Consider the following 115,343-nt stretch of genomic DNA (forward strand, 5'->3'; position numbering starts at 1 on the left):
CCTTGACGCAGGCGAAGGCCAGATTCTATGCATTCTTTTTGGATGCGAACGAGAATTTCTTGGATTGGACCTATGTGGATTATACAGAAGTCACTAGCGGTTACCAGAATGCGCAACTGATTGGTACGACACCGGCCAACACGGCAAAGGTACGTGTGTATGTGGGGCTGCGTGGTGTGAACAATGCATGGACGGGAAACATGCTTGTCGATGATATGCATTTCCAAATAAGAGATACTTCTGTTATATTGCATGCACCTACGAATTTGAGTGTGCAAAGTGTTACAGGTACTGAAGTGAATTTGGTGTGGAGTGCTCCGGCTGATCCTGTGGGAATAAGCGGCTATGATATTTACAGGGATACCGACTTAGTGGGCTCCGTTTCTGGAACTTCAAACACATTTGTCGTAACCGGTCTTAGGGGAGATACAGCTTATTTCTTTACAGTAAAATCCAAGGATGCAAATGGAAATCAATCTGAAGCCAGCAATATTGTAGGTGCGAGGACTGCTCCCAGAATCAACTGGGCGTTAAATAAGCCAACGCAAACAGACGGGAACTATTCATCAAGTATGGCCGGAGATAAGGCGGTCGATGGGAAGTTGACTGATAACAGCAAATGGTACGTGGTAGGAAGCGGGGAGCATTGGCTGATCGTGGATCTGGCAGTAGCTATGAATGTCGGTCAGTTTGTGGTAAAGCATGCGGCGAGTGGTGGGGAAGGGGTATGGGCGAATACGAAGGATTTTACAATCCAACTCAGCAAGGATGGAATCCACTGGACAACGGTTGTGAACGTGACTGGAAACACGCTGAACGAAACGGTACATGATATCGTCAGTACGCAGGCCAGATATGCGAAACTCTCTATTACCACACCGACAAGTACTACGGATGATGCAGTGCGTATTTATGAGTTTGAGGTGTACGGCGAACCAAGTACTGTGCCATCAGATGTTATACCACCAACTGCGCCATCTGATGTAGAAGTATCAAGGAAAACAGATACAAGTGTGAGCCTGACCTGGACGGCTTCAACCGATAATGTTGAAGTCACAGGCTACGAAATTTATAACGGTTCAGCATTAGTCGGGACCAGTGCATCGACTAGCTATACGTTAACAGGTTTAAGTGAAGCGACGAGTTATACGATTTCAATAAAAGCCAGAGATGCGGCAGGCAATCTATCAGCTGAGAGTAACCTCTTGGTAGTTACGACTGAAGATGTTACACCACCTACTGCACCAACTGATTTAACTGTAGCAAGTAAAACGGGAACAAGCGTGAACTTGACATGGTCAGCATCCACCGACAACGTAGGAGTGACGGGTTACGAGGTGTATAACGGAAATGTCTTGTTGGCAGCCGTAAATGGAATGACACATACCGTTAATGATTTGACACCTGGAGTGAAATATATCTTTACAGTAAAAGCGATAGATGCGGTAGGGAATGTATCCCCAGCCAGCAATTCGTTAACGACAATGACATTCCTGCCTACCGACCCGATGATGTCTATGAATGATGACCATACCATAGGGCTCAGATACGACGGTACTGTATGGCAATGGGGACATTTACTGAATAAGGAAAATGGACTTTGGAGAACACAAGGGATTCCTGAGAAAGTTAATTTAATCGATGATGCTGTTATGGTTGCTGCTGGATACCTACATAATCTTGCGCTCAAAAATGATGGAACAGTATGGGTATGGGGCGCTGGCAATGCCAAGCAAGTACCGGGTCTTTCTAATATTAAAGCAATTACAGCGGGGAGCTTTCATAGTGTGGCTCTCAAAGACGACGGTACTGTATGGCAATTCGGAGACGGAACGAACACCACAAATTCTTCCCCTCAACAAATAGTCAATCTATCTGGAATTGTAGATATCTCAGCCAAATGGGACCATACGCTTGCACTCAAAAATGATGGGACAGTATGGGCGTGGGGCAATAACATTTATGGTCAGCTTGGTGATGGTAGCCGAATGAACAGGCTGACACCGCAACAGGTTATTGGGTTAACGAATGTAACCGCAATTTCGGCAGGATTTAGTCATAGCTTGGCCATCACATCGAACGGAGCGCTGTGGGCTTGGGGTGGCAGTTATTACAGTGGAGTACTGGGTAATGGCACCAGTAATTCCTCTAGTACTACCCCTGTCCCTGTTTCTGTGAGCGGGGTCTTTCAGAAAATCGCTGCTGGTGGAGGTTTTAGCCTTGCCCTAAAGGATGATGGAACTATATGGACTTGGGGTTCTAATGCTGAGGGTCAATTAGGGTCTGGAAGTAAGGGGGGATACAGGGATACTCCTTATCAAATACAGAACTTAAGAGGGGTTAGTAGTATATCAGCAGGTGGTAGTCACAGTGGTGCAATAACAAATACAGGCACTTATTTCACATGGGGGTATGCTTTCTTTGGCCAATTGGGAAATAGTGAGTATTATAATATAGCGACTCCAAGTAAAGTTATAGGACCTAATTTAAATATATCTGATGTGGAGCCGCCAACGATACCTGGGAGTTTTTATGCTTCGATAAATTCCAATGAAGTAACCTTAAATTGGACAGCTTCTACCGATGATAGCCTAGTGAAAATTTACAATATCTATAATGGAAATGAATTGATTGGTAGGACTGGAACTCTTAAGTATATTCATACAATGCTTCCTAATGTACCTTATGCTTTCAGTGTAACTGCGGAAGACGCAAGCGGCAATGAATCTCTAAGAACTAACCCTATTCATTTCCAGAATCCTGAAGCCGAGCCTATCAAGGTTCAGATGGCATTAGGCAACATTCATAGCCTTGCCTTATTGAGCAATGGGACTGTGTGGGCGTGGGGGTATGGGGCATTAGGTAATGGAATGGAATATATTCCTGATAGTATTGACATTGCATACCGTTCAGGAAGGCCAGTCCAGACAGGAATAAATGATGTGATAAGGATAGGAGCAGGTAACGAACATAGCATAGCACTTAAAAATGATGGAACGGTATGGACCTGGGGGAACAATAGATATGGGCAGCTGGGAAATGAAACAACAGTAAAGCAAATCCTTCCAGTACAAGTAAGCGGATTATCTAACATTAGAGAAATTGTTGCTGGCCGTTCACATAGCGTTGCTCTGAAGAGTGATGGAACAGTATGGACATGGGGAAGAAATCATAAGGGACAGTTGGGAGACGGCACAATCATTGACCGTATCACTCCAGTTCAAGTAGCCAATTTGTCGGGGGTTAAAGCCATTTCAGCAAACGGTGATTTTACATTAGTGCTCAAAGATGACGGCACTGTGTGGGGGTGGGGCGCGAATAACTATGGTCAATTGGGAGATGCAGCAACCATAGATCGTTTGAGTCCTGTAAAAGCGCTTGTTAATGGAGAGGTACGTGCTATAGCAGCAGGCGGAAGTCACAGTCTGGCTCTGAAAAACGATGGAACCGTTTGGGAATGGGGATGGGGAAGTAGTTATGACTCAGTGACGAACATGAGTTTGAATCCTGTCCAAGTTCTTGGAATTAATAATCCTCAGGGAATAGCCGCTGGAAGTTATCATAGCATGGCTTATATGAATAATGGAGAATTGTGGACCTGGGGTCATAACACTTATGGTCAATTGGGCAATGGAACTTCTATTGGTGGTAGGACTCCAGTTCAAGTTAATGGAATTTCCAATGTTGTCGGAGTAGCGGGTGGAGCTTATCATAGTGCGGCTATAACCTACGATGGGATTTTCCATACATGGGGGAACAACAATTACTCCCAATTAGGAAATGGAACATTTAATCAGACTAATGGGCCTCAAATGGTAATAGGTCCTAATGTTAATCCAGCAGATACGACAGCTCCATCTGCTCCATTGAATTTATCGGCAGAAGGTGGAACGACCAGCGTAATTTTATCATGGGAAGCTTCGATTGATAATGTGGGTGTCAGTGAATATGTTATCTACATGGGAGACACATTCTACAAAAAAATACAAGATGGAGAAACTACACATACCATTAGCAATTTAACCTCTGGGACAACTTATAATCTGAAAGTGACAGCAGGAGATGCAAGCGGCAATGTATCCAGCGCCAGTGTAATCACAGTTACACTAAAAAGTCTTCCACCTTTTAAAAATGATATCGTGGCTGGACCCCATACGAATTATGCTTTAAAAGAGGATGGAACTTTGTGGGCTTGGGGATCTAACCGTTACGGTCAATTGCAGGATGGAACAACAACAGACCGGACAATGCCTGTAAATGTTGGAAGCAAAATTATTGATGTAGCAGCAGAATTAACTTATAGTGTAGCACTGAGGAATGATACGACCGTAATAGAGATAGGTGATGGAGCAACAGGTCAGCCACTCCCTAAACTAATTAATATTAAGCAGGTTGCAGCCGGTAGGTATCATACTTTGGCTCTAAAGGATGATGGTACCGTATGGTCCTGGGGGTCGAACTCCTACGGTCAATTAGGAGATGGGACTAAGTTGTATAAGTTAACGCCTGTTCAAGTTACGAATTTAACGAACGTAAAAGCCATTGTAGCAAATGGTTATTTCACATTAGCACTTAAAAATGATGGTACTGTGTGGGCCTGGGGTTCTAACAGCACAGGTCAGTTGGGAGATGGTACTATAGTGGACAGGCTTGCTCCTGTGCAGGTTATCGGCCTACAGGGAATAATCGAGATACGTGCAGGAAGTGAGCATGGCCTGGCTCTGAAGAATGATGGGACCGTTTGGGTCTGGGGAGCTAACAATTACGGACAATTAGGGAACGGAACCACCTCTAACTCTTTAATTCCTGTTACAGTAACGGGACTTCTTGGTGTTAAAGGAATAGCCGCAGGCTATAATCACAGCATGGCGTACCAAGAAGACGGAACGCTATGGACATGGGGATGGAACGAGTATGGACAATTGGGAATCGGCAATTTAATAAACAGCACAGCTCCTGTGCGAGTACAGGGAATTAAGAACGTTAAGCGAATTGCTGGCGGCTATAAGCACAGTGTTGCCTTGACAAGTACGGGCATCTACTATGCCTGGGGAGACAACTCATTTGCACAGATTGGAAATGGAACGAATTTCAACTCCAAGACACCGCTGGAAGTAATCGGACCAAACGTGAATCCGGCAGACATAGTACCTCCCACGGCTCCATTGAATCTTACGCTCTTGACCACTCCATCTACGAATACTCTGACTTGGACAGCATCGACGGATAATGTGGGAGTTAGTGAATACGTCATATATAATGGCGCAACGGTTGTTGCTACGATTAAGAACGGGGAAACAATGTACTCCCTTAGCTCCCTCCCAGAGGGCACAAGTTATAGTTACCGTGTTGTGGCTAAGGATGCAACAGGTAATGTCTCGCCGTATAGCAATAACGTGACAGGAGTAGTTGATCATCAAGCTCCCACAGTACCAAGACAACTTAAGATCACTGAACGCGTGGGCGATACTCTTACACTTAGTTGGTTAGAATCTACAGATAATGTAGGAGTTGCAGGTTATAGTGTTTACAAAGGAACTGAACTAATCGGAACTACATCTGCTAGTACAACTACTTATACAGTTACAGGGATTCCCAATAAGGCGTTATACATTTTTTCAGTTAAGGCATTTGATGCAGCAGGTAATTTTTCCGCTAAAAGCGAAGTTGGAGGAATCAACAATCCTCATCTGCGATATAACTATGATCAAGCGGGGCGCTTGAAAACCATCACCAATGCATCTACGGGAGAAGTGCTTCAAACATATCACTATGATCTTAGCGGGAACTTAGTTAAAGTCACCATTGGGGCTCAATAATTCGTGACAGAGCAGTTTTAGTGAAAAATAGTAGGTAGGATTCTCTTTTTTATGTGATTAACCCAATCAGTTGCATCATTATGTTGAATCTATTTCTACTAAAACATCAGAACCCCTTATGTCGGCTAATGCCCTCGTAAAAAGAACCGGAGGAACCCATGTTCAAGAAATGGCTTTCAAGTCTACTTATACTTACAATCATGCTCAGCCTGGCTACACCTCTACTCGCGGCACCGAATACCGGACTTGAAGACGACGTAGAAATTGGTTATATCGTGAAATTCAAAGACGGTACCACAGGTAAACAGGAATTGCGAACGATGAACAAAAAGACGGAGAAGGCATTCAGCAATCGTCTGAATGCCCACGCAACGGTGCGTTTAAAGAAAGCTGACCTTGCGAAGCTACAGCAAGATCCCAATGTGGCTTATATCGAACCGGATGGTTACGTCCATAAAACAACGGACCAGATGACACCCAATCTGACACAAATACGCTTGCCGAATGTCACAGATAGTGTATACGGCAGTGTTTATGGTGGTAAAGGTGTGAAAATTGCTGTATTTGATACGGGAGTATCAACAAGTACAGAGGAATTGCGTATTTCAGGAGGGGCTTCTTTTGTTCCCAATGACCCGACGTATAATGATATAAATGGTCATGGTACGCACGCGGCAGGAATCATCGCTGCCTTAAAAAATGACAAAGGAATCGTAGGGATTGCTCCCCAGGCAGACATTTATTCAGTTAAAGTTTTGGATGAAAATGGAGGTGGCAGATATAGCTGGATCATTAGCGCATTAGAATGGGCGATTGACAACCATATGGATGTGGTGTCCATGAGTTTCGCGGGTAGTCAATATTCCAGAGCTCTGGAAGAAGCTTCTCAATTAGCTTATGACAATGGAGTTTTACTCATAGCAGCTACAGGAAACGATGGAGTGAATGTGGTTTCCTATCCAGCAAAGCTTCAACCCGTAATTGCTGTAGGAGCCGTTGACTCTTATAATCAGCTGGCTTCTTTTTCAAACACGGGTAATGAAGTTGAGTTGGTCGCTCCCGGGGTTAATGTACCAAGTTTGGATTTGAGTGGGCGGATTATTTCCATGAGCGGTACTTCGTCTGCGGTACCTCATGTTGTTGGGGTTTCTGCATTGATTAAATCCCAATCATCACAAATCAACAATAAAGAGATCAGGAATGTACTGACCAAAACGGCAGAGCGGCTTGGTGCAAATGAGCAATATGGTTACGGTCTACTTAATGCTAGTGCAGCTCTGGATCTGATCAGTCATTCAACACAGAGTAGTAATCAACAATTAAATAAACAACAATTGAGCGCTATGTACAATACTGCTGAAGATTGGATTCAGCAATGGTTAGATCAGGGCTATACGTTGGAACAAGTTGGACAAGCCTTGCAATTTAAACAAGATTCTGGTAAGTCCATGGAAGAATCGCTGAACCATGTCGCGCCAGGATACGCAAAACCAACGACTCCGGCTAACTCCTCACAGCAGAGTTCAGCTTCGCCAGAGCCCGATGCGATGCAGGACTACTTCGTCCAGGCAACGGCACAACCTGAATCTTTTTATGATCCTGACGCTTTTTCTCAAGTTAAGGTGAATGCGGACCAGGCTCCTTACTCGGTGAAAAACGGGAACGAGAATATTTCTACTTTGAGTGGTTCTCTCTCATTAAGTAACGCTGAATTTCATTTACCAGGAAGAAATGGGTTATCTCTCACCTTGCAACGTATGTATGATAGCTCGTCTTCTCTCTATTTCGAGTTGGAAGCCCCTAAACTATATAAATGTGATTGTCAGGTGAGTTTTAATGGCTATTATTATACAGAAAAAATCAAAAATAATGTTGTCATTTCACAGTCCAATCCGATCCCATACCGATTTAGTTATGAAGATACCTACCGTCTGGATGCAGATCGTCGAATGGATTGGATCAAGAGCCTTGCCGGGCAATTGTTTGATGTTCACACCGATAGTCCGGACCCAAGTGGCACATCAACTAAATATTATAATTACGTAAACACAATGGATCAACTACAACCGGAAGTATACGTTAGATATTTTGGAAACGATCATACTAATTTCGTGCAAAATGATACCTTTAATCTACCGGATGCCGAAAAAATATTTCATCTGGGAAAAGGCTGGAGATGGAACCTCCCTTATCTTTCCATAGATAAGGAAAGAGGGAAGAAGGTTTACCATACAGCAGAGGGCGCATCCTACGAAATCTTGGTTGACACCAATGGAACCGGTAGTCTCCGAGATGCTCAATATACAGATTTGAGATATAACGGAAATATCGTGCATACCTTAACTGGAGTGACTGAAGAATTTGATTATACGACCGGACATATCACAAAAATAAGAGATTTGAATGGCAACACGATTTCATTTACGTATTCTAATGATGCGAAGTATGGAACAGTGCTTTCCAAAATTGAAGATGCAATTGGGAATGCCATTGAAATCACCTACACGAATTCTTCGGTCACCATTAAACAGGGAGACAGTATCGTCACGTATAACAAAACAAAATCGAACACGACGGCGTCTTACCCCTGGCAAAATATTGACCACGAACTGTTAACCGAAGTCGTGGATCCGATTGGAAGAAAAACGCAGTATACGTATATGAAAAAAAACGGGGGATTTAGCCTTACTTATGGCGGAGGCGCAAATGTCGATTCCGCTTTACTAACACAAATTATTCATCCGACAGGCGGAAAAACGAACTATACCTATGCCAGTGATAGGAAATATTTAGGTGGCAACTATGCAGGATTCTCCTATATTGACTCTCATGTGATCACGTCCAGAGAAGATCAAATGCTTACTAACAATGGAAATAGTGAAATTAAAAATCATAGGGAGTTCACTATTCCTGTAGGACCTTCTGATAGAAATGTATACGGCGACTATACTTCTTCCTCATCAGTATGCGATGGACCCAGTTCGAATACATGCGTTAACCGGACTACCTACGTGTATAAAAGGAAATATAAAGCGGAAACGAGTTTAATTAAATCACAAAGTGATTATTACAACATACAAACCAGCCAATTTTTAAATAATACGACAGAGTTACGAACCGATAAAACTTATGATGAAACTAATCGGAACCCTTTACCAGTAACGATCAGTCAGTCAGTCAATGGTAACGATAAAGCGACGACAACAAGAACGTATAATTACCTGGGGCAAGTAACAAGTGAAACGGATGCCCTGGGCCGTACGGCGAAGTATGAATATAACTTTGAAGGTATTCCGACATCTTCGCTTATACCGATCAGTGCAACATTAAATTTATACCAATCCTATGTGTTTGATTACAGACGTCAATTGACAAAATCAGTCGCTCGGGAAAACAATCAGGAGGGTAAGCTGCTTCAACAAATTGACATTCCGGAACGGGATAGTTATGGCAACATACTGAAGACGGTGGTGAAGGATGATACTCGAAACATCGTCACGACCCGTGAATATAGTACGGATTACCAATCCGGTTTTCCTACCAAACAATCCACATACTTTATCAATGCGAATAATGTGGGTTCCTATAAGGTGGTTCAATCCGAATATGAGATGCTAACCGGTCGAATGAAAAATTATAGGGACGGAAACGGATACAAGACCTCCTATTCCTATGACAAGCTGGGTCGAGTGGTATCTGTAACCCATCCAGATGAATCCGTTGTTAAGCTGGAATATAACGATAGCGACAACAAAATTACACAAACGGATGAAACCGGAAAACAAACCATTGTGACATGGAATCCTATTGGCGAAAAGATTCAGGAAGGCATTCTGGATGGAACGTATAAAGCTAAAGTCAAATACGGGTATGATGAATACGGACGTTTGCAATGGATGGAAGATGCAGAGGGGAATCGGACCTCGTATGCCTATGATAATTTGAGCCGACAGCACTATGTAATGTTTCCGGGTGGTGGTCAGTCGGAAATGCGATATGATGATGCAAATCGCATGCAAACGTTGATAGACCCCGAGGGGAATGGCATTCGAACAACGGTTGATAAATTGGGACAAATTATAAAAAGTGAAGAGGTTCGCAATAGTGTAATTACAACACTTGGAAGTACGGAGTATAACTACGCGGGAAAAGTAGTAAAGCAGACGGATGGAAAAGGAAAGTCTACGACTTATGATTACGACACATTTGGGCATTTGCTATCCGTAACGAATCCACTTCTGGAAACAACACGGTATACCTACTCAATGGCAGGGCAATTAACGGAGTTGCAGTATCCAGATGGTAATAAACTTAAGAAACAATATGACGAACTCGGACGGGTAATCCGTACGATTGATCCTATGCAACTGCAGCATGTGTATGAGTATGACGGCAACGGGCAAATGACCCGGCACCAGGATCCAAAGGGACAGGTTTTTAAGCAGACGTATAACAATCGAGGGTTCCTGACGAAAATGGAAGCCCCTGACGAAACTCAGGACTATACGTACGATGCAGCAGGCCGCCGGACCAGCATGAAGGACGCAACCGGCACAACCGGTTACAGCTATAAGGCGAATTCAAAGGAACTGGAAACGGTCACCTACCCGGATGGGAAAACAATTGGCTATGCGTACGACAGCCGCGGCAACCGGAGTTCGACCCGCGATCCGTTCCAAAACACGAACTATTCGTTTTATGATCAACGCAACCGACTGCAGGCCGTATCGACCTCATCGGATCGCAATGTAACCGGAGCGTACGAGGGCAGCTACAGCTATTTCAACAACAATCTATTAAAGACGATTCAACAACCGGGCAGCCTGACATCATACACCTACGAGGGAGTCAAGCTGCAAACGTTGACCCAAAATAGCGGCGGCGGAACTAACCAGTATACGTACGGCTATGATGGGAATCAAAACATGAATAGCATCAATGGAACGCTGGGTGCACGAAATCCATCGGCTCCGTTTCAGGAATCGTTTACGTATGACGATGTGAACCGGATTGCTACTGCCAGCCAAAGCATACAGGGGCAAACACCGAATCCATTGCAAGAGAGCTATACGTATACGAACCGTGGCAATCGGGAGACGATGCAGACCAACCGGGGTGTGAATATTTCGGGGGATCAATATGTGTATGATAGCTTGAACCGATTGAAGCAGGTGATCAAGGACGGAGGCTCAACGATCTCGTACTCGTATAACGGGGACGGGCTGATGGTAGCTCGCACGGAAAATGGGGACACGACGAAGTATTACTACGACGGAAACCAGATCATTGCGGAGGGTTCGGCTAGTGGAGCCTTTAAAGCGCGGACAGTTCGCGGACTGGGACTGCTGGCACGCCAGGATAATGTGGCTAAGGGCTACTATCTGAGCAATGGACATGGAGATGTGACCGAACTCCGCAGTAGTACAGGTTCATTACTGAACGCGTACACGTACGACCTTTGGGGAAATACGCTATCTACTCAGGAAGGCATGTCGAATCCGTTTAGGTATAGTTCCGAATACTGGGATACGAGCAGCCAACTTCAATATTTACGAGCCAGATGGTATGATCCGAGTATGGGGCGGTTTATAAATAAGGATACGTATGAAGGGGATATTAGCAATCCGCTGAGTTTGAATGGGTATACGTATGTGGAGAATAATCCGTTGAGTAATATTGACCCTACAGGACATATGGCTGTATCATCAGCATCAGTTATAGGTTCATTAGTAGAACCAATAGTTGCAACTGGAGGAGCAGCGGTTGACGGAGCTGTTACTGGTGCTAGTAGAGCTGGATTAGCAGGAGCAATCACTGGTTTAGTAGTTGGTGGGTTATTCGGTAATCCGACAACAGTTGGAGGCGATCTAAGTGATCTACCCATCACTCATTCTCGGAAAGACCCAATTGATATTCCAATTCCGATTGCAGCTACATTAACAGAAGAAAACAATAGACAAAGGAAGATTCTATATCATTACACAGATCAATTAGGTTATAAGGGGATTTTAAGTAGCGGGGTTATATTTAACTCTACTAAAGCACTTAGACCAAAAGATGCAAGGTTCGGTGATGGAGTGTACCTTACTGATATTGCACCAGACACAATGAGCAAGGAGGAGTTATCACAAATCCTATATAATAATGCTTTCCAAACAAAAAAGACGGATTGGTATGTAGCAATTGATGTAACAGATTTAAATGTATATTACGGAAGACCAGGAGTTTATGTATATAGAACTGAAGCGCCTTTACCGATAATTAACCGTTTTGTGACATCGGGCTATAATTCTGGCGCTAGTAGTGGACCAAGTGGACCGTAAAATTAATTGATTTGATTGGGGTTGCTACATAATGAAATACCTTAAGGTTTGCAATTCATTAGACACATGGTATTTTGAAATTGATGATGAGGGTACTGCTTACAGACAGGTTTTGAATAAGCTGGGGTTGAATATTAGTTCGAATCGAAAACATAAAGGTTATGATTTCTTTTTATCCGATCAAAAAATCGAATATACAAACCCACCATATTTATTAATTTCAAAAAATGAATTTGATAAGATTTGGAATGAAAGTTTACAGGCTCTCATCATTGAATGGAACCGTATTAAGAGGGAATTACGTATAGGTACTGAAATTGAGGGTTATCTTGAAATTTTTTATCCACAAGGTCTAATTATTAATTTGTTCAAGCATGATGCCATTGGTATTGTAAATTATGGAGTAATTGAGAATATTACTCCCTCTCAATGGCTGTATCCAAAACACTTAATTAAAGGTACTGTTCTTGGATATGATGAAATTAACTATTGGATTGAATTAGGAAATATCGAAGTGTTTGAAAAACAAATAGATTAAAACTAAATAACACATTTAATTTAATACACCACAATGCGACTAACCCTCGTATTGTGGTTTTCTTTTGACCTCTGCTGCGCTAAGGACAACATGAAAATCGTGAATATGTTGACCGCGGCGGCTAAAGTGAGATAGGGAATAGCTTCTTTTATTTAACCATGTCCCAAGCAGGATGATACTAAAATCGGGCGTCATCACTTCTTGAGTCAATGCTTCACATTAAGCTATACCATTCACTCGAAGAGAAGCGATACACAAGCAACGGAACTATAAATTAAACAAGAAAGAAGAGTTCTAGCGGCTAGTGTAGACAAGAAGGATTTGAAATAAGAAAGTACAAAAAAGTAAATACCAATGTGTAAATTGGATCGATATGGAAATAATGATGGACAAATGTATGCTGGTATGATATACTATTCAACAGTTGAATTGGATCGGACATGTATATATAAGAGGGTGGTCATTGACCATCTTCTTTTTGTCATTTCTAGAAGATTGGAGGATGTACAATATGCTTGGTTAGCAACTGGGAAAATAATCGCGGCAGCATGTCACAAAAGAAAATAAGAAGCAATATGGAGTATGTTGATAGTGATTGAGGTTAAAGCAATAATATGAGTCAACTCAAATACATTCTTTGAGGGCAATTGAAGAAGTTTAAGATTCCTTTTGTCATTGAGGCAATATTTGAATATCATTTTTGATTTTCTAGATTCACCATGAAAACGATTGCAGAAAAGACTGGACATACAGAAAAACAGGGTGTATACTGTCCAGACAAGTTGAGTCGGCACTCTAAAAGAGAGTGAATCGGCGCAGCTTTTTCTGCTTTCTTTATCTTAGTCTCATATGGGATTTGGTAGGAAACTCACCATATACCATATTTATTTGTGCTGCACATTTATGAAAACGCTATGAAAATGAGGTGATTGAATTACTTGCATGGGGATCATGCAATGTTTGAAGTACATAGAAATTCAAAATACAAATGGGATTAAGGGGATAATGACAATGGCAACGACAGAACAATTTTTTATGGATATTTTCGGGGAGCAACACATCAGATTTAGATGTATCGGAATGGGTAAGGGCAAACCAATCGATGCACATGGAATATATAATGAGAAAATTACTAGTATTTTACAACAAGCTAACTATACACATGAAGTATACTTTGTGGTCAACAATGGAGGATATAAAAATGAAGATATCATCCAATTTAATTCAGTGTTCATTGATTTGGACTGTGGCAGGGATAAAGAAGGCAACTACCATCCACTTGACTATGTGAAGGGATTCAAAGAAAAGAAACTCCTAGAAATAGAACAATTTTCTCTCGCTCCTTCATATATTGTTGAAACACGTAATGGATACCACGCTTATTGGTTACTACATTCTGGCGCATCTATAGAGCAATTCACTAAGTCCCAGGAACGGCTAATTGCTTATTTTGATGCTGACAAGGTCGTTAAGAAGCCTGCTCAATTAATGCGTGTTCCAGGCTTCTATTGGTTGAAAGACCCTACCAATAAGTTTATGGTATCAATTATCAAACGGAATGAAGTCAGATATTTTGTTCAAGATGTTATTGATAACTTGCCTTGTGTTGAGGGTGAGGTTGAAGGGAAGAATGCAGGGGGTTTTGCGCACAGGAATAAGAAGGAATGTGTAGTTAGTCCATTATTACTGGGCGAAAAACCCTGCCACACCCTTCAACCCACCCAAGATGACAACCCATTCGAAGGACTGAAACCAGTAAACACAAAGCATAGTAACAAGTACTACATCTACAATAGAATGGCAGATGAACTACAAGAAAGATTGAATGCTGGACAAATCACTCTCAATGATCACGATGACGTATACGAATATCTTAAAAAGCAGGATTTGGGCAAGTTTCTTGGCGTGGGAGTTGGCAACGTAAATTGTTTATTCCATCACGATACTACTCCAAGTGCAAGCATATATGTGAACAAAGAAAATGGGCATTACTTGTATAAATGCCATAGCAACAATTGCGGCGTGTTTGGTTCTATCATTCAGATTGTTGGACGTATGACAAATTTTGATCTATATAAGACCATGCGGTTTTTACGCAACGTCTATCGTATTGAATATGCGGAGTCTGATTGGCAAAAAGAACAAAAGGGTATATTAGATGAAAATATGCGTTTCCTGTTAATGCATGGTGACCTAAAAAACTACTATCCTGCGATCTATGAGCGGATAAATCATTACCTGCCACAGTTGTATACGTTTCATGGCTATGCGAAGGATAAAGTGAAAACGGAAAATTTTACTTCCGTTGATGGCGAACCGATTTTTTTTGCAAGCAATAGTCATATAGCTAAGTTGTTTGGAAAAGATGGCAGTACAACCAATGAAAGACTAGCGTTGTTTGCGTATTTAGGACTCATAAAGAAGTGGTCAGAAGCAGATGTGCCAGAGTTTCTGATGAGACAAGCTCGACATGAAGCAGCTACGAAGAAGCGAAAATACACCATTAATTTTTACTCTATTCCAGCCTACGGAGAGCAAATTTTTTCCAATGCAACGTTGAAAGCTAAAGAATTTAAAGAGAAAGGGTTCACAATGAAAGGATTTAGTAGAGAGTTGCTGCTAAGATCGTTAGGTGAGGAAGAAACTAACAGAGTATATCCTCGCTTGGAAGGTCAAGCCTTGTCTCCATTCAGTGAGGAACTTAGTGGTAAGCTAGAAAAACTGGCTAATATTTTGATTGCTGAAAAAGGGTGGACGTATGAAAAAGAAATCCAACATATGTTAGACGATAGTGCTATTAAACAATCTGTTATAGAAACGCAGATTAAAAGGGTCTTGCCAGAAATGTTTGAGAAGTACGATTTGAGAAAAACACGCTTGAATAAACATATAAAAGAGCAATTATCGATTTCTATAGTGGGATATCCCACTATTATTATGCAAAACGAAATGTACGAGAACGTGTTGAAGGAAAAAAGAGAGTAATTTAGAGATTGACGATAAAAAATAGTTAATCTGTAGCCATGATAAACATGAAAATAAAGGTCTAAGATTTTATAACAAAATGGGCTTATTCCTTCCATAGGATAAGTCCTTTTTTTGTGATTTTCACGATCATCCGCTTACAAAAATGTGGATATCATCTAAGCTCAGCACGCCACCAGATGCTCAGATTTCGTGTTCAGAGTTACTTGGATAAGTGGGAGAGGCTATGTAATGTTGAGGGTGAAAGTAGCCTTCTGATTACAATCAAGGCTATGCTATCATGTGTTGTTTATGTTGATGTCCTAATTAAGCTAACGAGTAGACATGGTTTTCTTCCTGTTCTGCAGTTTACGTTCAGGCAGGTTTGAATATAAATCTGAAGAGTTTGAAGAGGTAAATGATAATAAAAACATATATCGAATATGAAGAAGTAGGAGCTACCGATTAAATACTGTAACCAGTTTAAAATACTCATATAAGTCTATAAAAGTGTTCTACGGTGCTACACATGTTAAAGCTTACGATAACTATTAGATAATCTCACTTTTTCTATAAAGAATTTGACTAATTATCTTGTGAAAATTGCTGATGGGTTCTGTGTAAAAAATGTGCTTATTATTAAAAAATTTTCATTATCATCGATACCAGATTGATGAGCAGCTGCATACATAAAATCGGAGTTTTATCTAAGCTCCACACATAACCAGACGCACAGATTTCGTGTTCAGAGCCACTTGGATAAAATGGAAACTTATGCTATGTTGGGATGTGTGAGGGCTTCTGATTAAAGAATAAAGTTAAATAACCGTGCACCGTTCATGTTAATTTTCATTTCAAATTAAAGGACATTAATCTTTAGTTATACATTAAAGATATAGCTGTAATTTCGTATATAATGGGTTATTATATTTACGCTATGGAGGTCTTACTATGTCTTTTCCATTCGATTGTATTAGTGATTTTATGTTTTTCGAAACGGAACTGGGTAAATCAGATGTTATTTTAATACCAGGCGCTAGTCATCCTCAATTAATGGAAGGAGCTGCAATGTTATATCATCAAGGCATTGCTCCACTCTTACTACCTTCTGGTGGTGCGACCCAGCACGTAGAAACAACGGAATGGGAATTTCTAAGGAATGTTGGAGTGTCTTTAGGTGTTCCTCCAGAAGCAATTTTAAAAGAAGATAAAGCGACAAATACGTTTGAAAATGCACGATTATCTCTGGAAGTATTACACCAACAAGAAATTCACCCTAAAAAGGTTGTTTTAGTCTGTAAAAATTATCACGCTCGCAGAGCACTTTTAACTTATCAATTTGTTTTTCCGAGAGAAACTATTTTTTATGTAACCCCAGTGATAGATAAAACAGGAACTTCAAAAGATAACTGGTATAAAGATGAAGAAAAAATAAAGTATGTAATGAATGAGCTGGAAAAAGTAGGGAAATATTTTAGGAAACAAATACCGAATTGGGTTAAATAACTTGTTACGGAGAACTATTAATGATACATGACCATACAGATGGTATGTATTCGAGAGATAGGTAATTACTTGAAAGTAATTATAATCGCAAGGAGAATTATTATGGATGACAATGATATTGACCTCATGATCATACTTTCAATGTTAAAACTTCGTTTTGAGACTAAGCAAGAATTAACGATAGATAATATTCACGCTAAAACCAGTGAGCTATCCAATTCTTCACTGAATGGAAAAGCTATTGCAGATTCTATTAAACGATTGCGGTTTCAAGGACATATCAAAGGAAACCTTGATATTTTGTTCTTAAGGTCTGGTATCGTTTTTTACTATATTGAAATCCTTCAAACTTGTGATGAAATGAATGAAGCCTTGGGTTTGTTAAAGAATTGCCTAAAGAGATTGGAATTACAAAGTAATCCCAAATACGATTTATAGATAAAACATGGATTTCAAAGTTGATGAAACGAGCTATATTTTAAACGTATGAAGATTTATTAATACCATAGAAGGAGCGTTTCTATGCCTCAAATGCTTTGTACTTATGGAAATTTATTAAGATATAGTAATATCCCATGTGAAATCGAGTATAAGTTTATCTCTGATGTTGATTATGAGGGATATGATAAGAAAATTGACAATGAAGAGTTATACATGAGGATGCAAAGTTTCTTTTTATGTCCTGAGTGTGAAAGACTCTGGGTGTTCTGGAAGGGATTCGAAGAGGCTCCAAGTGAATATGTTCCTATAATAGAAAAATGATTCTGAATAAAAGATGATGTTTTCATTAGGTGATGCTTATGATGATGTTGTTTATGGAAATTAATAAAATCATATCGATTTAAGGATGAACTCTAAATGTACATATGTGTTGTCTGCGGCTACGATCAATTGGACTATCCCCAATATGAGGATGGATTCGCTATGCAGACTATTTGTCCTTGTTGTGGATTTCAATCAGGTTTCGATGATGCAAGTCTTGAGCCTTTTACCATAGAAGAATATAGGGTTAAATGGATAAAGTTGGGTTCTCCTTTGTTTTCATCAAGTGTTAGTAAACCAAAGGGGTTAAATTAAGTGAGCTGTTAATGAGAACAATTGTAAAGCTGGAGGAATGAAATATGTCATATTCATTTGAGGAATTAGTGCGTGACTTAGACAATGGTCATGAACTTCACTTTAAATACTTGGGAAAGGAATATTCAATTAGTCATAACAGCAACGGTACGTATTTATCAGAGTTCAATAGTGATTATCAAACTTTCACAGATCACATTGAATTGCTTCAAAAGGGAATGATTGATGGTAAACACTTAAAAGACATCTGGAAAGATGTTGAGGTTACAATAATTTTCTGAATGAACATGTAATGGTAATCTGCAAGATTTATTGCTCCAATCTTTACAAGGTTCCTATGCACAAGTTTTAAGCAATATTCCAATTTCAAATATACCAGAATTGGGGTTCTTAAGTGTGAAACTGACCGCGGATTTAGTCAAAATAGAAGTAAAGAATGTCAGTGCAGTTAGTGATCCTTCTTTAAAAGGGTATGGTGCTATGAGAGATCATTGCCATGACTTCACTGCATCTTTTGTTGGTGGTAAGGTATACGGGCTTATTGGGGAATGTGGATCTGGTGGCTGGACACTCTCATATATTTTGGCTGGACGTAACATGCATGAATATCAAGGAGAAATAAACTTCAATGGAAAGATATTGAGTAAAACTGATTTAGCTGAGTTGGGCTGGTATATAGGTGAAGGAATAAATAAAAAAAGACGGTTTACCTTTGGGAAACCATCAATTATCAAGCAATTAAAGAGTGGGCAGAATGACCAAATTGATCGTTTGATAGAACGATTCCAGCTATCACCTTCAAGATTAGACAGGAATATTGAAATGATAAGTAATGAAAGATGGAATGCTTCTGCAGCCATTGGTCTGGCTCATGGTAAGCTAGTTTTTGGCTATCCTTGGCTCAATCCTGGTTTGATCAATACCTACTTATATGAACGGATTAAGTTGATCAATGAAATACTTAAAGAAGCAGGAGCAATTGTTCTTTTGCCAACGAGCAGACTTGATGTCATACAGGGACTTGTTGATGAAACGATAGAGATCATACATCCAGATGAAAAGATAATTCGTAATGTATAGAGTCTCTTGGAACCACAGGGCGATTAACAATCGTGTTGTGGTTTCGTTACTGATAACATTCACGCATAACTAATATATTTAAATTAATAACTCTTGGTCAACAAGCAATCGAGGACTTACTGCGGAGTTAATGTTGAAATTATATCTGTGTCAGCATAAACCATGGATTTGGTGAAATTATGAGTGAAGGTGATGTATATGTACTTTCAAATCAAATGGCATTTATTTTTGAGAGTGAAAAATGAAATTAAAGCTGATAAGTTGCTCAAGCAATTTGAAAATGCAACTCACCTGCAAATTAAAGAAAAGACCTATGGGAGATTAGAGGATAAATCATTATTTGAAGCGAAATTTGTAACAGAATATATAGATAATATGGAAATAAACCAAGCCGTATTTATAACATTACTACTAGTTAATTCAATTGGGACATGTTGGTCTGTATATAGCCCTAAAGAAGGTAAAGATCCTTGGACAAATGAAATCGTTTGGTCTTTCGAGGGGATAAGTAACAGCCCCAAAATTACAGGTATAACATGGGGGCAATTCGTTCTCCAGACGAATACTAAGTTAGAATATGGATGGAATTATTAATATTGGGTGGGTGCTTATGTTTGAATTGCGCAAGGTTTTGGAAGAAATTCAAGTGTCATTGTCAGATTTCATAGAAAAGTTAAGTTTAAAAGAAGAAGAAGTGTTAATCCTTATGGATTCAAATGATAGTGAAGCGCAAATGGAACTTTACTTTCAATTCATAACAGCAGTAAACGATGATAATCTATTGCCGCGGCTAGTAGAGTTCTTTACTAACTATGTAGAAGAAAAGTCGAAATTAGTAGTATTTATCACTAACATTTTAAAGTTTAGAAGCAACAATAGTCCTCGGAGAATGATTAATAGTGTCGAACGATTAGTATCCCTTGCAGACGATATGGATGTCATACGCAAAGGGAAGCATTCTTTAAAGATATTTTACTTTGTTGTATGTATAGAAACCTTATATTCATTGGCTGACATAGAAATGAATAGCAAATCAATGATAATTATTGACTTTTTCAATACATATATCGAAGAGGCAGATGCCCAGTTTATTATAGATAATTTTAGAAGAAGTCTTGGTGATGACAGGTATAAATTTAACGAAACCTTTGGTGAGTATAAGCAAACTAACAACGATAGATGGAACACGGAAATAGATATGGAAATATTCGCAAGGGTAATAAATGAATTACGAAACATATTTGCACACGAAGGCGATTATTGGGGGTTCCATTTTACAGATAGCGATACCGCCATGTTAAATACAATAACTGTGGCTGAGAACCAAATGGAAGTAAAATTAAAAAGGGATGGGAAATTAAGGCTCAATCTCAAAATCAGTGCTTGATCATACAACTTGAAAGGCGATGACGATTACATTCAACTAAAATCCCCGATTTGTATCGATCGGGGTTACAAATAAAATAATGACGGCGTTGAAAGGCTTTAATACGATTATGACGACCTTCAACGGTAGCATTTGTCCAGCGGCAACGATGGTAATTGATGATTTCCTCTTGCCAATTACGCATCGTTTTTAGCGCGCTTTTGACGGCTTCGTGGTCGATGGTGTCACCCTTTTCACACCAACGGCCGAAGCCCTGTATGGCAACTTCGACATTCGGTGAATGGTCATACCACACGGTAAAAGCTTCTTTCCATTCCCAACTACTCCGCAGAATAGCTGAGTAGCCCAGTAATCCATCAAGTTTCTGCTTACTTTCGGCAGATAGAGTTTCTGCCGGAGGATTGAGTAAGCGGTGATGTGCTTTAAGCAGAGCTCTAGCTCGTGGAGAAAGCGTGTTTTGTACCGATTTACGAACCTCTTGCACGGCCTCTATGACATAACCATGCACATGAAATCGATCTGCGATTCGGATTGCTGTTGGAAAACATTCATGGATCCACGTGTGATAGGCTTGGGCTAAATCCATCACCACCGCCTTGGGAGCAAGCAGCAGGAAGTCAGGATGCTGCTGGGCATAGGCCCGCAAATCTTCCAGTTTTCGTCCAGGAAAAAGATCGAGCATCGTCTCTCCTTTCAGATCATGAATACCTGTATTGTAGGTATGGCCTTTCTTTATGGCGAAGTCATCAACACCCAAAACAAGGCCGCTGTTCGTCTTCGCTTGCGTCCAAGCTTGTTCAGAAAGCCGTTCACTCTCGAACGGAATCGCCTCGTTATGCATCTGCTGAATAGTGCTGACAGGAGCTTGTTGCATCCGGGCACTATGGGCTGCTGTGGAGCCAAATGCTTGCTGGACAGCTCGTTCACGAAAGAGGTGGCTGTACCGTCTTTTAGGACCAACAAATTCATACATCCAAACAAAACCAACCTCGCATCGCGAGCAATGCATCCGGGTACTCGGAACCAGAAGAACCACTTTTTTCTCGAATGCAGGGAGATGCCGGACGGTACGTAGTCCATTGCTTCCTTTAAGCGAGACCGTTTCATCGGATCGACAAATCGGACAACCTTGCTTTGAGGCCACTGGTACTGCTTCTATCTGTATTTCGTCTGCACTTATCGACAGAATCTGGTTAATTCGTAGCTCTGGTATATTGAGCATTTCATTGATATACTGGATTTGCATCTGTCTAATTCCTTTTGTTGTTTGGTAGGACTTACAACATTACAGGTTTAGCAGATGTTTTTCCATTTTCAAAAGTAGTTTATATCGTCAAGCACTGATTTCTGTTTTGAGCCGAAATTAAATGGGTTGAGAAGGGTATACGAAGTAAAAATAACGTATGAACAGTTTAAAGCGATTTGTGTAAGAGGATTCTTGAATTTTATTAATACATATTTTAAATCAATATCTTCTTAACGAATGTTGATCGTGAGCGGTAGGGATAGTGAACGTAAATCGCAAAAGAATAAAGATTATGGAATTAGAGCGATTGAGTTGTTAAAGAGGAACCCAAAATTAGCCGTTGACAAGAATTTGTTGTGGAAGACTGTTATAGATAGGAAAGTTAAAAAGCATAACTCACAGATGGATGTGGTGATTGCACTGTGGGAGAATGGACTGATTAAATGAAAACTAAGTAAGATAAGGAAGTGACTTGTGAATAGCATTGATCAAATATACAATAAGCTAATCGCAAATGAAAAAATGAAAAATGGTAGTAAATATGAAAGGTTGGCTGCTATAGTTTACAAAATTATTGATGAGAGTAATGTAGTTATTCATGATCTAAGACTAAAGGGTATTGGTAAGTCAGCGCAACATCAAATAGATGTAACAATAGAGAAAAATGGAAGGCTTAAGAGAATACTTGTCGAATGTAAGCAATATGACAAGGTTATTGGAATAGGTATCATAAGAGATTTTTTTGGAGTAGTTTCTCAGATAAAACCTGATGAGGCATTTGTTGTTACAACCGTTGGCTATACAAAAGGAGCCATAGATTTTGCTAAAGATGAAAATATAAATTTGTCAATCTTAAGAGAAGCAATCGACTCAGATTGGGATGGAATCATAAGAAGTGTGCAAGTCAATTTAGAATTTATTCTGATGAAAAACGTTGTTATTAATTGGATAGCTATTGATGATGATGAAATTAAAAGAGTTCAAGGTTTACTGATGGATAATTGGGGTGAGCAACGTTCCGTAAGTACCAAACATGAGTTTTTTTATGATCACAATTATATTCAGATTTCTAACATTCAAGATGTAATTAAACCAATAATAAATTTAGCCCCAAGTATACCAAACGAAGTGACAGAGGGGAGACATGAGTTTGAGCAAACAAAATATGTGATAATGCTTGGTCATTTTGTTGCAATTAAAGGTTTTGAATTTAAATTTACTTCATATTCAAGGGAACATCAACTCATCGTAGACGACGGAGGTAAAGTTGCGTTATTACTTTTTAAAAGTATGGAAAAGGATGAGAAGTTTTTCATATTTGAAGATAACATTTCCAAATGGATGTTCGATGACAATGGAGAAGTAATTGAAAAAAACGAATAGTACCATGATAAAAATAAGAATTTATTAATACCCTTTAAATATAATCATGTCAAAAAGTATACTTTATGCCATGCCGATTCCGCTTCCATTTTTTATAGTATTTCACCTTTCAAAATGTGGGGTTTCCATATTTGAAATATTTCAAATAAAACTGGTATGTTTTGAAATAACATGCTAATATACTGGAAACCAATCGAAAGGTGAGAGCCATATGGGAGAAATACGGAGCTTTGGCTATATACGTGTTTCAACGAAAGAGCAAAATGAAGCAAGACAAATTGAAGCATTGAAAGGTTTGGACATTCAAGAACGCGATCTTTACATAGACAAGCAAAGCGGTAAAGATTTTGATCGACCAAAATACCAAGCATTAAAGTTGGTATTGAGAAAAGGCGATATACTTTTTATTAAAGAGCTGGATCGGTTAGGCAGAAACGCAGAAGAGATAAAAAAGGAATGGAAGGAAATCACTCAGGAAATTGGCGCGAATATTGTTATTTTGGATATGCCAATTTTAGATACCAGGCAATACAAGAATGGTTTAGAGAAGGTCATATCCACAATAGTATTAGAATTATTGTCGTATATGGCTGAAAGAGAAAAGGAAAAAATCAATAGTAGGCAAATGGAAGGAATTGCAGCGGCTAAAAATAGCGGTGTTAAGTTTGGTAGACCAAGACGTGAAATTAGCAATGAGTTTATTGTTGTTTATGAGGAATGGAAAACTGGAAGCATTACCGCGGTAGAGGCAATGCGTAGGGTCGATATGAAACCTAATACGTTTTATAGAAGAACAAATGAATATGAACAGGAGCGAGCATCCGTTTAATAATGGATGTTTTTTGCATAGATAAACAATCAGCCATGGTGGATTGCCAAAGATGTATGTGATGTATTGGAGATTAAGAATGTTAGTCAATCATTGGTGAAACTTGATGACGATGAAAAGGGTGTATACGTTAATGATACCCTTGGAGGCAAGCAAGAAATGCTTATAGTAAATGAATATGGTCTTTATTCGCTTGTCCTCAATAGCCGCAAGAAAGAAGCTAAAGAATTTCACTAAGCTCAATTTTGAGCCGAGTGAATATTTCGATATAACAGGTAGAAAACTGCCGATGTACGAAATGACGCGCGATGGATTCATGCAAGGGGTAGTCGCAAGAAAACATTAAGAAATTCACTGAACGCAATTTTGCGTTGAGTGAATTTACCGATACAACAGGCAGAAAACTGCCCATGTATGAAATGACGCGCGATGGGTTTATGATGTTGGCTATGGGATGTACTGGTCAGCCTAAATGAATATGGTCATTATTAATAGTCAATTGAAAACATTGAGAATTTCACTGACCTTAATTTTAAGGTAAGTGAAGGGTAAGTCAGGGACAATATAAAGTCAAGAAGATAGAAGGCATTGAAAACGTTGAGAATTTTAATCGGCTCAATTTTGAGCCGATTGAATATATCGATACAAAAGGTGAGAAAAGACCAATGTATGAAATAACACGCGATGGGTTCATGATGCTGGTGATGGGATTTACTGGTAGAGAGGTTTGTTGTGACATACTGAATTATGCTAATACAAATTAATCAACGGAACCTTCAAATGAGAGAGCATCTAATAATAGTGGATGCTTTTTTTCTTATAGGGGAAGGGGTAAGGGGGGCGTACTTGATACTTTGTGGCAAAAGTGTATATTGTAGCAGGGTATAGGCACTGCAAATCGCCGCGCTGTATTTTGGAGAGAACGATAATTATCAACTACTGCTACACGCCAAATGGTACAATAGGTATAAAAAGGGAATTGATATGGATATATGAACCAGTGATCTCTGGTCCAACATTGGAGCATATTTGGTTTGAGCAAATTATTATACTGGGGGTGTTGATTGCTTGAAATTAATCTTTTTAGATATCGATGGGGTACTAGTAACATCTAGCTCTTTAATACCAAGTGACAAGTATTTTGGACATACGTTTGACCCAAGCTGCGTTCGAAAATTAAGTGAAATCCTTGCAGCGACTGAAGCGAAAATAGTCATTTCTTCATCTTGGAGAGAAGGCAGGAACTTGACTCAATTACAATCCATATTTAAGGCTAATGGTTTAGAGGATTGTGTAATTGGTATGACTCCTTCGTTCAACGATGAAACAATCAGAGGAATTGAAATACAGGCATATTTGGACACTTTTGATGATCTTGAAGGATTCATTATTATTGACGATGAAGAAGAGATGGGTGAATTGGAGCCTTTCCTTGTGGAAACTGATTTTAGAACTGGAATAACGGAAAGTGTAAAAGATGATGTAATAAACAGATTAATGATGAACAAACAATGAACGAAGGAAAAATTGTGTGTAGGAGGTTATGCTATGTCACTAGTACCCTTGAGGATTCCAATGGGTTATGCTGTCTGCTTTAATAAATTTACTGATATTGAGCCAATACCTTGTAAAAGTGACGATGGTTTTCTAGATAACTGGGAGTATTTCACCGAAGATATTTTACAGATAGTTCAGATGAAACTTGAAGATGGAGATTGGATAATACCCAAACAAGGTAAATCGATAATAGACTTGGGATGGTATCCAGATGGTCGAGTAATTGGTCAGTATAAGCTTAAACAAGTCTATGTTAGTGAAGATTGGGAAGTAATCCGAGAAAAATGTACCAGAGACAGGTATGAAATAAGAGATATTATTGAGGAATGGATGAAGAATCCACCATTATCACAAACGAAAGAGTGACGATAAAGTGAGGGGATAATAATGCAGCAATTAATTTTACCAGAGAAATTATCTAAAATTTTAAACGGATATTCATGGAGAAGAATTACTATAGGTCATTCAGAATCTAAAACATACATACTAACAGGCACTTCAACAAATCTATACTTAAAAGTTCAATCCCTTACTTATTGCTGTACCTGCAATTTAGACTAATAATATAAAGGAGAACATATGATTAATATACCAGAATTAACAGAGCTACACGAAGTAGCAGAAAAATACAGTATGACAATCAATGAACTACACGACCCTGCCGAAGAATTTGAATTATATGATTTGGAAAGACAGAGTGCAATAACATGCATTATTACAACGGAGCAAGATCTTTTCAGTATTGATGTTCATAATCCAGACAGACAAGTATTTCTAGCATTAAAAGATGTACTTCAAAGATATAATCTTCCTACTGAAAATTTCATTGAATTAGCAATTACTTGCTTTAATTCAAAAGAATACGATATTAAAGAATATTCGGATTTTTGGGTGGAATTTAGAGCTCATGAAATCGATATTCTGTTAATACGTTATCGTAGAAGAATTGAATAATGGAAGTAACCACAATACGACTAGTCCTTGTATTGTGGTTCTTTTTGCTATGACCGCTGATAGTATACATTTTCCAATCGTATATGATATTGAAAATTTATGAAAACACGAAAGATAGAATTAAATGAGTAGCTGCAAGAAACTTGCTCGTATTCGATGAACTCAACTTGAATGCTTATCAAGAATAAATTTTTGTGAATCCACAAGAATAATCCTCAAATCCATCCTCATCGGTTGACCAAATTTCATTCCATAAATATAGACCATCAATACATTCAATAATTTTATTTTTGGGTACGTATTCTGATATAGATGACCACCACTTTAATTCATTACCTCTAGCCAAGCGATATGTTGGTTGCTTTGAAGCCTCTGCTTCGTCATATGTTATTGTCAATCGTATAGCATCAATCAATTCTCCCTTACGAATAATGTGACTTACATTGCCTGTGTAGTACGCGTATGCTTTTCTTGTGTTATTAATTGGTTTTGAATTTAATACTAATCCGTTTGTAATCATGATCATTCTCCTTAAAATAATGTATTTTGGGCAAAATAGATAAGTTATTGTTATAGTGCGGAAATTACATATTACTTCAAATGATAAATGTAATTATTACGATATATTAATTTCAGTAATAAATTGCAGTGAAGCATTGAGACATAATCTAATTAATAACCGAGAAATTATTTCTTTTTATTCATTGTTCCCTCCCTTGTAGAGTATTTATTTTGTAAATCGGCTTGTTAAATATACCATACAAACAAAAGTGGTGTCAATAAATAAATTAAATATATTTAATATAAAGAAGTTAAATCATATGAAATTGGATGTTTTGGTCTGATAAAGTTAAATATAATATTCATTTGACATTTCGTTGTGTATATTTTATTTTATAACCATAACACTGGACGGAGTGATAGAATGAGTTACATTATTGGAGATAGAGTAAAACTAAAAAGGGAGGAGTTAGGGATTACAGCTAGAAAATTAGCTGAATTAGCTAATTGCACTCCCTCAGCAATTGGTCAATTAGAAAGTGGAAAGTCTGATAATCCAACAATGAAGTTATTGTCGAAGCTAAGTGAGGTCTTTAATGTTTCAATTGATTGGTTAGTCAATGGAGAACAGGAAATTTTAAACAAGCAAGAATATTACAAACTTGACGAATTTGAAAGGAGATTTATCTTAGAATACATCGACTTTTGCTTGAAGCGAAAAAAGGAAGAGATTTAAATATGTACTAATCTTTCATTAAGTGAACGAATCGCGGTTGCATTGGAGATAGAGGACATTTCTATATTAATGCAATTTGAAGAAGATGGGATCGTGGGTTGAACTGACATTGATAAAGGAGGTTTAGGAACCGACTATCATGGATCAAGCACTAACTACAAATAATTTTCTCGGAGTGTTGAAAAATCAACATTATGAGGTAATAGTTTAAGACAAGAAGGAAAGAGTTAGTGAAACAATATGAGTTGTGTAATGGCTGTACAACTTAAACAAATAAATTTGAACGGAAATATTATCAACTACAGCTAAGCCTAATGGTACAATAGGGATAAAAAGGGAATAGTTCTGAGCAAGTAGTGAAGCTGAAAATTTACTTGGGGGTAAACATGGGTAATAAGATACTAAATAGCTATTACTTATACTATACAAGTGTTCTTAAGGACAGAAATTTATCGGAAGATCAGCTCATTTTAGAAATGAAGAAAAGATTTATTGATATTACTATGATAGGAATACGTGATTGGGGCAGAACCACAAGATTCCAGTCTATAAATATAAGAAAAGATGATCGTGTTGAATACATAATTCCGCTTCAATCACCTAAAGAAATGTTAGAGTACCACATGACACTTGGCGAAAGATTTTTGAAACAAAAGTGGGTTTTCCCTCCATTCATTACAATGGGAACTATTTATAGGATTATTAGTGAAAACGAAGTCGAAGATGTAGATATATTATATAAATCAATTTATGAGACAAAATATTTTGCTTCGCAACTAACAAGCACGTATAGGAAAATAAAATTGTTCAGCAACTATCTATATTTAATTGAAGAAGCAATTGATTGCTTTTTGTTAGGAAAAAACGCTGGGGCAATTACATTGTTGCTAACTATCATCGAAGGAATCGCGAGAGATTTTTGTGAGAGCCATTCATTACCATATAACAAACAAGGTTCAACAAGTGCTTTTGAAACCGCTGTTAGGTATCGTAAAGAAAACTGGCGTGATAATTTTTTGTTATTTGAATATCAAAATAACCTTAAACAAATCATCCCAGACGATTATATGGTTGATGAAATATTAGTAAAAGTTGATGAAGCAATGGATATGTTTGTCTCTTTTGAAAAGTATGGTCTTGATTATTTATATAAATCAGGGTCAGATTTTACTTTAAATCGTCATAGCATTCTACATGGTTTTAATAGAGACTACTACATTTCAATTAATTTTTTTAGACTGTTTTCCTGTCTAGAGATGCTCGCTGTAGTTGTATCAAATAATTTTATGGCTAAAGATATTGATGACTACAATGAAACACTACGAATACTCAATAAATTTCAATTATTAGAAGCGATAGCAAGCATAGATTCATAGTCTATACTTGAATTACATGAATGAAAAACGTTAATGCAATGATGGTGTGTTTCATTTTGTCCAACAAACGTTATGTGAATATTATACGCAAAGAAGCCCAGAAACCTATCTCTGGGTTCTTTACGCATCAGTGTATCTTTTAGTTGAGTGGGATATGAGAACTAGATTATTAAATTGCGATATAACAAAATATTACATATTAAGACAAAAGTTATGGTACAATTTTACTAATTATGTTTTGGAGGGATTTACATGGCAAGAAGGAGTAAACAATCAATTTCAACTTTCTTGGTTAGTGCATTAGGGATGTTATGCACGTTAAAAGCATTTGTATGGGTGTTGGAAACAAAGGTACTAAATACATCAATTGAGATACCTTTCCTCAATTATGGAATAATAATCGGTATAGTGTTGCTTATTCTTAGGATTTCATTTGTATTAATAAAGAATAGAGCTAGAAAATCGAACAATGTTCAAGAGGTAGTCAATGACGTTACAGTTTCAAATGACATAAGTACATTTCAATGTGCTAATTGTGGTAAAAAAGTAAGTGAAAAAGTTAGAAGCTATTGCTTGGAAAGACCAAATAAGTTTAATAATCAAGTGTTTTGTTACGATCATCAGTAACATGCAATATGACATTCTGTTGGAGGTATTTTTGTGCTAGGCATTATCATTATTTCAGTAGTATTAATTATTATTGTAATTGGCATTGTTGGTTACAAAATCAACAATAGAGCGAAAGAACAAAATCAACCATTACCTTATGACTATGATCTAAAGAAAATTACCATTACAGATATAGATAGAATGAGTGATGGCTCGGAATTTGAAATTTACTTGTACAGATTACTATTAGAACTTGGCTATTCTGGCGTGTATAAAACAGTGGGAAGTCGAGATTTTGGGGCAGATTTAATCTTTATAGATCGTGAAGGGGTAAGAAATGTAGTTCAGGCAAAGAGATACGGAATTGATTATCCAGTGGGTATTGGCGCAGTTCAAGAGGTTTTTACGTCAATGAGGTACTATAAGGCTAAAAAAGCCATTGTAATAGCTACGACAAAGTACACAGAGCCATGTGAAAAATTGGCAGGAATTAATCATGTTAAACTATTGGATCGTGATGATCTAATAAGAATTATTGATGCTTTTAAGCAGGAGGATAATCTAAAAGCAATGGAGACTATTGAATCTGAACCAAGAGTTATTTTGGAGTCTTGGAATGAAATGAATAACGAGTTACCAGTGATAAAGAAAGATCATAAAGCTGAGAAGTTCGTGAAATCAATACAATCAAAATAACTAAAGGTAGGTTATTGAGTTGGAATCAATGAAAACACAAAAAGATTGGTTAGACTATATCAATAGATTGCAAGATAGGGAAAGGCAAAAAATTACTTCTGGTGGGTTAAGTAATTGGGCGTTGTATTTGGCTTTAGCAGGTCTGGGTTATTGGGTATATCCTGATATTGTGGATATGCAGAAACACTGGTTGACAACACTAGTTGGATACGCTTTTTTTCATAATTTATCAATTTCGTTATTCGACATATTTAATTACCACTATAGACAGGGCAAAATAAAGGCGTATTACAACCCAATTGCAATGGTAGATGTAATGGGAATTATTCCATTGAGATTCTTTCAAAAAATAGTTATTCTGATCGCAGTACTAATAAATGGATATTTAGTATATCATACAATTTTAAAAGAGTTCTATGTATTGGTGCCTTTTTATTGGATTTTCTTTTTTAGGCATTTTTCTGAACTTGCGACACTGCTAGTATCTAAGAAAGTCAAACAATACAAACGTATAGTGGCTGAGTCTTTACTCAGGTTAGCAAAGAAACTTAATCCAGAACATGATAGGGAAATAGTTGAAGTTAATAAAATGAAATTAGAACAAGAGTTTAACTTTACTGCAATTATCAAAATAATAATCCCACTTTATTTCATGATCTATGTTTGCTTGCACTATAACTTTAATGATCTCCTATGGAAGCAAATCTTTGATGGACTTGCTCTTGTAATAATAATTATACTTATTCAATTCTTACTTATGATATTTTTGAAGCGAATGAAGATAGCATGGCTAGAAAAGTTGGAGCGAGAGATTATTCAAAACAATCTTAACCAAAGAACAATCATAGAAAGACTTAATAATAATTACTTTAACCTTAGTAAAATTGATGATTACTTCTAGGTTCAAAGTAGGAATTTAGATAAAACCCTTCTTTCATGCAGGTTGGTGAAAGGGGTCATAGCGTAAAACAGACGCTTCAGGAGTGTGCCTGAGCGTCTTTTTCATGTGTTAAGACTATTGGTTGTTGTATTCAAGTTCTACAAGCCTGACAAGATCAGAGGGATTCATTTTTAATGCTTTTGCAATGTCAAAAAGGCTTGTTAGGGTAGGTTGATATTTACCATTCTCAAGTTCGGAAATATAAGTGCGTCCAAGGGTGCTATCAAGTGCTAGTTGTTCTTGCGTGATATCTTTTTTAATTCTTAGACTTTTTACGACTTTTCCGAAAATTAATTCAAGTGGCAAAGGATAGTCTCCTTTTAGAATTAATTATTACGGAAATTATGTATCTTCATTGTCTTGTTCACACGACTTTTTGGTTTTAATTAACAATTATTTGTGTTAATATTATTGTGGTCTATTCGACATTTGCTTCAAAAGTTGAAATATTATTAATATGAGGGTGTGGTGTCAACATAATGAAAATTAGAAAAAAATTAATAATAACGCTATCCGTATCGGTATCACTTTGTTTTGTTGTCGGGTGTGGAAGCAATGTAAAGCCAAACCAGCCGCTCGCAGCTAGTACGCAAGTCAGTTTGCCAGAAACCAGTACATACAATATTGCATTAAACAAAATCAAAGAAAGCAAGCTTGATGAAGCGGATGCTTTGTTATGGAAAGAGATTGGCAGTGTATACTCAGTAAGGCTAGGTGATTTGCCGCAAGAGAAACAGGACTTAATAAACTTATATTATTATGTGAAGGCTCAAAAGAAGTTACTGGGGAACGATTACATTAATGTAATTAACTATTTGAATCAGCTTAAACCGATTGACGATTTAATTTCAATAAATCAAAGAGATAGTTTGTTGAGTAAATATCAACCGTTGGCAGATCGTCAATGGGAGTTAACAAAGTCTCAAGGAACCCTTGAAAAGGACTCGAAATTACAATCAAAAAATCCAGCGGATTATGATGTAAACGGAAATTATAAGCCAGTTGAATCAATGACCAAAGAAGAAAAGCGTAAAGAGCTGGAGGAAATGATGAAGTCATCATTGAAGAAATAGATTTAATAGTGGTAACAAGGTAATTCTCTGATATAGAGATGAATGCCGTCACTTATGGATAGAGGTTTAATATGTGGTACAAAAGGGAATAGCGATTGGTTGAAGGAGTAGCAAAGTGGCTACTTCTTTTTGAGTTTGTTTAAATATTACTATAGATTCCTAAATTATTGACTGGACAGTCAAAAGTTCTTGTTGAAAAATCGTAATATATAGGAATAGCTAAGGAGAGTCTTCAATACGACTTGGTCTGCTCTCCTTTTCGCCCTCCTTCACACCGTACGTGATTCTTCCGAATCATACGGCATAATCCTCTTTGCTGTTAATCTGTCTGTGGCAATGTTCATGCACCGCGGCTAAATTGTTGACTCGATTGACGGAAGCCTGTAGGTGCCAGAGTGTCTTGATACGATGCGCCAGTTCATATTGTGACATCAAGTCAAGTCAATAAGACTTGACTAACGGAAAATAAAATGATATACTTCATCCATAAGCTTAAATATGGAGGACGATCCGCGATGAAAAATAACATTAAAGCTATTCGTAAAATACGCAATGTAAGTCAGCAGACTATTGCCGATGCTTTAGGTGTGACGATAACAGCAGTGAACAAATGGGAGAACAACGTTAACATCAAAATTCCTGAAAAGCGTGTTAAGGAAATTGCAAATCTGCTCGGTGTGAGTGAGGATGATGTATTAGCGTTGCACTTGAATACCGACAAAATAAAGCTAACGACTGTTCGGCAAGAACTAGCAAGGCTAGAACAAAATGGAAATGTTTTAGTTAGCTTTGAGGATAATGATTCATTAAGCGATCAACAGCTGGATGCCATTAATGATCGTTTCTCATGGAAGCGAAGCATGTACCCTAAAATTGAATCCTTTGTTAATGAAAACTTCTCAAAGGCATTAAGTTACCAAGATCAAGTTGTTCTGGGTAAGAACATGATGCTTTATTTGGAGGAAGATTCCTATAAGTTAGAGTTTCTCCAAAGGGTGATTCAATTTTTAACCGATTCAGATTCTAACCGTAACGAAAGCAATCCGTTCTTTGTTGGTCTTGCTGATCTTTATGAGAAACATAGATAAGAGAATCCGTCAGAATAGATTTATTTACCTGTAATATCCATTATTGACAATTTAAAAACATGCGTGTAATATACCAGCCAGCCTGGTTGACTTACGTCCAATATTGAAAAATGCGATGTGGTGGTAGCTTACAAAGTAACGAAAAAGTAATGAGGGATCATGCCCTTGACCGACTAGAAAAACCCCTAAAACAAACTGACTTTGAATGCTTATACGGAGAAGGATATCACTTAGGTATCTTTGTGGTTCGACCACTTGAAATAAGGATGTGAACCTTCTTCTCAATAAGCATTCAAGGTCAAGGCTAATACATACGAAAAGGAGGTCAGAATAATGGCTGATGTAAATCAAGAAGAACATGAATTAGTACGATTGACGCATATTTTTGTAGGCATTGATCTTCATAAAAGGCAGCATGTTGCGGTATTCCTCAACGGATTTAAGAGGAAACTCGGTGAATTTAAGTTTGATAACAAGCCCAGTGCTTTCCACTTGTTGATGCAGGAAGTAAAAAAATATTTGAAAAAAGGCATGAAGGCAATGTACGGTTTAGAGGACACTGGCGGTCTGGGGAGAGCATTAGCGGTGTACCTCGTCGAGCAGAAACAGATCGTGAAGGAAGTCAATCCTGCACTTGCTAATGGTGTGAGGAAAGCCAGCCCTATTTCAAAGAAGTCGGATGAATGGGATGCGGAATGTGTCGGTAATGTGTTAGTAGATAAGCTCGAAAGCTTGCCGAACGCGAATCCCATTGACCATTATTGGGTGATTGCTCAATTGGTGACTACACGAACAGCCATAGCGAATGAGCATCGTATCCTATTGAATCAACTCCATTCTCAAATAGCGCACCACTATCCAAGTTATAGGAAATTCTTTAGCGAATTGGATGGGAAGACCTCTTTAGCCTTCTTTGACCGTTATCCAGCGCCGCACCATTTGGATGCGGTGACTGTTGAAGGACTAAGGGAGTTCTTACTTGTACCCAGTAATTACGCCTGCTCCTTGAAAAGTGCAGAGAAGATATTGAAACTTGTTCATGAAGATGGTTCGACCAAGCGCAACTATCAAGAACAGAGAGATTTTATTATAAAGAGTCATATTAGACGTATACGTATTTGTAAAGAAGAAATGCAGGCAATTGAGGGACGGCTGTCTCCTCTAGTAGCGGAAACAGGCTATAAACTTGACACGATGTATGGAGTCGATATTGTTACGGCAGCTTCATTTGTAGCTGAGATTGGAAATATTGGACGATTTAGTAATGGAGACAAGCTTGCTAATTTTGCAGGCATTGCTCCTGTTCAGTATGGTTCGGGAGATAGGCACAAGCACTACAAGTGCAAACAAGGAAACAGAGCTTTGCATGAGTTGTTTTACAGGCTTGCCTGTAGGCAAATTGGGACGAAACGTGGAAGTGGTGAGCCCAATAACGCATACTACTATTTGTATTATCAGCAGAAATTAGTGGCAGGGAAAACAAAGACGCAAGCAATTATATGTATCATGCGGAAATTGGTTAATGTGATCTATGCCATGATGAAGAATAAAACGGAATATGTAAAGCGAGCGGTGCAAATAAAGCAAGCAGGATGATACAATTGGTGGTAATTGGAAGTTCTGATTACCGCCTTCTTTATTCCATATGAACGCTTTATTAAAGAGGATACGTATGAAGGGGATATAAGCAATCCGCTGAGTTTGAATCTTTATACGTATGTGCATAATAATCCGTTAACAAATGTTGATCCAACAGGACATGCTACTTGTCCCAATGCAGGAGGTACCTGCATAACAGATGAGGACGGGTATGATAAATTTATTCTCGAGAAAACAACATTAAGTAATAATAGTAATGGGTACATGGACATATATAACGCTTGTAGTAAAGCTAACAACTGTGAAAAATATTCAGACACTCTCAATAGCCTCCATGAAGGCAATATGGAGATTAGAAACAACGCATGTAGTTATGTTGATTGTGGTGATGGGATTGCTTCGTTCACAGGATTTGAAAATGGTGTTCCTATAATAACCCAAGAAGATGGTGGTGAGGGGAAAAGATTTTCTTTAACTCCAATTGGTATCCTTGAATGTAATTGTTTTACAGCTGGTACGCTTGTTAAAACAGAAAAAGGTGAGAAACCAATTGAAGAAATACAAGTTGGAGATTTGGTACTCTCTAAAAATGAGGTAACAGGTGAAGTAGCTTATAAAGAGGTAACGGCGACATTTAACCACGAAACTGATGAAATTTACAAAATCCATGTGGGTGACCAAACCATTGAAGCGACCTTCAATCATCCATTCTGGGTGGATGGGAAAGGATGGACATTCGTCAAAGACCTCAAAGTCGGTGACTTGCTTGTTCAGAGTAACGGAGAAAAATTAATTATTGATAGCATTGAGTTGGAGCGTAGGAAGGTTACAGTTTATAATATGACTGTAGATAAGTTCCACACTTACTTCGTCGGTGACCTTGGGATTTGGGTGCATAATTCAAATTGTAGTGAGTACTTTTCGACTAAAGCGCCATATCAAGTTACTCCAGGAATACGTAATTTAAGTGGGCAATATATTAATGACCAGGGAAGAGTTGAGCCTTGGGAAGCTCATTATGATCAGTATGGAAGATTAACAGGTAGAACTGATTATAATGCTGGAAATAAGGCGCAAGGCAAACCTAATACTCATTTTCATGTGTATAAGTGGGGGCCAGGGATGATCCCGAAAGAAATCGAAAGTCATAAAGAAGGAGTATATAGACCATGACAAAGTCCACTGTTTTAATATCAGATTTTTATCAGAAGCAAATGGAATTCGGATATTTACAATCATTTAATTTATATCGTAATCTTAGTGGAATTGGATCTTCAGAATATACATTAAAGATTACTTCATGTGATTATCCCCTTTATGAAGGAAATCAAAAATTCTTAATAACCTTTTTAGGTGTGAGAAATTTAAAAATTAGGGACTTTGAAGGCCTTTTTAAATTAATTATTACAATTGATGATATTTCAAAAGATCAAATAGAAGGTATTAACTATAAGGTGATTGAAGAAGAATATGAAACGTTTTCGTTTATTTGTGAAAAATTCGAATTTGAAATCATACAAAATATAATCTAATGTGGTAATATTTTCCTCAAGTAGAGCTAATAACTCTCTTGGGGTTTCTTTTTTCGTCGTTGTATCGCTAAGAACACAAATAACCGCTCAGAGAGTATCAGCTCATCTTATATATCCAGAAGAGACTGAGTTTAGTTCCAGATCATTTAAGCATGACAGGCGATAAAATCTATGGCCATCACAATCGAAGCGCCTAAAAGCTGCTCTGGATAGCTCATATTTTTATGTGAGTATAGATCAAGCTTTCCAGCAGATTCTTGTGAATGCCATGCTACAAAGTCTAACCAATATTACCCAAGCACCATGAACTGGCATTCTCATATTCTGAAATTTACAATTCCTGACTACTGGTATCATCAGCATATGCATATTCCAGAAGCGCAAGAATACGGCTCTATTCATCACAAACTGGCCAATCCGCATAAATTTATATCCAAGCACAATAAAGCCAAAGATGACATTCTGGTGATTCCAAAGCAATAAATGAAGTCAGGTAAACCAAACAAGGTGTGGCGAGTGACAACACAGCCACTCCCTCTTAAATTCTGAAATCTTGTTAAAGATGAAGAATTTAAGAGGATTACAAGATAAAGACCTTAAAATATCCTTTTTCCGACATAGGAGGTGAAACACAGTGAGCAGAAAGTTAGCAAGAGATGAAATTAGCTTTCTCGGTTCTAATGATAAGTATCAATTAGATCATACACAAGTAGATAGACATATTTTAAAATCAGGTTCAGTTACAGTTCAACCAGAAATGCTCGATTTTTCTGTGAAAATCATAATGCACGCTTGATCGGATCTCGTCTTTGAAAAGTTGCAGGATTTTAGAAAAATGACAATAGGATGCCCGGGACCCGAATCAGGTCCTTGTATGAAAGTTGGTTACTGGGGTTATTCTAATAAGTTAGCTTGCTTGAGGGACTCGCTTTGGACCGCCTTCGATATACGGTTGTTTGTTCTTAAGTATGTGATAACTGATCACTACTATTTTTCGCGCCATAGCAATGCACGCCTTTTTCTTGCCGCGCCTAGACGCAATCTTCCAGAATTTTGTCGAAAGTTCTGTGTTTCTTGAGCGAGCGATTGCCCATGCTGCTTCGCATAATGCAACTTTTGCGTGAGTATTGCCTTTTACGCTCTTCGCACTTTTTTTTACCAGCACTCTCATGATTACCAGGGGCGACACCAGCCCATGACGATAAATGTACGGCTGTTGGAAACTGATCCATGTTCACACCTATTTCGGCAATGAGTACAGCAGCTGTCGCTACGCTCACACCTGGAATCGTTTGTAGCAACTCATACTCTTCTCGATACGGTTGTAAATGTTCATCGATCTTACCTTCCAGGCTTGCTATCGATTTTTCAAGAAACTCTATATGTTCCCAACAGTCCCGAATGAGCTCCATTTGATGCGGTGTCATTGTGCCAAACAGGGAGTCAGCGACCTGCTCTTTCTTATTTTTAATGGAGCCTTTCAAGCATTCATCCACATCATGAGCATCTACATATCCTTGCCCGACAAGACGTCCGAGTAAGTTGCGTCCAGATGCGCCAAACACATCCGAGATCACCGTGCCGAGCTTTACATTACAAGACTCTAAATATTTTTGAATGCGGTTTTTCTCTGCCGTTAGATTGCCAACACGCTTTTTACGTAATCTGCACAAGTCGCGCATCTCCCGCAAATCTTCAGAGGGGATGAAACTCGCCTCAATAAGACCTACGCGTAAGAGCTTTGCAATCCATTCTGCATCACAGACGTCGGTTTTGCGACCGGGAACATTCTTAATGCGCTGCGCATTGGCTAAAGTTACGTCAACATAACCTTCTAAGATGTTATATACCGGTTTCCAGTAGATGCCTGTGCTTTCCATAGCTACGTGAGTAATTGTCTTGGCTTCTAGCCATTTTAATAGCTCAAACAAATTCTTCGTCAGGGTACCGAATGTTCGCACTTCGCTCTGCACATTGCCATCGGCATCCGTATTCAAAGTGCAAACAACAATCGTTTCATGATGTACATCCATACCTGCACAGTTTTGCAACAATACTTCCATAACATGCAACCTCCAACAAGAATAATAGCATGGTGATGGATGGGCTCGAGCTGTAGCATTTTTCTGTTCGCAGTTCTCTGAAATGGGCATCTCAGAGCTGGCAAAGGTTTGTGCACAGAGCAAATCCATACGGTTTATTTGACGGGGTAGACCACCATAAAAAGAAACGTATTACTTCACCATGTTACTAACAGTATTGGATGATGATAGAAAGGTTAAACTTGCTGAAATTTTCATGCTTGGTTTGCGAGCGAGAGATCATGTATGTTTATTTAATAATTCAATAATTGGTTCAATTGATCATATTTACTAGAAAGGTGGGTATCATACTAGATGATACTAGAGGCTCAAATTCGTTTGTTAACATCTGAAGAAGGCGGTATGAATCGAGACGGACGTTCAGGAATGATGCCATCATTTGATGTTAATGGAGAACTTATAATGTGTGCAGTTAATTTGGTTGATCCAGATGATACAATTAAGAGAGGCATAGTCTATGTAGTAACTATTCAACTACCATATGCTGAGAATTATAAAAATATTATTGTCCCACAATATGAATTTAATTTGAATTATGGTGGGAAAATCATTGGAAAAGGAACAGTTATAAAAATAACATGATACTCTTTTAATTAGACCTTAAGAGAGTCTGTAAAAGAACCATTAGTACCTAACATTTTAACCACTATGCGACTAACTCTCGTATTGTGGTATTCTTTTTGACATGCTATTCTTGCCACTGTATCGCTAACAACGCAAATTAGCGCTAAGACGCTGGCGGCGCATATAATGTTGCATCAAAACAGCTAATAGATTTCAGCTGCTAAGCGATTTACATATAAAAAGGATGGTCATCATTTTTCAAAGCAAGCTATCACGCTCATAGTACGATTCAGGAAAGGAAAATGTTATGTGGTGCATCTATGAAAACGAAAGAGAGCAGTGTAGCTACTCCAAAAATCACTGCTGCTGATGAAGCAGCTTTAATTCATCTTCAATAGCTTGAAGCTGACGTTCAGCATTCGTCATGCTGCCGCCTGTGGACTCCATTTTTTCAATATCCTCTTGAATACGAATGTAATCGTATTTTAATTCGGCAATTCTTGCCTTGATTTGATCCTTTGTCATGCTGTGCGGCTCCTCTATTCTATAAGTTGGTCTTGAATTAGATTACGCAAAATGAAGCGGTTTGTAAAGCATGGCGCAGAGGGTGCTACGCTGTGAAATTTAGCTATTGACATGTTAAGATTTTGTAAATTATACTGGTGCTAATGATAATCATTATCATCAATGCAATCAATACATAATAAGGGGTCTAGCGAACAAGATGAAAACAAGAATTTCCTTTGCTATCGTTCTTACATTTTTATTATCGATTTTATTAAGCGCTTGCGGATCGGACAACACAATGAAGGAAGCAGCCAAACCGGCAGCCAAGCCTGCTGAATCTACGGCTCCTGCAACACCAGCTTCAGCACCTGCAGCCGCACCAGCTGAAAAGAAGAAAACGACAATTACGCATGTCATGGGTCAAACTGAGGTGCCTGAACGTGTTGAACGCGTTGTGGCGTTAACTCCGCATTTTGCCGATCATTTGTTAGCACTTGGAATTACGCCTGTTGGATCTGTCGTGAGAGAGGCGGGCGATTTTGAACCTTACAGCACACCTTTATTGAAGGGAACAGAATCTGTAGGTCAATCATCCGCGCCCAATCTGGAGAAGGTGCTGCAGCTCAAGCCTGATCTGATCTTTGGAGAAGAGAAGAATCATTCCAAGTCGTATCCGGCGTTAGCCAAGATTGCGCCAACGCTCGTTTATGCGACCAAGGATATGGAGGAAGACTGGAATAAAGTCTTTTTGAGCGTAGGAGAGGCTGTCGGCAAGGGAGCACTAGCCAAAACCAAGCTGCAGGAATTTGACAACAAAACAAAAGCTTTAAAAGATAAATTAGTACCGAAATTGGGAAATGAAACGGTTCTGTTCGTTAAGGTTACAGATAAAGATACGCGTGTAATGGGCAGCAAGAGCCCACTGGGCAAAATTGCTTATACACAGCTGGGTCTGAAATATCCTGCCGGGCTGCCTGAAGAAGATGGCGAAATAAAAATAGCTCTTGAAAAGCTGCCGGAAATCAACCCTGACCATATTTTCCTGTTAGATACGAATGTACCGGATTATGTGGCTAAAATGAATGAGGCGATCGCAACCCCGCTGTGGAAGAACCTCAAGGCTGTGCAAAACAAGCATATGTACATGAAGCCAATTCGTGGTACCAAGACAGGCTTCGGATTGATTATGTACAATATATTTGTGGATGAAATTAATAAGGAGCTATTGGGCGGATGAGTCGTGACACTCAAATCAGTGAATCCCATACTTATTCCGATCCATCGGCTTCATTGAATCAAGCTAAGAAAAGAAGGCTAAGTCCTTCTTTTCTTATTTTGCTGTTAAGTGTCGGAATGATCATTGGCGTGCTTCTGTTCATCACGACGGGGGCGGCGAATATACAATTGTCTACCGTATGGGAGGCGATACTGCATTATGACGAAAATCAGGTTCAGCATTATACCGTGCTTTCCGTTCGTCTGCCAAGAGCCGTTACAGCGATTATTGTAGGCGGTTGTTTTGCTATATCCGGAGCGATTATGCAGGGAATGACACGCAACCCACTTGCCGGTCCAAGCTTATTAGGGGTATCGGCCGGGGCACGTTTTGGTTTGGTAATTGGTTTTGCCTTCCTGCCGCATTTGTCGTATCAATTGATGATTGTCATTTCGATGCTCGGAGCCGCTTTTGGAGCTATGACGGTATATGGTGTTGGGATGCTGGCCTCATTTAAGGGCTCGGAGCAAGCCTCGCATGTGAAGCTTGCACTGGCCGGGGCGGCGGTAAGTGCGCTGCTGGCTGCTTTGTCGGAGGGGATCCAGATTTACTTTGGTATCGCGCAAGAGGTCATGTATTGGTACGCCGCTGGTATAGCGGGTGTAAAGTGGCTGCATGTATGGACGATTTTGCCATGGGCTGTTGTTGGTCTCGTCATATCTATCATGATTTCAAGAAATATTACGATGCTGAGTTTAGGTGAAGAAGTGGCAACCGGTCTTGGTCAGAGAGTGAAGTGGGTCAAGTTCCTGGGGGCGCTTACGGTGTTTGCGCTTACAGGTGCAGCGGTGGCTGTAGCGGGACCTATTGGTTTTATCGGATTGATTATTCCGCATGTGACACGTTTCCTCATCGGTGTCGATTATCGTTGGGTGATCCCGTGCTCGGGTATGTTTGGAGGCTGGTTTTTGTTGATGGCGGATACAGTTTCGCGCTGGGTTAATCCTCCTTTGGAGACACCTGTAGGCATCCTGACAGCATTGTTAGGGGTTCCTTTCTTTCTGTATTTGGCAAGAAGGGGAGGCAGAGGCAGCTTATGATGAAACCGATTGTAGGGAATCACATGCGTGCACCCAAGCTGATTGGCAAGTTTCTGTTCTTGTTCCTGCTGCTGTTTGCAGCTTTTCTGATCAGCTTGAATTCCGGATTAATTCGGGTCGCGCCGATGGAAGTTATTCGCACACTAGCAGGGTATGGCACCGGGGAATCCTCTATTGTTATGTTTGATATTCGACTGCCGCGAATTGTGATAGCGATGCTGGTAGGTGCTGGTTTTGCAGTGTCCGGTGCTATCATGCAGGGCATTTCGCAGAACGGCTTGGCGGACCCGGGTATCCTTGGCATTAACGCCGGAGCAGGCTTGGGCGTAGTGCTGTACATCGCGTATTTTTATGGTAAAATCCAACTGGCACCGATCTATATGCTGCCATTGATGGCCTTTATTGGCGCAGCAGTAGCTGCATTATTCGTTTTTACTTTGGCTTATAAGGATGGTAAAATTATTCCGATGCGTCTGCTGCTCGTAGGTATTGCTACGGGGGCCGGAATCAGTGCTGCCATGCTATTCCTGACGTATCGGATGAATGCCTACAATTATGATTTTGTGAAAATATGGTTGTCCGGCAGCATCTGGGGTACAAATTGGAGTTATGTGGTTGCGGTGCTGATCTGGATCGTTGTGCTGATTCCTTATGCAATCTACAAGGCTCACCGGATTAACCTGTTGTATATGGGTGAGGACATAGCGGCTGGAGTGGGGCTGTCTGTTCAAAAGGAGAGAATCGTCCTTATGGCGATCGCAGTAGGCTTGGCGGGTTCTTGTGTAGCTGTTGCCGGTAGTATTGGCTTTGTGGGATTAATCGCCCCCCATTTGGCCAAATTAACGATTGGCAGGAATTACAAGGTTCTGCTGCCCTCAGCGGCAATTATCGGATCTATCCTGGTTCTGATTTCGGATACGATTGGGCGTATTATTGCCCAGCCGGTAGATATTCCTGTTGGTATTGTTACCGCAGCAGTTGGTGCCCCTTATTTCCTGTATTTGTTGACGAAGAAGTGATATGTACTTGATTTAGTAATCTATGGAGAGTGATTCGTGAATGGCCAAGCTGTACCCGTACATTTACTGTGAAAATGCAAGAGAGCAAGCAGCCTTCTATGCCCAAGCATTGGGCGGAAGGATCGTAGGTATTCAGACTTTTGCGGAAATACCTAATGTCAGCGATGAAATGAAAGATAAAGTCATGCATTTGGTGATGCAAACTTCAGACCTTGTCCTATTTATGGCAGATTCGGTTTCTGAACCCGTCCAGCGCGGTGGAGGACTTGATATCGGATTGGAATACAAAACAGAACAGGAAGCGCGTCAAGTGTTTGAAGGCTTGTCACAAGGTGGCAGTGTGATTATGCCATTTCAGAAAATGTTCTGGGGATCGATGTTCGGTCGTCTTCAAGACCCATATGGTGTGTTCTGGCAGATTGTTACAGAGCCATCTTGAGCCTGGTCTGAAATTAGTGATTTGGAATGGAACAACAGCGAGGCGCACATAGAAGTGCGAGCACCTATAAGATGCTGTAAGGAGAAATACAAGTGTTTCGGAGACCCCGCAAGGGGTCTTTTTTTGGAGGTAGAAGGCGTAACTTTGCATCAAAACTTATCTCTTGAATATAATGTTAAATATATTGACATATAAGTAACATTAGTTTACAGTAAGTTCAATTATTTATTTTCGAGAACATGGAGTGATCAACTTGGAAAATGACAAAATTGACGATGCTGTGCTTAAACTGCCCAAGGTTGATCTTCATTTGCATCTGGATGGGTGCGTGAATCCTTCAACTATTCTGGAATTGGCTGAGGAGCAAGAGATTGTTTTACCTGTATCCGACAGACAAGGGCTGCTGCCTTATATGCAGGTCGATGAGAACTGCAGCAGTCTGGCTGAATATTTGAGTAAATTTGATTTTACAACCCGTTTTCTGCAAACAGGAGCGGCATTGGAACGCGTTGCTTATGAAATTGTTGAGCAAGCATCGTTTCATAATTGTGCTTACATCGAGGTGCGATTTGCCCCGCAGCTTCATCGCCATAATGGGCTATCTGTGGAAGCGGCGATTCATTATGTTATTGAAGGACTAAAGCGTGGTGAGCAGCAATTTAAGGTGAAAGCGAGAGTTATTGCGATTTGTATGAGAAATCATTCAAATAAAGATAACCTGGAAGTGATCGAAGCTGCTGCTGCATATATAGGAAAAGGTCTTGGAGCTGTCGATCTGGCCGGAGATGAAGCCTCCTATGGTCCTGAGTTGTTCAGGGAGGTGTTCGCGCTGTCTCACAAGCTTGGGATTCCTGTCACGATTCATGCTGGAGAAGCGGCAGGGGCTGATAATATTAAAGAGGCTGTGACGAATCTTGGAGCTTGCCGTATCGGGCATGGAGTGAGGCTGAGAGAGGATGCCGCGATTCTGGAGATGATCGTTCAACAACAAATACCGTTGGAAATGTGCCCGTTAAGTAATATTCAAACGAAAGCTGTCCCAAGCTGGGAAAAGTACCCGATTCGTGATTATTTTGATCGCGGTATTAAAATAACCGTCAATACGGATAATCCGATCGTATCCGGAACGAATATTACGAAGGAGTACAGGGTCCTGAACGAACGGTTTGGTTTTACACTGCCTGAGCTGTCTGCATTGGTGATGAATGGCGTGGATTCAGCATTTTTGGATGGGCACGAGAAGAGGGCTCTCAAGCTGGATTTGCTTAGTAAATTCAAAGCCATGGGTGTTTAAGTTAAAGTCGTTGAAAAGTACTTCAAGATCCCTTTGAGGTGCTTTTTTTATGAGAATTACAAGAAACACGGGTACTTGTAGTAGCTTCGGCTCCTATCATCACTAAACCTCGAATCCGCTTGCTTGTTGATCATAGCGGTTCGAGGTTTTATGATGATGACACATATTCGATTAAGCATGATGATTCAAGCTGACTCGGCAAGCTTGTTTAAATCGGTAAGAATTAAGTCGAACTGAACGAGTGGGCCGAGCGCGCGCAGGACGACCTTTATAGGGGAGCCTGGGCTGAAGGCTGTGCTTCTCACAACGGCTTGGGGCTCCAAATCAAGCTCGATGCCCCGGTTCGACAAATTCACCAAATAAATGCCGTTATGTAAATTGAGTAATTCTCCGACGGAGGCTTCCATCATTTCTCCGGGCTCTTCAATCGATTCTTGGGCGTAGATAGAAGCCAACTGCAGGAAAGAGGCTTCTGCAGCGCTGATCGCTGTAACTCGGGATAAGGATCGATCGCTGCTGATTAAAGACTGGTAAGCTGTCCATTCATATACTGCCGCTGAATCTGTGGGGATGATCTCAATGCGAATATGGCTATCTATGAAACGAATCATATTTTTGGCAAACAAGCTGATATAATCGGTTAAGGCTTGCTCCAAGATCATATTCTGCTTCAATAAAATGGATTCCACGAGTGCTTCGATGCTGCCGTTTACAATGGATTCGAATTGATCATCGGTCAGACTATAATCCTTTTTATATAAGATCAAAGCTGTGCTAAAGGTTTCATAATTCATCGTTCCTTGGTCAATCAATGCTTGTCCCAGAGTCAGATGTGCGCTTTGCTGTGAGGACAATAATTCGGTAACGACTTCTTCAGTCAAGAGGCCCATATCGACGGCGATTTCGCCGAATCTTTTATCCATTCTGGTTTGGGTCTGGTGTACTTTTTCTGCCTGCTCGGGGGTCATGTAGCCTTTGTTAATGGCAAGTGCGCCCAGCTTGACTCTCGTTTCGGCTTGTGCCGACAAAGCCTGATCCAGCGCGGATGCAGTTACGAGGGAACGGTTTAATAGAAATTGTCCGAAGTATTGTGCGAACATTACTGAACACCCCGATCCTTAACGATTTTTTTTGCAATGTCGACAATGACTTCAACCTGAATGGGTTTTTGTAAAAAGTTGTCGGCTCCCAGCTTGAGCGCTTTAATTAAATTGCTTTGCGTACCTACGGAAGAGGCCATGACAACATGGATTGTGGGGTCGATAATTTTGATTTCCTGCAGCGCTTCAATGCCATCTTTCTTCGGCATTACAATATCCAGAAGGACGAGGTCTGGCTGCTCGGTTCGGCATAGCGTGACAGCTTCTTCACCATCGATGGCTTCAAACAGATTGGTGAACCCGAGCTCGGACAAGGCTCCCTTTAGCTTTTTGCGAATAAGCATTGAATCGTCACATAACAAAATTTTCAAATCATACATGGACTTCCACTCCTCAGCTATTGCTTCTCTAATATAATCTTACGTATATGATACTTTATATGTTAGATAATATTACATTAATCATTATTAGACAAGTGGAAAATTGGATTAGTGGATGGGGATAATGGCGAAATAAGTTCCAATAACGGGGAAGTTGAGGAATAATGAAGCAAAAGAAGAGACTCCTTGTGAGAGCCCCTTCTAATTTGTATCTATTTTATTCAATGATCTGAATCTGTGAGCTTATTGTAAGCCTGCCTCTGTATATACTTTGCGGAAAGCTTCTTGCGAACGTTTAAGCAGCACTGAGCTTGTTTCTGTGGCAGGCTGTGGCGTCAATATTTCTTGTGCCACCAAGCCGGTATATCCGATTTGGTGGAGCCCGCGTAAGAAGCCAGCCAAATCGATAACACCTTCACCTGGATAGACGCGTCCATTATCCAATACTTCGGCCAGAGGAACATCAGGTGCATCATTAATATGTGCCAATACGATCTGACTGGCGTTCAAACGCAGAATATCGTCAACACCTAATCCATTGGTATACCAGTGGTAGCTGTCAAACAACAAGCCTACATTATGTTCATCGATGGCATCGATCCAATCGAGGGTTTCCTGCAAGCCCCAGATAAAAGGATTGGCCCAGCGAGTCCGCAAATGGTGCGGTCCAACAAACTCGAGTCCGAAGCGTATGCCATATGGCGCCAGAATTTGTGCGCATGTGCGCAAACGACGGGTTGCGAGTGCCATAAAATGGGCTGCATTGTGATCCGTGGACGGCAGCACGTAGGTCGTGCAGGTTGTGCAGCCAACGGCCGCTGCCGCTTCCGCATCCTTGGCCAGACGAGCAAGTCCGCTGCGGAACTCCTCTTCGCTGTTGCGCCATTGTACGGACAGCCCGATGCTGCCAATCTGAATGCCCTGCTCACGAAGAAAGCTGTTCACAGACTCAGCGCCATCCTGGGCTAGCCATTCCTCCAGTTCAGTACCTCCGGCTGTGATAGCTTCGAACTCATGCTCTGCAGCGGCGCGTACAAAATCCTGAATGCTGCCAACAGCGCCAATGCCAGCTCGTGTAAGTGCTTTTAACATGGATTCTCCTCCTTCTGCGTTCTATAAGTTCCAATCCAAGATAACTTCGTGACCTGTACGTGAAGACTCATAGATGGCATCGAGAATTAAGTTGTTTGTAAATCCGGTCATAACCGAAGTGTCCGGCTGTTTGCCTTCACGAATACACTCTACAAAATGACGACTTAAGCGAATACGCCCGCCCTCATCCTTCTCAGGAGTAATCAATTCCACTTCTGCAGCCCGTTCAAAGGTTTCAGTGAGCAGCTTGCCCTTATTGCCAACGATAGAAGCGCCACCTTCGGAGCCCATCAGATGAATGAAATGGCTGCTGTCTGTGTCCATATGTACCGCCCAGCTTACTTCCAGTGTCAAGGTGCTGCCATTATCCAATTTAATCATTGCGGTTGCCAAATCCTCAACGTTGTAGCTTCCGCTCCAATCCGGAGTTCCCCAAGTGCCGATTCCGCGTTTTTTTGGACCGAATTCAGCATAGGTTGAACCGAATACGGATACAGGCTTGGCATCCCCAAGGAAGAAGAATGCTAAATCGAGCATATGCACACCGATGTCAATCAAAGGGCCGCCGCCGGATTGTTGGTGATCGGTAAACCAGGTACCCCAGCCCGGAATCCCTTTACGTCGGAACCAGCCCACCTTGGCGTTGTAGATGCTGCCGATCGAGCCGTTATCTATCTGCTGCTTCACCTGAAGCGGCAGCCAGTCCCAGCGCATTTGATGTGGAATCATCAGCACTTTGCCGGTTTCGTGCTGTGCTTTGACGATTTCACGTGCCGCTTGGGCATTGATAGCCATCGGTTTTTCCAATAACACATGCTTACCTGCATGCAGAGCCTGTACGGCCAGAGGTGCATGCCATTGGTTAGGAACACCGATAACAATAGCATCAATATTAGGGTCCTGAATGAGTTCGTCATTAGTTTTATAGACAGTTGGGATGTCGTGCTTGGCAGCGCACTGCTGCGCTAAAGGGTAGTTCAGATCAGTTAAAGCGACGATTTCAACATCATCTTTCAATTGACCGAAAATATTCATGTGGACGTTGCCGATATTGCCTGATCCGATAATACCAAGCCTTATTTTGTTGCTAATGGTCATGGTAACAGCCTCCGCTTAATTATGAAATAGAGTTACACTTGCTTCATTTATCATAAAATGTAAGCGTGTAAAAAACATTTCATTTTTTACGGAGGTTATCCCATTTTTTCAGCAGACTTTATTTTTATGGTTTAAAGTGACCAGTCGAGAATGACCTCATGGCCTGTCTGTGAAGATCTATAGATGGCATCCAGAATCAGATTGTTCGTAAATCCACTCATTGCCGGGGTTGTCGGTTCTTTGCCATCACGGATACATTCGACAAAATGGCGGCTAAGCCGGATTCGTCCGCCTTCATCGTTCGCCGGTGTTACCAGCTCTACTTCGGTGGCTCGCTCGAAGGTTTCGGTGAGCAGCTTGCCTTGAGTGCCGCGAATCGAAGCGCCGCCGTCCGAGCCCATCAAATGGACGAACTGCTTGCTGTCCGTATCCATATGTACAGCCCAGCTGACTTCGATGGTCAAAGTGCTTCCGTTGTCCATCTTGATCATAGCGGTAGCCAGATCCTCAACATTAAAAGATCCGTTCCAGTTGGGGGTTCCCCAGGTACCAATTCCGCGTCTCTTCGGTCCGAACTCGGCATAGGTTGCGCCATAGACGGATACAGGCTTCACATCTCCCATGAAAAAGAAAGCCAAATCGAGCATATGCACACCAATATCAATGAGCGGGCCGCCCCCGGATTCCTCCTGCTTCGTAAACCAGGTTCCCCAGCCGGGAATGCCTTTGCGGCGGAACCAACCTACCTTGGCATTATATATTTGGCCAAGCGCACCTTTGTCAACCTGCTCCTTGACTTGAAGAGGAAGCCATTCCCAACGCATTTGGTGAGGGATCATCAAGACTTTGCCTGTTTCGCGTTGAGCTTTGACGATCTCACGGGCAGAAGGAACATCGATGGCCATCGGTTTCTCCAATAGCACATGCTTGCCGGCTCTTAAGGCTTGTACCGCCAGCGGGGCATGCCATTGATTCGGAACGCAAATCACGACAGCATCAATATCAGGATCCTGAATCAGTTCTTCAGAGGTCATATAGCATTTGGGTATACTGTACTCAGCTGCTCGCAGTTGCGCTAGTGGATTATAAGAATCGGTTATGGCAACAATATCCACTTCGGCAGGCAGCTGCTTGAACATAGTAATATGAACGTTAGCGATATTGCCCGCCCCTATAATGCCGAGACGGATTTTTTCATTTGTAATCATTGTAAGAAACCTCCGATTGAATTAAGTTGTGATACCATTTCATTATATAGTAAGATGTAGACGTATAAAACTAGGATTGTATTTAAGGATGAACATGATAAATGTTCAGCAGGAGTGAACAGCCATATGCCCGTAGTGCCGGTTTATTTAACCCATTATCCAAATATGGATACCGAGCTGCCTTTTCATATCAAGATTAATCATTTGAAACGGGATTTTGGCTCACATCGCCACGATTTTCTGGAGTTCTCTTATGTCATTGAGGGCCGAGGGTTTGAAATTATTAATGGAGTTCAGCATCCGATGGAGCCTGGTACGTTTACACTAGTCATGCCCTATCAATTTCATTCAATACACTCGGAACCTGAGCACCCGCTGCGATTGTATAACTGCAATTTTGGCATACATTTATATAACTCTTCCGAGCAGCTGCCGGGATCTGTTGAAACATTTGGGGAACGTGAACTGCTGCCTTACGTACAGGTGCCTGCCGGGGAGCAGGAGAAGTTCCAGGAGATCCTGAAGGAGCTGTACGAGGAGTATCATGACGAGCAAATATGGAGGCACGCGCTGATTAAGGTCAAGCTGACAGAAATTCTGGTCAGGTTTGACCGTCTGAGAAGAAGTGCGCAGCTTATGGATACGGTGAACGAGGTAATAAAAACAGAGGGAAGAGAACGAGGGAGGTCTAGTGGTGATATTTGGAAGGCGATACAATTCGTTCACGAGCATTACCGCGAGGACCTGACGTTATCGGGACTGGCTCAACGTTTTGGCTTCAGCGTCCCATATTTGAGTGAGCTGTTCAAAAAAACGATTGGGCAAAACTTTGTTTCTTTCGTCCATGAGGTGAGAATTCGTCAGGCCTGCGGGCTGTTGATCGCAACGGAAATGACCGTACTGGATATTGCTTTAGAAACAGGTTATGGCTCCTATAACACGTTTACGCGCATTTTCAAGGAAAGCAAGGGGGTAACCCCGGCCATATTTCGCAAACAAAATAAGCTGCAGCTCACCGATCAACGGTAACCGCAGCCTGGATCCATATTCACGTACAGCATATACAATTGAAGTCATTTACGGATAGGGGATGCTTGTGTCTTCATCCGCTTTATGGCTTTTTTGGTGTTATCGGCAGTGTATAATTCGGAGATTGGACGAGTACATGCTCTTGACTATCGATCACACGAACCTGCAGCTGCAGGGCTCCGAGATTTGCCGCCATCTCCTTGGGTAGGGATGCACTTAAGCTATCCTCTGTTTGCCACACCGTGGGGAGCGGTACTCCGTCCGCGTACAGGACACTGCCTTGTCCGAACCGGCCTCCTTTGACCAAAAGCGTCATGGACTTGATCCAGTCTGCTACGAGGCCTTCACCAACGCTTAGGCTATCGGGTGATACAGACTCAATAACAGGATCACCATAGCCAATTGTATAAGGCTGTGAAGCATCCTCGGTTTCCTCGGTTTTCGCTAGAATAGCTTGCTGGCGCTCCTGATACTCCACCAAATCGTTTTCATCGATCTTCATCGCTTCATAATAGTTTTTAGGCGGTATAACAGGAATTTTTTTAGATAAGTTGTACAAAAAATCAGTATAAGTACTGCCTTGCAGCTTTGCGAGCTTAAGGATATAAGGACTCAGGAAGGAGGGGCTCATTCGTAGCGTTTCCTGACCCTCAGTCAAATAATTGTTCCAGACCAGAAGAGGGACCATGTGCATCTTTTCCAGGAAATTCGGATCATCGGGACCTTGAATGTAGCCGCTTTTCTGATACACATAATAATCCGTTTCCAAATGGGGAAGATGGTCGCCAAAAAAGACGAGAATGGTAGGCTCCTTCAACTGGCCGAAGTAGGTGACGAGCTCCTTTAGCATCGAGTCGGCACCACTGGCTCCCTGTGCATAAGTTTCAAGAATCGATATCGCATCATCTGACATATTGCCTCGAATGTTAATGCTGTTGCGCTTAAATTTATTGGCCCAGTAGTGATAATGATTCTCCATTGTATTTGCAAAAATAAGATCTGGACCGCTGCTGCGTTTGCTCTCTTCGATAATTCGTTTAGCAACGGCGTGGTCACCGATATAGGGACCGACATATTCATCCGGATCAAAAAATTCCAATGGAATAAAATGTGAGAATCCGAAACGCTTGTACACGTTCACGCTGTTCACATACCAATTGTAGAACGGACTAATAACCGTGGATTTATAGCCTTGGCGTCCCAAAATACTGGCAATGGAGTCAACAGGATGATCGATAACCTTTTCATAGGCAATTTCATCAGGGGGCAGAAAGCGCATTGAATTGCCTGATAACACCTCCAGCTCTACATTGGCAGTGCCCCCGCCGTATTGAGGTGAAAGCATCGTGCCGTGCGTAAATTTTTCCTGAAGGGCATGAAAGGTTGGGATCGGGTCCCTGCTGAATTTAAGTCCTGGTATTTGTGTAGGGTCCCAGAATGCTTCACTCAAGACGATGATGATATTAGGGTTTTGCTGTAATTCCTCAGCAGTCCACTCTGTACTTTTATCGACAAGCTGCAGCGGATGTGTGCGTTCCGAGTCCGACGAGGAGGTGCTGAGAACAGCACAAAGAGAGGCAACCAGGACAAAAGCTGCTGTACGCAAAACAATGAATCGCTTTTTCACCATGGTAAACGCTCCTGCTCAACAAATTTAAAGACATTATAGCATGATGCTGCTGGAATGAAGTGGTTTTTTTAAAAAAATTATAAGCGCTTCCATTTTTGTGTTGAAAGCTTGGACATGCGATTAACTTTGGCTGGACACTACATGATGGAATGCGTTTAAACGTTGTGTCATAAAAGAGCGATTAAGACTTATAAAGAATGTACTAATGATATATTTTCGGATTTAATCAAATAAATAACTCGTAAATAATGATTAAAATTATATATTGCGTCATAATATTATATATGGTATATATTATTTGAGGTGTATATTCTGTTTTAGAGTACTTGACAGGCACGTTTGATTGGGTAGGTCACAATGATATAGCGATTATGCGCTATAAATCAATCGAGGAGTGATGGGGATATGGAATCGAGTAACAGCGGTATAGAGCTTGGTACTATCATTTGCAAATATTGCGACAGCATCATTGATACTTTGGATACGGAAAAAGTGACTGTTATTTACGGTGTTTGTGAGAATTCGAGCTGTATCTCCAATCAGAATCAAAAGGAGAAAGTGACCCATGTTGAATGCTAAACGTGTCCTGCATTTTCATGAAGGGAATGCTGGAATGAAAACGCTTTTGGGCGGAAAGGGGGCCAATCTTGCAGAGATGACCAATGCCGGCCTGCCTGTACCTCCGGGCTATACCATTACAACAGAAGCTTGCAGACAGTATTATGCTGAAGGCGGAGTTTTACCGGAAGGATTATGGACAGAAATACGTCAAGGTTTGGAGCAGATTGAGCTGAAAAAAGATCAGTTATTCGGTGGCAGGGACAATCCGCTTCTGGTCTCTGTTCGCTCAGGCTCGGTCAACTCCATGCCTGGCATGATGGATACGATTTTAAATCTGGGACTTAATGATGTAACAGTGGATGCTCTTGCGAGAAATACGGGGAATCCCCGGTTTGCCTATGACTGCTATCGGAGACTGATTCAGATGTTTGGAAATGTTGTTTTGGATATCGATGGTTACCACTTTGAAAAACAGCTGCATCATTTTAAACAATTACATGCCTATAATGAAGACAAGGATATTCCGGCAGAAGCATGGATGGAATTGATTGCGCAGTATAAGGATTTAATTGAACGTAAAGCAAGAACTACGTTCCCTCAGGATGTGTACAAACAGCTGGAGCTGTCCATTGAAGCTGTGTTCCGCTCCTGGAACAATCAGCGGGCTATGGTATACCGCAAAGTGTATGGTATTCCTGATACGTTGGGAACAGCCGTTAATATCCAGTCCATGGTTTTCGGAAATAAGGGGGAGGATTGCGGTACCGGTGTGCTGTTTACTAGAAATCCATCCACAGGCGATAATCTCTTATATGGCGAATACCTCACGAATGCTCAGGGTGAGGATGTGGTGGCGGGTGTGAGAACGCCGCTGCCAATTGCACAGCTGGAGCAGGAAATGCCTGAAGTGTATACGAGGCTGGTAGAAATCGCCAACCGACTTGAAATGCATTACAAGGATTTACAGGATATCGAGTTTACCGTGGAAAAAGGAGAGCTGTTCATTCTGCAGACTCGTACCGGGAAAAGAACGGCACAGGCAGCTGTCAAATTGGCGGTACAATTCGTTAAAGATGGGATTCTTGATCGCAAGCAGGCATTGGAGCGGATTGAAGTGGATCACCTCAATCAACTGCTTCACCGCGCAATCGACGAGAGTGCTAAGCTGGACGTAGTGGCGGTTGGTTTGCCGGCTTCACCAGGAGCGGCAACGGGGCAGGCTGTATTCGACGCCGATACGGCTGAAGAATGGGTCGCAGCCGGCAAGCGTGTGGTATTGGTCAGCTCAGAGACAAGTCCGGAAGATATTCATGGTGTCATCGCAGCCGAAGGTGTGCTTACGAGCCGCGGGGGGATGACGAGCCACGCTGCGGTAGTAGCACGCGGAATGGGCAAGCCTTGTGTATGCGGCTGTGAAGAGGTTCGGATCGATCCGGATACACGTGAATGTATCGCAGGTGATACGATCATCCGTGAAGGGGATTGGATTACGCTGGATGGATCAACAGGGCGTGTCATCTGTGGCGTTGTTACGCTTAAGGAGCCGCAGATGAGTGCTGAGTTGGATGAGCTGCTGAGCTGGGCGGATGAGGTACGGTCCTTAAAGGTGCGTACCAATGCCGATACACCGGAAGATGCAATGAAGGCGCGGCAGTTTGGTGCAGAGGGAATAGGGCTCTGTCGAACAGAGCATATGTTTATGTCAGCCGAGCGACTGCCGGTTGTGCAGGCGATGATTCTTGCCGACAGTCTGGAAGATCGTCGAATTGCGCTTGAGCAGCTGCTTCCTATGCAGCAAAGTGATTTTGAAGGTATATTTAGTGCTATGGACGGGTTCCCTGTCACGATACGTCTTCTGGACCCGCCGCTGCACGAATTTCTTCCGAAGCTGGATGAGCTGCTGATTGAACAGGAACGAAAAAAATGGGCTTTGTCCGAATTGGATCAAGCCGAAGGCAACATTGACCTGCATTCTTTAATTCGTAAGGTGAGGAACTTGCAAGAGATGAATCCGATGCTCGGTCAACGAGGCTGCCGCTTAGGTATTGTGTTTCCGGAAATTTATGAGATGCAGACGATTGCTATTTTTCAAGCCGTACTTGCGTGTAGAGCACAGGGGATCACGGTGCTTCCGGAAATTATGATTCCTCTCGTAGGTCATGCCAATGAACTAAAATCGATGAGAATACTGGTCGAACGGATAGCTGAACAGATACTAGGACCAGAAAAGCTGCAAGTTCCCTATAAGATTGGCACGATGATAGAAGTGCCGAGGGCAGCGCTCACAGCGGGCCAAATTGCTCAATATGCAGATTTCTTTTCATTCGGTACCAACGATTTAACGCAAATGACTTATGGCTACAGCCGCGACGATGCGGAAGGGAAGTTCCTTACCCACTACATCCATCACGATATTTTACCTCACAACCCTTTTCAGGTATTGGATACGGATGGGGTCGGACAGCTTATAGGCTGGGCTGTGGACAAAGGACGGGCGATCAAGCCTGAGTTGAAAACCGGTATTTGTGGTGAGCACGGAGGTGACAAGGAATCGATATTCTTTTGTCATCAAACCGGATTGGATTATGTCAGCTGCTCTCCGTTCAGGGTGCCGTTAGCAAGAATCGCTGCCGCCCAGGCACAGCTGTTGTTTGGTCAGCCAGACTCGGTACATGCCAAGCTTCTATCGGCAGCTGTTCTTTAAGATGCTCCAGCTCAGCTTGCGAGGCTTAAAGCATGAACTTATATAAAGCTGTGTAAGGACAGACGAAGAACGACTTCGATCTGTCTTTTCTTTACTTAAATCTCCGCATCAAAATACTTGTAGCCAAAAAATCCATTGACGTCCCAAGCTGCTTCCTCTAATGTTGTCATCATACTGTTTATTACATTTATATGACAGGAGAGGAAGCTATGAGCCGGAAAATACCGGTAAGTGAATATACAGGGCTGCTGAACAGCTATCTAAGACCACAGCGCAAAAGTATGGTCGTGCTGGGGATTCTGCTCATCGGCGGCATTGTCATGCAGCTGATTAACCCGCAAATCATCCGTTATTTTATTGATACAGCCCAAACCCAGGAAAGCTCCAGTCCACTCATTTACGCGGCTATCTTATTTATTGGTGTTTCTCTGCTTCATCAAGGATTAACTGTAGCTGCGACCTATATTGGCGAGACTGTAGGCTGGATTGCAACCAACAAGCTGCGAGGCGATGTTGCTGCACACTGTATGAAGCTGGATATGTCGTTTCACAAAGCTCATACTTCCGGTGCTATTATTGAACGGGTTGACGGAGATATTAACAATTTGGCTAATTTTTTCTCCAATTTTGTCGTATCATTATTAAGCAATTTGCTGCTGGTAATAGGTATGCTCATCCTGCTGTTTCGCGAGGGCTGGGTGATCGGTTTGAGTATGACGGTATTCGTTATATTTGCGATCTATATCATTCAGTACATACGCAAGTTTGCGGTTCCACACTGGGGTAATATGCGTCAGATGAGCTCTAAGTTTTATGGATTTCTTGGGGAGCATCTGGAGGGCACAGAGGATACCAGAGCCAATGGAGCTTCGAATTATGTGATGCATCGCTTCTATGTCATGCTGAAGGAGTGGCTGCCGCTGCGCGTGAAGGCGTTTCTTGGCTGGGCCTCCATGTGGATCACAACCCTGATTATTTTCACGATTGGTAATGCTGTCGCTTTTGGTTTAAGTGCGGTTCTCTTTAAACAAGGCTCTATAACGATAGGAACTGTGTATATGATCTTCTATTATACAGAGCTCATGGCCAAGCCGATCGAGAAGATTCGAACTCAAATGGAGGATTTGCAAAAAGCCGATGCCAGCATCATTCGGGTTCGGGAGCTGCTGGAAACCGAGTCTGCGATTCAGGATGGAATCGGTCTGCCGCTGCCGCAGGGCGCTTTGTCCGTTACGTTCAATAATGTGGAATTCGGCTACGAGGATGATATCACGACGCTGCATAATCTGAATCTTCATCTGGAGCGCGGTAAGGTGCTCGGGGTACTGGGACGAACAGGAAGCGGTAAAACGACGCTTGCCCGCTTGCTCCTGCGTTTCTATGATCCCCGTTCAGGGAGCATTCGTTTGGAGGGTATCGATCTGCGTGATGCGACACTTCAGGAGCTTCGTGGGAGAGTGGGATTGGTTACGCAAAATATTGAAATCTTTCAAGGCACGGTCCGAGACAACCTGACTTTCTTTGATGAGGAGATACCTGATCAGACGATTATTCATGTTTTGGAGGAGCTTGGCCTGCAGGATTGGTTTCATTCGCTGCCTTCAGGTTTGGACAGCTTGCTGGAGTCGGGCGGGGGCGGCTTGTCCGCAGGTGAAGCGCAGCTGCTTTCATTCGCCCGCGTCTTTTTGTCAGATCCAGGACTCATCATCCTTGATGAAGCTTCTTCAAGATTAGATCCCGCTACAGAGCAGCATATCGAGAAGGCCATCAATCGATTGCTGGAGAATCGTACCTGTGTTGTGATTGCCCATCGACTGGCGACCATCAGCCGCGCGGACTACATTCTTGTACTCGATCAGGGGCGGATTGTTGAATTTGGCGAAAGAAGCGCTTTGGCAGCGGATAGCAGCTCACGCTATAGCCAGATGCTTGTGGTCGGAATGGAGGAGATGCTGGCATGAGTACATTTGCCTTCTTGTTTAAACTAACACGGTACCGAATTTGGCTTTACTTCGTGAATGCAGTTGCATGGACGCTTATATATTTGGCTCCGATTGTTCCGGGGTGGGTGACCAAGCAATTTTTCGATACCTTATCCGGTTCTTCCTTATATGGGTTTAATGTGTGGACCTTGATCGCCCTGCTGATTGCTTCGGCTTTGGGACGTGCCATCATCATTATTTTTGGCTTTATTACTGATGTGCAGTTCCGTTTCCGTATTGGAGCCCTGCTTCGCAGAAATATGCTTACACGTATTTTGAAGGAGCCGGGAGCCAAAGCGATTCCTTGCTCGCCGGGAGAGGCAATCAGTAACTTTCGCGATGATGTGGAGCAGGTAGAGGAAACGGTGAGCTGGTCTGTTGATGCATTTGCAATGACCTGCTTTGCTGCGGTATCCTTTTCCATTTTGTACGGGATTAATGCGACCATGACCATGTGGGTGTTTCTTCCGCTGGTCGTCGTTGTGACCATTGCCCAAGCTGCAACAACGATGCTTCAAAAGTATCGTGCGGCAAGTCGCGAAGCTACGAGTCAGGTGACCGGGGCGATTAGTGAAATGTTCAGCAGCGTGCAGTCGATTCAAGTAGCTGGAGCGGAAGAGCGAGTAATTAACCGGTTCCGTAAGCTGAACGATAACAGGCGCCATGCGATGGTTAAAGATCATTTGCTGACACAGACGCTGGATTCGATTTTTTCCAATACCGTGAATATCGGAACCGGATTTATTTTGCTATTGGCTGCAGGGGCTATGCGAGATGGCAGCTTTACTGTAGGGGATTTTGCCTTATTCGTGTACTATTTGACCTTTGTTACGCAATTTATTCAAAACTTCGGGAAATTCCTGACCTATTTCAAGCAAAGCACCGTCGCCAAGGAGCGATTGGTCAGTTTAATTCAGGGTGCTGATGAGGCCACACTAACCGAGCATCATCCGCTGTACCTGCGTACATCAATCAGTGAGTCTGATCTGAATAATCAGCAGAAGCAGGCTGATTCGCTCGGCGGCAGAAGTCTGGAATTGCTTGAGGTAAAAGGTCTTACCTACCATTATCCGGAGACAGGCCGCGGAATCAGCAATATTCAGCTAAAGCTGCCCAAAGGTTCCTTTACGGTAATTACAGGACGGATTGGCTCGGGCAAAACAACGCTTGTGCGTGCGCTGCTTGGCCTGCTTCCAATGGATGCAGGCGAGATTCGCTGGAATGGAGAAAGAGTGGAGCATCCAGGCGATTTCTTCATTCCGCCTCACAGCGCCTATACGCCTCAGGTACCAAGATTATATAGCGACACCTTGAAAAAAAATATTTTGTTAGGTCAGGAAGAAGAGGCCGTCCTTCTTAAATCGGCTGTGCATGCAGCGGTGTTGGAGCAAGATGTTGAGCATTTACAGCATGGAATGGATACGATTATTGGTCCGCGCGGCGTCAAGCTCTCGGGAGGCCAAGTCCAGCGTACCGCTGCGGCCCGGATGTTCGTTCGCAATGCAGAATTGCTCGTATTTGACGATTTGTCGAGTGCGCTGGATGTTGAGACTGAGCGTAAGCTGTGGGAACGGATTTATGGGCAGCGACAGGCAACATGCCTGGTCATCTCCCATCGCAAAACTGCTCTTACCCATGCCGATCATATTATCGTAATGAAGGATGGACAGATTGAGGCTGAAGGTACGCTTGACGAGCTGCTGCAAACGAGCGACGAGCTGCGGCACTTATGGCAGCTTAACGAGACGGAGCAAGAAGTGGAGCAAGAAAGCTGAAAATGAAGGAGTAATGAAATGGATTTGGCTGCTGTTCACCGACATATAGCTTCCCTTCGTCATATCAAAAAGCTGCAAACGATCAATAAGGGATTTTCCTTTGATGGCAAGTACTTTCTCTATACAGATGGATCGGTACCCGTGTATGTACTGCGGACGGCTTCGATCACACAAAGCGAGAAAAAGCGGCGTGAATTTGAGGTTGTTCGCAGTGTGTTTGATCAAGGGGCTACAACCTCAGAGCCTATACAGTTTGGCATTATTGAAGAGCTTGATCTGTGCTATATGGTGCTTGGATATGTGAATGGAGAGGACGCCGCCGAGCTGCTGCCAGCATTAACGTCAGATGAGCAATATCAGATTGGTGTTGAAGCGGGGCGCCAGCTGCTGCTCATGCACCGATTAAATCCACCAAGCGGTCTGGAAGCGTGGGATAAAAGACGGTCTGCCAAGCATTACAGGCAGCTGGCTGCTTATAGGGAATGCGGAGTCAAGATCGAGCAGGAGGAAAGAGTCATCCAGTTTGTTGAGGCGAATCTCAAGCAGCTGACAGATCGCCCCAGCAAATTTCAGCATGATGATTTTCACCCAAGCAATCTGCTTGTTGATAACAGGGGATTTTCCGGTGTGATCGATTTTAACCGCTATGACTGGGGAGATCCATACCATGATTTTATGAAAATTGCTTATTTCAGTCGTCAGGTGAGCGTGCCTTTCTCCATAGGACAGATCGATGGATACTTTAATGAAGCAGTTCCAGAGCGATTCTGGCAGTTATATGCTTTGTATACGGCTTTGACGCTGTTTCCTAATATTACTTGGACGTTGGAGGTTGTGCCGGACCAGTTGGAATCGATGCAGAATCGCAATCGTATTGTGATGGAGGATCATTCCGGATTCGACAAGGTGATTCCAGCCTGGTATACATCCTGATGTAGGCGGGCTCATATCCCCCCTCCGTAACCGCTATCTCATAATTCATCTTCTCCTTGCCAGGGAGAGGATGAGTAAGAGAACGGTTATTTTTGTATGAATGAAGAAATTGACATCAAACAAACGATATAATAATATATCTATATATTTATAGACATTATGAGAGGTAATCTATATATGAATGAATCTGATCTACTGTGGAGAGTTCCTCAGGAGGAATTGCAGCGTGGGTATACATGGGATGAAAATACAGATACATTCGTTTGTCTGATTTGCGGTGACCAGTTCCATAAAGGAATGATCTATAGAGCTGATGACCTATATTATGAAGCGGAAAAATTCACAACGTTGCACATCGCTAACGAGCATGGCTCAATGTTCCATTATTTGATTGGGTTAAACAAGAAGCTAACCGGGTTAAGCGATTTGCAAAAAAACTTGCTTCAGCTGTTTTACGATGGACATAGCGATAATGAAATCGTCAGCAAGCTTGCTGGAGGCAGTGCCTCAACCATTCGCAATCACCGATTCGCTCTGCGCGAGAAGGAAAAGCAGGCTCGTTTGTTTGTTGCAATTATGGATTTATTGGAGAAAAAGAACGGCTCCGGTTCCAAGAAAAGCGAGCGTGCATTCAGGCAGCATGCTGGTGCCGTTCATCGTACAGTTGCAGTACGCGGCAATAACTTTTCGATAACAGACAAGGAATATCTGGAAACCATTCTTGAGTATTTTATAGAAGGTCCAGATGGGCCTATAATCAGCTTTCCAGGCAAAGAAAAGAAAAAATTCATCTTACTGCAGCATATCGTTTCAAGATTTAAGGTGGGCAGGCATTACACAGAAAAAGAAGTGAATGTACAGCTGGAGCAGGTGTATGCCGATTATGTCACCTTGCGTCGTTATCTGATTGAGTATGAATTGATGGACCGAGAGTCTGATGGAAGTGCTTATTGGATTAAGGAGGAGGCAGTGCCCATGTCTAAGGAAAAACGAAAACAATTATTGCTCGCCTACAAAGAGACGAAACGTCCGATGGGCATTTATCAGATACGCAATACAGTGAATGGTAAAATATATATTGGCAGCAGTCGCAACATCGAGGGTCGATGGAATCGCCATCAGTTTGAATTGAGTATGGGTATGGAACGCAATAAAGTATTCGAGAGTGAATGGAAGGAATTTGGCGACAAACAGTTTGTCTTCGAGATATTGGAGCGGTTGGAGGAACGGGTTGAGGGTTATCAGGATATCGACCAAGAGCTTGAAACGATGCTTGCCAAATGGATCGAGAAGCTGCAGCCTTATGGTGAACACGGGTATAACCTTCTTTAATCGTAATCATCCAGCTATAATGAAAACAACCAACAATGCCCCGGTTCGCTTGCTTCTTCACCAGCAAGCACCGGGGCATTATGTTTTGAACAATATTATGGCTTGCGAACTGCAAAGGTAAGGCTGTTAGCCTTCAACAGAACAGGTTGATCATCGCGATCAATGGCCAATTCCAAAGGCTCGTCGGAGACATGAAGCTCCTCCCAACCCTCGTAATGCTTACGGAGTAGCTTCAACGCTTTTTCCTTTTCGAGATTTACCTCAAATAAAGCTTCCCTCGGCTTACGAGTTTTGGCATCAAACTCTTCGATATTGGTGTTCATGATGATGCAGTTGATTCCCCCGCCTTTAGTGCCTTGAACCATCGATTGGATAACTTTTTTTAACATATGAGCGGATTTGCAATGCTCGAGGCTGGAAGCGGCAACGATGTAATCAAATTTGCCAACGGCTATTTGGTAATCACTGATGTCTGCCTGTTCGGTGTAAATAACATCTCGTACTTGATACTGCTCACTATAATGGACGAGCTTATGAAGTGCTTTTTCCAGCAAATCAACACACACAACCCGGCCGTCACCGGGCTTGACCTTTTGCGCCAACGGTATGCTGTTCCTTCCCACACCACAGCCCAAATCCAATATGCTCATAGGCTGCCCGACATTGACCTGATCGGCTAGATCCAATATGATGTCGACGGGCTCATCGAGCCAGGTTCCTTCCTCATACAGCTTATGATCCTCGAAATACTGTTCATGGTATTCCTTTTCTTCCTTGCGAATTTTTTGCAATTGCGCGGTATCGCTGCTGTTCATTATGAACGCCTCCTTTTTATATGTATTCATGTTACGCATGCAAGTGATACGACCCTTATGATAGCTTTACCCCAAAACGAGCGGCTTCAATAATCATTTTTAAAATCGTTCCAGCAATTGTAAATTTTCTGTAACACATTACCAAGAAAGTTATATTGATAATTATTCTCAATTATGATATTTTCTATTGAGACAAATTATCAACGGAACTAGTTTTTATCATAAATTATAGGGAGTGTCCTTTCTCATGCAGACTCGTAATGTTATTACAGCAGCCGTTCTTTGCTCATCACTATTATTTTCAGGTTGCAGCGCCAATACCACTAGTGTTCAACCTGCCCCCAAAACAGAAACAGGCAAGTCTGGTGAGAGTGTTGAATTGAAAAAAGAAGTGGAGCAATACCGTAAATACGTTATTGAACAATCGGATGCCTTCGTCAAAGCAACTACTGAATTTGTAGCCGCAGTAAAAGCCGGGGATATCAAGAAAAGTCAGGAGCTGTATGCGCCAGCACGTATGTTTTATGAGCGGATTGAGCCTATAGCCGAATCCTTTGGCGATCTGGACCCGAATATTGATGCCCGTGAAGGTGATGTTGATGACAAGGACTGGAAGGGCTATCACCGTATCGAGAAAAGCTTGTGGGTAGACAAGACGACCAAAGGAATAGAATCTGTGGCCGATACTCTCTTAAGCGACAGTAAGCTGCTCCGTGCCAAAGTAGAGACTGTAGAAATTGACCCGAATATTTTATTGACCGGGGCTGTCGAGCTGCTAAATGAGGTATCATCGACAAAAGTAACAGGCGAGGAAGAACGCTACTCCCGCACGGATTTGTATGATTTTGCTGCTAATGTAGAAGGTGCTGCCAAAATATTCGAGCTGTTAAAGCCGGAGCTTACAAAGAAGGATGCCAACCTGGTCAAAACGATCGAGAGCCGTTTTACCGCACTGACCACTGAGCTTGCTGCTTATAAGAAGGGAAATGGATATATGCTGTATGATGAGCTGAAGCCGGAGCAAACGAAAAAACTTAGTCAGGCCGTGGATTCATTAGCTGAACCTTTATCCAATATGGGTAAAAAGCTGGGGGCTTAAAAGGTATGGACGATAGCAATAAAAAGCAAGTGGACTCAGAAGGCAGCGTGGAGCGGGGAAAGAAGGGAACACCGATTACCCGGCGAGATATGCTGAAGATGGCTGGCGTAGGGGGAATGGGCCTCCTGATCGGATCGGTCGGTATCGGTGGTGTATTAGCCGGAACGCAAAAGGGATTCAGTTCACTGGTTGGGACGACTAACGCGGCTAGTGATCGTATCCCTTTTTATGGCATGAATCAAGCGGGTATACTGACCCCATCGCAAAACTTCCTATGTTTTGCTTCATTTGATTTAAGCACTACCCAGTTAGGTGAGGTAGTTGAGCTGTTTAAAGCCTGGACTTCTGCCTCAGCGCTGATGTGTTCGGGAGAGCCGGTCGGAACAGAGAATACCAATCCCAAGCATCCTCCTGCCGATACAGGGGAGGCTGTAGGCTTAAGTGCTTCAAAAACGACGATTACGTTTGGGGTGAGCCCTCCCTTTTTTGATTCAAGATTCGGGTTATCCTCCAAAAAACCAGACGGACTGGCAGATTTGCCGCGGTTTAAAGGGGATAATCTTCGCAAGGAATGGTGTGGAGGAGATATCGGCGTGCAGGTCTGTTCAGACGATCTTCAGGTCGCTTTTCATGCTATCCGCAATCTAACACGCATCGCCAGAGGTAAAGCTGTATTGCGCTGGACGCAAGAGGGATTTCAAAGGACTGGAGCAGCTGGTAACCCGAACGAGACCCCGAGAAATTTGCTTGGCTTCAAAGACGGGACTGGCAATCCGGATGTGAATAATAAACAATTGATGAACGAGCTCATCTGGACGCAGTCCTCTGATGGGCCCAGCTGGATGGCGGGTGGCAGCTATATGGCTGTAAGACGCATCCGTATGCGCATCGAGGTATGGGACCGTTCTACGCTTGGTGATCAGGAGGCGACATTTGGCCGCTACCGGGATTCCGGAGCCCCGCTTGGAGGCAAGCATGAATTTGATCCTCTGCAATTAGATGCCAAGGGAGCCGATGGACAGCCTCAAATTCCGTTGACCTCACATGTCAGGCTGGCGAACTCCGATGGGAAAGAAAAAATTTTGCGCCGCTCTTATTCCTACTCCAGTGGTATTGACCATCAAACAGGTCAGTTGGATGCTGGGCTTTTTTTTATTAGTTACCAGCGCGACCTCTCCAAACAATTTATCCCTATTCAGCAGCGGCTGGCTATGCAGGATAAATTGAACGAATATATCTCACATGTTGGCAGTGCTGTCTTTGCTTGCTTTGCCGGAGTTCAGGAAAACGGGTATTTAGGGCAAGCGCTGTTCGAAGGATAAATTCGTAGAGGGGGCAGTTATGAGTAAGGTTCAAGAGTTTGTATCCCGGAAGGTTGTTTTACTGTTCGTGGCGATTTCGCTCTTATTGTTTCTTTCGGCAGGAGTGCGCAGCTTGGCAGTAGCGGCAGAAGAGTCTGCAATTAAAGATTTACTTCCCTTAACGGGAGGAGCTTTAGTCCACGCCGGTCAAAAGGATTGGAAGCAAGCTGCTGGAGAGCTTGGAGCGTTCGAGACAAAGTGGAAGGCGTTGAATTTGCCTGATTCCGAGCTTGTTCGCAATGTGACTGAGGCCTTGGCAGCTGCCAAGCAGGCAATAGGGGAGGCAGAAGGCAAGCCGGAGCTAGCTTATCAGGCTTTTTCCAAGCTAACTAGAGCTACTGAAGCCTATGTGGCTTCGCAAGAAAATAGTGTCAGTAAGGGGGATGGCAAATCAGCAGCCAAATCATTGCTGCCCATCCTCCAGCAAAGCCTGGATGCACTTCAGCATAATCAACTGCTTAAGGCCCAAAGTGACTATAAGCGATTTAATAGCCAATGGTTAAAGGCAGAGAATCTTATTCGTTCTGATAATGCAGCCGTCTACAGTGATATTGAAACCCAATCGAGTATGACCCGAATATCGCTTCAGGCGGAGCCTCCGCGGTTGGAAGCGGCGGTTGCAGGCATCATTGAATTAGCCAAGACGATAGAAGACTATACGAACGGGAAAGTGACGCCAACTCGTGCTGATACCGGGTCACGATCGGTTGCAGACGCTCAGCAGCTTCTTAATCAAGCCCAGGAGGCGATACATGGAGCGCAATATGCTGCAGCAGGCGAGAAGATGCAGGCGTTCATTCGATTATGGCCTTCTGTGGAAGGAGCAGTGCTGACACGTTCGCCTGAAACGTATACGCGAATCGAAAATCAAATGACCGAGGCTTCGGGCTATTTGTTATCGGTACCGCCCAAAGCCGATCAGGCTGCATCCGTTGTTGCTTCCATGGTGAAAGAGCTGGAGCCTTATCTGGTTGCATCGGCCTATACAGCCTGGGATGCAGCATTGATCTTGTTACGGGAAGGTGTGGAGGCTCTGTTGGTACTGGCTGCCTTGGTTGCCTTCTTGAACCGTTCAGGCAATCCTGACAAAACCAAATGGGTATGGGGAGGCGCTGCAACAGGACTTATTTTGAGCGGGATTGTGGCCGTAGTTCTTACCTATGCTCTGGCTAGTGTATCAGCGGGTACGACTCGTGAAATGATAGAAGGTTACACGGGGTTATTATCCGTTCTCATGATGTTGACCGTTGGAGCCTGGCTTCACGGCAAATCAAAGGTGCAGGCCTGGAATCAATACATACATCAAAGGATGGGTTTGGCGCTTGCCAGTGGCAGCTTATGGTCTCTGTTTCTGGTAGCGGGTCTGGCAATTTTAAGAGAAGGTGCGGAAACGACAATCTTTTATATCGGAATTGCGCCTTCTATTGAACCTTTACAGCTGATCACAGGTATTGGCGGCGCATTAGTTGTGCTGGTCGTACTGGGATTTATTATGATAAAAGGTAGCGTAAAGCTGCCGATTCGTCCTTTCTTCCTGACTGCTACGCTGCTTATTTATTACCTGGTATTTAAATTTCTCGGTCAAAGTATCCATTCGCTTCAGGTAGCAGGGCAGCTGTCGGCACACTCATCACCCGTTCTTCCCACCTGGACCTGGCTGGGGCTGTACCCGACCTGGGAAACCACCTTGACTCAATTGTTCATCTTGTTGGTTGTAGCCCTGCAAATAATTCGCACGGAAATCAAAAAGAAAAGCACGGTCTGAAATTAAACGGCTTGCTGATATAGATTCGGATGTATTAAAGGTTGCTTTGCTGTTACGCAGCAAGCAGCCTTGCTATGCGTATGGGAAGGTTGATGTTTAGCCGGAAATTGGTTACATTAGTTAGAAGTAAGTACATAACAAGGAGTGATGCTGGAATGAGAGATCCACGACTGAAAATATTTGCGAACAATTTAATTCGTTATTCCGTGAGCTTGCAGCCGGGTGAACATATACTGATCGAAATGATCGGAGTGAACGATCAGGAGTTAACCAAATGTCTGATTGAGGAGGTGTACGCGGCGGGCGGGCATCCTTTTATCGAGCTTCGCGACCCTGCTGTGACCCGAAGCTTAATGCTGGGAGGCACGAAGGAGCAGTACCATACACTTCGTGATCTGGAGCTTGCCAGGATGAAACGGATGCAGGCTTATCTCGCGATACGCAGCGGGGACAATATCACAGAAACCTCTGACGTACCCGAGGATAAAATGAAGCTCTACGTTCAAGAATATCAGCGACCGGTCGTTGAGCAGCGTGTTAATCATACCAAATGGTGTGTGATGCGCTACCCTAACGCTTCGATGGCCCAGCTGTCCAATACGAGCACCGAAGCATTCGAGGACTTTTACTTCCAGGTGTGCAATCTCGATTATAGCAAAATGGCACTGGCGATGGAGTCGCTCGTTGCGCTGATGAACCGCACGGATAAGGTCCGTCTGGTTGCACAAGGAACTGATTTGAGCTTTTCCATTAAAGATATCCCGGCAATTCCATGTGCTGGTACACACAACATCCCGGATGGTGAGGTATTCACCGCTCCTGTTAAAAATTCAGTTAATGGTGTTATTACTTATAACACGCCCACGATTTATACAGGTACTTCATTCGAGAATGTGCAGCTGCGTTTTGAAAACGGCAAGATTGTTGAAGCTTCCAGCAACAACACAAAACGGCTTAATGAGATTCTGGATACTGATGAGGGTGCGCGCTATATTGGAGAGTTTGCAATTGGGGTTAATCCGTACATCAAGCAGCCGATGAAGGATATTTTGTTCGATGAGAAGATCGATGGCAGCATCCACTTTACACCAGGCAATGCTTACGAGGATGCAGACAATACGAATCGTTCCTCGGTACATTGGGATATGGTATTGATTCAGCGTCCCGAATTCGGAGGCGGCGAAATTTATTTTGACGATGTGCTGATCCGTAAGGATGGCCGATTTGTGATTCCCGAGCTGGAGCAGCTGAATCCGGAAAATCTGATATAATTCAGCGTCGATACGAAGCTGGATAGACAAAGAAACCTCTCCTTTGTGTAAATTTATTAACGAAGGAGGGGTTTCTTTACTTGTTCATTTCAACTATAAGATTGGATAACCATGCTTTTTCTGATTCAAGTAAAGTGATACGATGTTTGATCGATAAATCGATTCCCGTCCGTTGTCCATGCCGAGGTACAGCAGATAAGCTCGTTATTAATAGCTCAACCTTTTGCAATTTAAGCTCTATCAGCTCAACAGCCTCCTGGGTGCTCAGATGATCAATGAACATAAACCCGATATCACCGGAGGGAGTCACATTGTCCAGGCCGGATAAGGTTGTCCTCAGCAGCAGCTTGAATTGTTCCTCACCGCTTGATGTAATGGTATAAATTTGCCGCGGAGGACGATTGCCCTCTTGCTCTATGGTAACATCGACATATCCCTTCTGATTTAGCCGTTTCAGTATGGAATAGGCTGTTGCTTTTTTCATGTCGGATACGCGTCCCAGATTGTTCTCGATGAATTCATTGATTTTATAACCATGCTGGCTCTGAGTCATTAACAATCCCAGAACAAGCAATTCACGCTCGTCCATTCGCAAGACACCTCTTTGAGTTCATTCATTCAACAATAAAAATAATTAGTTACATGTGACTATATAAGTGTTATTTTACCACAAATCATAAGGAATAAGAAGGCTGATAGGCCGCCTCTGCCTGTATGACCTGTGTAGGTAAGCCCTTATCCATTCCATTTCCGGTACTGAAGCGGTGATAGTCCACACAACGACTTGAATATGCGTCCAAAATGCGTGCTGCTCTCGAAGCCGACCTTTTCAGTAATACCTGTGACCGAATACCGAGTCGTTTTCAGCAGCTTTTGTGCTTCCTGTACCCGCAGCTGATTCACATACTCAATAACAGTGAAACCCGTCACTTCTTTATAAATGCGGCACAGGTAATAAGAGGAAATATGAAAATGCTCGGCAAGTGCCTTCAGACTTAATGGCTCGCGAAAATGCTCATTAATATATTTGACGATATCGGATACTTTACGATGAAGTGTGGTCGGATGCTCGGCCGGTTGGCTGGTACTGCCGGTTTGCTCGGCATGGCGATACAACAGGAGCAGCAGCTCGCTTAGCAGCAGCTTGTTATAACCCGCAGCTCCCGGCTCTGCAAGCTTTTGTTCCCGCATCATTTTTTCAATAATGGACTCCATCATGGCCAGTTCCCTCGAATTCGGATGAATCACAGGCTGCTCATCAAAGATACGGAGCAGATCAGGTACAATTTGCTGGTGAATGCCATGGATAAAGTCCTCACGAAAATTGATCAAAAACCGCTCATGGTTGGGGAATTCAGCCTGCATCGTTTTGTGCAGCACATTGGGCTGGATGAGCACGATATCTCCCTTGCGGACGTGGTAAGAGCGGTCTTTAATAAAATAATACCGTTCTCCTGAGCGCAGATAGTAAATTTCGTAAGAATTATGGGCATGGTTTTGAGCCATGGTGTAGGGGCCGATTCGAATATTATGATCCAGATAAAAAAGGTCCTTTTCCGTATGAATGAAAGGTTTTTGATTGTTAGGAACCGTCATGGTGAAGGCAACCTACTTTCTTAACTAGAATAATAACAATATAAGTGGAAAAAACGAAATGTAAGCAATTTTCGTGCTGTTTTCATGTATTTATTGCGCTATACTCACAATAGCACAGACAAGGGAGGAAATACAGATGTCAGCACGTAAAAGATATGCGCTTGTGGGTACAGGTGGGCGCGCCGCTTTTTTCTACACAGCTATTGTTGAGAATTTTAAAGAAACTTCCGATCTCGTCGCTTTTTGCGATGTGAATCAAACCCGGATGGATTATGCCAATGCCAAAATTGCACCCTTTGGTGTAGGGCCGCTGCCAACGTACAAATCAGAGGATTTTGATCGCATGATTGAAGAGGTAAAACCGGATATCGTTATCGTAACTACGGTTGACCGAACTCACCATACTTATATTATCCGCGCTATGGAGCTTGGCTGTGACGTTATTTCTGAAAAACCGATGACGGTCGACGAAGTGAAATGTCAGGAGATTCTGGACGCAATCAAGAGAACGGGGCAAAACCTTCGTGTCACCTTTAATTATCGGTACTCACCGCATAACACGAAGATCCGTGAGTTGATTATGGATGGAGCTATCGGCGACGTAACGAGTGTGCATTTTGAATGGATGCTCAATACGAAGCATGGCGCGGATTATTTCCGTCGTTGGCATCGTGACAAACGCAATAGCGGTGGATTGCTCGTTCACAAGTCCACGCATCATTTTGATCTCGTTAACTTCTGGCTCGGTACGCAGCCTGCAACGGTATACGCACTGGGTGATCTGATGTTCTATGGTCGCGAAAATGCCGAGAAGCGTGGAGTTACCGAGTTCTACTCCCGTGCACACGGCAGTGCCAATGCCAAGAATGATCCATTTGCGCTTCATTTGGAAGAGAATGAGCAGCTGAAGGCTATGTACCTCGATGCGGAAAAAGAAGATGGATATTTCCGTGACCAGAGCGTATTCGGTGATGGCATCAATATTGAAGACACGATGGGTGTCATGGTGAAATACCGCAGCAATGCGATTCTAACCTATAACCTGTTTGCCTACTCCCCTTGGGAAGGCTTCCGTGTTAACTTTAACGGTACGAAGGGCCGGATCGAAATGGAGGTTGTTGAAGCCTCTTATGTAAATTCAGGCGGCGACCAGGCTCTGGAAGGCGCAGTAAAAGGTAAGAAAATTACCGTTTATCCAATGTTTGATGCTCCTTACGAAGTTCATGTAGCAGAAAGCAAGGGCGGACATGGTGGCGGTGATCCTGTGCTGCTGAACGATCTGTTCGGTAAACCGGATCATGACCGTTTCAACCGTGCAGCTTCGCACGTAGATGGTGCAATGTCCATCCTGACAGGAATCGCGGGTAATCGTTCGATCAAGACGGGATTACCGGTTAAGGTTTCCGAGCTGGTACAGTTTTAAGTTATTCCATCAACAAGCCAAGTGGACAGGCATCTGCCTGAAAGCTTGGCTTTTAGTTTTATACATAGGTACATCTGCATGAGTAATTGAGAAATATTCATAAAATTAAAGTCTAGTCCTCACTCATTTGTTATAATGGAAAGCATGGCTTTAACACGGTAACAGGAAAAGAGGAGTCGCTATGAAACGAATCGCAGAAACCATAATGGTCACCTTTGCAGGCGGCCTGTTGTTTACCTTGTTGCATGTACCGCTCAGCTGGATGCTGGGACCATTGACAGCTGTTCTGCTTTGGACTGCACTCGTGCGCCGCAGTCTGGCTTGGCCTGGAAAACTTCGAAATATGGGTTTGGCTTTACTTGGTTACAGTATGGGACTTTCATTTACGATAGAAAGTGCCCTGCAAATATCGACGCAGCTGCCATCCATGCTGATAGCAACAATTACAACGATTGTATTCAGCCTGATCGTTGCCGCATGGACAGCCCGGCAAACGAGTGTTAGCTTCGAAAGCAGTGCGATTGGCAGCATTCCTGGAGGTCTGTCACAGATGGTCGTATTAAGTGAAGAAATTGAAGGTGCAGATTTAGCCGTTGTGGCCTTTATGCAAACGATTCGGCTGCTGACCGTTATTTTTACCGTTCCCTTTTTGGCAGTGCATGGTTTGGCGAACGAAGCTGTTCAAGGAGGAAATGCTGGACAAGCGAATGGATCTGCAGATACGATGATTAGTTCCATCATGGCAGCCGCACAGGCTATTGCATCAAGACCACTTTTCAGTGTTACTCTATTGCTATGTGTAATGGCTGCCGTCTGGATTGCCGTCAGGTTGAGATTTCCGACGCCTTATTTTCTGGGACCTATCCTTGCTGCCTCATTGTTCACCATTGCCGGGTATGAACCACCGCATTTACCTTCGTTACTTATCATTTTGGCTCAATGGAGTCTTGGCATTTATTTGGGACTGGGGATTAAGCTCAGCAGTCTGGGAAATTGGCGTAAATTGCTTCCTTATTCGATTATGGGGAGTGTGGCAATAGTAGCATTTTCCTTGGGGTTGTCCGTTGTGTTCAGTTCCTTGCTGCCCATTTCCGTCATGACTGCCTTTTTGGGTACGTCCCCAGGCGGAATGACGGAGATGGGGGTTACAGCAACACTTGTAGGTGCTAACGTGTCTTTGGTAGTGGCCTATCAAATGTTTCGCATATTATTTATATTATTCGTTGTGCCTTATTTGTTAAAGTGGGGATTCCGCCGCTTTCGCCGCAATCCGAATCCAGATCCGCGTACAGGAGAAAGTTAATAGCTAAAGTGAACATGCATACAGCTACAGCTTCTCGGCAATACGTTGAGCTAGTCGTTCACCCATGATGATATGACCGTAATCAGAGGGATGGATCAGATCAGCAGCAAGAGCGCTAAAATCATTCAGAACCTCATGGCCTTCAATCAAATGAAGATGAGGCAAAGCGAACTCACGGTGAAGATCGCGTAAAGCCTGGGAAAATTGTTTGTTGGCAATCGTTAAAGGGTTATCCTCACTTACCAGATGATCCGATGAGTTAGGAAATAAGGTGATCAGGAACACCGGTTTTCCGATGTTTTTGGTCACAATTTGATGTATCAGGTACCTCGCACGGGAAGTGAATTCCTCGGTTGTGTAGAGATCTCTCATGTTGACACCAAGCTCCAGTACAGCCACATCCCACGCCGTCAGCTCAGCCAGAAAATCAGCGATCTCTGCTTCGCACAGGCAGGAGCCACCCAAGCCTTTGTTTAATAGATCAAACCCGAGTCGTCGGGCGGTCTGCTGAATGTAAGCATTGTGATGCACGGTTGCACCGGAGCCATGTGTAATGGAAGAGCCATAGGCTAACATGGTTTGACTTGGAAGCTCATGTGCTTGCGGAGGCCGGTAAACGTGCCCGAACGTTTCCAAATGATGAAATGCCACTTGAAATCCAATTCCCGCTTCATAATTGCGGCTGATTCCGATCCTCCATACATCCGAGGAGAAGCGTCCCGTCTCCAATGCCTGCTTGTGAACCTCCCCAAATCGAGCATGCTTTTCGAGCTGCAATGTATGTACGCGTCCCGGCACCAGTCTGTGTACGGAATGGACATAATCCCCGTTATAGATGACGACATCCCCTTCACCAAGCGTTGCGGTTAGTACCACTCTCAGTATACGCGCCTCTGTCACAAATCGTATTTCGCAGGCTGTCGACTGCTCCGCAACATATCGGCCATTGGGGCGGTTTTTCGTTCCAAGTGCGTATCGGACCTTTTGTGGAAAGCGCTGTAAAAGAAGTCCAGATACTCCATGAGCGTGCTCCAGCTCAGCGACATTGTGAAATTCCAAATCGTTAACAATCATATGCTCACCCTAATCTATGAATTTAACAGTTTCAATCACACCCCTAATATTACTATGTTTCACATAAAAATATAAGATATGATAATAATGAAGCAGAATTCGACAAAAAAACTTACCCATTATCGTTCAAAACAGGTATAATTTAGTAAACAAATGGGTAAGGCAACTTATCCAGTAATTTTTGTTGTGCTATACTTGTAAGAAACCAATAACAGAAATGGGGCTGGATTCGATATGCCGCAATCATCTGCTTTAAGCCAAAAGCCGTTGAAGCTGTTGTCTAATCGTGTGTGGCGAACCTATTACGGAGGAAGGCTGATTGAGGCATGGCAGGGTATCGAGTCGGCGCAGGATAACTCTTTTCCTGAGGAGTGGATAGCGTCAGTCGTTCAGGCGCGTAATGCGGGACGAGAAGATAAAGTGGAAGGCTTAAGCTGGGTCGAGGTTGACGGTGAAGCCCCTGTTTCTTTGAAGGAGCTAGTAGAAGCACAGCCTGTATCGTTTTTAGGTGAGCGTCATGCTCAGGTGTACGGCGGTCATTTGGGTGTACTTGTTAAAGTCCTGGATTCATCCGAACGTTTAACCATTCAGGTGCATCCTGATCGCCAAGCAGCGCAGAAGCTCTTTCAATCCGCTTTTGGCAAAACAGAGGCATGGTACATTCTGGGTGGAAGAGTGATCAATGGAGAAGATCCTTATATACTCTATGGCTTTAAGCCAGGAATGACTCGGGAAAAGTGGGAGCAGCTATTTTGGATGCAGGATATTGAAGGCATGCTGCAATCACTGAATAAAATAAAGGTGGAGCCTGGACAGGTATTTATAGTGGAGGGCGGAATGCCTCATGCTATCGGGTCAGGTTGTTTCTTGCTTGAAATTCAGGAACCGACAGACTATACAATTCGTGTAGAACGTACTACGCCAAGCGGCAGAGAAATTGCTGATTTTATGTGTCATCAAGGAATCGGCTTTGACCGGATGTTCGATTGTTTTCATTATGATGTATATACAGAGGAAGAGGTTGCCGCTGCTTTTCGCCTGCAGCCAAAGCTTGTTCATGAATCAAAAGGATTCACAGAGAGCTCGTTGATTAGTTATGAGGATACGCGTTATTTTGCACTGAGCTCTGTGGAAATCGCAACTTCTTGTGTATTGGGGCAGCAGGGCAGCTTCTCCATACTTGTTGTCGCTGCAGGTGCAGGTAATCTGGTTTGGAATGAAGGACGAATACAGGTCAAACAGGGTGATCAAATATTTTTACCCGCTGGACTCGAAGAGCTGCGCTGTGAACGTACAGATGGAGTAAAGCTTCATTTATTAAGTTGCTTTCCACCTCAAGCTCTATTAGTAACCCATACGGAGGATCTTCATACGGATTGAAGGTAACTCTCAGACATATTAATCATGCAAGCATCTGATTGCAAGGAAGGAATCTCAATATTCCGATCTTTCATCTCAGTCATTAGAAGTTCAATAAAATCATTATCCAGATCCAGTTCCAACGAATCCAGATAACACTCAATTAATACGATATCACTTAGCATTCTCATCATTATGACCTCTCTCCTGAACTTCCAATATATGTACTTTCATCATATATCTATCATATAATGAAATCACACTAACATCAGCACATTTGTAGTGCGGTGGAAGGCAGACTTTAGTTGCAACCTGTTGCAGTCTTCGACAAAAAAAGAGAGAATGTATATATCAGAAACGGTAATTTCTGATAAATATACTCTCTCAATTGTTGGTAATATCTTATATTTGTGGAACATTACTCCCAATCTGCTACATCGTCTGTGCTGTCTTTATGTAAAAACGCATTTATCAGAGCTTTTTCTTCTGCTTCAGACAAGCCGAGGGAGTCCAGGTAGCTGCGATCATTAAGACGTTCTTGAAGCGATTCTGAGTCTAATTGCTTAAGACTTTTGGCGGCTGCATACAATGCTGGGGATATAGTTTTATCTTCCATATTATCACCTCACATTCCAAATAAACCTATATATCCTTTATATCATAAATTATTGAAAAAGAAAGAGGTTTTTAGGATGAAAGAACGATTGCTTTTCAAATTTGTTCTAATTTTGATGGTTTCGATCCAGCTGTGGTTCTTATATATTAGTACCCAGTACCCAGTAATAGGGGCAGGCGTGAAATTGAATCAAGCAGGGTCCTGGTACGTAAGTACGATCAATGAGAGGAATTCTGCTATGAAAGCAGGGCTGCAGATCGGAGATGTCATTGTACAGGTTAACGGGCGTGATCCAATTGAATATTCTTCTGTGTTCAAGTGGCATTCGCTTGATCAGGCTGATCATGTTTTAGCTTCACGGAACGGAAGTGAGTTTCAGGTTTCATTCAAAGCAGGGCGTAACTTTTCCGATTATGATGCTCTGGCGGTAACGTTGGCTGGCCTCAGCTTAATCGGCTCGCTGCTGCTGCTGAAAAAAAAGCGAAACTCTCCCTCTGCCTGGTATTTAACTCTGGTATTGCTCGATATGAGCGGGGCATTCATGGCGCTTGGTGCTTCGATCAGGGGGGATGGACTGGGCAAGATCATGATGTTCCTGTTCATTATGCTGGTACCTATCCTGTTTCTTCATTTTTTTGTAGTCTTTTTGAAGGAAAAACAGGATTATCAACTATCGATTAAATTACTGAAAAAAATGTATACAGTCGTTACAGCAGGAATTGCCTTGATTTCACAAATCACTTATTTTTGGCCATCACCTTTAACCTATGACATCTACCGCTTTAACTCCATTTTTTGCATTGTGTACTTTTTGTTTGGTTTTGTATTAGCCCTTTCCATTTTATTCAAACTGTATCTCAAGTATCGTAAAGAGCAAAGCTACATATCAACCATGATCAAAACGGTATGGGCATCGATATTCGTTTCATTCACGCCGATCGTCTGCTTCAACTTTATTCCTAATTTTTTGTATGGCTACGGTTGGATGAACTCACTTTATGCAGGCATTTTCGTTTTCTTTTTCCCGATTACACTAGCTTATTTGGTCGTAACGACCAAGCTGTACGATATCGATGTTGTGCTGCGGCGCGTGCTCCTTACGGCCCTGATTGCGATAGTTCCAAGTGGTATCTTTGTCGTCATGATCAAGGTGCTTTTCCCTGCCGAGGCTGCGATTGCAAGACTGCTGGTGATGTTTGTTCTGTTCGTTGCCATCCTGACTTTTGTATTGTATTCGCTGGAAAATATGTTTGCCAAACTGGAGCCGATTCTATTTCCGCGCAAATACTATTTGCAATCCGCTCTTAAAAAAATTGCCAAAAATCTCGGTTCCATCACAAGCTTTCGGGAATTTAAAGATATTATTCTGGTGGATATCGTCAATACTTTGCAGGTATTTGGGGGAGCAATTGTTTTTCAATATAAGGATTCCTTGGAAATCATTAAAGAAGGAAATATTAATGTTGCAGAAATTGAGAGCTACTTGAATGGAGAGAAGGCGTTGCATCCTTCTTTAACTATTTATAAGATCAACCATCAGGAAGAGTATACAAGCTACTTTGTTCTGACAGGGAAGCGGACAAGCGCGTTTCTCGGCGTAGAGGAAAAGCAATGGCTGCAGTTAATCATCACTTATCTCGCTGTTAGCCTGGAAAATGTGCACCTAATCCGCAAACTTACTCTGAAGCTGGAGGAGCTGGCATCGCAAATTCCTAATGAGCAGGCTGGCAATGACTTTATATGGTTTCGCAAGCTGATGTTCGAGCTGCAGGAAAAGGAACGTGTTCGCATTGCAACCGATCTTCATGATACGACGATGCAGGATTTATTTTTTCTGAAAGAACGGCTGCATCTGCTGCTTGAGAAGTATGCTTTAACGAAGCAGGATAAAACCCAAATGATCAGTATCATCGATTATATTGATGTGATAAACAGCAATCTGCGTCAAAGCTGCTTTGAGCTTCATCCGTATTTGATCAAAGAAATCGGACTTGTGAAGACTATAGAGCAATTGATTGAGATGGAAGCGGCGATCGCTCCTTTTGAGTTAAAGTTTCGTGCAGGTCAAGCAACGGTTATTGAAATGAGAGATTTGGAAACAAAACGTCACATTTTCCGCATGGTGCAGGAGCTGATTAACAATGCCAAGAAGCATTCACAAGCCGACCTGGTTCTTATTGATCTTGTCGAGCATAAGAGCCTGCTTCAGCTGACTTATGTGGATGACGGAGTGGGGTTTGAGTCAAGTCTGGCTTTAGTAAGAGAAATCGGATCTTCCGGTACAGGTATTGAGCAAATCAAAAGTCGGATATTATCTTTAAATGGTCAGTATGAGCTGGAGACGAGTAGAGGAAAGGGTATGCGATTTTTTGTATCAATTCCAATGAAAGAAGGCTTATCGGCATGATGCAGATAAAAAAAACAATTGTCACGGACGATCATCCTTTAATGGCCCAAGCTACGAAAGAATTGCTGGAACAGATTGAAGGTGTATCGGTCGTAGGGATAGCCAGCAATGGACAGTCATGTCTGGAGCTTGTGGAGGAGTATCGGCCTGACTTGGTTTTTCTGGACTATCAGCTTCCCGACCACATGGGTACGGACATTGCAGCACAAATTAAAGCCGGTTACCCAAAGACACATATCGTCTTTTTTACCGGTGTGGATGTGTCGGCTTTGACGGATGTTTTTCTGGAGCTTCAAGTTAGCGGAGTGATTTCCAAAGGCACACGGCATGCAACGATACAGCACATAATTGGATGTATTTTAGATGATTATATTGTGATGCCGCGTTCGGTTTTGCAAACTTTCAAGGGCAGCCCAGCACCGTCCACAGCAGAGCTGACCGAGGAAGAAGTGCTCATCATGATGCTAATTATTAAGGGAACTACACTTGAACAGATTGCAGCGCAAATTCATATCAGCAAACGCTCGGTTGATAATTATCAAAGAAAAATTTACGGGAAATTGGGGGTGAAGACGAGGGTAGAAGCCATTGAAGCGTTCATCCGAAGTAAATACTACAAGGACGGGAGAGATGATTTATGATAGAACCTCGAATTGTTGAAGACATGCAGCGGATTGTGGACAAATATGTAGCGGAACGCGATTTAAATGAGTTATTAAAAGCTTTTATTCAGGATAAAGCGGCTGAAGGCTCTCAGTGGTCTAACATTACACGATATACACATGACATGCTGGGCGGAGATTCACCGCATATTGATCTTGCAGCAGCCATGACGGAAATCGTTCTGCTATCCTTTGATATCATTGATGATTTACAGGATGAGGACAACAAGGGAAAGCCCTGGATGGTAAGCTCTCCGGCCTATACGTTGAACGGAATTTTGGTATTCCTGTTTGCTTTTATGACCGAAATGAGCACCTTGCAAGAGAGCAATAGCCGATCTAATCCGCAATTGATGGCGAAGCTGGGAGTTCTCTTGTTGCAGTCTATCAATGGACAACAAATTGATTTGAATGATAGTATTGTAACCGAACGCGACTACTTAACCATGATTGAGAAAAAATCGGGTTCGCTGCTGCGCTTTGCATGCTCGATGGGCTACTTGCTTATTCCTGATCTGGATCAACGAACGATGGACACGATGGATCAGCTTGCCAATTATATCGGGATGATCTCACAGCTGGACAATGACATTCGGGATGTACTGCGCTTTGATGTGAAAAATGATTTGCTGCAAAAGAAACGTACGCTGCCGATTTTGTTTCTGCTCATGGAAAAGGATGACAATTTCCCATATATACAGCAGTATTACAGCGGCCAGCTTACCTATGATCAATTTGTTACTCGTAAACGTGAATGTATTCGGTACATTGAAGATTCGGGAAGTATCGAATACTGCAGAATTATACAATCTTTACATATAGATCAGGCTAACCAATTATTTGACTCCTTGCCTGGTATTGCACCGTGGAAGGAACAATTCAAAGGGATTACGTTTGGCAGGCAGCAAGCCCAGAAGGTCGGTTGAACAAAAGTCAGTTACATACAATTTGGAGAGTCGGCTGTTTCTTGATATGATAGTAGGGAGAACGCCAGCTTTTTTCCAATCCAGTAAGGAGGTAACGATAATGAGCAACAATATTGAACAAACAGCTAATCAGGAGCTGGCAACATTTGCAGGTGGCTGCTTTTGGTGCATGGTATCGCCCTTCGAGGAGCTTCCGGGAATTATTAAAGTGGTATCCGGTTATACGGGAGGTCACACGGTAAATCCGACTTATGAGCAGGTTTGCTCGGAAACCACCGGACATGCGGAAGCTGTACAAATCACCTATGATCCTGCTGTTTTTCCTTATACAAAGCTGTTGGATACGTTCTGGCAGCAGATTGATCCGACTGATGCGGGCGGGCAATTCCATGATAGAGGCGGTTCATACCGGACGTCCATCTTTTATCATAATGAAGAGCAAAGAGTACAGGCGGAAGCTTCCAAGCAAGCTCTGGAGCAAAGTGGACGATTCGATCGTCCCATCGTAACGCCAATTGTCCCGGCAACTGAGTTCTATGAGGCTGAGGAATATCATCAGGGCTATCATCATAAAAATCCTCTACGCTATAAGAGCTACAGAAAAGGCTCAGGACGTGAAGCATTTATTCAGAATCACTGGAATACTGAAGCAGATAAACAGAAGCTAAAACAAATTCTAACGCCGATGCAATACGAAGTCACTCAAAACAGTGGCACGGAGCCTCCGTTTCAAAATGAATTTTGGGATGACCATCGTGAAGGGATTTATGTGGATATTGTTTCAGGCGAGCCTTTATTCAGCTCTCTGGACAAGTTTGATTCCGGCTGCGGATGGCCGAGCTTTACGAAGCCGCTTGTTCCAGCCAACATAAAGGATAAACCCGATTACAAGCATTTTATGATCCGTACCGAGGTGCGCAGCCGCGAGGCTGATTCTCATTTGGGGCATGTGTTTAACGATGGTCCACAGCCAACAGGCTTGCGCTATTGCATCAATTCTGCGGCATTGCGCTTTATCCCCAAGGAAGAGCTGGAGCAAGCGGGTTACGGAGCATATCTCAGCTTGTTTTAAGCTGGTATGCGATAATACGATAAGGGGAACGACTAAGATGAAATATTATGCTGTTTTTTTACCGGTAATCAGTGCGGAACGAAGCACGCAGTTTCGGCCACTGCATTTGGAATTTTTGGAAAAGGGCAGAAATGAAGGCTGGATCTTTGCAAATGGACGATTTGTTGACGGCTCTGGAGGGCTTGTTATTTATATCGGAGAATCCATTGATGAAGTATTGGCAAGAGTCAAGCAGGACCCATTTGTTATCGAGAACGCGCGCGGCTATGAAATCCATGAGTGGGAATTGGTGACAAATGCCATCATTCCTTAAAATTTACATCATTTAAATAAACGATTGTTCCAGTATCATCTTCTTGTTTGAATAATAGCCTGAACACCAGCAACTTGGCGTTCAGGTTGTTTGCATTCAGCCTTGGTTTGCTTTTTATATTTCCAAAAGAAAGGGGATATGCTATACTAAATTTAGTACCAAGTACTAATACTAAGTATCAAAAAGGAGCTAAATTGATGCAGCTTATAAAGGCGCGTATTACGGCTATTGGCACCTATGTTCCAACGCAGAGATTAACCAATTTTGATTTAGAAAAATTAGTGGATACCAACGACGAATGGATCGTACAGCGCACAGGAATTCGGGAACGTCGAATCAGCAAGCCTGATCAATATACAAGTGATTTATGCGCCGCGGCAGCCAATAATTTAATGGGCAGATATAACAAGTCTTTGGCAGATGTTGATTTGATCATTGTAGCAACAAGTACGCCGGATTTTCCTTTTCCCAGTACGGCTGCGATCCTTCAAGAAAAGCTTGGAATATCCAGAACAACCGGAGCGATTGATTTGAGCGCGGCATGTGCAGGGTTTGCTTATGGACTTCATCTGGCTGAGGGTATGGTTGCCTCAGGCCTGCATCGTAAGATTCTAGTGTTTGGAGCGGATACGCTATCGAAAATTACCGATTACACGGACCGGACGACTTGTGTATTGTTTGGTGATGGTGCGGGTGCGGTGCTGGTAGAAGCAGATACTGAGCATTCCAGCTTCGTAGCGTATCATCAAGCTACCGAGGGGAAAGGGGGCGGCCACGTTTACCAAGTAGGCTTGGCTGATCAAATATTTGGAACCCCGCTGAATGGAAGCGGAAAGCTTGTACAAAATGGCAGAGAGGTGTTCCGCTGGGCGGTCCGAAACGTCACAGAAGGCATATTGGAGCTGCTAAATAAAAGCGGCTATACGGCTGCCGACATCAATTGGTTCGTGCCTCACAGCGCCAATCTGAGAATGATTGAACCGATTAGCGAGCGCATCGGAATATCACTCGATCAGACACTATACAGTCTTGAGTATTATGGCAATACATCAGCCGCGTCGATTCCTCTCGCAATTGACCTCGGTATTCGTGATGGTAAGCTGAATGACGATGACCGCATTCTCATCTATGGATTTGGTGCCGGGCTTGTACAGGCTGGGCTACTGCTGCATTGGAAGCCGGATCCACAAAACGTTTAAACCTATAACGAATAAAGAATGAGATTGAGTTGGGAACCCATAATAAGACTAAAGGAGAATTTGTTATGAAAAAACGTGTAGTAGTTACAGGATTAAGTGTGATTTCGCCACTTGGCTCCCAGGTAGATTCTTTCTGGAAAAGACTTGTGGCCGGAGAATCCGGAATCTCGAGGCTAGAGGGTTATGATCCAGCTATTTTCTCAACTCAAATAGCTGGAGTCGTGTCAGATTTCTTGCCTGAAACTTTTTTTGACAGTAAAGAGCTTCGTCATATGGACCGCTTTGTTCAATTTGCTACAGCGGCAGGCAAGATGGCGTTGGCTGATGCCCAATTTACGATCACCGAGTCCAATGCACATCGTGTTGGTGTCAGTATTGGGACGGGTATCGGAGGCATACAGACCTTGCTTGACAATCACAAGACGATGCTGGAGAGAAGCCCGCGCCGGATCAGTCCTTTTTTGATTCCGATGATGATCGCTAATATGGGCTCTGCCCAGCTATCTATTCAAACCGGTGCGAAAGGTCCTAATACGACACCTGTTAATGCATGTGCATCAGGTAACAATGCTATTGGAGAATCCTTTCATATGATCCAGAACGGCCTGGCTGATATGATGATTGCAGGAGGAGCGGAGTCCCCGCTTAATGAGCTTTCTTTTGGTGGCTTCTGCAATATGAAAGCTATGTCCACATTTAATGAGGAGCCCCACAAAGCAAGCCGTCCGTTTGATGCCAATCGTGATGGATTCGTGATGAGTGAAGGTGCGGGAGTATTAGTGTTGGAGGAGCTGGAGCATGCCATAAATCGAGGAGCGCGGATTTGGGCAGAAATCATCGGTTATGGTCAATCTGCAGATGCATATCATATCACCGCACCGGATCCGAGTGGGCTGGGAGCAGTGCGAGCGATGAAGGAAGCCTTGGCGGATGCGCGGATTGCACCAGAAGAAATTGATTATATTAATGCACATGCGACAGGCACACCATTGGGTGATCGGTCCGAGACGCAGGCGATCAGGCAAGTTTTCGGCGCTCATGCTGACAAGCTTAAGGTAAGTGCAACCAAATCGGCTACGGGACATTTGTTCGGTGCTGCGGGTGGACTGGAAGCTGTGATTGCCGTGAAATCATTAGTTGAAGGTGTGGTACCGCCTACGATTAATTATGATACACCTGATCCTGAATGTGATTTGGATTACGTGCCGAATGCAGCGAGAACAACGGATCTGCATACGGTTCTCTCAAACGGATTCGGATTTGGCGGTCATAATGCAGTCGTTGTGTTCCGAAAGTATTAATGCTTTGACATCTCACCGCTGATATCATTTTGAACATGCCTCATGAATGTTTCCATTGACAAAAAGAGTTTCGCGAGTACAATTCAAATATAGGAGCTTTCTTATAGGCAACAATTTAACGACAATGACATATATCATATATAGAGAAAATGAAGGTCAGCTATTTTTTTTGGCTTAAAAGTTGCACATGGACAAAAGAATTAGCTGTGCACATCTTTTTCTGTTTATAGGATGGATTTGTGGTTAAATATATGAAGGCTGGATATAGAGAAGGCGGTGAGTGGATTGAAAAACAAATTAGAAAGCATACCTGAAGTAGAAGCTGGCTGGCGGCTTCCTCGTAAACAAGCCACCTTGCCGGAAGTATTTCGTTCGATGAAGGTTCCTACCAAAGGCACCTGGTTTCGCAAGTTTCTGGCCTTTGTAGGCCCTGGTTATTTGGTAGCTGTAGGTTATATGGATCCCGGTAACTGGGCGACTGATATTGCGGGCGGATCGTTGTTTGGCTACACGCTGCTCTCGGTAATTCTTATTTCGAATATGATGGCGATTCTATTGCAGGCATTGGCCGGCAAGCTGGGGATCGTAACTGGAAGAGATTTGGCTCAGGCCTGTAAAGACCACTATAGCAAACCCGTTGCGATGGTGCTCTGGATCTTGTGCGAGCTTGCGATAGCCGCCTGTGATTTGGCTGAAGTCATTGGGTCGGCGATTGCATTGTATTTACTATTTGGTATTCCCTTATTGTACGGAGTTATTATTACTGCACTTGATGTGCTGCTCGTTCTTTTGCTGCAAAATAAAGGCTTCCGCTACATTGAAATTCTCGTCATTGTGCTTATCGTGACGGTGGGTGGATGTTTTGTAGCTGAGATCTTCTTATCCAAACCGGATTTTGGCGGTATTATGAGAGGATTCGTCCCAAGCTCGGAAATTATTACAAATCCGGCCATGCTTTATATTGCCATTGGTATACTTGGCGCTACAGTGATGCCGCATAATTTGTATTTGCATTCGGCAATTGTACAGACAAGAGACTTTGAGCGGACAGCTCTTGGTAAGCGTCAAGCGATCAAATATGCAACATGGGATTCATCAATTGCCCTATTTTTTGCATTGTTCATTAATGCGGCTATACTAATCGTCTCCGCGGCGACTTTCCATAAGGCAGGAATGTTTGATATTGCCGAAATTCAGGATGCTTATTACATGCTTACACCTCTATTGGGTACGGCTTTGGGCAGTATTTTGTTCGGAGTCGCTTTGCTCGCATCAGGTCAAAATGCAACTTTGACAGGAACGTTGGCTGGGCAGATTGTGATGGAGGGTTTTCTGAACATTCGACTGCCTGCTTGGCTCCGCCGCCTGATTACTCGCTTAATTGCCATTATTCCGGCGGTTGTGGTTATTGCTTATTATGGTGATAAAGGCGCAACGGATTTATTGATTCTAAGTCAGGTGATCTTGTCGCTGCAGCTATCCTTTGCGGTAGTACCTTTGGTCATGTTTACAAGCGATAAGCTGAAGATGGGTGAATTCGCAAACCCGCTGTGGTTGAAAATTTTGGCCTGGTTCGTAGCAGCAGTTATCGTCGTGCTGAACGCTTATCTGTTGATTCAAACTTTTATGGGCTAATCGTTGAAACTGGTTGATTACTAATCAAAAGAACCTCCGTTTCCGTCACATTGAACTGTGGTGGAAATAGAGGTTCTTTTGATTATTTGGAAGATATTTAGCTTAAAATATCATCGATCTGCGCAAGCTCTTCCTTGCTAAAATCGAGATTCGACAAGGCAGCTACATTTTCGACAATTTGACCAGGACGGCTTGCACCAATGAGTGCAGAGGTCACACGACCTTCACGAAGCACCCAGGCAAGTGACATCTGAGCGAGGCTTTGGCCGCGCTCCTCGGCAAGCTTATGCAGCAGGCGAATCTTGGCTACCTTTTCCTCTGTGACTGCATTCTCATTAAGCGCGCCGGTTTCCTTGGCCGCTCTGGATTCAGCTGGGATGCCCTTCAAATATTTACTTGTCAGCAAGCCTTGAGCCAGCGGGCAGAATGCAATACTGCCTGTACCATTTTGGGCAAGCACGTCCTGCAGGCCGTCTTCAACCCAACGGTTAAACATAGAGTAGCTCGGCTGATGAATAAGCAGTGGTGTGCCCAACCGATTCAGAATAGCAATCGCATCAGCGGATTGTTCAGCCGTATAGCTTGATATCCCCACATACAAAGCTTTTCCTTGTCTGACGATCTGATCCAATGCACCCATGGTTTCTTCTAACGGGGTATTGGGATCAAAGCGGTGTGAATAGAAAATATCGACATAATCCAAGCCCATCCGCTTCAAGCTTTGATCAAGACTGGAAATTAAATATTTTTTACTTCCCCATTCGCCATAAGGACCCGGCCACATCCGGTAACCCGCCTTGGAGGAAATAATTAATTCATCGCGGTAAGGCGCCAGATCGGTTTTCATCATTTGCCCAAACATTTCTTCAGCCGAACCTGGAGGCGGGCCATAGTTGTTAGCCAGGTCAAAATGGTTAATTCCTAAATCGAATGCTGTCCTCAGCATGTTTCTGCCATTCTCATACGTATCCACACCGCCAAAATTGTGCCACAATCCTAGTGAGATCGCTGGCAGCAGCAGTCCGGATTTGCCGGTTCTGTTATACTTCATAGTTCCGTAACGTTCTTCGTTCGCTTGGTAAGGCATAGTTATCCTCCTTGAGAGTTAGCTTGTTTCCATAGAAAGGATCTTGCTTATCGATCCTGTTTAACTAGTATAAGTAAAAATGTTCCAAATGGAAAGTACTGAGATTAGATTGCCTAAGTATCAAAAAGGTAAGTAGCCCGCTCAAATGTTCACAATCCTAAAATTTCATTTATAAAAATTGACATGGGTAAATATACCTAATACTATCAAATATAGATCGAAAATATGTTTGGGAGTGACAAAAAATGAGAAAAACAGCTAAGAGATTGATGGCAGCCGCTTTGCTATGCACAGCACTGTTCAGTACTTCCGCCGTTGCATTTGCAGATGCGGCAATGAACTTTGAGGTTACAGGTGTGTCCTATGAAAATGGAACGCTCACAGCAGCAGGGACATTTTCCAACACAGGTGACAAGAACATTGAAAAGGTGACAAAGGTTACGACAAAAATCATTCTTGGCAATGATGCTGGCGATACCAAGGAAGTAGCCAATCACGTTTTTGAAGACTTGACTGTTCATCTGAAGCCAGGTGAAGCTGTAGACTACAAGTTTATTTTCTCGGACGTACCAGAATATACGGATGCTACCAAATGGGCTGCTGAAGAAGGCGACTGGGAATTCACATACTTCGAGGATTAGTTCAATATTGATCATACGCTGACGCCTGGTTTATCGGGGGTCGGCTTTTTTTTGTTATTCGATTTATGTGCCAAGAAATGATAAAGTGTATCTGATAGCGATCATAAGCGATTTGTGATCAGGATAGATATAAAGGAGACGTTGGATTCATGTTATTTTTTATGTTGTTTTTGTTGGGGATGGGTTCTTTTTTTAGTCTTGCACTGGTTTTCTTTTTCCAACGTAAAGTGAAGCTCGGTATATTATTATTTCTGCTGGCTTTAGCGACAACCTTCTTATTTTATTACTCGATTTATTTGGGCTGGATCGATGTTCCGAAGTAATCTTTATCCGCATACAGTATCCTAAAAGGACGCATATCCTGTAGAAAGGACAGGGATCTGTATGAAGTCTGCCGCACCAAGACGTAGAACGAAAAAAAAAGCTTCTCAACCGATGAAACCCTATTTGAAAACCATGGAAGTTAAAGGTTTATACCGACCTGCCGAGGAAGCGGAAATAGCGGCAGAAGCTCCAGCAGCCGCAGCGGCTTCTCAGGGGTTCTCCTTGGCGAGCGCCTTTGGCGGTATAGATAGCATGATTGCAATGATGGGAAAAGCACAGCAGATGTTTAAATTATTTCAACAGATGGCTCCGATGTTTAAAATGCTGAACTCGTTGGGTGGAGCGAAAGCTTTGACGGCTGGATTGGCTAAATCGAGAAGTCATATTTATCTGGGACGGCGCAGAATCCATTCCCGCAAAAGGCTGATTGCCAAAAAGTGATTTAAACTTACCTTACCTCATTGAACATGCAGCAAGAGGGTGCGAGCAGCGCCCTTTTTTTGCGTTCTATAGATATTGCAGAAATTTTGACATCATTGGCGCGATTGCAGCAATGAATGATTCGACGAACTGATAGCTTACCTCTAGGTAAGTTAGTGGGATGGGCGACACGCCTTATATTTTGGTTGCGTTTTCGTTATGATAGAATAGGAGGTGTTGACAATGATAAAAGGTATTGGACATTTGGCGTTAACGGTACAGGATATGGAGAAATCGCTTCATTTTTACTGTGAGGTGCTTGGGTTTAAGAAGGCCTTTGAAATTCATGATAATGATGACATGCCGTGGATTGTGTACATTAAAGTGTGTGGCGGACAATTCATTGAGCTTTTTTATGGAGGTCTGAATAAACCTGAGCGAGTCGAGAAGCCAATCGGATTTAACCACCTTTGTCTGGAAGTTGATGATATCCATGAAATTGCCAATCACTTGAAATCGCAAGGCATTACACTTGATGTTGAGCCCAAACAAGGGAAAGATACCAACTACCAATGCTGGGCCAAGGACCCGGATGGCAACCGAATTGAGTTCATGCAGCTTGTACCGGGTTCAGCGCAGCTGCAAGCATAAATAACCGATGGATGATCCAAGAAGGAGCGATAAAATGCAGCAGCGAAAATTAGGAAGATTAGGCTACGACAGCTCTGTGGTCATGTTCGGAGCAGCAAGTTTGGGAGCTGTCACACAGGAGGAAGCAGATGCGTCCATTGCTTATGCGCTGGATCATTATGTCAATCATTTTGACACAGCCGCAAGCTATGGGGAGGCAGAGCAGCGGATGGGGCCCTGGATGCCCAAGATCAGCAAGGATATCTTCCTCGCGACAAAAACGGGTGAGCGTACCAAAGCGAAGGCCAAGGAGCAAATCTATCGGTCCTTGGAACGGCTGCAGGTGGATCGGGTTGATTTGCTGCAGCTTCATGCTGTAGGGACGATTGAAGAGCTGGACAAGTGTACGGCAAAGGGAGGCGCACTTGAGGCATTGCTGGAAGCTAAGGATGAGGGAATTATTGGAGCTATCGGGATTACAGGTCATGGACATCAGGCACCGGTTACCCATTTGGAGGCGCTGCGGAGATTTTCGTTTGAAACCGTGCTGCTTCCTTTGAACTATGTTCTGTATTCGCTTCCAGAATATCGCGAGGGCTTTGATCGACTGATGGAGGAAACGACTAAACAAAATACGGCACTACGTGTCATCAAGGCGATCGCCAAGGGACCCTGGGCTGAGCATCAGCAGCGTGGCTATGCTACTTGGTATGAGCCCTTTGACAACCAGGAAATCATTGATGCCTGTGTGCATTTTGTGCTCTCTTTTCCAGCTATATCAGGTTTTGCGACGGCTGGCGATGTACATCTATTTCCGAAAATCGTCGATGCAGCAGAACGGTTTGGTTCGATGAACGATGAACAGGCAGCTCGGATTTTAAGTGCCATAAGCGATTATCACTCGCCTTTCGGTGCACCGACCTCGATCGGTTGATGCTCATATCATGCCAAGATTATTAAAGGATGGGGAAGCAAATTCCCGATCCTTTTTTTTTACGGATAAAACTGTATTTTGTCATGGATATAGTGTAAAATGACGGTAGTCACTAAGACAATGGAATTTAGGTGAAGATTCGCTTCACCGCATGTTAGCTAAGTTCTAAACTCCATGTGGAAAGTAGGAAATGAAGTGAAATTTATTCAAGTGCAAAAATCCGGTGCTCTAAAAGGTGCCGTATCCATACAAGGCTCCAAAAACAGTTCTTTGGCGCTGTTAGCGGCCACTTGCCTGGCAGATTCAGTAGTCACATTGGACGGCATTCCGAATATCGAGGATTTGCGCGTGATTCGTCAAATTGGTCAGGACATTGGACTATACATTGAACGACTGCCTTCCGGCGAGCTGCACATGGACCCGAGACAGCTGCACAGTGCTGTTATCGACCCGGGCAAGGCTTCGGCATACCGGGCTTCATATTATTTTGTAGGCGCCTTGCTGGCTAAATTCGGCAAGGTTACGGTAGGTTTCCCAGGTGGCGATGATTTTGTCTCGCGTCCGATTGACCAGCATATCAAAGCGTTCCGATTGCTCGGTGCTGAAGTTACTTTTCATCAGGACTATTATGTTGTTGAAGCAAAGGAGCTGCGCGGAGCCGACATTTATTTTGATATGATTACATCCGGAGCCACGATTAATGCGATGCTGGCTGCTGTCAGAGCAAAAGGCAAGACGCGTTTGATGAACGCAGCAACCGATCCTGAGGTTGTGGATACGGCCAACTTCCTGAACATGCTGGGGGCCAAAATTGTTGGTGCTGGTACAGATCAAATCCGTATAGAAGGCGTTCCTTATCTTAGTGGTGGCGTCTATCAGGTCATACCCGATCGTTTAATCGCGGGCTCTTTTCTCATGGCTGCAGGTATGAACGGAGGCAGTGTCACGGTAAGAAACGTAATTCCAGAGCATTTGGGTTCGTGCACGGCCAAGCTTCGCGAAATCGGGATTGAGATTGTCATCGATGATCAGAATATTACGGCGCATTCGTCCGGCAAGCTGCGAGCGACACGGATTCGAACAGGAATGTATCCGGGATTTGCAACGGATTTGCAGCAGCCTTTTACGGCATTATTGCTTCAATCACAGGGTAAAAGCATTGTTACTGAACGTGTATATCCGAAGCGATTCAGCCATGTGCAGCAGTTGAAAAGACTGGGAGCCCAGATTGAAGTGCGTAAGGAAAGTGCATTTATTAGAGGGGGCTTGCCTCTTCAAGGGAATTGGGTTCATGCAACAGACGTAAGAGCAGGTACATGTCTGCTGTTAGCTGGATTGGCCGCCGAAGGGACAACCCGGATCACTGGCATAGAGCATATACAGCGTGGCAATGAAAATGCGATAGAGCTGTTTCGCTCGCTGGGAGCCAAAATCTCATTGGAGCAAACAGACGAAGGAACAGGCCAACTCGAAGTACAGGCTCCATACATAGGATAAGCACCTCGCGGCTGTTACGGTTGTATTTATCTTTTTGAACAAATGAAGCTTTCAGTCGTAACGGGTGAAATGCGCAGAGGATGATGGAATAATGCTGGAACATACGCTTTTGAAGGCAGAAGAGGTTGCTGTAGCTGCTGCACGGGAAGCTGGGAATATTGCACGTCATTTTTTTGCTGAAGGTTGTCGTGTCGAAGAGAAGGGCGAGTTCAGTGATGTGCTGACTGAAGCTGACCTGAAGGCAGAGGAAGCAATACTGAAGCGGCTTCATCACGAATTCCCCGATCACCGGATTCATAGCGAAGAGAATGGGTGGTCGGGTGTGGACAGCGACTGGTTATGGCTGGTCGACCCATTGGATGGAACGAACAATTTTGCGATTGGAATGCCTTTGTTTGGAGTTTCTGTGACCTTAATCTATCGAGAGCAGCCCGTTCTTGGTGTAATTTACGATACGATGCAGGACAGGATATATGTGGCCAAGCAGGATCAGGGTGCAACTTGTAATGGTGCGGCGTTGGAGCTCCAGGTACGTCCTCTACCCAAGCGACTGACCATAGGGTGGATACAAGGCCATGCGGTGCAGAATCATGCAGAAGCTATTCGTTTACGCAGGCATGTGGAAAGCAGTTCCAAACGGATGCTGCGGCTGTGGGCACCTACCTTGCAGTGGAGTATGCTCGCAAGAGGGCATATTGACGGGATCATTTTGTACAATTCGGAAGGCGATGATCTATACTCCGGTTTGCTGCTTGTGCAGGAAGCGGGGGGCTTGATTATGGATTTCAAAGGGAATCCTTTTAAGGGAATGAATCCCGAGCCCTATCTGATTGCATGTCATGCCAGTCGCAAGGATGCATTGCTGCAAATGGTTTATGACGGACTATATACGCTTGCTTAGGCGGTGTGAGGATGTTACTTAGCGATTGATAAGGACTGTTGAGGGCATTAGCTCCCATACAGTTCTTTTTCAAGTCATTCATCAGGTGCAAGATTCGGAGGAGCGTATATGAAGGGCTTGCTTAAGGGAATGGTTCTGTTTTATCGTAAATTTATTTCTCCACTTAAACCGCCAACCTGTCGCTTTTACCCGACCTGCTCCCAATATGCCTTGGATGCCTTGGAGCTGCATGGACCTGCTAAAGGTTCCTGGCTGGCGGTTAAAAGAGTATGTAAATGCCATCCTTTTCACCCAGGTGGTATTGATCATGTTCCACCTAAATCGTAGTTGATCGTCATTCGGCTGAACGGTATTGGCATTGCAAACATTGTATTAAGGATGCTTATCGGCCTTTCTCTTTTTTGAAAACACCTAACAGGCCAAGTGTCAATAGCGAAACACAACCTACGACCATCATCGACAAAATCATATATACGAAATCCATCATATAATAATCACCTCTTCTTATCAGTTTATTACCTAAGTATTACCCAATATTAGAAAGAAAAGTGCGTACTGATCAAAAATATTATAGGTGAACGACGCAGCTTCACGACTCATGGACTTACGGGCTTGACAGTCGATGTTTTGTTAGTTATATTTGGCTTAATCTATAATTGTCAATCCGATGAATGGAATAGTACTTTGCAGAGTGTCATACAGAGAGCCGGGGAAGCTGGAAACCGGTTGACCGAAGTAAGGGAAGATGGCCCAGGAGGATATGATGGTGAGCAGCAGCAGCTTGTGATCAGGCAGGCTCTGTATGTAAGCTGTCATCGTAGTTCCGGCGTTAACGGAAAGTCGCAACATGACTTACTGAGCCTTGATGATCCGGATGTATCGGATTGTGGGGGAAGTTGGGTGGTACCGCGTGAGCACAAGCTCTCGTCCCAAGCTGGACAGGGCTTTTTCTGTTTTTTTACGAAGTCAGTTTGTTTTACAAACAAGTAGATGCTTACGAAGTCAGTTTTCTACGAAAACTTTTAGGAGGGCAAACCAAATGTCGAATAAACAAAAAACGTTTTACCTAACCACCCCGATCTACTACCCAAGTGATAAGCTGCATATCGGTCATGCCTACACCACTGTCGCGGGGGATGCGATGGCCCGTTATAAAAGACTGCGCGGCTACGATGTCATGTATTTGACAGGCACTGACGAGCATGGGCAAAAAATTGAGCGTAAAGCGCAGGAAAAAGGTGTCACTCCTCAACAGTTTGTAGATGAGATTGTTGGTGGCATTCAGGAGCTGTGGGGAAAGCTGGATATTTTCTACGATGATTTTATTCGTACAACTGAGCCGCGTCACAAGCTGTCGGTGGAGAAGATTTTTGCTCAATTGATGGAGCAGGGCGATATTTATTTAAGTACCTATGAAGGCTGGTACTGTACGCCCTGCGAATCGTTCTTTTTGGAGAACAAGCTCGTTGACGGCAAATGTCCAGACTGTGGTCGCCCTGTAGAGCTGATCAAGGAAGACAGCTATTTCTTCCGGATGAGTAAATATGCGGACCGACTGCTTGAGTACTATGAGCAGAACCCGGATTTTATCCAACCCGAATCGCGTAAAAATGAGATGATTAATAACTTCATCAAACCAGGTCTGGAGGATCTGGCGGTTTCTCGTACGACCTTTGATTGGGGAGTCAAGGTGCCCGGCGATCCGTTGCATGTCATCTATGTATGGATCGATGCCTTATCGAATTATATAACAGCACTTGGTTACGGGTCAGAGGATGATGCCAAATTTAAAAATTACTGGCCTGCAGATGTACATCTCGTCGGCAAAGAGATTATTCGCTTTCATACGATCTACTGGCCCATTATGTTGATGGCGCTTGACATTCCATTACCCAAAAAGGTGTTCGGACACGGCTGGCTGCTCATGAAGGATGGCAAAATGTCCAAATCCAAGGGCAACGTCGTAGATCCGGTTACTCTGATTGACCGTTATGGACTGGATGCACTTCGTTATTACCTGCTGCGTGAGGTTCCATTTGGCTCAGACGGCACATTCACACCTGAAAGCTTTATTGAACGGATCAATTTTGATTTGGCGAATGATCTGGGTAATTTGTTAAGTCGTACCGTAGCGATGATCGAGAAGTACTTTGACGGTATTCTGCCCGCTTATGCAGCTGGAGCTACCGAATTCGACACGGTTCTGCTGGACACGATAAGCCAGGCAGCCATTAAAGTAGAAGAAGCGATGGAGAAGATGGAGTTTTCCGTAGCGTTGAGTGAAATATGGAAAATGACCAGCCGCACCAATAAATATATCGATGAAACCCAACCTTGGACTTTAGCCAAGGATGAGAGTAAACGTGACGTTCTGGGATCAGTCCTGTACGTGCTGGCAGAATCGCTAAGGATATCCTCAGTAATGCTGCAGCCTTTCTTGACTCAGACTCCGCGTGGTATTTGGCAGCAGCTTGGGGTAAGCGAAGAAGCTCAGCCTGCCTGGGATACGATCCATACGTTTGGACTACTGCCGGCTGGTATTCGTGTAGCCAAAGGAGCAGCGTTATTTCCTCGACTTGAAGTGGAGAAGGAAGTAGCCTACATTGCAGAGGCTATGGGCGGAGGCGCAGCAGCCAGTACTGAAGGAGCTGGAGCAGAACAAGCGGCAGTGGCGGCAAAGGAGCAAGCTCCCAAGCAAAACGCCGGCAATCAAACTTTTGCTGTTAAAGGATCAGCCACAGCGGCCCCAACGACAAGTACAGATGAAACGGCTGCGGAAATTTCCATCGATGATTTTTTCAAGGTCGAGCTTCGTGTTGCAGAAGTATTGGCTGCTGAACCGGTCAAAGGGGCTGATAAGCTGCTGAAGCTTCAACTGGATCTGGGAACCGAACAGCGTCAGGTCGTATCGGGTATAGCGAAATTTTATACGCCAGAGCAAATGGTTGGACGCAAGGTGATCTGTGTCACGAACCTGAAGCCGGTCAAGCTGCGCGGCGAATTATCTCAAGGAATGATTTTGGCTGCATCTCACGGAGACCAATTAACATTGGCTACAATTTCTGATGCACTTCCTAACGGATCTGTGGTAAAATGAGGAATGTTCACGTTAACATTGTCCAAAGGAATCCCAATATCAGGAGGCATTCAATACGATGCAAAACAAAGATGGAATGAATTACGCCCCTCAGGGCAAACCGAATCCGGTTGTAGGTAAGGGAGAATTTCTTTTTGCTGCTGTTGCTTTGGATCATGGTCATATTTATGGAATGACTAATGGATTAATCGAAGCAGGTGCAGAGCTGGTTGCCGTTTATGATCCAGACCCTGCCAAGGTAGCCGCTTTTATCAGTAAGTACCCGCAAGCCAGAGCAGCCGCTTCCGAAGCGGAGATCTTGAATGATACTTCAATCCAATTAGTTGCAAGTGCGGCTATTCCATCGGATCGCTGCGCATTGGGACTACGCGTGTTGGATTCAGGCAAAGATTATTTTACAGATAAAGCGCCATTGACTTCTTTGGAGCAGCTTGAGCAGGCTCGCGCAAAGGTTAAAGAAACCGGCCGTAAATATATGGTGTATTACAGCGAGCGTCTTCATGTGGAAAGTGCTGTATTCGCAGGACAATTAATTGAGCAAGGGGCGATTGGCCGTGTTGTTCAGGTTATTGGCTTTGGGCCTCACCGCTTGAATGCTCCATCGAGACCGGATTGGTTTTTCAAATTTGACAACTACGGCGGTATTCTGTGCGATATCGGCAGCCATCAAATTGAGCAGTTCCTTTACTTCACAGGAGCTAAGGATGCAAGAGTAGTTAGCAGTAAAGTAGCTAATTACAAGAACAAGGATTACCCGGAGCTTGAGGATTTTGGCGATGCTACCCTTGTGGCTGATAATGGAGCAACCAACTATTTCCGCGTTGACTGGCTGACACCGGACGGTCTGGGTACTTGGGGAGATGGCCGTATGACCATTCTCGGTACTGAGGGATATATCGAAATTCGTAAATATATTGATGTTGCCCGTGATCCAAGCGGCAACCATTTGTATCTGGTAAATCAAGAGGGCGAAAAGCATTTTGCTCTGACTGGCGAAGTAGGCTATCCTTTCTTCGGACAGCTGATTCTGGATTGCATCAACCGTACCGAAAATGCGATGACGCAGGAGCATGCTTTCAAGGCAGCAGAGCTTTGTATCAAAGCACAACTGCAAGCGGAGCGCATTGAGACTGCTTAAGAAATTGAATAAGAATCTAAATTCAAAGCATCCTTCTGCGGACAAGTCCCGGAGGGGTGCTTTTTGTCGTTTAATCGTAATAATTATTAACAGTTGACAAGCCGAGGAAGTGGAACGTATAATCTAAACTGCTAATGAAAATTATTACGATTTACATAAAGGGGATTTTGAAATGTTTTTCGGAAAAAAATGGTTGTTCTCAATGATGATTATTGCAGGCTTGTCGGTAGTTATGGCTGGTTGCGGAGAATCCAAAGCAGCGCTTTCTCCAGATAAAATAAATGTTGTTGCCAGCTTCTATCCGCTCTACGATTTCACAAAGAAAATCGGTGGCGATCATGTGAATGTGATCAATTTGGTTCCGACAGGGGTTGAACCGCACGATTGGTCCCCCAAGGGACGCGATATGCAAAATATATCCAGAGCGCAAATGTTTCTTTATTTGGGCGCAGGCTTTGAAGGCTGGGTCGATGATACTTTGAGCAGCTTGCAGAAGGACACCAAAGTCACAGTGGTTGAGGCCAGTAAAGGTCTATCATTGATCGAAGCGGCCGAGGAAGAGGTGCAAGAGGCGAAAGGGAAAGCAGACAGCCATAATCACACCGCCACTGAACACGGTCATGTCGACCCGCACGTTTGGTTGAGTCCTCTTAATGCCAAGCAAATGGCACTTACGATCAAAGATCAATTGGTGCAAATCGATGCTGCTCATAAGGCGGATTATGAAGCGAATTATACTAAATATGCTGCCCAGCTGGATCAATTGCATAATCAATACAAGCAGGCATTAACGCCACTAACGAAAAAGCAAATCGTCGTAACGCATCAATCGTTCGCTTATTTAACGAAGGAGTACGGCCTAACACAAAAGCCGATAATGGGTCTGTCTCCAGATGCAGAGCCTACCTCCAAGGGACTTCAGGAAATCAATGAATTTATTCGAACGAACAACGTTAAATACATTTTCTTTGAAGAGCTCGTATCGGATCGCTTGGCCAAAACGCTTGCCAAGGATGCCAAGGTAGAGACGATGGTGTTGAATCCAATCGAGGGATTGACGGATGAGCAGACGAAAGCTGGGGCTGATTATATCTCATTGATGGAAGTTAATTTGAAAAATTTAATAAAAGCATTACAATAGAAGAAAGAGACAAGGAAAACCTGTGATAAAGGAGCTTGCACTTATGACTTCTATGGCTGCTGACCCCCGATGTCATCGTAGTATCATTGAGATTGATGATGTCGTTTTTTTTTATGAACAAAAAAAGGTGATCGAGCATCTGAGCTTCTCGGTATTGGAGCGCGATTTTGTTGGGCTTATCGGCTCTAATGGTGCAGGGAAAACAACGCTGCTCAAGATGATTGTTGGTCTCCTGAAGCCGACGCAAGGTGAAATTCGTCTGTTTGGTGAGCCGGTATCTTCTTTTAGCGATTGGCACCGAATCGGTTATGTACCGCAAAAAAACTCCTTTAATCCGCTGTTTCCGGCTACCGTCCGCGAGGTTGTACAGTCCGGCTTATACGGCAAAAAAAATATGTTCAAACGAATCAGTAAAGCTGAACAGCAAAAGTGCTCGGATGCACTGTATGCTATGCGGATTGAGGATTTAGCCGATCGCCGTATCGGTCAGCTCTCAGGAGGGCAGCAGCAGCGGGCATTTCTTGCCAGGGCTCTGATTAACAACCCTGAGCTCCTTATACTGGACGAGCCTACGGTAGGGATTGATGCCCAGACGCAGGCAGATTTTTTTCAAATGATCCGGCACATGCACCAGCAGCATCATATTACTTTTTTAATGGTATCTCATGATATGGATATGATACAATCCTATCTGGGTGCGGAGCCCGTAGATAAATGCGGCTCTTTGTCTTTTTATGTGAGGCATACGCACGAGCCGGAAAATTGCCTGGAAACCAATTTGACACATTCGATTCATAAGCTGCGTGAGCAGATAGAAGTTCCAAGTTAACAGATCGTCGCCAAGCTGGGAGAGGAATTTGGGTGGATATATTTTCGGAATATTTTTTTCAACGTGCTCTTATAGGCGGCTTACTGATCGGACTGACTGCGCCGCTGATGGGCATATTTCTCGTGCTGCGGCGGTTGTCCATGATTGGAGATACACTTGCTCATGTATCGATTGCAGGGGTGGCTCTGGGCTTTCTGATTAACGTGTATCCGATCGGAGTCGGGCTTGTGTTTGCTTTGCTGGCCTCCTTCGCAATAGAGCGTCTTCGTAAGGCCTACAAGACGTATGCGGAGCTGTCCATTGCCATTATTATGTCGGGTGGGGTGGCTATTGCTACGCTGCTGTTTACATTGGGCAAAGGCTTCAATATGAACGTGATGAGTTATTTTTTTGGCAGTATTTACACTTTGGATGCGACTGATTTATGGGTGGTTTTTGGGGTAACGGTTCTTGTGGTGGGCGTGATTGCGTTTAACTATAAAGAACTGTTTCTGATGTTTTTTGATGAGGATGCTGCTGGAGTCAGTGGATTGCCACTGCGGTTTTACAATATTATGATTACGATGATGACGGCGCTGGTAATTAGTGTCTCCATCAAAATAGTAGGTGCGCTGCTCGTATCCTCTTTGCTGACCATACCTGTAGCCTGTTCATTGCTTGTTGCCAAAAGCTTTCGCCATTCCTTATTTTGGGCCATACTCTTCTCGGAATTGGCTGTTCTCGGAGGCTTGCTGTCGGCGGGGTTGTGGGATCTGGCGCCGGGCGCTACAATCGTATTGTTCCTGATTGCACTGCTCATTATTATTTTGTTTATTAAAAGGGGTTTACGTTTATAGAATTTGTGAAAATGAACGGTTTGCTCTTGGGAGGTTAAGTATTGGAAGTTAATTTATGGATAGCCCTATGGGCTGGGTTCGCATCGTTTATATCACCTTGCTGCTTGCCGCTGTATCCGTCTTATTTGTCATATATTACAGGCATATCGGTTAGTGAACTCAAAAACGCGAATTCCTCTGCCGGTGTACGTAAACAAACGGTGCTACATACGTTATGCTTTATTCTCGGGTTTTCGATTATTTTCTATAGCCTGGGCTGGGGAGCTGGACTCGTTTCCAATTTCTTTGCTGACTACAAAGGCTTATTACGTCAAATTGCAGCATTGATGATCTTAATGATGGGATTATTCCTGTTGGGGATTTTTCAACCTCAATGGTTAATGAAGGAACGTAAGCTGCAGTGGAAGCTGAAGCCTGCAGGCTACTTGGGTTCTGTGTTGATCGGTATCGGCTTTGCTGCCGGATGGTCACCTTGTATTGGGCCGATTTTGTCTGCAATTCTCGCGCTGGCTGCAACCAATCCCGACTCATGGCTGCCGCTGATTACTGCATATTCGCTCGGATTTGCCATTCCTTTTCTTGTGCTTTCATTTTTCATTGGAACGACTAAATGGATATTACGCTATTCTTCGTTAATTATGAAAATAGGCGGGGGGCTGATGGTTGTTATGGCGATCCTGCTCTATACCGATCAAATGACGAGAATTACCATCTGGCTCAATCAAATTACCCCCGACTGGCTTAAATTTTAAGTGAAATAATCAATATTGGCATTCGGGAACTTATCGAATATCTGATCGGTAATAAACTCGCGCAAAGCATTGGCTTGTTCATCAGGGTACACATATTTGCCTTGACCATAACGACCCCATTTGTATTTGCGTTTGGTCTCATCAAGCTCCAGCTTGGTTTTGGGATACCGCTGCTCGATTACTCTTTTGGCGGTTTTCGTAAAACGGTGCTGGATCAGCTCAAAGCTCAAATCTGAGGTTGCTTCTTCGGGAAGCGCCTCTTTTAATTTCTCCAGCAGCTCCTGATAGCCAGCTTCCCAGCCCTCATGCCAAATAATAGGCGCAATAATAAAACCAAGCGGATAGCCGGCTTTGGCGACCTTGCCTGCCGCGGTGATGCGCTCTGCGAAGCTGGAGGTTCCCGGCTCAAAATTTTTGATTACATAGCTTGCATTGACGCTAAATCGGAACCGGGTATGTTTATTATGGTTTGCATCAAGCAGCGGCTCTACATGGTGAAACTTGGTTACAAAACGTAGTCTGCCAAGCGGCTCGTTAGCCATAAATTCAATCAATTCCTTCAACGAGCCGCCGATATGCTCAAGTCCGACAGGATCAGAAGTACAGGCTGCCTCAAACCGGGTAATTTCCGGTGCTCTTTCGTCGATATAGGCTTTGGCTGCTTTCAAAATATCGTCGGTATTTACATAAATCCGAATATAAGGTTTGGCACCAAGCGTTGTCTGAAGATAACAATAATGGCAGTGGGCCATGCAGCCTGTGGCTATTGGAATTGCGTATTCAGCGGAAGGCTTGGACTGTTCAAATTTTAACGTTTTCCGTATGCCTACAACAAGTGTTCTTTTGGCGATTTTGTATTTTTCCAGCTCGCTATCTCCCGGCAGATTTGTGATCCGATTGTGGGAGGTTGTCATGTGTATGGGCAGACCTTGCTGTTTGGCCCATTCCAGAATTCTTTGCCCTTTGGGGTAGTTAAGGGCGTCCGGCTCGAAATATACGAGTTCAGGAACAAATACTTTAGTTTGCCGTGGGCCTGGTGTTAACAGTTCGGTAGACATGGTACACCTCCTGAAAATTTGCAAGGAACGAGATGGCTGGCGCCAACACAATTGCGGAATTTTGCATAAGATATAGAGATTGATAGGTGGCCTGGCTTGCTTCGGTAATCTGGCTATGTTATAGTAAAAAGCGCTTATGATGACCTTAGTGTGCTTCTTATAGCTGTAATTCATTCTGTAAAAGTGGATTTACTTCTTGCATTCAAGCAGGGTCATTGATGATGTACGGGAGGAACATAAATGGCTACACCGAGCATGGAAGATTATTTGGAGCGAATTTATAAACTTATTGATGAAAAAGGCTATGCTCGCGTATCTGATATTGCTGAGGGACTAGAGGTACATCCTTCGTCCGTCACCAAGATGATACAAAAGCTGGATAAAGACAATTATTTGGTTTATGAAAAATACCGTGGACTTATTTTAACACCCAAAGGGCAAAAAATGGGTAAGCGACTGGTTGTCCGACATGACCTGCTGGAGCAATTCTTAACGCTAATTGGCGTATCCGAGGATACGATCTATAAAGATGTTGAAGGCATAGAGCATCATCTTAGCTGGGATTCGATTACCTGCATTGAAACCTTGATCGAATATTTTAATCGTGACCCCAAGCGCGGCGAAGATTTGATGAAACTTAAGAAAGAAATGGACGAGACCTGAGGTGAAGCAGTCCAGTGAGTATGTTCCGCTGCGCGACCGAAGTGTTCTTCCGATCGCTGTTGTTCATGGAATTCTTGATTGTATTAAACATTTATAGGTTGAATTCCATGAACAAGGCGAGCGCTCCGCTTCTCCAGAACACCACGGTCACTCCGCTTCGTACTCACTGAACTTCTTCTTGGTAAAAAGAAGAAATATGCAAAAAAAGCATCCGATAATTTCGGATGCTTTTTTTGCGTGCTTGCACAAGAATAGCGCAAGAAACCACACCACACCGCATATACTTACTTTTTATTACTAAGTTTGCTTTACCAAACGGGTACCTATGAATAAAAGGAGGGCGATACATAGCGGTTCTACCCAGCAGAAATAGCAGCTGCGCGAATCCCGCAGGGACAGCAAGGGCTGCGCCCCCGAGAACACGAAAGCACGGTCCAGCGAGCAGCCAAAGAAGCAGCAGTCAAGCGTGTCCCGCAGGGACGAAAGCGCCACGAGAACACGAAAGTACGGTCCAGCGAGCAGCCAAAGAAGCAGCAGTCAAGCGTGTCCCGCAGGGACGAAGGCGCCCCGAGAACACGAAAGCACGGTCCAGCCAGCAGCCAAAGAAGCAGCAGTCAAGCGTGTCCCAAAGGGACGAAAGCGCCCCGAGGAACACAACAGTACGCTCATGATCCAGGGAGTCCAGAGGGCAAAGCCCTTTGGGGCCCTCCCCTCAGGGGAGGGTTTGGGAGGGGGAAAGAAATCTCATGAAAATCAATGCTGTATTTGAAGGCGGCGGAGTTAAGGGCATTGCATTGGCTGGAGCCGTTTCAGCAGCTGAAAGCAGGGGAATCGAGTTTCACCAGGTAGCGGGTACATCCTCAGGGGCCATCATAGCCGCTCTAGTGGCATCTGGTTACCAGGCTGAGGAAATGAAAGCCATTATTGAAGCAACACCATTCAAAGCCTTCCTGCAGCGTTCCAAGCTGTTTGATACCAAGGTAGTCGGGCCGGCTGTTCGTCTCTTGTTAAAAAAAGGGCTATATTCGGGAGAAGCATTAGAAAACTGGATGCATAAGCTTTTGTTGGCAAAAGGGATTCGTAACTTTGGTGATTTGAAAAAGAATCAGCTGAGAATTATCGCATCAGATATTTCACAGCGCAAGCTGTTAGTGCTTCCCGATGATATTGCTCAATATGGAATTGATCCGCAGCAGTTGGCCATCTCCAAGGCCGTTAGAATGAGCACGAGTATTCCTTATTTTTTTGACCCAGTGATTATACGTAAAGCGGCAGACAAGCGATTACCGAATGAGACGTTTGCTGAGCAATTTGTTTATGTCGTTGATGGAGGACTTTTAAGTAATTTTCCATTATGGATCTTCGATCATGATGACGTTCCTGCTCTGGATTCCATGATTCCGACAGTGGGCTTCCAGCTTGTAGGTAGAGGCTCTAGCAAGCCCAATACGATATACGGTCCTTTAACGATGTTCAAGGCGCTATTTTCCACCATGATGGATGCTCATGACGAGCGTTATATTGAGGAGGTCAATCGATTTCGGACAATTAAAATCCCTACGCTTGGGGTAAGTATTACACAATTTGATATACCTTTGGAAACAAGCAGGCTATTGTATGACTCTGGCAAGAAGGCAGGTGAACGATTTTTTGACAAATGGAGGCTCAACGACTATAAGCAAGATTACGTAGAACATGTGCTTCGCAACAACAAAGCAATAATTATTTAAGTGATGAAGGGAAGCTGTGTTTAAGGAGCGCAGGAATGCTCGGCATGATTAGATAGCAAAATAAAAAACGGCGAGAAGCTCGCCGCTTAATGATATTTGGGAGGCTCATCTGAGTTTCCCTTATTTCCGTTAATGACACGGAACGTGGCATCCCTTGTACGTCTTTCTTTCCCTTTGCCAAAACGTGTTGTCGTTGTCTTTCTTTTGCCCCATTTGTTGGGTGGGTACTTTAGTAACAGGAAAATGACACCGAATACGACAATCGGGATGATGAGCTGGGAAGCCATCGAGGCAACACCTATCAATGCTAATCCCAGTATGATGTAGGTAGCAATGGAATAACGGCCAGATTTCATTACGTTTCCTCCTTAGAGTTTTCGTAGAAAACTTCCTTATTATACAATTAAAGCTTTAGCTTCTGATCGATTTCTCTCATCCGGTTAAAGGATGCAATGGACACTTCTACCTGCGAATTATCAGGCTGCTTGGTTGTGAGCATTTGCAGCCACAATCCGGGATAACCCAGATAACGCAGAACAGGCACTTCACGCAAGCTGTTGGTGAATCGAAGGACCTCATAAGAAACACCAATAACTACGGGAAGAAGCACAATACGCTGTACGATGCGCTCAACAAACGAATCGTAAGTAAAAAATGAGTAAATGATGACACCTACGAGCACTGTGAACACGATAAAGCTGCTGCCGCAGCGATAATGCAGTGTACTGAATTTTTGAACATTGGCTACGGTTAATTCCATGCCAGCTTCATAGGCACTGATCACCTTGTGCTCGGCTCCGTGGTATTGAAACAGACGCTTGATCATCGGTGTTAAGGAAATAAAGTAAATGTAGGCTACCAATAAAATGATTTTGATCAAGCCCTCAATTAAATTATGCCCAATCTGATTGTGAAATACGTTGGCGAACAGCAGCTGCTCAATAATAGGAGGAACGAGTGTAAATACGAATTTACCAAATACAAAGGACAACACGCCGACCACGGCAACTCCCAGAATCATGGAGACCCGCCCAGCCATGGATTCCTTTTGCTCTTTCTTCAGTTCCTCGGGGTCCTGTTCGCCTTCGGCAAATGATTCAGCGGAAAAGTTCAAATGCTGCGCGCCTTTGGCACTTGCTTCAACAATACCTACAATCCCGCGGATAAAAGGAATCTTTTTTAAGGCTTGAACCCACCCGATCTCTTTTTTAGGAACTTCTAAATATTGAATGGAATTATCTTTTCGGCGTACCGCCGTAACGTGTACAGTTCGACCTGCAAACATAACTCCTTCGATTACGGCCTGACCACCGTAAATTCCACTTGGTTGCTCTTTTTGCGACACGATCTGCACCTTCTTTTGTAAATGATGAGTGAGGTTTCTTCATTATTGTATCGGATTCAAAGAGAGAAAGCTACTATCGATTAGTTAACAGAAAAATGCGTATACTAACTTTACCAGCCCGAATGGATAGTCAAACCTTTGCGAGGAATGGGGGATCACGATGGATATGGAACAAGCAGCCGCTCTTAGTTCTAATAAATGGTTTTTTTCGTTGTACATCGGCTTTTATGCTGGATTGATTTGGGGAGCAGTCAAGATGGTGGAAAGCCTGTTCCACTTCAGCAGCCTGACACCAGGATTCATGGTCGAACCGTTTTTTAAAAGCAGCTTTTTGGTAACCTGGCAAGGTTATTTGCTCGGATGGTGCGTATTTATCGTATTTTCAATTGCAGCTTCGCTGCTGTACGCTTTACTTTTGGCCAAATCGGCTGGACCCTGGGCGGGACTTGGGTACGGGGCGATATGGTGGGGCTTGATTTTTTTATTAATCGGTCCCCTTACAGGAATGATGAATTGGATTGCTTATCTTGATTTGAAAACCATACTGACGGAGTTATGTTTATTCATACTGTGGGGTTTGTTTATCGGGTACAGTATAGCCTATGAGTTTAACGATGAACGCGAACGTGAGCCCTTCAAAAAAGGCAGGTCCAGCCCGCAGGCAGAATGAGCTTGTCGCTGTAAACATGAAACTATCGAAAAAACAGTTCTCAAATCGAAGAAACTTATGGTAAAATAAGAGGTACGCGAATTTTAGTCAACTTTTGTTGGTTATGGAGGGTCTGCTTTGAAACAAATCTTGGTATTAAATGGCCCTAATTTGAATATGCTGGGTGTTCGAGAGCCAGGCATATACGGTTCATTGTCGCTGCAAGCCATAGAGGATAATCTTCGAAAGCTCGCTGTAGAGCTGGGTGTGGAGCTGGAATGCTTCCAATCCAATCATGAAGGCGCGTTGATCGATAAAATCCATGAGGCTTTCGGCAAGCAGCAGGGAATCATTATGAATCCCGGAGCATTTACCCATTATAGCTATGCCATTCGTGATGCGATAAGCGCTGTGCAGCTACCATTGATTGAAGTACATATTTCCAATATCCATAAAAGAGAGCCTTTCCGGCATGTGTCGGTGATAGCTCCCGTTGCGCTTGGTCAAATTGCAGGCCTTGGTGCCGATGGCTATGAGCTGGGTCTGCGTGCTTTAGTCAAGCACCTGGATGAGGCGAATCTCACGAAGTGATGCTTACGAAGAAAGACTTTCTTATAGAAAGTCAAGCCTGTGCTTACGAAGTCAGTTTTCCTACGGAAAACAAGCTTACGCTTACGAAGAAGACTTTCTTATAGAAAGTCAAGCCTGTGCTTACGAAGTTAGTTTTCCTACGGAAAACTTTTAGGAGGGAAACCACATGCAAGGACGTTTGGATAAATTGCGTTACGCGCTTCAGGAGCAAGGACTGCAGGCTATTCTGATTACGAATGCGACTAATCGTCAATATATGACAGGATTCACCGGTTCCTCAGGTTATGTGCTGATTTCGGAGTCGAAGGCGTACCTGCTTACCGATTTTCGTTACATGACACAAGCTCCTAAGCAGGCGATCGGTTATGAAGTGGTGGAGCATGCACCAAAAGCAATGGCAACCGTCAAAGATCTGCTGTTGAAGGCGGGTATAACGAAGGTTGGCTTTGAGCAGGATGATATGACCTATGGAACCTTCCTAAGTACATCTGATGCACTAAGCGGGATTCAGCTTCAGGCAACCAGTGGATTGGTAGAAAAGCTGCGGATGATCAAGGATGCGTCGGAGCTGGCTGTCATGCAGGAAGCAGCTGATTTGGCTGACCGTACTTTTGATCATATTTTATCGTTCATTCAGACTGGCACTAAAGAAATTGATATTGCACTCGAAATCGAAATATTCATGCGCATAAATGGTGCAGCGTCTACTTCATTCGAAACGATTGTGGCTTCAGGTGAGCGTTCAGCTCTGCCGCATGGCAAAGCAAGTGACCGAGTGATCCAAACGAACGAATTCGTCAAGCTGGATTACGGCGCGTATTACAAAAGCTATTGCTCAGACATTACCCGCACGGTTGTTGTTGGCCAGCCTACAGATAAGCACAAGGAAATTTACCATATCGTACTTGAGGCTCAGTTGGAAGCGCTGGACAAGATCAGACCGGGTATGACGGGTAAGGAAGCAGATGCGATTGCGAGAAATGTGATCAAACAGCATGGGTACGGGGATTATTTTGGACACGGAACAGGTCATGGGTTAGGAATGGAAATTCATGAAGCGCCGCGATTGTCGGTGCAGGGAGATACGGTTTTAACACCAGGTATGACTGTGACGGTCGAACCAGGCATTTATTTGCCAGGCTTTGGCGGGGTTCGCATCGAGGACGATATTGTCATCACAGAGACCGGTATTCACATATTAACGCATTCAAGCAAAGACTTGATTGTGTTAGCTTGAGATTAAATCTTTGGCAGCTGCTTGGGTTAGCTGATTAGCACCAGGCTGGCTGCTCACATTTTTAGGGAGGTATTTTTCCGTGATTTCAGTAAACGATTTTAAGACAGGCCTTACCATCGAAGTGGAGCATGACCTATTTACCGTAATTGATTTTCAACACGTAAAACCGGGTAAGGGTGCAGCATTCGTACGCTCCAAGCTCAAAAACCTGCGTAATGGCAATACCGTTGAGCGAACTTTTCGTGCAGGTGAAAACGTAGGCCGTGCTCACATCGAGAACCGTGAGATGCAATACCTGTATGCCAGCGGTACCGAGTATACGTTCATGGATACCGAAACTTACGACCAGTTCAGTCTGGATGCCAAGCAATTGGAATGGGAGCTTAAATTCCTGAAGGAAAACATGATGATTCATATCATGAGCTACCAGGGCGAAATTCTCGGAATTAACCTGCCAAACAGCATTGAGCTTAAAGTTGTTGAAACAGAGCCGGGTATTAAAGGAAACACAGCTACTGGTGCAACCAAAAGTGCAACACTGGAAACAGGTCTGACGGTTCAAGTGCCTATGTTCATTAACGAAGGCGATGTGCTGTTGATCGATTCCCGTGAAGGAAAGTATATTTCCCGCGCTTAGTTCATACCCTTTGCACAATCGAAATCCATACCGAAACCGGTATGGATTTTTTGCTATCCAATTCGCAGGTAAGTTGTTCCTATTTGATTGTAGATTATGTTATTTTTTGGTTTAATTAGAAAGGGGGTGAACCTCTGTATGTACAAAGGACTGGTGAATCGATTGATTAATCTAAAAGATTACAAGGATACGAAGGCAATTATAGAGCTGCTCACCGAATGTATGTATCCTGATCAGGAACGAGTCCTGAGAGAATTTGAGGCATATCAAAGCAATGAATTCAAAAGGCTGCTCGGTATCATCGAAAATGATGAATTGGTGGGGCTTCTCGGAGTTATTGCCCAGGATGATGATCAAGTTGAATTAAAACACATAGCGGTCAAAAGCTCGCATAGAAGACAAGGCTTGGGCAAAAGTATGATTACAACATACATGGAAGAAAGCCCTTTTAGTAGAATGAAGGCAGAGACGGATCAAGGTGCAGTTCATTTTTATAAAAAAATCGGTTTTAACATCATCAGTTTGGGTGAGAAATATCCGGGGGTCGAGCGGTTTGAATGTATATTTAACAAAGCTACGGCTCTTGAGCAGTTAGTAAGTTCAGTAAGTACAGAGGATAAAACCACATTATACATAGTGAGGCATGGACAAACGGAGTGGAATATTCAGCATAAAATACAAGGTCATCAGGATTCACCTTTGACAGAAAAAGGGATTCAACAGGCGCAGTGGCTGAGTGAAGCTTTGGAAGACGCGAAGATCGATATCATCTACTCCAGCTCAAGCCATAGAGCGGTTCGAACGGCACAATTAATCAGGCATACCCGAGATATCGAAATTAAGGAGAGCGATGCTTTCAAAGAAATGAATATGGGTGTCTGGGAGGGGAAAACGCAGGAGGAGGTTCAGGATGGCGATCCGGAAGCATGGGATCATTTTTGGAACGATCCCGAGAAATTTCAGATACAGGGTGGCGAAACCTTCAGTGCTGTAGCGGAACGATCAGTACATGAATTAAATCGGGTTCTACATGAACATCAAGGCAAATCCATCCTTATTGTAACTCATAGTGTTGTTGTAAAATTGTTGATGGCCATATTTGAGAATCGTCCGATGAAAATCATTTGGAATCTTCCCTATATCCATCCAGCTTGCTTATGTAAGGTCGAGTTTCTAAACGGTGAACCGGAAATTATTTTACACGCGGATATATCCCATTATCAAGAAGAAGGTCTGGAACTGACTTGAATGAACTGAAAGAGAGGTGTTTGCCTTGGGGAAAATAATATGTCTGATCACTGAGGATTTTGCGGATTTTGAGATTACATTGGCATTTCATAAAATAAAGAACGTAGGTCACAGAGACGTGCTTTCAGCCGGTTACGCCTATGAAGCTGTCATGAGTGAGTCCGGTCTGTTCTATAAGCCCAATTTGACAGTATCTGAAGCGTTGGAGCTTGATGATATTGAAGCTCTTATTATTCCCGGAGGGCCAATCCGAGACCAACGACCGGAGCTTACAGATTTGATTGTTAAGCTGGATGGCGACAAGAAGCTGCTTGCAGCGATATGTAACGGCCCTCAGTATTTGGGGAGAGCAGGAGTGCTGCACAAGCATACGTTCACCACTTCTTGCTCGATAGAAGTGATCCATAAGCTCGGTGTTGAGGACCCTTTTCCACGAGTGAATTATAGCGATCTGAGAGTTGTAAGGGACGGAAACATCATAACGGCTAAAGGGCGCGCGTTTGTTGATTTTTCATTTGAGGTATTCGATTATTTGAACATTTATGGAGATCGGTACGAAGAACAAGAGCAGTTATTTAAAGACATTATGAACAAATAAATCAAATCGTTGGAATGGAAGTAATAAAAGAGGTGAGTGGATGAAAGAAATCATCGATCAGGTAAACATTCAAAGAGTAGATGAGTCGGATTTGGCTAAACTGCAGTCTTTGTACATAGAAGCGGCTGCCTGGATGGAAGCGAAGGGTATAGACCAGTGGAGAACAAGTGATTTTACAACCGAGCATATGCACAATCTGATCCGGCAGACGGAGCTGTACCAGGTGAACTGGAACGGTTCGATTATTGGAGGCTTATCGATCCAGTGGAAAGATGCTATTATCTGGAAAGAGCTGGATTGCGATAATGAAGCCGGTTACTTACATAAATTAGTCGTGAAGAGAGAATATAACGGCTTAGGTATTGGGCATACAGTGCTTCGTTGGTGTGAGGCATATATGAAAATGAATGGTAGGAAGCTGCTCAGGCTGGATTGCGTACCGAGTAATGTGAAATTAAACGAATATTATGTAACCGCGGGTTTTGAGTTTCGAGGACGCACGGAGGGTAAGGGCTGGGCTGCAAATTTATATGAGAAAGCTTTTTTATAACAGTAAAAAAGGGTCAGAAATGCCGATATAGTCTATATAGTCTATATGAATAGTTATATCCGTGCCGCTGTTTCCGCCTGTGATAAATGATAATAGCAATCAATAACAATGGGTATGGAGGACTTATTATGAATTGTCCTTTTAAAGAAATATTGAGCTCGGAAGAAGAAATTCAGGAAATTGTTGGGTATCCGAGTGAGGTGGTTAAGAAGAAGGGGATCGATCGATTGGATCAGCATTGTCGCGATTTTATTGCTCTTTCACCTTTGGTGTTTGTCGCAACCTCGGATGATCAAGGACGCTGTGATGTTTCGCCTCGCGGGGATGCGCCCGGGGCTGTACTGGTTCTGGATGAACGCTACATGGTCATTCCAGAAAGACCTGGAAATCGTAGAATCGATTCACTAAGAAATATTGTGCGGAATGCTGCTATTGGACTTATTTTTCTTATTCCCGGTCTTGAAGAAACCTTGAGGGTTAACGGTAAAGCCTATGTGATCAAGGATGCTGAGATACTACAGCAAATGAAAGTCAGGGACAAGCAGCCAAGCTTGGGAATCGGAGTCGAGGTAGAGGAATGTTTTATTCATTGTGCCAAGGCTTTTAAACGATCAGGCCTGTGGGACGTGCATACTTGGGCAGATCAAGATGCGTTGCCATCGGTTCCTACTATTTTGACGTCTCATGTGAATTCTGCTGAGTATACTGTAGAAATCATCAACAAGGGACTGCAGGAAAGCTATGAGAAAAGGCTGTATTAGCTGAAACATAAATTAGGAACTCACATCTGCACTCGTACAAACCTGAATCAGGGGGAGCTGAGCATGGCACAAAAGGAAGCTATTATATTTGATCTTTTTGAAACCTTGATCACTGAATTCGCCAATGGTAGACGCAAAGTGAGTAGAGCATCTAGAGATTATGGCAGCTTAATAGGTCTTTCTAACAGCGAGTTTCAGCAGCAGTGGAACGAACGGCAAGAGATGAGAATGAACGGAGGATATCCAACCTACCGTGCTGTCATGATGGATATTCTTGAAAAGAATAAATTGCCCTATGTGGAGCACGTTATCGAAGCCCTTTACCAGGAACGTATTCTTGAAAAAAGAGTACCTTTTATGGATATTAACACCGATGTTATCGACTTGCTGAAGCTATTGAAGAGAAAGTCTATCAAGCTGGGCCTTATTAGTAACTGTACGGAGGAGGAAGTTCGAGGATGGGCAGAATGCCCGTTAGCGGGTTATTTTGATGAGGTGATCTTTTCTTATCAAGTTGGGTATGCGAAACCGGATATCGCAATATATCAGTTAGCCTGTTCGCGTTTGGAGGTCAACCCAAAGCATTGCATGTTTGTTGGAGATGGTGGCTCTAACGAATTGGCAGGAGCTCGCAGTGCAGGTATGGATGCTTATCAGGCGGCCTGGTATGTTCCCGACTTTATCAGCAGTAAAATCTCAGGTTTTCCGCGATTAGCGGAACCGAATGAGCTATACAAGCAGTTTCTGGACAAGCAGTGATAGTAATCGGCAAGCAACACGTAAGATGAAGGGCGCACAAGAAAGATCTTTTAGAGGTGATTTCCATAATGAATGCATCCGTGCTCCAGTATAAGGACTTTATGCAGGAGGATTTTCCGATCAAATTTGAAATCAGAACGGAAACCAACTACAATCCGTTCTCTCATGGCCATGAGTTTTTGCAAATTTGTTATGTCCTGACCGGAGTGTGCCGTCACATAGTAGAAGGTCAGCAGATGGATTTGCAGCGCGGAGATTTATTCTCCATTCCTACCTCTACGATGCACTGTTTTATGCCTATAGATAAACAAGCCTTTGAATTGGTGCAGCTGGATTTCATGCCTTCACTTCTTGAGGAAAATATTAAGGAGCTATCGAAGATTTCTTTGTCCTGTCCGCTGCTAATTAATTTATCTCCGCGTTCACAGATCGTCATCGAACGTCTGGTAGAAGAGATTAAAAACGAAATGGACACGCAGGATGCGTATCATCAATATGCGGTACGCGCTGATTTGTTGAAAATTCTCGTCATGATCACCCGCGAGGTCAGAGGCTGGGCTCAGCAGGCTGGGTCTGGCTATGAACAGGCTATTCGTGAGGTCATTCATCATATGGAGCAGCACGTTGATAAGCCGTTGACTTTAAAAGAGGCTGCTGCACGAGTATCTGTGTCGCCCAATTATTTCAGTTCGCTGTTCAAAACGGTCACCGGAGTCACTTTTAGCGGTTTTCTATCGGAGCTGCGCTTGCGCAAAGCGGGTGAGCTGCTGCTTCAATCGGATCTGTCAGTTGGAGAAGTGATGGAAGCAGTAGGTTTCTTGCATACGGGACATTTTTTCAAAACATTTAAAATCAAGTATGGCGTTACACCGTTTGCTTACAAGCGGAATCACACAAATAGCAGTAAATAGTGTAGTTTTGTAAGAAGATAGTGCGGTCCCCCTTCGCAAGGTTTCAGCTATAATAAGTTTAGATTCATTATGAATGCGGTTTCGAAGGCATACGTATTTCGGACCTACTAAGCGATCATACACAGAATTGGCAGAATGGATGAGCCGCTTGATTGGAGATTAATGATGAGAACATTAGTAACGGTTTGGAAAAAAGAACTGAAGCAGCTGTTATTCACCAAAGACGTAATCAGGCAGTTAGAGTCAATATCTGAAGTTGACTGGGTGACAGAGGGTACGCCGTATGGAGTGGATCAACTCCATAAGGACATCCATCGTTATGATGCTTGTCTGACATCCTGGGGCTCGCCCAAGCTAACCGTCGAAGTATTGGCACAAGCGAAGCAGCTAAGCTTTGTCGGTCATGCTGCTGGAACGTTAACACCCTATGTCGATGCGGAGATTTTTCAAAAACCTATAAAAGTGGTCAATGCCAATACGGCGCTTGCCAAATCCACCGCTGAGCTGGCCGTAACGTTGATAATGAGCGGTTCATGGGAAATTCCAAATTACCGTGATCGGCTAAAAAGCGGGCAGTGGGGAGAAAGCGCTAGCGGCAATACGGTTATGGGACTATCCGGCCAGACGGTTGGGATCATTGGTCTTGGTGAAATTTCCAGAGAGGTTATCCGTATACTACAGGCCTTCAACACACGATTGCTGTTATATTCACCTTATTGCTCAGTGGAGGAAGCGCAGGCGCTTGGCGTTACACTTTGCAGTCTGGAGGAAGTGTTGAGGAACAGTCGTATCGTGTCCCTCCATGATACATTGACGACGTCTACAAGAGGAATGATAGGTAAAGAGCAGTTAAAGCTGCTTGCCGACGGTGCTTTGTTAATCAACACGGCACGAGGTCCTTTGATTGATGAGGCGGCTTTGCTGGAGCAGCTTATATCGGGACGCATATCTGCAGCATTGGATGTATATCATAGTGAACCTGTTCAGTCGGGTTACCCGCTGCTGAAGCTGCCCAATGTGCTATGCTTGCCGCACATTGGAGCTTATTCCGGCTACTGGAAGTCGCAGCTGGCAGCGATGGTTGTGGAGGATTTGGTCAGGTTTGCGTCAGGACAGCCATGCTTAAGGGAAGTAAATAAGGAACGTTTTTTACGAATGACTGCACAGTAAATGACTATAATAATGATGATTGGAAACGAGGGTTCTAATCAGGAGAGTGAGGATACAATGAAATTATCTTTTACTACCTTAGGATGTCCCGAATGGGAGCTGGATTTAATTATTGAAAGAGCGGTGGAATATGGCTTTGATGCCATAGATTTTCGTGGACTTGCCGGGGAAATGAACATTTACAAGCTGCCAGCTTTTTCTGTAGATGCGATCCAGACTCGCGATCAAATTCAGGCTGCAGGACTTCAGGTATCGTGTTTTTCCAGCTCTGTGAATGTGTTCTCCAAGGAGAATTTCGAGAAAAATGCAGCTGAAATCAAGGAATATGTTAAGCTCTGCTCCATATTTAACACCCGATATATTCGCGTATTCGGTGGGGCTATAGGTGACACGGATCGTGCAGAGGCTGTCCAAACGATGGTACAGCATTTTCAAGAGCTGGGTGCATTGGCGAAGGCGCATGGCGTGAAGCTGCTGCTGGAAACCCATGATGACTGGACCGCAAGTACAGATGTTCAAGCGGTTATGGAGCAGGTGGATTCGGAAGCCGTTGCTGTACTGTGGGATCTTCACCATCCAGTGCGTACGCTTGGCGAGCTGCCAACGGATACATGGCAATCACTAAGTCCTTGGGTCGAATACACCCATGTGAAGGATTCGAAGCTTTTGCCAGATACTGATGGTAAATTTCAATATTGTTTAACTGGACAAGGCAACATTCCATTAGTAGATACGATTAAGCTGCTGCAAGAAAATGGGTATGACGGCTATTTCACATTTGAGTGGGAGAAAAAGTGGCATCCGGAAATCCTGAATGCGGAAGAAGCATTTCCTCAGTATGTACAATTTATGAGAGCTTTGGCTTGATTCACAAGAAAGCTCTGTAGTGGAGTACATGGAGTTGATTTTATAAATAAAAGACTGCTGGGGTTCATGTTTGAACAATCCAGCAGTCTTTTTCATATTTGTACAAGTAATAAAATAATCGACGATAAACACAGACAAGTACTGATCAAACAAAGGAATAATACGACCTGCTTATGGTTGAGGCCCGCACGCAGCAGGCGATAATGCGCTTGGCTTGCATCTGCTTGATAAATGGATTTTCCTTGCAAAAACCGCTTGATGACGACAAAAATATTATCGAATATCGGTACACCGAGAGCCAAAATCGGGATAAATAGCGATAATACAGTGGCTTGCTTGAAGGCGCCATCCAATGCTATAACCGCCAGAATAAATCCGAGAAAGGTTGCTCCTGCATCACCCATGAAGATTTTGGCGGGTGGCTTGTTATATCGCAAGTAAGCGATGGTTACACCAACCAAAATAATGGCCATAATGGCGGGGCTGGATTGGCCTTTTGCCAAGGCGACAACAAACAGCGTAATACCCGATATGGCAGATAGCCCTCCAGCAAGTCCATCCATGCCATCCGAGAAATTAATGACTGTGGTCACACCGAAGATCCATAAAATCGTTAATATAAATTGCAGCAGTACGGGAAGCACTACATATTCACCTGAAAACGGGTTATAAAATCCATCGAAGGTAATACCTGACGCATATACGAGAATGGCGGCTGACACTTGAACAATGAGCTTCGGTAAAGCAGGAAAGTCTTTGCCCTTAGTTTTGTACCAATCATCCATCGTGCCTATCACCAATAATAAAACCCCGCCTGCAAAAATAGCGCCAGTTTGCAAACTAAAATCCCTTGTAACCAGAAGATAAGTAATAAAAAAACCTATAAAGATCACATAGCTTGCCGTAAGCGGAATAGGCTCTCGGTGAATTTTACGTTCAACGTCCTGACGGGGCTTGTCCACAAAATCCAATCGAAATGCCAATTTCCCAAATGGGGGTATGAGCACCAGCACAATGACAAATGAAATTAGAAAGGAAAAAGCATATAAAATAATCGTCACCACCGATTGTTAGGATTCCATAAGTATACATTTAATAGAGAAGAATGTCGATTGAAATCAAGCAAGCTTGCAGTCAGGCAGATCGAATTCAATTGCAGCACCTGGGGCTGCGGGATTTTTAGGTTTCGTACAGAACCTGCCCTGTTAAGGATAGATCATATCCATGAATGGATTGAAGATCATTGTGAAATGCTTCCGTTTGCAAT

At 43.1% G+C, this 115,343-nt stretch carries 112 protein-coding genes and 1 pseudogene (1 of these 113 running past the window's edge); 89 read left to right on the forward strand and 24 right to left on the reverse strand.

Features of this window, described 5'->3' with window-relative positions; all coding sequences use genetic code 11:
• Positions 1 to 38 precede the first annotated feature (38 nt).
• From LRL21_RS15880 to LRL21_RS15930, 11 genes are all read left to right on the forward strand, one after another.
• A complete protein-coding gene (locus LRL21_RS15880) occupies positions 39 to 5,819 on the forward strand; it encodes an RCC1 domain-containing protein (RefSeq protein WP_240416785.1) in 5,781 nt (1,926 codons plus the stop codon).
• Positions 5,820 to 5,977: 158 nt separating this feature from the next.
• Complete coding sequence (locus LRL21_RS15885; protein WP_240416786.1) at positions 5,978 to 12,142, forward strand: S8 family serine peptidase; 6,165 nt, start codon at positions 5,978 to 5,980, stop codon at positions 12,140 to 12,142.
• 31 nt (positions 12,143 to 12,173) lie between these two features.
• The gene (locus tag LRL21_RS15890) at positions 12,174 to 12,680 is read left to right on the forward strand and encodes a hypothetical protein (RefSeq protein WP_240416787.1); all 507 of its coding nucleotides are present in this window, start codon (positions 12,174 to 12,176) and stop codon (positions 12,678 to 12,680) included.
• Between the two features lie 1,011 nt (positions 12,681 to 13,691).
• Positions 13,692 to 15,665: a DNA primase gene (locus tag LRL21_RS15895; RefSeq protein WP_240416788.1), complete on the forward strand. Its 1,974-nt coding sequence runs from the start codon at positions 13,692 to 13,694 to the stop codon at positions 15,663 to 15,665.
• Positions 15,666 to 16,595: 930 nt separating this feature from the next.
• The gene (locus LRL21_RS15900; protein WP_240416789.1) at positions 16,596 to 17,150 is read left to right on the forward strand and encodes a YdcF family protein; all 555 of its coding nucleotides are present in this window, start codon (positions 16,596 to 16,598) and stop codon (positions 17,148 to 17,150) included.
• Between the two features lie 102 nt (positions 17,151 to 17,252).
• Positions 17,253 to 17,588, forward strand: coding sequence for a hypothetical protein (locus tag LRL21_RS15905; protein ID WP_240416790.1), 336 nt, complete (start codon positions 17,253 to 17,255; stop codon positions 17,586 to 17,588).
• An 84-nt stretch (positions 17,589 to 17,672) separates the two neighbouring features.
• Positions 17,673 to 17,912 (forward strand): hypothetical protein, encoded by a 240-nt coding sequence (locus LRL21_RS15910; RefSeq protein ID WP_240416791.1) that lies wholly within the window; start codon positions 17,673 to 17,675, stop codon positions 17,910 to 17,912.
• Positions 17,913 to 18,271: 359 nt separating this feature from the next.
• Positions 18,272 to 18,508: a hypothetical protein gene (locus LRL21_RS15915; protein WP_240416792.1), complete on the forward strand. Its 237-nt coding sequence runs from the start codon at positions 18,272 to 18,274 to the stop codon at positions 18,506 to 18,508.
• 115 nt (positions 18,509 to 18,623) lie between these two features.
• Positions 18,624 to 19,307: a P-loop NTPase family protein gene (locus LRL21_RS15920; protein ID WP_240416793.1), complete on the forward strand. Its 684-nt coding sequence runs from the start codon at positions 18,624 to 18,626 to the stop codon at positions 19,305 to 19,307.
• 198 nt (positions 19,308 to 19,505) lie between these two features.
• A complete protein-coding gene (locus LRL21_RS15925) occupies positions 19,506 to 19,901 on the forward strand; it encodes a hypothetical protein (RefSeq protein WP_240416794.1) in 396 nt (131 codons plus the stop codon).
• 16 nt (positions 19,902 to 19,917) lie between these two features.
• Entirely contained in the window at positions 19,918 to 20,694 is a 777-nt protein-coding gene (locus LRL21_RS15930) for a hypothetical protein (RefSeq protein ID WP_240416795.1), read from the forward strand.
• Here the strand turns inward: LRL21_RS15930 and LRL21_RS15935 are convergent.
• Positions 20,684 to 21,940, reverse strand: a complete 1,257-nt coding sequence (locus LRL21_RS15935) for an ISL3 family transposase (protein ID WP_240416796.1) — start codon at positions 21,938 to 21,940, stop codon at positions 20,684 to 20,686. The genes LRL21_RS15930 and LRL21_RS15935 overlap by 11 nt on opposite strands.
• A 237-nt stretch (positions 21,941 to 22,177) precedes the next feature.
• Between LRL21_RS15935 and LRL21_RS46800 the strand changes: the two genes are divergently transcribed.
• The 10 genes from LRL21_RS46800 (at position 22,178) to LRL21_RS15970 (ending at position 26,663) form a co-directional block, all read left to right on the forward strand.
• Positions 22,178 to 22,387 carry a DUF6979 family protein gene (locus LRL21_RS46800; protein ID WP_420832453.1) on the forward strand — a complete coding sequence of 70 codons (210 nt, stop codon included), beginning with the start codon at positions 22,178 to 22,180 and terminating at the stop codon, positions 22,385 to 22,387.
• Positions 22,388 to 22,414: 27 nt separating this feature from the next.
• The gene (locus tag LRL21_RS15940; protein ID WP_240416797.1) at positions 22,415 to 23,323 is read left to right on the forward strand and encodes a restriction endonuclease; all 909 of its coding nucleotides are present in this window, start codon (positions 22,415 to 22,417) and stop codon (positions 23,321 to 23,323) included.
• A 211-nt stretch (positions 23,324 to 23,534) separates the two neighbouring features.
• Complete coding sequence (locus tag LRL21_RS15945) at positions 23,535 to 24,152, forward strand: recombinase family protein (RefSeq protein ID WP_240416798.1); 618 nt, start codon at positions 23,535 to 23,537, stop codon at positions 24,150 to 24,152.
• 21 nt (positions 24,153 to 24,173) lie between these two features.
• Positions 24,174 to 24,389 (forward strand): BRO-N domain-containing protein, encoded by a 216-nt coding sequence (locus tag LRL21_RS15950; protein WP_420832456.1) that lies wholly within the window; start codon positions 24,174 to 24,176, stop codon positions 24,387 to 24,389.
• Positions 24,331 to 24,498, forward strand: coding sequence for a Rha family transcriptional regulator (locus LRL21_RS46270; RefSeq protein ID WP_338044635.1), 168 nt, complete (start codon positions 24,331 to 24,333; stop codon positions 24,496 to 24,498). Before LRL21_RS15950 ends, LRL21_RS46270 begins: the two co-directional genes overlap by 59 nt.
• Positions 24,494 to 24,628 carry a Rha family transcriptional regulator gene (locus tag LRL21_RS46275; protein ID WP_338044636.1) on the forward strand — a complete coding sequence of 45 codons (135 nt, stop codon included), beginning with the start codon at positions 24,494 to 24,496 and terminating at the stop codon, positions 24,626 to 24,628. The genes LRL21_RS46270 and LRL21_RS46275 overlap by 5 nt, the downstream gene beginning before the upstream one ends.
• 111 nt (positions 24,629 to 24,739) lie before the next feature.
• The gene (locus LRL21_RS46805; protein ID WP_476703983.1) at positions 24,740 to 24,916 is read left to right on the forward strand and encodes a Rha family transcriptional regulator; all 177 of its coding nucleotides are present in this window, start codon (positions 24,740 to 24,742) and stop codon (positions 24,914 to 24,916) included.
• Positions 24,917 to 25,220: 304 nt separating this feature from the next.
• Positions 25,221 to 25,667, forward strand: a complete 447-nt coding sequence (locus LRL21_RS15960; protein WP_240416801.1) for an HAD domain-containing protein — start codon at positions 25,221 to 25,223, stop codon at positions 25,665 to 25,667.
• 33 nt (positions 25,668 to 25,700) lie between these two features.
• Positions 25,701 to 26,075, forward strand: coding sequence for a hypothetical protein (locus LRL21_RS15965; RefSeq protein WP_240416802.1), 375 nt, complete (start codon positions 25,701 to 25,703; stop codon positions 26,073 to 26,075).
• Positions 26,076 to 26,288: 213 nt separating this feature from the next.
• Complete coding sequence (locus tag LRL21_RS15970) at positions 26,289 to 26,663, forward strand: hypothetical protein (protein ID WP_240416803.1); 375 nt, start codon at positions 26,289 to 26,291, stop codon at positions 26,661 to 26,663.
• 178 nt (positions 26,664 to 26,841) lie between these two features.
• Here the strand turns inward: LRL21_RS15970 and LRL21_RS15975 are convergent, their stop codons facing one another.
• Positions 26,842 to 27,183 (reverse strand): hypothetical protein, encoded by a 342-nt coding sequence (locus LRL21_RS15975; RefSeq protein ID WP_240416804.1) that lies wholly within the window; start codon positions 27,181 to 27,183, stop codon positions 26,842 to 26,844.
• A 405-nt stretch (positions 27,184 to 27,588) separates the two neighbouring features.
• On the opposite strand from LRL21_RS15975, the gene LRL21_RS15980 reads away from it, so the two are divergent.
• The 5 genes from LRL21_RS15980 to LRL21_RS16000 all read left to right on the forward strand — a co-directional run bounded on the left by LRL21_RS15980 (position 27,589) and on the right by LRL21_RS16000 (position 31,482).
• Positions 27,589 to 27,900: a helix-turn-helix domain-containing protein gene (locus LRL21_RS15980; protein ID WP_240416805.1), complete on the forward strand. Its 312-nt coding sequence runs from the start codon at positions 27,589 to 27,591 to the stop codon at positions 27,898 to 27,900.
• A 386-nt stretch (positions 27,901 to 28,286) separates the two neighbouring features.
• Positions 28,287 to 29,276 carry a hypothetical protein gene (locus LRL21_RS15985; protein ID WP_240416806.1) on the forward strand — a complete coding sequence of 330 codons (990 nt, stop codon included), beginning with the start codon at positions 28,287 to 28,289 and terminating at the stop codon, positions 29,274 to 29,276.
• Between the two features lie 252 nt (positions 29,277 to 29,528).
• Positions 29,529 to 29,903: a hypothetical protein gene (locus LRL21_RS15990; RefSeq protein WP_240416807.1), complete on the forward strand. Its 375-nt coding sequence runs from the start codon at positions 29,529 to 29,531 to the stop codon at positions 29,901 to 29,903.
• 33 nt (positions 29,904 to 29,936) lie between these two features.
• Positions 29,937 to 30,581, forward strand: coding sequence for a restriction endonuclease (locus LRL21_RS15995; protein ID WP_240416808.1), 645 nt, complete (start codon positions 29,937 to 29,939; stop codon positions 30,579 to 30,581).
• A 28-nt stretch (positions 30,582 to 30,609) separates the two neighbouring features.
• Positions 30,610 to 31,482, forward strand: a complete 873-nt coding sequence (locus LRL21_RS16000; RefSeq protein WP_240416809.1) for a hypothetical protein — start codon at positions 30,610 to 30,612, stop codon at positions 31,480 to 31,482.
• A gap of 114 nt (positions 31,483 to 31,596) precedes the next feature.
• Here the strand turns inward: LRL21_RS16000 and LRL21_RS16005 are convergent, their stop codons facing one another.
• Positions 31,597 to 31,827: a helix-turn-helix domain-containing protein gene (locus tag LRL21_RS16005; RefSeq protein WP_240416810.1), complete on the reverse strand. Its 231-nt coding sequence runs from the start codon at positions 31,825 to 31,827 to the stop codon at positions 31,597 to 31,599.
• A gap of 173 nt (positions 31,828 to 32,000) precedes the next feature.
• Here LRL21_RS16005 and LRL21_RS16010 point away from each other — a divergent pair, with 173 nt between their 5' ends.
• The 7 genes from LRL21_RS16010 (at position 32,001) to LRL21_RS16040 (ending at position 37,609) form a co-directional block, all read left to right on the forward strand.
• Complete coding sequence (locus LRL21_RS16010) at positions 32,001 to 32,594, forward strand: hypothetical protein (RefSeq protein ID WP_240416811.1); 594 nt, start codon at positions 32,001 to 32,003, stop codon at positions 32,592 to 32,594.
• Positions 32,595 to 33,109: 515 nt separating this feature from the next.
• Positions 33,110 to 33,682: a helix-turn-helix transcriptional regulator gene (locus LRL21_RS16015; RefSeq protein ID WP_240416812.1), complete on the forward strand. Its 573-nt coding sequence runs from the start codon at positions 33,110 to 33,112 to the stop codon at positions 33,680 to 33,682.
• 333 nt (positions 33,683 to 34,015) lie between these two features.
• Positions 34,016 to 35,278, forward strand: coding sequence for an IS110 family RNA-guided transposase (locus tag LRL21_RS16020; RefSeq protein ID WP_240416813.1), 1,263 nt, complete (start codon positions 34,016 to 34,018; stop codon positions 35,276 to 35,278).
• Between the two features lie 15 nt (positions 35,279 to 35,293).
• The gene (locus tag LRL21_RS16025; protein ID WP_240416814.1) at positions 35,294 to 36,454 is read left to right on the forward strand and encodes a polymorphic toxin-type HINT domain-containing protein; all 1,161 of its coding nucleotides are present in this window, start codon (positions 35,294 to 35,296) and stop codon (positions 36,452 to 36,454) included.
• Positions 36,451 to 36,813, forward strand: a complete 363-nt coding sequence (locus LRL21_RS16030) for a hypothetical protein (RefSeq protein WP_240416815.1) — start codon at positions 36,451 to 36,453, stop codon at positions 36,811 to 36,813. Before LRL21_RS16025 ends, LRL21_RS16030 begins: the two co-directional genes overlap by 4 nt.
• 303 nt (positions 36,814 to 37,116) lie before the next feature.
• Positions 37,117 to 37,296 carry a hypothetical protein gene (locus tag LRL21_RS16035; protein WP_240416816.1) on the forward strand — a complete coding sequence of 60 codons (180 nt, stop codon included), beginning with the start codon at positions 37,117 to 37,119 and terminating at the stop codon, positions 37,294 to 37,296.
• Positions 37,297 to 37,447: 151 nt separating this feature from the next.
• A complete protein-coding gene (locus tag LRL21_RS16040; protein WP_240416817.1) occupies positions 37,448 to 37,609 on the forward strand; it encodes a hypothetical protein in 162 nt (53 codons plus the stop codon).
• 111 nt (positions 37,610 to 37,720) lie between these two features.
• Here the strand turns inward: LRL21_RS16040 and LRL21_RS16045 are convergent.
• A pseudogene (locus LRL21_RS16045) lies at positions 37,721 to 38,876 on the reverse strand (IS110 family RNA-guided transposase).
• A gap of 333 nt (positions 38,877 to 39,209) precedes the next feature.
• Between LRL21_RS16045 and LRL21_RS16050 the strand changes: the two are divergent.
• Positions 39,210 to 39,497: a hypothetical protein gene (locus tag LRL21_RS16050; RefSeq protein WP_240416818.1), complete on the forward strand. Its 288-nt coding sequence runs from the start codon at positions 39,210 to 39,212 to the stop codon at positions 39,495 to 39,497.
• Between the two features lie 339 nt (positions 39,498 to 39,836).
• On the opposite strand, the gene LRL21_RS16055 is transcribed toward LRL21_RS16050, so the two are convergent.
• On the reverse strand, positions 39,837 to 40,004 hold the full coding sequence (locus LRL21_RS16055) for an SE1832 family protein (RefSeq protein WP_240416819.1): 168 nt from the start codon (positions 40,002 to 40,004) through the stop codon (positions 39,837 to 39,839).
• A gap of 199 nt (positions 40,005 to 40,203) precedes the next feature.
• On the opposite strand from LRL21_RS16055, the gene LRL21_RS16060 reads away from it, so the two are divergent.
• The 5 genes from LRL21_RS16060 (at position 40,204) to add (ending at position 45,054) form a co-directional block, all read left to right on the forward strand.
• Positions 40,204 to 41,223 (forward strand): ABC transporter substrate-binding protein, encoded by a 1,020-nt coding sequence (locus LRL21_RS16060; RefSeq protein ID WP_240416820.1) that lies wholly within the window; start codon positions 40,204 to 40,206, stop codon positions 41,221 to 41,223.
• Positions 41,220 to 42,302 carry a FecCD family ABC transporter permease gene (locus LRL21_RS16065; protein ID WP_240416821.1) on the forward strand — a complete coding sequence of 361 codons (1,083 nt, stop codon included), beginning with the start codon at positions 41,220 to 41,222 and terminating at the stop codon, positions 42,300 to 42,302. Before LRL21_RS16060 ends, LRL21_RS16065 begins: the two co-directional genes overlap by 4 nt.
• Positions 42,299 to 43,321: a FecCD family ABC transporter permease gene (locus LRL21_RS16070; protein WP_240416822.1), complete on the forward strand. Its 1,023-nt coding sequence runs from the start codon at positions 42,299 to 42,301 to the stop codon at positions 43,319 to 43,321. Before LRL21_RS16065 ends, LRL21_RS16070 begins: the two co-directional genes overlap by 4 nt.
• A gap of 40 nt (positions 43,322 to 43,361) precedes the next feature.
• Entirely contained in the window at positions 43,362 to 43,760 is a 399-nt protein-coding gene (locus LRL21_RS16075) for a VOC family protein (protein WP_240416823.1), read from the forward strand.
• 253 nt (positions 43,761 to 44,013) lie between these two features.
• The gene (add, locus tag LRL21_RS16080) at positions 44,014 to 45,054 is read left to right on the forward strand and encodes an adenosine deaminase (protein ID WP_240416824.1); all 1,041 of its coding nucleotides are present in this window, start codon (positions 44,014 to 44,016) and stop codon (positions 45,052 to 45,054) included.
• A gap of 185 nt (positions 45,055 to 45,239) precedes the next feature.
• On the opposite strand, the gene LRL21_RS16085 is transcribed toward add, so the two are convergent.
• From LRL21_RS16085 to LRL21_RS16105, 5 genes are all read right to left on the reverse strand, one after another.
• The gene (locus tag LRL21_RS16085; protein ID WP_240416825.1) at positions 45,240 to 46,154 is read right to left on the reverse strand and encodes a cyclic di-GMP-binding domain-containing protein, MshE-related; all 915 of its coding nucleotides are present in this window, start codon (positions 46,152 to 46,154) and stop codon (positions 45,240 to 45,242) included.
• Entirely contained in the window at positions 46,154 to 46,534 is a 381-nt protein-coding gene (locus LRL21_RS16090) for a response regulator (protein ID WP_240416826.1), read from the reverse strand. The genes LRL21_RS16085 and LRL21_RS16090 overlap by 1 nt, the downstream gene beginning before the upstream one ends.
• 243 nt (positions 46,535 to 46,777) lie before the next feature.
• Positions 46,778 to 47,626, reverse strand: a complete 849-nt coding sequence (locus LRL21_RS16095) for a sugar phosphate isomerase/epimerase family protein (RefSeq protein ID WP_240416827.1) — start codon at positions 47,624 to 47,626, stop codon at positions 46,778 to 46,780.
• 21 nt (positions 47,627 to 47,647) lie between these two features.
• The gene (locus tag LRL21_RS16100; RefSeq protein ID WP_240416828.1) at positions 47,648 to 48,724 is read right to left on the reverse strand and encodes a Gfo/Idh/MocA family protein; all 1,077 of its coding nucleotides are present in this window, start codon (positions 48,722 to 48,724) and stop codon (positions 47,648 to 47,650) included.
• Positions 48,725 to 48,855: 131 nt separating this feature from the next.
• Positions 48,856 to 49,932 carry a Gfo/Idh/MocA family protein gene (locus LRL21_RS16105; protein WP_240416829.1) on the reverse strand — a complete coding sequence of 359 codons (1,077 nt, stop codon included), beginning with the start codon at positions 49,930 to 49,932 and terminating at the stop codon, positions 48,856 to 48,858.
• Between the two features lie 126 nt (positions 49,933 to 50,058).
• Here LRL21_RS16105 and LRL21_RS16110 point away from each other — a divergent pair, with 126 nt between their 5' ends.
• Positions 50,059 to 50,961, forward strand: a complete 903-nt coding sequence (locus tag LRL21_RS16110; protein ID WP_240416830.1) for an AraC family transcriptional regulator — start codon at positions 50,059 to 50,061, stop codon at positions 50,959 to 50,961.
• Positions 50,962 to 51,043: 82 nt separating this feature from the next.
• Here LRL21_RS16110 and LRL21_RS16115 read toward each other — a convergent pair whose 3' ends face one another.
• Complete coding sequence (locus LRL21_RS16115) at positions 51,044 to 52,591, reverse strand: LTA synthase family protein (RefSeq protein WP_240416831.1); 1,548 nt, start codon at positions 52,589 to 52,591, stop codon at positions 51,044 to 51,046.
• 405 nt (positions 52,592 to 52,996) lie between these two features.
• On the opposite strand from LRL21_RS16115, the gene LRL21_RS16120 reads away from it, so the two are divergent.
• From LRL21_RS16120 to LRL21_RS16145, 6 genes are all read left to right on the forward strand, one after another.
• Complete coding sequence (locus LRL21_RS16120) at positions 52,997 to 53,170, forward strand: GapA-binding peptide SR1P (RefSeq protein WP_240416832.1); 174 nt, start codon at positions 52,997 to 52,999, stop codon at positions 53,168 to 53,170.
• On the forward strand, positions 53,157 to 55,856 hold the full coding sequence (gene ppdK / locus LRL21_RS16125) for a pyruvate, phosphate dikinase (RefSeq protein WP_240416833.1): 2,700 nt from the start codon (positions 53,157 to 53,159) through the stop codon (positions 55,854 to 55,856). Before LRL21_RS16120 ends, ppdK begins: the two co-directional genes overlap by 14 nt.
• 209 nt (positions 55,857 to 56,065) lie before the next feature.
• Positions 56,066 to 57,817 carry an ABC transporter ATP-binding protein gene (locus LRL21_RS16130; RefSeq protein ID WP_240416834.1) on the forward strand — a complete coding sequence of 584 codons (1,752 nt, stop codon included), beginning with the start codon at positions 56,066 to 56,068 and terminating at the stop codon, positions 57,815 to 57,817.
• Positions 57,814 to 59,613, forward strand: a complete 1,800-nt coding sequence (locus tag LRL21_RS16135) for an ABC transporter ATP-binding protein (RefSeq protein ID WP_240416835.1) — start codon at positions 57,814 to 57,816, stop codon at positions 59,611 to 59,613. The genes LRL21_RS16130 and LRL21_RS16135 overlap by 4 nt, the downstream gene beginning before the upstream one ends.
• A gap of 18 nt (positions 59,614 to 59,631) precedes the next feature.
• Complete coding sequence (locus LRL21_RS16140; RefSeq protein ID WP_240416836.1) at positions 59,632 to 60,546, forward strand: aminoglycoside phosphotransferase family protein; 915 nt, start codon at positions 59,632 to 59,634, stop codon at positions 60,544 to 60,546.
• A gap of 177 nt (positions 60,547 to 60,723) precedes the next feature.
• Entirely contained in the window at positions 60,724 to 61,878 is a 1,155-nt protein-coding gene (locus LRL21_RS16145) for a DUF2087 domain-containing protein (protein ID WP_240416837.1), read from the forward strand.
• Positions 61,879 to 61,973: 95 nt separating this feature from the next.
• On the opposite strand, the gene LRL21_RS16150 is transcribed toward LRL21_RS16145, so the two are convergent.
• Positions 61,974 to 62,693: a class I SAM-dependent methyltransferase gene (locus LRL21_RS16150; protein WP_240416838.1), complete on the reverse strand. Its 720-nt coding sequence runs from the start codon at positions 62,691 to 62,693 to the stop codon at positions 61,974 to 61,976.
• Positions 62,694 to 62,940: 247 nt separating this feature from the next.
• On the opposite strand from LRL21_RS16150, the gene efeO reads away from it, so the two are divergent.
• The 4 genes from efeO (at position 62,941) to LRL21_RS16170 (ending at position 68,189) form a co-directional block, all read left to right on the forward strand.
• Positions 62,941 to 63,792 carry an iron uptake system protein EfeO gene (efeO, locus tag LRL21_RS16155; protein WP_240416839.1) on the forward strand — a complete coding sequence of 284 codons (852 nt, stop codon included), beginning with the start codon at positions 62,941 to 62,943 and terminating at the stop codon, positions 63,790 to 63,792.
• 5 nt (positions 63,793 to 63,797) lie between these two features.
• On the forward strand, positions 63,798 to 65,114 hold the full coding sequence (gene efeB / locus LRL21_RS16160) for an iron uptake transporter deferrochelatase/peroxidase subunit (RefSeq protein ID WP_240416840.1): 1,317 nt from the start codon (positions 63,798 to 63,800) through the stop codon (positions 65,112 to 65,114).
• A gap of 19 nt (positions 65,115 to 65,133) precedes the next feature.
• Positions 65,134 to 66,918 carry an FTR1 family iron permease gene (locus tag LRL21_RS16165; RefSeq protein ID WP_240416841.1) on the forward strand — a complete coding sequence of 595 codons (1,785 nt, stop codon included), beginning with the start codon at positions 65,134 to 65,136 and terminating at the stop codon, positions 66,916 to 66,918.
• A 155-nt stretch (positions 66,919 to 67,073) separates the two neighbouring features.
• Entirely contained in the window at positions 67,074 to 68,189 is a 1,116-nt protein-coding gene (locus tag LRL21_RS16170; protein WP_240416842.1) for an aminopeptidase, read from the forward strand.
• A gap of 76 nt (positions 68,190 to 68,265) precedes the next feature.
• Here the strand turns inward: LRL21_RS16170 and LRL21_RS16175 are convergent, their stop codons facing one another.
• Both LRL21_RS16175 and LRL21_RS16180 read right to left on the reverse strand, forming a co-directional pair.
• Positions 68,266 to 68,778 (reverse strand): PadR family transcriptional regulator, encoded by a 513-nt coding sequence (locus LRL21_RS16175; protein WP_240416843.1) that lies wholly within the window; start codon positions 68,776 to 68,778, stop codon positions 68,266 to 68,268.
• 146 nt (positions 68,779 to 68,924) lie between these two features.
• Positions 68,925 to 69,785, reverse strand: coding sequence for an AraC family transcriptional regulator (locus LRL21_RS16180; protein ID WP_240416844.1), 861 nt, complete (start codon positions 69,783 to 69,785; stop codon positions 68,925 to 68,927).
• A 136-nt stretch (positions 69,786 to 69,921) separates the two neighbouring features.
• Here LRL21_RS16180 and LRL21_RS16185 point away from each other — a divergent pair, with 136 nt between their 5' ends.
• The gene (locus LRL21_RS16185) at positions 69,922 to 71,208 is read left to right on the forward strand and encodes a Gfo/Idh/MocA family oxidoreductase (RefSeq protein WP_240416845.1); all 1,287 of its coding nucleotides are present in this window, start codon (positions 69,922 to 69,924) and stop codon (positions 71,206 to 71,208) included.
• A 181-nt stretch (positions 71,209 to 71,389) separates the two neighbouring features.
• A complete protein-coding gene (locus LRL21_RS16190; protein ID WP_240416846.1) occupies positions 71,390 to 72,511 on the forward strand; it encodes an AbrB family transcriptional regulator in 1,122 nt (373 codons plus the stop codon).
• Positions 72,512 to 72,535: 24 nt separating this feature from the next.
• Here LRL21_RS16190 and LRL21_RS16195 read toward each other — a convergent pair whose 3' ends face one another.
• A complete protein-coding gene (locus tag LRL21_RS16195; protein WP_240416847.1) occupies positions 72,536 to 73,585 on the reverse strand; it encodes an SGNH/GDSL hydrolase family protein in 1,050 nt (349 codons plus the stop codon).
• 234 nt (positions 73,586 to 73,819) lie between these two features.
• On the opposite strand from LRL21_RS16195, the gene LRL21_RS16200 reads away from it, so the two are divergent.
• A complete protein-coding gene (locus LRL21_RS16200) occupies positions 73,820 to 74,965 on the forward strand; it encodes a type I phosphomannose isomerase catalytic subunit (protein WP_240416848.1) in 1,146 nt (381 codons plus the stop codon).
• Here LRL21_RS16200 and LRL21_RS16205 read toward each other — a convergent pair.
• Together LRL21_RS16205 and LRL21_RS16210 are read right to left on the reverse strand one after the other, a co-directional pair.
• Complete coding sequence (locus tag LRL21_RS16205; protein ID WP_240416849.1) at positions 74,953 to 75,138, reverse strand: sporulation histidine kinase inhibitor Sda; 186 nt, start codon at positions 75,136 to 75,138, stop codon at positions 74,953 to 74,955. The two genes, LRL21_RS16200 and LRL21_RS16205, sit on opposite strands and share 13 nt — an antisense overlap.
• A 224-nt stretch (positions 75,139 to 75,362) precedes the next feature.
• Positions 75,363 to 75,560, reverse strand: coding sequence for a hypothetical protein (locus LRL21_RS16210; protein ID WP_240416850.1), 198 nt, complete (start codon positions 75,558 to 75,560; stop codon positions 75,363 to 75,365).
• Positions 75,561 to 75,636: 76 nt separating this feature from the next.
• On the opposite strand from LRL21_RS16210, the gene LRL21_RS16215 reads away from it, so the two are divergent.
• From LRL21_RS16215 to LRL21_RS16250, 8 genes are all read left to right on the forward strand, one after another.
• Positions 75,637 to 77,967, forward strand: coding sequence for an ATP-binding protein (locus tag LRL21_RS16215; RefSeq protein WP_240416851.1), 2,331 nt, complete (start codon positions 75,637 to 75,639; stop codon positions 77,965 to 77,967).
• Entirely contained in the window at positions 77,964 to 78,608 is a 645-nt protein-coding gene (locus LRL21_RS16220; RefSeq protein ID WP_240416852.1) for a response regulator transcription factor, read from the forward strand. The genes LRL21_RS16215 and LRL21_RS16220 overlap by 4 nt, the downstream gene beginning before the upstream one ends.
• Positions 78,605 to 79,555 carry a polyprenyl synthetase family protein gene (locus tag LRL21_RS16225; protein ID WP_240416853.1) on the forward strand — a complete coding sequence of 317 codons (951 nt, stop codon included), beginning with the start codon at positions 78,605 to 78,607 and terminating at the stop codon, positions 79,553 to 79,555. The genes LRL21_RS16220 and LRL21_RS16225 overlap by 4 nt, the downstream gene beginning before the upstream one ends.
• 100 nt (positions 79,556 to 79,655) lie before the next feature.
• Positions 79,656 to 80,627, forward strand: coding sequence for a peptide-methionine (S)-S-oxide reductase MsrA (gene msrA / locus LRL21_RS16230; RefSeq protein ID WP_240416854.1), 972 nt, complete (start codon positions 79,656 to 79,658; stop codon positions 80,625 to 80,627).
• A gap of 37 nt (positions 80,628 to 80,664) precedes the next feature.
• Positions 80,665 to 80,940 carry a YciI family protein gene (locus LRL21_RS16235; protein ID WP_240416855.1) on the forward strand — a complete coding sequence of 92 codons (276 nt, stop codon included), beginning with the start codon at positions 80,665 to 80,667 and terminating at the stop codon, positions 80,938 to 80,940.
• A gap of 197 nt (positions 80,941 to 81,137) precedes the next feature.
• The gene (locus LRL21_RS16240; protein ID WP_240416856.1) at positions 81,138 to 82,139 is read left to right on the forward strand and encodes a ketoacyl-ACP synthase III; all 1,002 of its coding nucleotides are present in this window, start codon (positions 81,138 to 81,140) and stop codon (positions 82,137 to 82,139) included.
• Positions 82,140 to 82,204: 65 nt separating this feature from the next.
• Positions 82,205 to 83,440, forward strand: coding sequence for a beta-ketoacyl-ACP synthase II (fabF, locus tag LRL21_RS16245; protein ID WP_240416857.1), 1,236 nt, complete (start codon positions 82,205 to 82,207; stop codon positions 83,438 to 83,440).
• A 285-nt stretch (positions 83,441 to 83,725) separates the two neighbouring features.
• Positions 83,726 to 85,075 carry an Nramp family divalent metal transporter gene (locus LRL21_RS16250; protein WP_240416858.1) on the forward strand — a complete coding sequence of 450 codons (1,350 nt, stop codon included), beginning with the start codon at positions 83,726 to 83,728 and terminating at the stop codon, positions 85,073 to 85,075.
• A 97-nt stretch (positions 85,076 to 85,172) separates the two neighbouring features.
• Here the strand turns inward: LRL21_RS16250 and mgrA are convergent, their stop codons facing one another.
• On the reverse strand, positions 85,173 to 86,162 hold the full coding sequence (gene mgrA, locus LRL21_RS16255) for an L-glyceraldehyde 3-phosphate reductase (RefSeq protein ID WP_240416859.1): 990 nt from the start codon (positions 86,160 to 86,162) through the stop codon (positions 85,173 to 85,175).
• A 245-nt stretch (positions 86,163 to 86,407) separates the two neighbouring features.
• Between mgrA and LRL21_RS16260 the strand changes: the two genes are divergently transcribed.
• The 8 genes from LRL21_RS16260 (at position 86,408) to yidD (ending at position 91,836) form a co-directional block, all read left to right on the forward strand.
• Positions 86,408 to 86,803, forward strand: coding sequence for a hypothetical protein (locus LRL21_RS16260; RefSeq protein WP_240416860.1), 396 nt, complete (start codon positions 86,408 to 86,410; stop codon positions 86,801 to 86,803).
• A gap of 149 nt (positions 86,804 to 86,952) precedes the next feature.
• Complete coding sequence (locus LRL21_RS16265; RefSeq protein WP_179097439.1) at positions 86,953 to 87,126, forward strand: hypothetical protein; 174 nt, start codon at positions 86,953 to 86,955, stop codon at positions 87,124 to 87,126.
• A 133-nt stretch (positions 87,127 to 87,259) separates the two neighbouring features.
• A complete protein-coding gene (locus LRL21_RS16270; protein ID WP_240416861.1) occupies positions 87,260 to 87,568 on the forward strand; it encodes a hypothetical protein in 309 nt (102 codons plus the stop codon).
• A 222-nt stretch (positions 87,569 to 87,790) separates the two neighbouring features.
• On the forward strand, positions 87,791 to 88,198 hold the full coding sequence (locus LRL21_RS16275; protein WP_240416862.1) for a VOC family protein: 408 nt from the start codon (positions 87,791 to 87,793) through the stop codon (positions 88,196 to 88,198).
• Between the two features lie 34 nt (positions 88,199 to 88,232).
• Entirely contained in the window at positions 88,233 to 89,111 is an 879-nt protein-coding gene (locus LRL21_RS16280) for an aldo/keto reductase (protein WP_240416863.1), read from the forward strand.
• 195 nt (positions 89,112 to 89,306) lie between these two features.
• Positions 89,307 to 90,608 (forward strand): UDP-N-acetylglucosamine 1-carboxyvinyltransferase, encoded by a 1,302-nt coding sequence (gene murA / locus LRL21_RS16285; RefSeq protein ID WP_240416864.1) that lies wholly within the window; start codon positions 89,307 to 89,309, stop codon positions 90,606 to 90,608.
• 91 nt (positions 90,609 to 90,699) lie between these two features.
• Positions 90,700 to 91,509 (forward strand): inositol monophosphatase family protein, encoded by an 810-nt coding sequence (locus tag LRL21_RS16290; RefSeq protein ID WP_240416865.1) that lies wholly within the window; start codon positions 90,700 to 90,702, stop codon positions 91,507 to 91,509.
• A gap of 108 nt (positions 91,510 to 91,617) precedes the next feature.
• Entirely contained in the window at positions 91,618 to 91,836 is a 219-nt protein-coding gene (gene yidD / locus LRL21_RS16295) for a membrane protein insertion efficiency factor YidD (protein ID WP_240416866.1), read from the forward strand.
• 318 nt (positions 91,837 to 92,154) lie between these two features.
• Here yidD and LRL21_RS47345 read toward each other — a convergent pair whose 3' ends face one another.
• Complete coding sequence (locus LRL21_RS47345; protein WP_476703982.1) at positions 92,155 to 92,325, reverse strand: hypothetical protein; 171 nt, start codon at positions 92,323 to 92,325, stop codon at positions 92,155 to 92,157.
• A gap of 223 nt (positions 92,326 to 92,548) precedes the next feature.
• On the opposite strand from LRL21_RS47345, the gene metG reads away from it, so the two are divergent.
• The 6 genes from metG (at position 92,549) to LRL21_RS16325 (ending at position 99,302) form a co-directional block, all read left to right on the forward strand.
• Positions 92,549 to 94,606: a methionine--tRNA ligase gene (metG, locus tag LRL21_RS16300; protein WP_240416867.1), complete on the forward strand. Its 2,058-nt coding sequence runs from the start codon at positions 92,549 to 92,551 to the stop codon at positions 94,604 to 94,606.
• Between the two features lie 58 nt (positions 94,607 to 94,664).
• Positions 94,665 to 95,744: a Gfo/Idh/MocA family protein gene (locus LRL21_RS16305; RefSeq protein WP_240416868.1), complete on the forward strand. Its 1,080-nt coding sequence runs from the start codon at positions 94,665 to 94,667 to the stop codon at positions 95,742 to 95,744.
• 172 nt (positions 95,745 to 95,916) lie between these two features.
• Positions 95,917 to 96,885, forward strand: a complete 969-nt coding sequence (locus LRL21_RS16310) for a metal ABC transporter substrate-binding protein (RefSeq protein ID WP_240416869.1) — start codon at positions 95,917 to 95,919, stop codon at positions 96,883 to 96,885.
• A gap of 43 nt (positions 96,886 to 96,928) precedes the next feature.
• Positions 96,929 to 97,714, forward strand: coding sequence for a metal ABC transporter ATP-binding protein (locus tag LRL21_RS16315; RefSeq protein WP_420832454.1), 786 nt, complete (start codon positions 96,929 to 96,931; stop codon positions 97,712 to 97,714).
• Between the two features lie 32 nt (positions 97,715 to 97,746).
• On the forward strand, positions 97,747 to 98,550 hold the full coding sequence (locus tag LRL21_RS16320; RefSeq protein ID WP_240416870.1) for a metal ABC transporter permease: 804 nt from the start codon (positions 97,747 to 97,749) through the stop codon (positions 98,548 to 98,550).
• 41 nt (positions 98,551 to 98,591) lie between these two features.
• A complete protein-coding gene (locus LRL21_RS16325; protein WP_240416871.1) occupies positions 98,592 to 99,302 on the forward strand; it encodes a cytochrome c biogenesis CcdA family protein in 711 nt (236 codons plus the stop codon).
• Here LRL21_RS16325 and splB read toward each other — a convergent pair.
• Positions 99,299 to 100,360 (reverse strand): spore photoproduct lyase, encoded by a 1,062-nt coding sequence (gene splB / locus LRL21_RS16330; RefSeq protein WP_240416872.1) that lies wholly within the window; start codon positions 100,358 to 100,360, stop codon positions 99,299 to 99,301. The genes LRL21_RS16325 and splB overlap by 4 nt on opposite strands.
• A gap of 240 nt (positions 100,361 to 100,600) precedes the next feature.
• Between splB and mntR the strand changes: the two genes are divergently transcribed.
• Positions 100,601 to 101,023: a transcriptional regulator MntR gene (mntR, locus tag LRL21_RS16335; RefSeq protein WP_240416873.1), complete on the forward strand. Its 423-nt coding sequence runs from the start codon at positions 100,601 to 100,603 to the stop codon at positions 101,021 to 101,023.
• 746 nt (positions 101,024 to 101,769) lie between these two features.
• Positions 101,770 to 102,753 carry a patatin-like phospholipase family protein gene (locus LRL21_RS16340; protein WP_240416874.1) on the forward strand — a complete coding sequence of 328 codons (984 nt, stop codon included), beginning with the start codon at positions 101,770 to 101,772 and terminating at the stop codon, positions 102,751 to 102,753.
• 86 nt (positions 102,754 to 102,839) lie between these two features.
• On the opposite strand, the gene LRL21_RS16345 is transcribed toward LRL21_RS16340, so the two are convergent.
• Together LRL21_RS16345 and LRL21_RS16350 are read right to left on the reverse strand one after the other, a co-directional pair.
• The gene (locus LRL21_RS16345) at positions 102,840 to 103,109 is read right to left on the reverse strand and encodes a hypothetical protein (protein WP_240416875.1); all 270 of its coding nucleotides are present in this window, start codon (positions 103,107 to 103,109) and stop codon (positions 102,840 to 102,842) included.
• Between the two features lie 47 nt (positions 103,110 to 103,156).
• Positions 103,157 to 104,098, reverse strand: coding sequence for a DUF1385 domain-containing protein (locus LRL21_RS16350; RefSeq protein ID WP_240416876.1), 942 nt, complete (start codon positions 104,096 to 104,098; stop codon positions 103,157 to 103,159).
• A 160-nt stretch (positions 104,099 to 104,258) separates the two neighbouring features.
• Between LRL21_RS16350 and LRL21_RS16355 the strand changes: the two genes are divergently transcribed.
• The 12 genes from LRL21_RS16355 (at position 104,259) to LRL21_RS16415 (ending at position 114,076) form a co-directional block, all read left to right on the forward strand.
• Positions 104,259 to 104,768 (forward strand): YqhR family membrane protein, encoded by a 510-nt coding sequence (locus LRL21_RS16355; RefSeq protein ID WP_240416877.1) that lies wholly within the window; start codon positions 104,259 to 104,261, stop codon positions 104,766 to 104,768.
• Between the two features lie 117 nt (positions 104,769 to 104,885).
• Positions 104,886 to 105,338, forward strand: coding sequence for a type II 3-dehydroquinate dehydratase (gene aroQ, locus LRL21_RS16360; RefSeq protein WP_240416878.1), 453 nt, complete (start codon positions 104,886 to 104,888; stop codon positions 105,336 to 105,338).
• 166 nt (positions 105,339 to 105,504) lie between these two features.
• Positions 105,505 to 106,575, forward strand: coding sequence for a M24 family metallopeptidase (locus tag LRL21_RS16365; protein WP_240416879.1), 1,071 nt, complete (start codon positions 105,505 to 105,507; stop codon positions 106,573 to 106,575).
• A 79-nt stretch (positions 106,576 to 106,654) separates the two neighbouring features.
• Positions 106,655 to 107,212, forward strand: coding sequence for an elongation factor P (gene efp, locus LRL21_RS16370; protein ID WP_076230020.1), 558 nt, complete (start codon positions 106,655 to 106,657; stop codon positions 107,210 to 107,212).
• A 138-nt stretch (positions 107,213 to 107,350) separates the two neighbouring features.
• Positions 107,351 to 108,460: a GNAT family N-acetyltransferase gene (locus LRL21_RS46280; RefSeq protein WP_338044630.1), complete on the forward strand. Its 1,110-nt coding sequence runs from the start codon at positions 107,351 to 107,353 to the stop codon at positions 108,458 to 108,460.
• 25 nt (positions 108,461 to 108,485) lie between these two features.
• Positions 108,486 to 109,058, forward strand: a complete 573-nt coding sequence (locus tag LRL21_RS16385) for a DJ-1/PfpI family protein (protein WP_240416880.1) — start codon at positions 108,486 to 108,488, stop codon at positions 109,056 to 109,058.
• Positions 109,059 to 109,098: 40 nt separating this feature from the next.
• Positions 109,099 to 109,608 (forward strand): GNAT family N-acetyltransferase, encoded by a 510-nt coding sequence (locus LRL21_RS16390; RefSeq protein ID WP_240416881.1) that lies wholly within the window; start codon positions 109,099 to 109,101, stop codon positions 109,606 to 109,608.
• Between the two features lie 128 nt (positions 109,609 to 109,736).
• On the forward strand, positions 109,737 to 110,369 hold the full coding sequence (locus tag LRL21_RS16395; RefSeq protein ID WP_240416882.1) for a pyridoxamine 5'-phosphate oxidase family protein: 633 nt from the start codon (positions 109,737 to 109,739) through the stop codon (positions 110,367 to 110,369).
• A gap of 63 nt (positions 110,370 to 110,432) precedes the next feature.
• On the forward strand, positions 110,433 to 111,128 hold the full coding sequence (locus tag LRL21_RS16400) for an HAD family hydrolase (RefSeq protein ID WP_240416883.1): 696 nt from the start codon (positions 110,433 to 110,435) through the stop codon (positions 111,126 to 111,128).
• Between the two features lie 68 nt (positions 111,129 to 111,196).
• Positions 111,197 to 112,039 carry a helix-turn-helix domain-containing protein gene (locus LRL21_RS16405; RefSeq protein WP_240416884.1) on the forward strand — a complete coding sequence of 281 codons (843 nt, stop codon included), beginning with the start codon at positions 111,197 to 111,199 and terminating at the stop codon, positions 112,037 to 112,039.
• Between the two features lie 162 nt (positions 112,040 to 112,201).
• Positions 112,202 to 113,209, forward strand: a complete 1,008-nt coding sequence (locus LRL21_RS16410; protein ID WP_240416885.1) for a hydroxyacid dehydrogenase — start codon at positions 112,202 to 112,204, stop codon at positions 113,207 to 113,209.
• Between the two features lie 57 nt (positions 113,210 to 113,266).
• Positions 113,267 to 114,076, forward strand: coding sequence for a sugar phosphate isomerase/epimerase family protein (locus LRL21_RS16415; RefSeq protein ID WP_240416886.1), 810 nt, complete (start codon positions 113,267 to 113,269; stop codon positions 114,074 to 114,076).
• Between the two features lie 92 nt (positions 114,077 to 114,168).
• On the opposite strand, the gene LRL21_RS16420 is transcribed toward LRL21_RS16415, so the two are convergent.
• Together LRL21_RS16420 and LRL21_RS16425 are read right to left on the reverse strand one after the other, a co-directional pair.
• Positions 114,169 to 115,137: an MraY family glycosyltransferase gene (locus LRL21_RS16420; protein WP_240416887.1), complete on the reverse strand. Its 969-nt coding sequence runs from the start codon at positions 115,135 to 115,137 to the stop codon at positions 114,169 to 114,171.
• Positions 115,138 to 115,255: 118 nt separating this feature from the next.
• Positions 115,256 to 115,343: the 3' portion of a substrate-binding domain-containing protein gene (locus LRL21_RS16425; RefSeq protein ID WP_240416888.1), read on the reverse strand. It continues 950 nt past the right edge of the window; 88 of the gene's 1,038 nt are visible here — the last part of the coding sequence; its start codon lies beyond the right edge, outside the window — the gene reads right to left on this strand; it ends in the stop codon at positions 115,256 to 115,258.

The organism is Paenibacillus periandrae (assembly GCF_022458865.1).
GTDB classification, from domain to species: domain Bacteria; phylum Bacillota; class Bacilli; order Paenibacillales; family NBRC-103111; genus Paenibacillus_S; species Paenibacillus_S periandrae.

Excerpts from the sequence above, each read along its gene's own strand:
- mntR (WP_240416873.1), top strand. The coding sequence starts at position 100,601 with ATGGCTACACCGAGCATGGAAGATTATTTGGAGCGAATTTATAAACTT.
- LRL21_RS16120 (WP_240416832.1), top strand. The coding sequence starts at position 52,997 with ATGGAATCGAGTAACAGCGGTATAGAGCTTGGTACTATCATTTGCAAA.
- LRL21_RS16085 (WP_240416825.1), bottom strand. The coding sequence starts at position 46,154 with ATGTTCGCACAATACTTCGGACAATTTCTATTAAACCGTTCCCTCGTA.
- LRL21_RS16310 (WP_240416869.1), top strand. The coding sequence starts at position 95,917 with ATGTTTTTCGGAAAAAAATGGTTGTTCTCAATGATGATTATTGCAGGC.
- LRL21_RS16035 (WP_240416816.1), top strand. The coding sequence starts at position 37,117 with ATGAACTGGCATTCTCATATTCTGAAATTTACAATTCCTGACTACTGG.
- LRL21_RS16180 (WP_240416844.1), bottom strand. The coding sequence starts at position 69,785 with ATGACGGTTCCTAACAATCAAAAACCTTTCATTCATACGGAAAAGGAC.
- efeO (WP_240416839.1), top strand. The coding sequence starts at position 62,941 with ATGCAGACTCGTAATGTTATTACAGCAGCCGTTCTTTGCTCATCACTA.
- LRL21_RS15975 (WP_240416804.1), bottom strand. The coding sequence starts at position 27,183 with ATGATTACAAACGGATTAGTATTAAATTCAAAACCAATTAATAACACA.
- LRL21_RS16095 (WP_240416827.1), bottom strand. The coding sequence starts at position 47,626 with ATGTTAAAAGCACTTACACGAGCTGGCATTGGCGCTGTTGGCAGCATT.
- LRL21_RS16315 (WP_420832454.1), top strand. The coding sequence starts at position 96,929 with ATGACTTCTATGGCTGCTGACCCCCGATGTCATCGTAGTATCATTGAG.
- LRL21_RS16395 (WP_240416882.1), top strand. The coding sequence starts at position 109,737 with ATGAATTGTCCTTTTAAAGAAATATTGAGCTCGGAAGAAGAAATTCAG.
- LRL21_RS46800 (WP_420832453.1), top strand. The coding sequence starts at position 22,178 with ATGTTGATCGTGAGCGGTAGGGATAGTGAACGTAAATCGCAAAAGAAT.
- LRL21_RS16150 (WP_240416838.1), bottom strand. The coding sequence starts at position 62,693 with ATGAACAGCAGCGATACCGCGCAATTGCAAAAAATTCGCAAGGAAGAA.
- LRL21_RS15935 (WP_240416796.1), bottom strand. The coding sequence starts at position 21,940 with ATGCAAATCCAGTATATCAATGAAATGCTCAATATACCAGAGCTACGA.
- LRL21_RS16175 (WP_240416843.1), bottom strand. The coding sequence starts at position 68,778 with ATGGACGAGCGTGAATTGCTTGTTCTGGGATTGTTAATGACTCAGAGC.
- LRL21_RS16400 (WP_240416883.1), top strand. The coding sequence starts at position 110,433 with ATGGCACAAAAGGAAGCTATTATATTTGATCTTTTTGAAACCTTGATC.
- LRL21_RS16110 (WP_240416830.1), top strand. The coding sequence starts at position 50,059 with ATGCCCGTAGTGCCGGTTTATTTAACCCATTATCCAAATATGGATACC.
- fabF (WP_240416857.1), top strand. The coding sequence starts at position 82,205 with ATGAAAAAACGTGTAGTAGTTACAGGATTAAGTGTGATTTCGCCACTT.
- LRL21_RS16355 (WP_240416877.1), top strand. The coding sequence starts at position 104,259 with ATGGATATGGAACAAGCAGCCGCTCTTAGTTCTAATAAATGGTTTTTT.
- LRL21_RS16195 (WP_240416847.1), bottom strand. The coding sequence starts at position 73,585 with ATGATTGTTAACGATTTGGAATTTCACAATGTCGCTGAGCTGGAGCAC.
- LRL21_RS16065 (WP_240416821.1), top strand. The coding sequence starts at position 41,220 with ATGAGTCGTGACACTCAAATCAGTGAATCCCATACTTATTCCGATCCA.
- LRL21_RS16210 (WP_240416850.1), bottom strand. The coding sequence starts at position 75,560 with ATGGAAGATAAAACTATATCCCCAGCATTGTATGCAGCCGCCAAAAGT.
- LRL21_RS16405 (WP_240416884.1), top strand. The coding sequence starts at position 111,197 with ATGAATGCATCCGTGCTCCAGTATAAGGACTTTATGCAGGAGGATTTT.
- LRL21_RS16010 (WP_240416811.1), top strand. The coding sequence starts at position 32,001 with ATGAAAATTAGAAAAAAATTAATAATAACGCTATCCGTATCGGTATCA.
- LRL21_RS16340 (WP_240416874.1), top strand. The coding sequence starts at position 101,770 with ATGAAAATCAATGCTGTATTTGAAGGCGGCGGAGTTAAGGGCATTGCA.
- LRL21_RS15900 (WP_240416789.1), top strand. The coding sequence starts at position 16,596 with ATGTCTTTTCCATTCGATTGTATTAGTGATTTTATGTTTTTCGAAACG.
- LRL21_RS15905 (WP_240416790.1), top strand. The coding sequence starts at position 17,253 with ATGGATGACAATGATATTGACCTCATGATCATACTTTCAATGTTAAAA.
- LRL21_RS16200 (WP_240416848.1), top strand. The coding sequence starts at position 73,820 with ATGCCGCAATCATCTGCTTTAAGCCAAAAGCCGTTGAAGCTGTTGTCT.
- LRL21_RS16240 (WP_240416856.1), top strand. The coding sequence starts at position 81,138 with ATGCAGCTTATAAAGGCGCGTATTACGGCTATTGGCACCTATGTTCCA.
- LRL21_RS16145 (WP_240416837.1), top strand. The coding sequence starts at position 60,724 with ATGAATGAATCTGATCTACTGTGGAGAGTTCCTCAGGAGGAATTGCAG.
- LRL21_RS15970 (WP_240416803.1), top strand. The coding sequence starts at position 26,289 with ATGATTAATATACCAGAATTAACAGAGCTACACGAAGTAGCAGAAAAA.
- LRL21_RS16345 (WP_240416875.1), bottom strand. The coding sequence starts at position 103,109 with ATGAAATCTGGCCGTTATTCCATTGCTACCTACATCATACTGGGATTA.
- LRL21_RS16275 (WP_240416862.1), top strand. The coding sequence starts at position 87,791 with ATGATAAAAGGTATTGGACATTTGGCGTTAACGGTACAGGATATGGAG.
- LRL21_RS16415 (WP_240416886.1), top strand. The coding sequence starts at position 113,267 with ATGAAATTATCTTTTACTACCTTAGGATGTCCCGAATGGGAGCTGGAT.
- LRL21_RS16105 (WP_240416829.1), bottom strand. The coding sequence starts at position 49,932 with ATGATTACAAATGAAAAAATCCGTCTCGGCATTATAGGGGCGGGCAAT.
- LRL21_RS15890 (WP_240416787.1), top strand. The coding sequence starts at position 12,174 with ATGAAATACCTTAAGGTTTGCAATTCATTAGACACATGGTATTTTGAA.
- LRL21_RS47345 (WP_476703982.1), bottom strand. The coding sequence starts at position 92,325 with ATGACAGCTTACATACAGAGCCTGCCTGATCACAAGCTGCTGCTGCTC.
- LRL21_RS16090 (WP_240416826.1), bottom strand. The coding sequence starts at position 46,534 with ATGTATGATTTGAAAATTTTGTTATGTGACGATTCAATGCTTATTCGC.
- LRL21_RS15885 (WP_240416786.1), top strand. The coding sequence starts at position 5,978 with ATGTTCAAGAAATGGCTTTCAAGTCTACTTATACTTACAATCATGCTC.
- metG (WP_240416867.1), top strand. The coding sequence starts at position 92,549 with ATGTCGAATAAACAAAAAACGTTTTACCTAACCACCCCGATCTACTAC.
- LRL21_RS16100 (WP_240416828.1), bottom strand. The coding sequence starts at position 48,724 with ATGACCATTAGCAACAAAATAAGGCTTGGTATTATCGGATCAGGCAAT.
- LRL21_RS16190 (WP_240416846.1), top strand. The coding sequence starts at position 71,390 with ATGAAACGAATCGCAGAAACCATAATGGTCACCTTTGCAGGCGGCCTG.
- LRL21_RS15915 (WP_240416792.1), top strand. The coding sequence starts at position 18,272 with ATGTCATATTCATTTGAGGAATTAGTGCGTGACTTAGACAATGGTCAT.
- LRL21_RS16410 (WP_240416885.1), top strand. The coding sequence starts at position 112,202 with ATGATGAGAACATTAGTAACGGTTTGGAAAAAAGAACTGAAGCAGCTG.
- LRL21_RS46270 (WP_338044635.1), top strand. The coding sequence starts at position 24,331 with ATGGTCTTTATTCGCTTGTCCTCAATAGCCGCAAGAAAGAAGCTAAAG.
- LRL21_RS16280 (WP_240416863.1), top strand. The coding sequence starts at position 88,233 with ATGCAGCAGCGAAAATTAGGAAGATTAGGCTACGACAGCTCTGTGGTC.
- LRL21_RS16115 (WP_240416831.1), bottom strand. The coding sequence starts at position 52,591 with ATGGTGAAAAAGCGATTCATTGTTTTGCGTACAGCAGCTTTTGTCCTG.
- LRL21_RS16215 (WP_240416851.1), top strand. The coding sequence starts at position 75,637 with ATGAAAGAACGATTGCTTTTCAAATTTGTTCTAATTTTGATGGTTTCG.
- LRL21_RS46280 (WP_338044630.1), top strand. The coding sequence starts at position 107,351 with ATGTACAAAGGACTGGTGAATCGATTGATTAATCTAAAAGATTACAAG.
- msrA (WP_240416854.1), top strand. The coding sequence starts at position 79,656 with ATGAGCAACAATATTGAACAAACAGCTAATCAGGAGCTGGCAACATTT.
- LRL21_RS16260 (WP_240416860.1), top strand. The coding sequence starts at position 86,408 with ATGAGAAAAACAGCTAAGAGATTGATGGCAGCCGCTTTGCTATGCACA.
- LRL21_RS15980 (WP_240416805.1), top strand. The coding sequence starts at position 27,589 with ATGAGTTACATTATTGGAGATAGAGTAAAACTAAAAAGGGAGGAGTTA.
- LRL21_RS15990 (WP_240416807.1), top strand. The coding sequence starts at position 29,529 with ATGGCAAGAAGGAGTAAACAATCAATTTCAACTTTCTTGGTTAGTGCA.
- LRL21_RS15985 (WP_240416806.1), top strand. The coding sequence starts at position 28,287 with ATGGGTAATAAGATACTAAATAGCTATTACTTATACTATACAAGTGTT.
- LRL21_RS16270 (WP_240416861.1), top strand. The coding sequence starts at position 87,260 with ATGGAAGTTAAAGGTTTATACCGACCTGCCGAGGAAGCGGAAATAGCG.
- LRL21_RS16365 (WP_240416879.1), top strand. The coding sequence starts at position 105,505 with ATGCAAGGACGTTTGGATAAATTGCGTTACGCGCTTCAGGAGCAAGGA.
- LRL21_RS16060 (WP_240416820.1), top strand. The coding sequence starts at position 40,204 with ATGAAAACAAGAATTTCCTTTGCTATCGTTCTTACATTTTTATTATCG.
- LRL21_RS16225 (WP_240416853.1), top strand. The coding sequence starts at position 78,605 with ATGATAGAACCTCGAATTGTTGAAGACATGCAGCGGATTGTGGACAAA.
- LRL21_RS16220 (WP_240416852.1), top strand. The coding sequence starts at position 77,964 with ATGATGCAGATAAAAAAAACAATTGTCACGGACGATCATCCTTTAATG.
- LRL21_RS16130 (WP_240416834.1), top strand. The coding sequence starts at position 56,066 with ATGAGCCGGAAAATACCGGTAAGTGAATATACAGGGCTGCTGAACAGC.
- LRL21_RS16000 (WP_240416809.1), top strand. The coding sequence starts at position 30,610 with ATGAAAACACAAAAAGATTGGTTAGACTATATCAATAGATTGCAAGAT.
- LRL21_RS15930 (WP_240416795.1), top strand. The coding sequence starts at position 19,918 with ATGTTTGAATTGCGCAAGGTTTTGGAAGAAATTCAAGTGTCATTGTCA.
- yidD (WP_240416866.1), top strand. The coding sequence starts at position 91,618 with ATGAAGGGCTTGCTTAAGGGAATGGTTCTGTTTTATCGTAAATTTATT.
- LRL21_RS15895 (WP_240416788.1), top strand. The coding sequence starts at position 13,692 with ATGGCAACGACAGAACAATTTTTTATGGATATTTTCGGGGAGCAACAC.
- LRL21_RS15910 (WP_240416791.1), top strand. The coding sequence starts at position 17,673 with ATGCCTCAAATGCTTTGTACTTATGGAAATTTATTAAGATATAGTAAT.
- LRL21_RS15965 (WP_240416802.1), top strand. The coding sequence starts at position 25,701 with ATGTCACTAGTACCCTTGAGGATTCCAATGGGTTATGCTGTCTGCTTT.
- LRL21_RS15925 (WP_240416794.1), top strand. The coding sequence starts at position 19,506 with ATGTACTTTCAAATCAAATGGCATTTATTTTTGAGAGTGAAAAATGAA.
- LRL21_RS16140 (WP_240416836.1), top strand. The coding sequence starts at position 59,632 with ATGGATTTGGCTGCTGTTCACCGACATATAGCTTCCCTTCGTCATATC.
- LRL21_RS16205 (WP_240416849.1), bottom strand. The coding sequence starts at position 75,138 with ATGATGAGAATGCTAAGTGATATCGTATTAATTGAGTGTTATCTGGAT.
- LRL21_RS16170 (WP_240416842.1), top strand. The coding sequence starts at position 67,074 with ATGAGAGATCCACGACTGAAAATATTTGCGAACAATTTAATTCGTTAT.
- LRL21_RS16050 (WP_240416818.1), top strand. The coding sequence starts at position 39,210 with ATGATACTAGAGGCTCAAATTCGTTTGTTAACATCTGAAGAAGGCGGT.
- LRL21_RS16165 (WP_240416841.1), top strand. The coding sequence starts at position 65,134 with ATGAGTAAGGTTCAAGAGTTTGTATCCCGGAAGGTTGTTTTACTGTTC.
- LRL21_RS16290 (WP_240416865.1), top strand. The coding sequence starts at position 90,700 with ATGCTGGAACATACGCTTTTGAAGGCAGAAGAGGTTGCTGTAGCTGCT.
- LRL21_RS16030 (WP_240416815.1), top strand. The coding sequence starts at position 36,451 with ATGACAAAGTCCACTGTTTTAATATCAGATTTTTATCAGAAGCAAATG.
- LRL21_RS16185 (WP_240416845.1), top strand. The coding sequence starts at position 69,922 with ATGTCAGCACGTAAAAGATATGCGCTTGTGGGTACAGGTGGGCGCGCC.
- LRL21_RS16235 (WP_240416855.1), top strand. The coding sequence starts at position 80,665 with ATGAAATATTATGCTGTTTTTTTACCGGTAATCAGTGCGGAACGAAGC.
- LRL21_RS16020 (WP_240416813.1), top strand. The coding sequence starts at position 34,016 with ATGGCTGATGTAAATCAAGAAGAACATGAATTAGTACGATTGACGCAT.
- efeB (WP_240416840.1), top strand. The coding sequence starts at position 63,798 with ATGGACGATAGCAATAAAAAGCAAGTGGACTCAGAAGGCAGCGTGGAG.
- LRL21_RS16265 (WP_179097439.1), top strand. The coding sequence starts at position 86,953 with ATGTTATTTTTTATGTTGTTTTTGTTGGGGATGGGTTCTTTTTTTAGT.
- LRL21_RS15945 (WP_240416798.1), top strand. The coding sequence starts at position 23,535 with ATGGGAGAAATACGGAGCTTTGGCTATATACGTGTTTCAACGAAAGAG.
- mgrA (WP_240416859.1), bottom strand. The coding sequence starts at position 86,162 with ATGCCTTACCAAGCGAACGAAGAACGTTACGGAACTATGAAGTATAAC.
- splB (WP_240416872.1), bottom strand. The coding sequence starts at position 100,360 with ATGTCTACCGAACTGTTAACACCAGGCCCACGGCAAACTAAAGTATTT.
- LRL21_RS16305 (WP_240416868.1), top strand. The coding sequence starts at position 94,665 with ATGCAAAACAAAGATGGAATGAATTACGCCCCTCAGGGCAAACCGAAT.
- LRL21_RS16135 (WP_240416835.1), top strand. The coding sequence starts at position 57,814 with ATGAGTACATTTGCCTTCTTGTTTAAACTAACACGGTACCGAATTTGG.
- LRL21_RS16070 (WP_240416822.1), top strand. The coding sequence starts at position 42,299 with ATGATGAAACCGATTGTAGGGAATCACATGCGTGCACCCAAGCTGATT.
- LRL21_RS16075 (WP_240416823.1), top strand. The coding sequence starts at position 43,362 with ATGGCCAAGCTGTACCCGTACATTTACTGTGAAAATGCAAGAGAGCAA.
- LRL21_RS16390 (WP_240416881.1), top strand. The coding sequence starts at position 109,099 with ATGAAAGAAATCATCGATCAGGTAAACATTCAAAGAGTAGATGAGTCG.
- LRL21_RS16055 (WP_240416819.1), bottom strand. The coding sequence starts at position 40,004 with ATGACAAAGGATCAAATCAAGGCAAGAATTGCCGAATTAAAATACGAT.
- LRL21_RS16015 (WP_240416812.1), top strand. The coding sequence starts at position 33,110 with ATGAAAAATAACATTAAAGCTATTCGTAAAATACGCAATGTAAGTCAG.
- ppdK (WP_240416833.1), top strand. The coding sequence starts at position 53,157 with ATGTTGAATGCTAAACGTGTCCTGCATTTTCATGAAGGGAATGCTGGA.